General features: G+C 57.1%; 107 protein-coding genes, 1 pseudogene and 1 riboswitch. Of the genes and pseudogenes, 56 read left to right on the top strand and 52 right to left on the bottom strand.

What is annotated here, in order from left to right:
* Positions 1-1,096 precede the first annotated feature (1,096 nt).
* Together J1C59_RS19860 and map are read left to right on the top strand one after the other, a co-directional pair.
* Positions 1,097-1,342, top strand: coding sequence for a ParD-like family protein (locus J1C59_RS19860; protein WP_128085794.1), 246 nt, complete (start codon positions 1,097-1,099; stop codon positions 1,340-1,342).
* On the top strand, positions 1,339-2,124 hold the full coding sequence (gene map, locus J1C59_RS19855; protein ID WP_128085793.1) for a type I methionyl aminopeptidase: 786 nt from the start codon (positions 1,339-1,341) through the stop codon (positions 2,122-2,124). The genes J1C59_RS19860 and map overlap by 4 nt, the downstream gene beginning before the upstream one ends.
* Here the strand turns inward: map and J1C59_RS19850 are convergent.
* Positions 2,121-3,245: a diguanylate cyclase gene (locus tag J1C59_RS19850; RefSeq protein ID WP_128085792.1), complete on the bottom strand. Its 1,125-nt coding sequence runs from the start codon at positions 3,243-3,245 to the stop codon at positions 2,121-2,123. The genes map and J1C59_RS19850 overlap by 4 nt on opposite strands.
* A 176-nt stretch (positions 3,246-3,421) precedes the next feature.
* On the bottom strand, positions 3,422-3,727 hold the full coding sequence (locus J1C59_RS19845) for a hypothetical protein (RefSeq protein WP_128085791.1): 306 nt from the start codon (positions 3,725-3,727) through the stop codon (positions 3,422-3,424).
* A gap of 217 nt (positions 3,728-3,944) precedes the next feature.
* Between J1C59_RS19845 and J1C59_RS19840 the strand changes: the two genes are divergently transcribed.
* From J1C59_RS19840 to J1C59_RS19830, 3 genes are all read left to right on the top strand, one after another.
* Entirely contained in the window at positions 3,945-4,169 is a 225-nt protein-coding gene (locus J1C59_RS19840) for a hypothetical protein (protein ID WP_128085790.1), read from the top strand.
* 2 nt (positions 4,170-4,171) lie between these two features.
* Entirely contained in the window at positions 4,172-4,414 is a 243-nt protein-coding gene (locus tag J1C59_RS19835; RefSeq protein ID WP_128085789.1) for a hypothetical protein, read from the top strand.
* Positions 4,415-4,507: 93 nt separating this feature from the next.
* On the top strand, positions 4,508-5,194 hold the full coding sequence (locus tag J1C59_RS19830; protein ID WP_128085788.1) for a RipA family octameric membrane protein: 687 nt from the start codon (positions 4,508-4,510) through the stop codon (positions 5,192-5,194).
* Between the two features lie 213 nt (positions 5,195-5,407).
* Here the strand turns inward: J1C59_RS19830 and J1C59_RS19825 are convergent, their stop codons facing one another.
* Entirely contained in the window at positions 5,408-6,457 is a 1,050-nt protein-coding gene (locus tag J1C59_RS19825; RefSeq protein WP_128085787.1) for an NAD(P)-dependent alcohol dehydrogenase, read from the bottom strand.
* Positions 6,458-6,566: 109 nt separating this feature from the next.
* Between J1C59_RS19825 and J1C59_RS19820 the strand changes: the two genes are divergently transcribed.
* Positions 6,567-6,959: a winged helix-turn-helix transcriptional regulator gene (locus J1C59_RS19820; RefSeq protein WP_128085786.1), complete on the top strand. Its 393-nt coding sequence runs from the start codon at positions 6,567-6,569 to the stop codon at positions 6,957-6,959.
* Positions 6,960-6,987: 28 nt separating this feature from the next.
* Here the strand turns inward: J1C59_RS19820 and J1C59_RS19815 are convergent, their stop codons facing one another.
* Positions 6,988-7,809, bottom strand: coding sequence for a Cof-type HAD-IIB family hydrolase (locus tag J1C59_RS19815; RefSeq protein ID WP_139805891.1), 822 nt, complete (start codon positions 7,807-7,809; stop codon positions 6,988-6,990).
* Positions 7,810-8,064: 255 nt separating this feature from the next.
* Between J1C59_RS19815 and J1C59_RS19810 the strand changes: the two genes are divergently transcribed.
* Both J1C59_RS19810 and J1C59_RS19805 read left to right on the top strand, forming a co-directional pair.
* Positions 8,065-9,327, top strand: a complete 1,263-nt coding sequence (locus J1C59_RS19810) for a YbiU family protein (RefSeq protein ID WP_128085784.1) — start codon at positions 8,065-8,067, stop codon at positions 9,325-9,327.
* 65 nt (positions 9,328-9,392) lie between these two features.
* Positions 9,393-10,142 (top strand): DeoR/GlpR family DNA-binding transcription regulator, encoded by a 750-nt coding sequence (locus tag J1C59_RS19805; RefSeq protein ID WP_128085783.1) that lies wholly within the window; start codon positions 9,393-9,395, stop codon positions 10,140-10,142.
* Here J1C59_RS19805 and J1C59_RS19800 read toward each other — a convergent pair.
* Positions 10,139-11,155, bottom strand: coding sequence for a LacI family DNA-binding transcriptional regulator (locus J1C59_RS19800; RefSeq protein WP_128085782.1), 1,017 nt, complete (start codon positions 11,153-11,155; stop codon positions 10,139-10,141). The two genes, J1C59_RS19805 and J1C59_RS19800, sit on opposite strands and share 4 nt — an antisense overlap.
* Before the next feature lie 258 nt (positions 11,156-11,413).
* Between J1C59_RS19800 and ascF the strand changes: the two genes are divergently transcribed.
* The 6 genes from ascF (at position 11,414) to J1C59_RS19770 (ending at position 17,749) form a co-directional block, all read left to right on the top strand.
* A complete protein-coding gene (gene ascF, locus J1C59_RS19795; protein ID WP_128085781.1) occupies positions 11,414-12,862 on the top strand; it encodes a PTS cellobiose/arbutin/salicin transporter subunit IIBC in 1,449 nt (482 codons plus the stop codon).
* A gap of 37 nt (positions 12,863-12,899) precedes the next feature.
* Positions 12,900-14,330 carry a 6-phospho-beta-glucosidase gene (locus tag J1C59_RS19790; protein WP_128085780.1) on the top strand — a complete coding sequence of 477 codons (1,431 nt, stop codon included), beginning with the start codon at positions 12,900-12,902 and terminating at the stop codon, positions 14,328-14,330.
* 90 nt (positions 14,331-14,420) lie between these two features.
* Positions 14,421-14,523: riboswitch (TPP riboswitch) on the top strand.
* 70 nt (positions 14,524-14,593) lie between these two features.
* The gene (locus tag J1C59_RS19785) at positions 14,594-15,295 is read left to right on the top strand and encodes a TenA family protein (RefSeq protein WP_128085779.1); all 702 of its coding nucleotides are present in this window, start codon (positions 14,594-14,596) and stop codon (positions 15,293-15,295) included.
* Complete coding sequence (locus J1C59_RS19780; RefSeq protein WP_140916857.1) at positions 15,292-16,032, top strand: ABC transporter ATP-binding protein; 741 nt, start codon at positions 15,292-15,294, stop codon at positions 16,030-16,032. The genes J1C59_RS19785 and J1C59_RS19780 overlap by 4 nt, the downstream gene beginning before the upstream one ends.
* Positions 16,029-16,790, top strand: a complete 762-nt coding sequence (locus J1C59_RS19775) for an ABC transporter permease (protein WP_140916858.1) — start codon at positions 16,029-16,031, stop codon at positions 16,788-16,790. The genes J1C59_RS19780 and J1C59_RS19775 overlap by 4 nt, the downstream gene beginning before the upstream one ends.
* A gap of 23 nt (positions 16,791-16,813) precedes the next feature.
* Positions 16,814-17,749: an ABC transporter substrate-binding protein gene (locus J1C59_RS19770; RefSeq protein ID WP_128086119.1), complete on the top strand. Its 936-nt coding sequence runs from the start codon at positions 16,814-16,816 to the stop codon at positions 17,747-17,749.
* Positions 17,750-17,782: 33 nt separating this feature from the next.
* On the opposite strand, the gene J1C59_RS19765 is transcribed toward J1C59_RS19770, so the two are convergent.
* Positions 17,783-19,558, bottom strand: a complete 1,776-nt coding sequence (locus J1C59_RS19765) for a sensor domain-containing phosphodiesterase (RefSeq protein WP_128086120.1) — start codon at positions 19,556-19,558, stop codon at positions 17,783-17,785.
* A 152-nt stretch (positions 19,559-19,710) separates the two neighbouring features.
* Positions 19,711-20,937 carry an FAD-dependent oxidoreductase gene (locus tag J1C59_RS19760; protein ID WP_111139547.1) on the bottom strand — a complete coding sequence of 409 codons (1,227 nt, stop codon included), beginning with the start codon at positions 20,935-20,937 and terminating at the stop codon, positions 19,711-19,713.
* 514 nt (positions 20,938-21,451) lie between these two features.
* On the opposite strand from J1C59_RS19760, the gene clcA reads away from it, so the two are divergent.
* Positions 21,452-22,840 carry a H(+)/Cl(-) exchange transporter ClcA gene (gene clcA, locus J1C59_RS19755; RefSeq protein WP_128086121.1) on the top strand — a complete coding sequence of 463 codons (1,389 nt, stop codon included), beginning with the start codon at positions 21,452-21,454 and terminating at the stop codon, positions 22,838-22,840.
* A gap of 20 nt (positions 22,841-22,860) precedes the next feature.
* On the opposite strand, the gene J1C59_RS19750 is transcribed toward clcA, so the two are convergent.
* Both J1C59_RS19750 and J1C59_RS19745 read right to left on the bottom strand, forming a co-directional pair.
* Complete coding sequence (locus J1C59_RS19750) at positions 22,861-23,385, bottom strand: phenolic acid decarboxylase (protein WP_128086122.1); 525 nt, start codon at positions 23,383-23,385, stop codon at positions 22,861-22,863.
* Between the two features lie 992 nt (positions 23,386-24,377).
* Complete coding sequence (locus J1C59_RS19745; protein ID WP_128086123.1) at positions 24,378-25,058, bottom strand: type 1 glutamine amidotransferase domain-containing protein; 681 nt, start codon at positions 25,056-25,058, stop codon at positions 24,378-24,380.
* Between the two features lie 159 nt (positions 25,059-25,217).
* On the opposite strand from J1C59_RS19745, the gene J1C59_RS19740 reads away from it, so the two are divergent.
* The 3 genes from J1C59_RS19740 (at position 25,218) to J1C59_RS19730 (ending at position 28,143) form a co-directional block, all read left to right on the top strand.
* On the top strand, positions 25,218-26,135 hold the full coding sequence (locus J1C59_RS19740; protein ID WP_128086124.1) for a LysR family transcriptional regulator: 918 nt from the start codon (positions 25,218-25,220) through the stop codon (positions 26,133-26,135).
* Positions 26,136-26,734: 599 nt separating this feature from the next.
* Entirely contained in the window at positions 26,735-27,427 is a 693-nt protein-coding gene (locus J1C59_RS19735) for a hypothetical protein (protein WP_128086125.1), read from the top strand.
* A 236-nt stretch (positions 27,428-27,663) separates the two neighbouring features.
* Entirely contained in the window at positions 27,664-28,143 is a 480-nt protein-coding gene (locus J1C59_RS19730) for an Hcp family type VI secretion system effector (RefSeq protein WP_128086126.1), read from the top strand.
* 250 nt (positions 28,144-28,393) lie between these two features.
* Here the strand turns inward: J1C59_RS19730 and J1C59_RS19725 are convergent, their stop codons facing one another.
* The 4 genes from J1C59_RS19725 to pdxR form a co-directional block, all read right to left on the bottom strand.
* Positions 28,394-29,596: an MFS transporter gene (locus tag J1C59_RS19725; protein WP_128086127.1), complete on the bottom strand. Its 1,203-nt coding sequence runs from the start codon at positions 29,594-29,596 to the stop codon at positions 28,394-28,396.
* Positions 29,597-29,761: 165 nt separating this feature from the next.
* Positions 29,762-30,502 carry a nitroreductase family protein gene (locus tag J1C59_RS19720; protein ID WP_111139556.1) on the bottom strand — a complete coding sequence of 247 codons (741 nt, stop codon included), beginning with the start codon at positions 30,500-30,502 and terminating at the stop codon, positions 29,762-29,764.
* A gap of 82 nt (positions 30,503-30,584) precedes the next feature.
* Positions 30,585-31,931, bottom strand: a complete 1,347-nt coding sequence (locus tag J1C59_RS19715; protein ID WP_140916859.1) for a glycoside hydrolase family 10-like protein — start codon at positions 31,929-31,931, stop codon at positions 30,585-30,587.
* A 113-nt stretch (positions 31,932-32,044) separates the two neighbouring features.
* Positions 32,045-33,535, bottom strand: a complete 1,491-nt coding sequence (gene pdxR / locus J1C59_RS19710) for a MocR-like pyridoxine biosynthesis transcription factor PdxR (RefSeq protein ID WP_208721835.1) — start codon at positions 33,533-33,535, stop codon at positions 32,045-32,047.
* A gap of 110 nt (positions 33,536-33,645) precedes the next feature.
* On the opposite strand from pdxR, the gene gabT reads away from it, so the two are divergent.
* Both gabT and gabP read left to right on the top strand, forming a co-directional pair.
* Complete coding sequence (gabT, locus tag J1C59_RS19705) at positions 33,646-34,932, top strand: 4-aminobutyrate--2-oxoglutarate transaminase (protein ID WP_128084638.1); 1,287 nt, start codon at positions 33,646-33,648, stop codon at positions 34,930-34,932.
* A gap of 74 nt (positions 34,933-35,006) precedes the next feature.
* The gene (gene gabP, locus J1C59_RS19700) at positions 35,007-36,422 is read left to right on the top strand and encodes a GABA permease (protein ID WP_128084637.1); all 1,416 of its coding nucleotides are present in this window, start codon (positions 35,007-35,009) and stop codon (positions 36,420-36,422) included.
* 175 nt (positions 36,423-36,597) lie between these two features.
* Here gabP and J1C59_RS19695 read toward each other — a convergent pair whose 3' ends face one another.
* The 3 genes from J1C59_RS19695 to J1C59_RS19685 form a co-directional block, all read right to left on the bottom strand.
* A complete protein-coding gene (locus J1C59_RS19695) occupies positions 36,598-36,900 on the bottom strand; it encodes a type 1 fimbrial protein (protein WP_128084636.1) in 303 nt (100 codons plus the stop codon).
* 460 nt (positions 36,901-37,360) lie between these two features.
* Complete coding sequence (locus J1C59_RS19690; RefSeq protein ID WP_128084635.1) at positions 37,361-37,780, bottom strand: bleomycin resistance protein; 420 nt, start codon at positions 37,778-37,780, stop codon at positions 37,361-37,363.
* A 36-nt stretch (positions 37,781-37,816) separates the two neighbouring features.
* A complete protein-coding gene (locus tag J1C59_RS19685) occupies positions 37,817-38,695 on the bottom strand; it encodes a LysR family transcriptional regulator (protein WP_128084634.1) in 879 nt (292 codons plus the stop codon).
* A 141-nt stretch (positions 38,696-38,836) separates the two neighbouring features.
* Here J1C59_RS19685 and J1C59_RS19680 point away from each other — a divergent pair, with 141 nt between their 5' ends.
* Positions 38,837-39,688, top strand: a complete 852-nt coding sequence (locus tag J1C59_RS19680) for a Vmh family MBL fold metallo-hydrolase (protein ID WP_128084633.1) — start codon at positions 38,837-38,839, stop codon at positions 39,686-39,688.
* 56 nt (positions 39,689-39,744) lie between these two features.
* Here J1C59_RS19680 and J1C59_RS19675 read toward each other — a convergent pair whose 3' ends face one another.
* Both J1C59_RS19675 and J1C59_RS19670 read right to left on the bottom strand, forming a co-directional pair.
* Entirely contained in the window at positions 39,745-40,416 is a 672-nt protein-coding gene (locus tag J1C59_RS19675) for a hypothetical protein (protein WP_128084632.1), read from the bottom strand.
* Between the two features lie 129 nt (positions 40,417-40,545).
* Complete coding sequence (locus J1C59_RS19670; protein ID WP_128084631.1) at positions 40,546-41,475, bottom strand: LysR family transcriptional regulator; 930 nt, start codon at positions 41,473-41,475, stop codon at positions 40,546-40,548.
* A gap of 100 nt (positions 41,476-41,575) precedes the next feature.
* Here J1C59_RS19670 and J1C59_RS19665 point away from each other — a divergent pair, with 100 nt between their 5' ends.
* Entirely contained in the window at positions 41,576-42,634 is a 1,059-nt protein-coding gene (locus J1C59_RS19665) for an SDR family oxidoreductase (protein WP_128084643.1), read from the top strand.
* 56 nt (positions 42,635-42,690) lie between these two features.
* Here the strand turns inward: J1C59_RS19665 and rluF are convergent, their stop codons facing one another.
* From rluF to J1C59_RS19645, 4 genes are all read right to left on the bottom strand, one after another.
* On the bottom strand, positions 42,691-43,554 hold the full coding sequence (rluF, locus tag J1C59_RS19660) for a 23S rRNA pseudouridine(2604) synthase RluF (protein ID WP_128084630.1): 864 nt from the start codon (positions 43,552-43,554) through the stop codon (positions 42,691-42,693).
* 103 nt (positions 43,555-43,657) lie between these two features.
* Positions 43,658-44,128 (bottom strand): GNAT family N-acetyltransferase, encoded by a 471-nt coding sequence (locus tag J1C59_RS19655; protein WP_128084629.1) that lies wholly within the window; start codon positions 44,126-44,128, stop codon positions 43,658-43,660.
* A 122-nt stretch (positions 44,129-44,250) separates the two neighbouring features.
* Entirely contained in the window at positions 44,251-46,224 is a 1,974-nt protein-coding gene (locus J1C59_RS19650; protein WP_128084628.1) for an autotransporter outer membrane beta-barrel domain-containing protein, read from the bottom strand.
* Positions 46,225-46,418: 194 nt separating this feature from the next.
* Positions 46,419-47,309, bottom strand: coding sequence for a MurR/RpiR family transcriptional regulator (locus tag J1C59_RS19645; RefSeq protein ID WP_128084642.1), 891 nt, complete (start codon positions 47,307-47,309; stop codon positions 46,419-46,421).
* A gap of 403 nt (positions 47,310-47,712) precedes the next feature.
* Between J1C59_RS19645 and J1C59_RS19640 the strand changes: the two genes are divergently transcribed.
* The gene (locus J1C59_RS19640; RefSeq protein WP_128084627.1) at positions 47,713-49,836 is read left to right on the top strand and encodes a TonB-dependent siderophore receptor; all 2,124 of its coding nucleotides are present in this window, start codon (positions 47,713-47,715) and stop codon (positions 49,834-49,836) included.
* On the top strand, positions 49,823-50,959 hold the full coding sequence (locus tag J1C59_RS19635) for an ABC transporter substrate-binding protein (RefSeq protein WP_128084626.1): 1,137 nt from the start codon (positions 49,823-49,825) through the stop codon (positions 50,957-50,959). The genes J1C59_RS19640 and J1C59_RS19635 overlap by 14 nt, the downstream gene beginning before the upstream one ends.
* On the opposite strand, the gene J1C59_RS19630 is transcribed toward J1C59_RS19635, so the two are convergent.
* The 5 genes from J1C59_RS19630 to J1C59_RS19610 all read right to left on the bottom strand — a co-directional run bounded on the left by J1C59_RS19630 (position 50,948) and on the right by J1C59_RS19610 (position 56,333).
* The gene (locus tag J1C59_RS19630) at positions 50,948-51,931 is read right to left on the bottom strand and encodes an XdhC family protein (RefSeq protein ID WP_140916861.1); all 984 of its coding nucleotides are present in this window, start codon (positions 51,929-51,931) and stop codon (positions 50,948-50,950) included. The two genes, J1C59_RS19635 and J1C59_RS19630, sit on opposite strands and share 12 nt — an antisense overlap.
* Positions 51,928-52,494 (bottom strand): nucleotidyltransferase family protein, encoded by a 567-nt coding sequence (locus J1C59_RS19625; RefSeq protein WP_128084625.1) that lies wholly within the window; start codon positions 52,492-52,494, stop codon positions 51,928-51,930. Before J1C59_RS19625 ends, J1C59_RS19630 begins: the two co-directional genes overlap by 4 nt.
* 94 nt (positions 52,495-52,588) lie before the next feature.
* Positions 52,589-54,883, bottom strand: coding sequence for a xanthine dehydrogenase family protein molybdopterin-binding subunit (locus J1C59_RS19620; protein ID WP_128084624.1), 2,295 nt, complete (start codon positions 54,881-54,883; stop codon positions 52,589-52,591).
* Complete coding sequence (locus tag J1C59_RS19615; protein ID WP_128084623.1) at positions 54,880-55,872, bottom strand: FAD binding domain-containing protein; 993 nt, start codon at positions 55,870-55,872, stop codon at positions 54,880-54,882. Before J1C59_RS19615 ends, J1C59_RS19620 begins: the two co-directional genes overlap by 4 nt.
* Positions 55,869-56,333, bottom strand: a complete 465-nt coding sequence (locus J1C59_RS19610) for a (2Fe-2S)-binding protein (protein WP_111140984.1) — start codon at positions 56,331-56,333, stop codon at positions 55,869-55,871. The genes J1C59_RS19615 and J1C59_RS19610 overlap by 4 nt, the downstream gene beginning before the upstream one ends.
* A gap of 442 nt (positions 56,334-56,775) precedes the next feature.
* Here J1C59_RS19610 and J1C59_RS19605 point away from each other — a divergent pair, with 442 nt between their 5' ends.
* The 3 genes from J1C59_RS19605 to J1C59_RS19595 all read left to right on the top strand — a co-directional run bounded on the left by J1C59_RS19605 (position 56,776) and on the right by J1C59_RS19595 (position 59,163).
* A complete protein-coding gene (locus J1C59_RS19605; RefSeq protein ID WP_128084622.1) occupies positions 56,776-57,087 on the top strand; it encodes an ArsR/SmtB family transcription factor in 312 nt (103 codons plus the stop codon).
* Positions 57,084-57,611 carry a rhodanese-like domain-containing protein gene (locus J1C59_RS19600; protein WP_128084621.1) on the top strand — a complete coding sequence of 176 codons (528 nt, stop codon included), beginning with the start codon at positions 57,084-57,086 and terminating at the stop codon, positions 57,609-57,611. Before J1C59_RS19605 ends, J1C59_RS19600 begins: the two co-directional genes overlap by 4 nt.
* Positions 57,612-57,903: 292 nt before the next feature.
* Entirely contained in the window at positions 57,904-59,163 is a 1,260-nt protein-coding gene (locus J1C59_RS19595; RefSeq protein ID WP_128084620.1) for a chloride channel protein, read from the top strand.
* Between the two features lie 309 nt (positions 59,164-59,472).
* Here J1C59_RS19595 and J1C59_RS21940 read toward each other — a convergent pair whose 3' ends face one another.
* A complete protein-coding gene (locus tag J1C59_RS21940; protein ID WP_479687493.1) occupies positions 59,473-59,625 on the bottom strand; it encodes a GFA family protein in 153 nt (50 codons plus the stop codon).
* Between the two features lie 724 nt (positions 59,626-60,349).
* Here J1C59_RS21940 and iolE point away from each other — a divergent pair.
* From iolE to J1C59_RS19570, 3 genes are read left to right on the top strand one after another with little or no spacing between them, the layout of a single operon-like run.
* On the top strand, positions 60,350-61,270 hold the full coding sequence (gene iolE / locus J1C59_RS19580) for a myo-inosose-2 dehydratase (protein WP_140916862.1): 921 nt from the start codon (positions 60,350-60,352) through the stop codon (positions 61,268-61,270).
* Positions 61,267-62,454, top strand: coding sequence for a Gfo/Idh/MocA family protein (locus J1C59_RS19575; protein ID WP_128084619.1), 1,188 nt, complete (start codon positions 61,267-61,269; stop codon positions 62,452-62,454). Before iolE ends, J1C59_RS19575 begins: the two co-directional genes overlap by 4 nt.
* A gap of 11 nt (positions 62,455-62,465) precedes the next feature.
* Entirely contained in the window at positions 62,466-63,497 is a 1,032-nt protein-coding gene (locus tag J1C59_RS19570) for a Gfo/Idh/MocA family protein (protein ID WP_128084618.1), read from the top strand.
* A 74-nt stretch (positions 63,498-63,571) separates the two neighbouring features.
* Here J1C59_RS19570 and J1C59_RS19565 read toward each other — a convergent pair whose 3' ends face one another.
* On the bottom strand, positions 63,572-64,582 hold the full coding sequence (locus J1C59_RS19565) for a Gfo/Idh/MocA family oxidoreductase (RefSeq protein WP_128084617.1): 1,011 nt from the start codon (positions 64,580-64,582) through the stop codon (positions 63,572-63,574).
* 451 nt (positions 64,583-65,033) lie between these two features.
* The gene (locus tag J1C59_RS19560; RefSeq protein WP_128084616.1) at positions 65,034-65,924 is read right to left on the bottom strand and encodes a sugar phosphate isomerase/epimerase family protein; all 891 of its coding nucleotides are present in this window, start codon (positions 65,922-65,924) and stop codon (positions 65,034-65,036) included.
* A 546-nt stretch (positions 65,925-66,470) separates the two neighbouring features.
* On the opposite strand from J1C59_RS19560, the gene J1C59_RS19555 reads away from it, so the two are divergent.
* Positions 66,471-67,490 (top strand): LacI family DNA-binding transcriptional regulator, encoded by a 1,020-nt coding sequence (locus J1C59_RS19555; protein WP_140916932.1) that lies wholly within the window; start codon positions 66,471-66,473, stop codon positions 67,488-67,490.
* A gap of 174 nt (positions 67,491-67,664) precedes the next feature.
* A complete protein-coding gene (locus J1C59_RS19550) occupies positions 67,665-68,303 on the top strand; it encodes a TetR/AcrR family transcriptional regulator (protein ID WP_128084615.1) in 639 nt (212 codons plus the stop codon).
* A gap of 258 nt (positions 68,304-68,561) precedes the next feature.
* Here J1C59_RS19550 and J1C59_RS19545 read toward each other — a convergent pair whose 3' ends face one another.
* Positions 68,562-69,164: a tyrosine-type recombinase/integrase gene (locus J1C59_RS19545; RefSeq protein WP_128084613.1), complete on the bottom strand. Its 603-nt coding sequence runs from the start codon at positions 69,162-69,164 to the stop codon at positions 68,562-68,564.
* Between the two features lie 236 nt (positions 69,165-69,400).
* Here J1C59_RS19545 and J1C59_RS19540 point away from each other — a divergent pair, with 236 nt between their 5' ends.
* The 3 genes from J1C59_RS19540 (at position 69,401) to arsC (ending at position 71,604) form a co-directional block, all read left to right on the top strand.
* The gene (locus tag J1C59_RS19540; RefSeq protein WP_128084612.1) at positions 69,401-69,754 is read left to right on the top strand and encodes a metalloregulator ArsR/SmtB family transcription factor; all 354 of its coding nucleotides are present in this window, start codon (positions 69,401-69,403) and stop codon (positions 69,752-69,754) included.
* Between the two features lie 88 nt (positions 69,755-69,842).
* Entirely contained in the window at positions 69,843-71,126 is a 1,284-nt protein-coding gene (locus J1C59_RS19535; protein ID WP_128084611.1) for an arsenic transporter, read from the top strand.
* Positions 71,127-71,175: 49 nt separating this feature from the next.
* Positions 71,176-71,604, top strand: a complete 429-nt coding sequence (arsC, locus tag J1C59_RS19530) for a glutaredoxin-dependent arsenate reductase (protein WP_128084610.1) — start codon at positions 71,176-71,178, stop codon at positions 71,602-71,604.
* Between the two features lie 178 nt (positions 71,605-71,782).
* On the opposite strand, the pseudogene J1C59_RS19525 reads toward arsC, so the two are convergent.
* Positions 71,783-72,171: pseudogene (locus tag J1C59_RS19525) on the bottom strand (hypothetical protein).
* Between the two features lie 528 nt (positions 72,172-72,699).
* Here J1C59_RS19525 and J1C59_RS19520 point away from each other — a divergent pair.
* On the top strand, positions 72,700-73,593 hold the full coding sequence (locus tag J1C59_RS19520; protein ID WP_128084609.1) for a LysR family transcriptional regulator: 894 nt from the start codon (positions 72,700-72,702) through the stop codon (positions 73,591-73,593).
* A gap of 13 nt (positions 73,594-73,606) precedes the next feature.
* Here J1C59_RS19520 and J1C59_RS19515 read toward each other — a convergent pair whose 3' ends face one another.
* The 4 genes from J1C59_RS19515 to J1C59_RS19500 are packed head-to-tail and all read right to left on the bottom strand — an operon-like array spanning position 73,607 to position 77,016.
* The gene (locus J1C59_RS19515; protein ID WP_128084608.1) at positions 73,607-74,449 is read right to left on the bottom strand and encodes a metal ABC transporter permease; all 843 of its coding nucleotides are present in this window, start codon (positions 74,447-74,449) and stop codon (positions 73,607-73,609) included.
* The gene (sitC, locus tag J1C59_RS19510; RefSeq protein ID WP_128084641.1) at positions 74,436-75,308 is read right to left on the bottom strand and encodes an iron/manganese ABC transporter permease subunit SitC; all 873 of its coding nucleotides are present in this window, start codon (positions 75,306-75,308) and stop codon (positions 74,436-74,438) included. The genes J1C59_RS19515 and sitC overlap by 14 nt, the downstream gene beginning before the upstream one ends.
* Entirely contained in the window at positions 75,308-76,105 is a 798-nt protein-coding gene (locus J1C59_RS19505; protein WP_128084607.1) for a manganese/iron ABC transporter ATP-binding protein, read from the bottom strand. Before J1C59_RS19505 ends, sitC begins: the two co-directional genes overlap by 1 nt.
* Positions 76,102-77,016: a metal ABC transporter substrate-binding protein gene (locus tag J1C59_RS19500; RefSeq protein WP_128084606.1), complete on the bottom strand. Its 915-nt coding sequence runs from the start codon at positions 77,014-77,016 to the stop codon at positions 76,102-76,104. Before J1C59_RS19500 ends, J1C59_RS19505 begins: the two co-directional genes overlap by 4 nt.
* A gap of 449 nt (positions 77,017-77,465) precedes the next feature.
* Here J1C59_RS19500 and J1C59_RS19495 point away from each other — a divergent pair, with 449 nt between their 5' ends.
* The 4 genes from J1C59_RS19495 to J1C59_RS19480 all read left to right on the top strand — a co-directional run bounded on the left by J1C59_RS19495 (position 77,466) and on the right by J1C59_RS19480 (position 79,151).
* A complete protein-coding gene (locus J1C59_RS19495; protein ID WP_128084605.1) occupies positions 77,466-77,759 on the top strand; it encodes a hypothetical protein in 294 nt (97 codons plus the stop codon).
* A gap of 269 nt (positions 77,760-78,028) precedes the next feature.
* The gene (ycgZ, locus tag J1C59_RS19490) at positions 78,029-78,274 is read left to right on the top strand and encodes a regulatory protein YcgZ (protein ID WP_128084604.1); all 246 of its coding nucleotides are present in this window, start codon (positions 78,029-78,031) and stop codon (positions 78,272-78,274) included.
* Between the two features lie 166 nt (positions 78,275-78,440).
* Positions 78,441-78,734, top strand: a complete 294-nt coding sequence (locus J1C59_RS19485) for a hypothetical protein (RefSeq protein ID WP_128084603.1) — start codon at positions 78,441-78,443, stop codon at positions 78,732-78,734.
* Between the two features lie 162 nt (positions 78,735-78,896).
* Positions 78,897-79,151 carry a biofilm/acid-resistance regulator YmgB/AriR gene (locus J1C59_RS19480; protein ID WP_111138900.1) on the top strand — a complete coding sequence of 85 codons (255 nt, stop codon included), beginning with the start codon at positions 78,897-78,899 and terminating at the stop codon, positions 79,149-79,151.
* A 391-nt stretch (positions 79,152-79,542) separates the two neighbouring features.
* Here the strand turns inward: J1C59_RS19480 and J1C59_RS19475 are convergent, their stop codons facing one another.
* Positions 79,543-79,737 (bottom strand): hypothetical protein, encoded by a 195-nt coding sequence (locus tag J1C59_RS19475; protein ID WP_128084602.1) that lies wholly within the window; start codon positions 79,735-79,737, stop codon positions 79,543-79,545.
* Between the two features lie 402 nt (positions 79,738-80,139).
* Here J1C59_RS19475 and J1C59_RS19470 point away from each other — a divergent pair, with 402 nt between their 5' ends.
* Positions 80,140-81,156 carry a LacI family DNA-binding transcriptional regulator gene (locus tag J1C59_RS19470; protein ID WP_128084601.1) on the top strand — a complete coding sequence of 339 codons (1,017 nt, stop codon included), beginning with the start codon at positions 80,140-80,142 and terminating at the stop codon, positions 81,154-81,156.
* Between the two features lie 112 nt (positions 81,157-81,268).
* Complete coding sequence (locus J1C59_RS19465; protein WP_208721846.1) at positions 81,269-81,664, top strand: (R)-mandelonitrile lyase; 396 nt, start codon at positions 81,269-81,271, stop codon at positions 81,662-81,664.
* Here J1C59_RS19465 and J1C59_RS19460 read toward each other — a convergent pair.
* Positions 81,639-82,559 (bottom strand): LysR family transcriptional regulator, encoded by a 921-nt coding sequence (locus tag J1C59_RS19460; protein ID WP_128084599.1) that lies wholly within the window; start codon positions 82,557-82,559, stop codon positions 81,639-81,641. The genes J1C59_RS19465 and J1C59_RS19460 overlap by 26 nt on opposite strands.
* A 99-nt stretch (positions 82,560-82,658) precedes the next feature.
* Between J1C59_RS19460 and J1C59_RS19455 the strand changes: the two genes are divergently transcribed.
* Positions 82,659-83,384, top strand: a complete 726-nt coding sequence (locus J1C59_RS19455; protein WP_128084598.1) for an SDR family oxidoreductase — start codon at positions 82,659-82,661, stop codon at positions 83,382-83,384.
* A 36-nt stretch (positions 83,385-83,420) separates the two neighbouring features.
* Here the strand turns inward: J1C59_RS19455 and J1C59_RS19450 are convergent, their stop codons facing one another.
* The 3 genes from J1C59_RS19450 to J1C59_RS19440 all read right to left on the bottom strand — a co-directional run bounded on the left by J1C59_RS19450 (position 83,421) and on the right by J1C59_RS19440 (position 85,425).
* On the bottom strand, positions 83,421-84,161 hold the full coding sequence (locus J1C59_RS19450) for a YoaK family protein (RefSeq protein WP_375717571.1): 741 nt from the start codon (positions 84,159-84,161) through the stop codon (positions 83,421-83,423).
* Positions 84,162-84,371: 210 nt separating this feature from the next.
* Entirely contained in the window at positions 84,372-84,701 is a 330-nt protein-coding gene (locus J1C59_RS19445; RefSeq protein ID WP_128084596.1) for a DHCW motif cupin fold protein, read from the bottom strand.
* Between the two features lie 31 nt (positions 84,702-84,732).
* Positions 84,733-85,425 (bottom strand): aspartate/glutamate racemase family protein, encoded by a 693-nt coding sequence (locus tag J1C59_RS19440; RefSeq protein ID WP_128084640.1) that lies wholly within the window; start codon positions 85,423-85,425, stop codon positions 84,733-84,735.
* Positions 85,426-85,728: 303 nt separating this feature from the next.
* Between J1C59_RS19440 and J1C59_RS19435 the strand changes: the two genes are divergently transcribed.
* The 4 genes from J1C59_RS19435 (at position 85,729) to J1C59_RS19420 (ending at position 88,868) form a co-directional block, all read left to right on the top strand.
* Complete coding sequence (locus tag J1C59_RS19435; RefSeq protein ID WP_128084595.1) at positions 85,729-86,049, top strand: hypothetical protein; 321 nt, start codon at positions 85,729-85,731, stop codon at positions 86,047-86,049.
* Positions 86,050-86,678: 629 nt separating this feature from the next.
* Positions 86,679-86,885, top strand: coding sequence for a hypothetical protein (locus tag J1C59_RS19430; RefSeq protein WP_242281411.1), 207 nt, complete (start codon positions 86,679-86,681; stop codon positions 86,883-86,885).
* Positions 86,886-87,343: 458 nt separating this feature from the next.
* Positions 87,344-88,231, top strand: a complete 888-nt coding sequence (locus J1C59_RS19425) for a glycosyltransferase family 17 protein (RefSeq protein ID WP_128084594.1) — start codon at positions 87,344-87,346, stop codon at positions 88,229-88,231.
* 259 nt (positions 88,232-88,490) lie between these two features.
* On the top strand, positions 88,491-88,868 hold the full coding sequence (locus tag J1C59_RS19420) for a RidA family protein (RefSeq protein WP_128084593.1): 378 nt from the start codon (positions 88,491-88,493) through the stop codon (positions 88,866-88,868).
* Between the two features lie 10 nt (positions 88,869-88,878).
* On the opposite strand, the gene J1C59_RS19415 is transcribed toward J1C59_RS19420, so the two are convergent.
* From J1C59_RS19415 to J1C59_RS19405, 3 genes are read right to left on the bottom strand one after another with little or no spacing between them, the layout of a single operon-like run.
* On the bottom strand, positions 88,879-89,406 hold the full coding sequence (locus tag J1C59_RS19415) for a DUF4865 family protein (protein ID WP_128084592.1): 528 nt from the start codon (positions 89,404-89,406) through the stop codon (positions 88,879-88,881).
* Positions 89,403-89,792 (bottom strand): tautomerase family protein, encoded by a 390-nt coding sequence (locus tag J1C59_RS19410; protein ID WP_128084591.1) that lies wholly within the window; start codon positions 89,790-89,792, stop codon positions 89,403-89,405. Before J1C59_RS19410 ends, J1C59_RS19415 begins: the two co-directional genes overlap by 4 nt.
* Complete coding sequence (locus J1C59_RS19405; protein ID WP_111138913.1) at positions 89,774-90,094, bottom strand: carboxymuconolactone decarboxylase family protein; 321 nt, start codon at positions 90,092-90,094, stop codon at positions 89,774-89,776. The genes J1C59_RS19410 and J1C59_RS19405 overlap by 19 nt, the downstream gene beginning before the upstream one ends.
* A 96-nt stretch (positions 90,095-90,190) precedes the next feature.
* Between J1C59_RS19405 and J1C59_RS19400 the strand changes: the two genes are divergently transcribed.
* The gene (locus tag J1C59_RS19400) at positions 90,191-91,072 is read left to right on the top strand and encodes a LysR substrate-binding domain-containing protein (RefSeq protein ID WP_140916930.1); all 882 of its coding nucleotides are present in this window, start codon (positions 90,191-90,193) and stop codon (positions 91,070-91,072) included.
* A gap of 7 nt (positions 91,073-91,079) precedes the next feature.
* Here the strand turns inward: J1C59_RS19400 and J1C59_RS19395 are convergent, their stop codons facing one another.
* Positions 91,080-91,625 carry a TetR/AcrR family transcriptional regulator gene (locus J1C59_RS19395; RefSeq protein WP_128086621.1) on the bottom strand — a complete coding sequence of 182 codons (546 nt, stop codon included), beginning with the start codon at positions 91,623-91,625 and terminating at the stop codon, positions 91,080-91,082.
* Positions 91,626-91,783: 158 nt separating this feature from the next.
* Positions 91,784-92,338, bottom strand: coding sequence for a GNAT family N-acetyltransferase (locus J1C59_RS19390; protein WP_128086625.1), 555 nt, complete (start codon positions 92,336-92,338; stop codon positions 91,784-91,786).
* Between the two features lie 282 nt (positions 92,339-92,620).
* Here J1C59_RS19390 and J1C59_RS19385 point away from each other — a divergent pair, with 282 nt between their 5' ends.
* Positions 92,621-93,238 carry a pyridoxamine 5'-phosphate oxidase family protein gene (locus J1C59_RS19385; protein WP_128086622.1) on the top strand — a complete coding sequence of 206 codons (618 nt, stop codon included), beginning with the start codon at positions 92,621-92,623 and terminating at the stop codon, positions 93,236-93,238.
* 117 nt (positions 93,239-93,355) lie between these two features.
* Here the strand turns inward: J1C59_RS19385 and J1C59_RS19380 are convergent, their stop codons facing one another.
* Positions 93,356-93,748: a VOC family protein gene (locus tag J1C59_RS19380; protein WP_128086623.1), complete on the bottom strand. Its 393-nt coding sequence runs from the start codon at positions 93,746-93,748 to the stop codon at positions 93,356-93,358.
* Positions 93,749-94,035: 287 nt separating this feature from the next.
* Between J1C59_RS19380 and J1C59_RS19375 the strand changes: the two genes are divergently transcribed.
* The 3 genes from J1C59_RS19375 to J1C59_RS19365 all read left to right on the top strand — a co-directional run bounded on the left by J1C59_RS19375 (position 94,036) and on the right by J1C59_RS19365 (position 100,909).
* A complete protein-coding gene (locus tag J1C59_RS19375; RefSeq protein ID WP_128086624.1) occupies positions 94,036-95,229 on the top strand; it encodes an MFS transporter in 1,194 nt (397 codons plus the stop codon).
* Between the two features lie 108 nt (positions 95,230-95,337).
* Positions 95,338-99,867, top strand: coding sequence for an ATP-dependent helicase (locus tag J1C59_RS19370; protein WP_422615494.1), 4,530 nt, complete (start codon positions 95,338-95,340; stop codon positions 99,865-99,867).
* A gap of 187 nt (positions 99,868-100,054) precedes the next feature.
* Positions 100,055-100,909, top strand: coding sequence for an oxidoreductase (locus J1C59_RS19365; RefSeq protein WP_128086999.1), 855 nt, complete (start codon positions 100,055-100,057; stop codon positions 100,907-100,909).
* Positions 100,910-101,249: 340 nt separating this feature from the next.
* Here the strand turns inward: J1C59_RS19365 and J1C59_RS19360 are convergent, their stop codons facing one another.
* Together J1C59_RS19360 and J1C59_RS19355 are read right to left on the bottom strand one after the other, a co-directional pair.
* Entirely contained in the window at positions 101,250-102,701 is a 1,452-nt protein-coding gene (locus tag J1C59_RS19360; protein ID WP_128087000.1) for a sugar porter family MFS transporter, read from the bottom strand.
* A 193-nt stretch (positions 102,702-102,894) separates the two neighbouring features.
* Positions 102,895-103,797 carry a LysR substrate-binding domain-containing protein gene (locus J1C59_RS19355; protein ID WP_128087001.1) on the bottom strand — a complete coding sequence of 301 codons (903 nt, stop codon included), beginning with the start codon at positions 103,795-103,797 and terminating at the stop codon, positions 102,895-102,897.
* Between the two features lie 197 nt (positions 103,798-103,994).
* On the opposite strand from J1C59_RS19355, the gene J1C59_RS19350 reads away from it, so the two are divergent.
* From J1C59_RS19350 to J1C59_RS19335, 4 genes are read left to right on the top strand one after another with little or no spacing between them, the layout of a single operon-like run.
* Positions 103,995-104,744: an SDR family NAD(P)-dependent oxidoreductase gene (locus J1C59_RS19350; protein ID WP_128087002.1), complete on the top strand. Its 750-nt coding sequence runs from the start codon at positions 103,995-103,997 to the stop codon at positions 104,742-104,744.
* A gap of 54 nt (positions 104,745-104,798) precedes the next feature.
* Entirely contained in the window at positions 104,799-106,097 is a 1,299-nt protein-coding gene (locus J1C59_RS19345) for an MFS transporter (RefSeq protein ID WP_128087003.1), read from the top strand.
* 12 nt (positions 106,098-106,109) lie between these two features.
* Positions 106,110-106,952, top strand: a complete 843-nt coding sequence (locus tag J1C59_RS19340) for a transketolase (protein WP_140916928.1) — start codon at positions 106,110-106,112, stop codon at positions 106,950-106,952.
* A 1-nt stretch (position 106,953) separates the two neighbouring features.
* On the top strand, positions 106,954-107,964 hold the full coding sequence (locus J1C59_RS19335; protein ID WP_128087004.1) for a transketolase family protein: 1,011 nt from the start codon (positions 106,954-106,956) through the stop codon (positions 107,962-107,964).
* Between the two features lie 1,061 nt (positions 107,965-109,025).
* On the opposite strand, the gene J1C59_RS19330 is transcribed toward J1C59_RS19335, so the two are convergent.
* The 3 genes from J1C59_RS19330 to J1C59_RS19320 form a co-directional block, all read right to left on the bottom strand.
* On the bottom strand, positions 109,026-109,997 hold the full coding sequence (locus tag J1C59_RS19330; protein WP_128087005.1) for a ParB family protein: 972 nt from the start codon (positions 109,995-109,997) through the stop codon (positions 109,026-109,028).
* Positions 109,998-110,004: 7 nt separating this feature from the next.
* Complete coding sequence (locus J1C59_RS19325) at positions 110,005-111,204, bottom strand: AAA family ATPase (protein WP_128087006.1); 1,200 nt, start codon at positions 111,202-111,204, stop codon at positions 110,005-110,007.
* A 1,537-nt stretch (positions 111,205-112,741) separates the two neighbouring features.
* Positions 112,742-113,671 carry a RepB family plasmid replication initiator protein gene (locus tag J1C59_RS19320; RefSeq protein ID WP_128087007.1) on the bottom strand — a complete coding sequence of 310 codons (930 nt, stop codon included), beginning with the start codon at positions 113,669-113,671 and terminating at the stop codon, positions 112,742-112,744.

The following is a 113,671-nucleotide window of genomic DNA, read 5'->3' as shown; positions in this document are numbered from 1 at the left end:
ACGACGTGTGGATCTGAAAAATAGGTGACCAGGCGGTAAAATTGCTGCCTTCGTGGGGAGGAGGAAAGTAAAGAAGAGGCGGAAGCCTGCATCACCTGTTGAATGGGTATCATGAAGGAGATGTATCGTCAGTCCGTTTTACAACACGCCTCCGGACTTACGCCTTGCCTCCTCTTAAGGCAAACCTGACGAAATGCAGAAGCCAAAAGTGCTGAAACTCGCAAATCAGGAGTGAAAAACGGCCCATTGTGACGGTTTCTGGCTGCTACAGGCACGAACGCCCTGAGAATGCGTTGATGCCCTACAGGCAGGTGAGAAACGAAAATCGCTGGCAATCCGAATCGGGGATAATCTCATCCGGTTCGTTATGCCGGGCTCGGCATCAGTAAGAAACAGAGCTTTTATTGTTGTCTGTGATCAGATGGAAACCGACTTAAATCAGTTATGCCAGCCGTTTTCGTGTTGCGATATTGATATCAGAAATTTCACGGCTATTTGCAAGCGCACCCGTATCTGACGCCTGATACGCTTTTAATAACCGGAACGTGACGTCAGGAAATTAAGCCAGACGATGGAATTTTATTTTTTAAGAGAAAACATGATTTTGTAGCGCCGGTATAAAATACGCCAGCACTTGAGACATTAACAAAGTTTTACACTTGCCCGTCGTTCCTTAAATTTAGCGTTGTGATATTACCTGCATTATCCGGCCAGTCATAACAGAGCTAAGCGCAGCACAGGCATGCCAGTCTCATCAGGGTGTTCCCGTCACTGTTCTGGGCAGACGCCGGCCTGTTGTCATCGGGCACTGATATTCGCTGCCCGTTGACGCGATATTTCATGCCGGCTGGAGATGCTTTTACAGAATCCCCTCTTTTTTGCCGGTTCATCCCCCATTCTGACCTCGTTAATGCGGACCCTGGCACCAGCGCTCCTGATTACGCAAAACTATGCTGATTCCCGTGGCGCTCCGTAGATAGGGACAGAATGCCGATGAAATTCAGGACATTTACAGACGGCGCAAAATTTGTCCTTGCAACGATGGACGTTATCGATAGACTATATACGAAACATATACGTTTTATATAAGGCTAAAATGGGTATCGTCAAAATCTCCGAACTGATGCACGAGAATCTGCGCATCGCCAGCCAGGCGATGAGCCGCTCGATTAATGCGCAGGCAGAGCACTGGCTGAAACTGGGTATGCTGGCTGAACTCTATCCGCAGCAGACCCAGCAGGAGCTGGCACAAATGCTGATCCGGCTTGAACTGCAGGGCAGCGCCGATATACGTCATATGCTCGCAAAAGAGAGCCTCACCGCACAGGGAGATGTGTCATGAACAGCGTTAAAATACATACTGCCGCAGAGATCGAAATGGCGCGCGCAGCCGGTCAGGCGGCGGCTCAGGTGCTGGCGATGATCACGCCTCACGTCCGGCCCGGCATCACCACCGAAGAGTTGGATGATATCTGTCACGACTTCATCGTGAATGAGCTGAAGGTGACGCCTGCGAATATCGGCTATCACGGCTATACCCGCACCACCTGCACCTCGGTCAATCATGTGGTATGCCACGGCATCCCGGCCGGCAAGAAACTTAAAGAGGGCGATATCGTCAATATCGATGTGGCGATCATTAAAGATGGCTGGTACGGCGATACCAGCCGGATGTATTTTGTCGGCACGCCGTCGGTGCGGGCTAAACGCCTGGTCGAGATCACCTATCAGTCAATGGTCGCCGGGATCAAAACCGTCCGGCCTGGCGCAACGCTGGGCGATGTGGGCGCCGCGATCCAGCGCGTGGCGGAAGGGGCCGGTTTCTCGGTCGTTCGGGAGTATTGCGGTCACGGTGTCGGGGAGATTTATCATACCGACCCGCAGGTGCTGCACTACGGCACGGCAGGGCAGGGAATGCCGCTGAAGGCCGGGATGATTTTTACCATCGAACCGATGATCAATGCCGGTAAAGCCGGAACCAGCGTACTGTCGGATGGCTGGACCGTGGTGACCAAAGATCGCTCGCTCTCTGCACAGTGGGAACACACCGTGGCCGTGACAGAGACCGGCTTCGACCTGCTGACGCCGTGGCCGGAAGGCACCGGCGACTATCCGGCGATTTAATCAGACGTCTGAGACCTGCCTTCAGGCTGCGCATCGGCTTCTGACCGCAGCGTATCTGGCGCACTGGCGCGCCAGATACGCACATCGTTGCGTCCGGCACGCTTGACCCGATAGAGCGCCTCATCCGCGTATCGCAGCCACGCATGAATTGACGCCGCATCACGCGCCGCTGCGATACCGATGCTGACCGAGCACTGATAAGTTGAGGAGGCGGGCAATCTCAGCAGCGAAATGCCCTGCTTGATTTGCCCGGCCAGCAGCATAATGCTGGTCTCATCGGCATCGCGGACAATCACACACAGCTCATCTCCGCCAAAGCGGGCGGGCACATCCTTCAGGCCCACGCTGTCACGCAGCAGTGCTGAGATCTCTGCCAGCAGAAAGTCGCCCGCTTCATGCCCGAACGTGTCGTTAACCTGCTTGAAGCGATCGACATCGAGCAGCATCAGCCAGGCATTGCCCTCGCCTCGCTGGGTACGCAAAAATTCACTTTCCAGCCGCCGCTCGAACAGACGCCGGTTAGGAATCTTCAGGCCGGGATCCATCAGCGCGATGCGTTCCAGCTCGCGGTTCTTTTTTCGCAGACTCAGCGTCAGATGGTGTGAGACCACACTCAGCACCAGCAGATAAGCGCTGGCCAGCGGCAGCGTCAGCCAGACGGTGCGGGTACTGAACGTCATCAGTACAGGCGCCCTCTGCGCCAGCCAGACCAGCAGGAAAGCCACCAGAAAGGCCTGCAGGGCCGATTTCAGCTGGACCCAGCCGCCCGCGGAGTAGCGATCCGAAATCAGAACCGCCATGATAATCACCGACGGCAGCGGGCTCAGCGCCATCACCGCCACCCAGACGCCGCCAAATGCCGCATCCAGCGTCAGGTTCTTGCGTTCAAATCCGGTGGGATCGTGCGATCGCAACGCCAGCCTGTACGCAATGTAGGGCCAGATAAAGGCGTTGGTGAACAGCAATGCACACACTTCTGCACTTTTTCCCCTCTCCATCAGCACTGACAGAATCGGCAGAAAGCAGAGAAACGTGCCAAGCTGGCGCATCATAAACATACGGCGCACAAATCGCGTCGATCGGCGCTTCAGCTGGGCATCGTCAGGGGTGTAGTAGTTCATAGGCAAACTGAAGCAGCGAATGGTTACTGCAGTTTATCGGCAAATGATAAGCCGCGATATATTATTTGCAGAATATTCTTATTGCAGGATTCGCAGGATCTACTAGCAACCTGAACCCTGCAGTCAGCCTGCGCTGAGATAAGTATGCCGCGCACCGTGAACGCGCGCGGCCTCCTTTACCGGCGCCCTTTCGCCACCGAAGCAGACCAGCTGAAATCCCCGACTTCGCTGGCGGTCAGTGAAGCGGGCTTCTTCTTACGCAGCGGCTTTTTCTGCTTCTCCGCCTGCACTCTCGCCTTCTCAAGCTTGTGGGTCATTACCTGCTGACGCGCCTCGCTGGTAAACTCTCGCTCTTTTTTGCTGTCCGGTTCCTTGCCGGTTCGCTGACGATATTTCTCGGTGAGCGCCTTGTACACCTGCTCAACGGCCAGTCGCTCGTCGGCGTCGAACTGATCAATCGAAATCATCTTTTTATCGTTCATAGCGGCATGTCCGGTTGCGGGGTGTCCGGGCAGTGTACCCCATTTGCCGTCCGCTCATGCAGAGGATTACTGCCAGACGGCAGGGTTGCCCGGATAACCGGTAAATTTTCTTAAACCTGCCGGGTAACCCTGCTGAAAACAGGGTTATCTCTTAATATAAAACTAATGTTTATCAGGTTAACTGGCAGTGACCACGTACTGCCGAGGAGCTGAAGGAATGATAAAAGAGACCGACCGCCTGTCACAGGCGCTGTTACGGCGACATGGGATTGGCGTGAAACAGAAACGCATTCACTTTCGGGGCAGAGACCTGCTGTTTCAGCTGCGCAACGCACGCTATGATGTGTTTAATGGCGATCGCTGCATTGCGACCGTAGAAACCAATAACATCAACGATGCAATTAAGCAGTTTAAAGCGCTGGACAATCCTGAGGAGAAATAGCCATGCCGGACTATCGCCTTTTTCAGAAGGCACAGACGCTCAGAGCGGTAAATCGTCTGCGGCAGGATCAGCAGGACGCATTGATCGGCGAAGGCTATCGCCTGCTCTGGAATGAAGTGCATGCGGATAACGCGGAAGCCGCTCTGCAACGCTATCAGCAGCTGCGGCAGGAAGATGCGAAGAGCGCGCAGGGATTTGCCACGGATTCCGTGCTCAGCAGCGTGCTGAGCCTGATAGCCCGTTAAGTCAGCGCGGCAACAGCACTACAGAGCCAAAGTTACTGTTAATTCCTGTTGTGCTGATTAAAATGGCGCAAACTCCCCGAATACAGGTTCCTGATGAAAATCACCATTCACGAAGAAGATGCGCTGTTCATGCACAACTTCTTTGCCGCGCCCTGCAACACCCTCGAAACGGACTCCCCTGAAGCCCTGCAGCTTCAGCAATCGCTCCAGCTGGCTATCCGGCAGAAAGAGGCCGAGTCACGCGAAGACGGGAAGCGCAGCCTGACGTTTATCCTGCTGTTCCTGTTCTTATATGCGGCGCTGGGCGCATCGCTGACGCTGGATCTCAGCAGCACGCCCACGGCACACAGGAGCATTGCATATGCGCTGGAAGCGATTCCGGTACTTATCGCCTTTTCAGGCTTTTTTATCTCTATTCTCTATCTTTTCCTGACCCGGGCCAGCGCCAGAAAGCAGCGTAACTGGGAGAAAACTATTCTGGTGCTGGAAAAGTACACGATCGGTAATCTGTTCAAGGCGACCCACACCCAGGGCGGTGGCACCAGTAACTATTCTGTACCGAACCTCTCCATTTCGCTGGCCCTCTTTATCTGCGTGACCTGGCTGGTGATCTACAACTATCTGACCTTTACCACCAGCGGCGTGTTTGGCAGCGTGATCTCGTTGTTTATCAGCACCATGGTCTATGTCATCCTGGATATTCAGCTGCTGAAACCCTTTGTTCATGCTGCCGTGAACCCCGAAGCGGAAAAACAGGATGCTGAGAAAGAGCAGGAATAACGCCTCACCCCGGCGCTAACCCGAATACCCGGCTGATGACCGGGTATTTTTTTGCCGCCGTTACCAATCCCCTGCCTGACCGATGCGCACCCGATGCCGGTAACAGCACGGGCAATGAAAGTATTAGTATGTTGTAACTATAGTGAATCATGTCTGAAACGGCGCGGCCGGGGCGATCCCGGTCAGGCCCGCCGTCTCGGCGGGCCTGCGGTTTTACCAGTGCGTTTTCTGCATATCGATAACGAAACGATATTTCACGTCACCTTCCAGCATCCGCGTAAAAGCCGTTTCGATCGCGTCGCCAGTGATCATCTCCACGTCAGCCGTGATGTTATGCTGACCACAGAAGTCGAGCATCTGCTGCGTTTCCTGAATGCTGCCAATCGAGGTGCCGCTGATGCTGAGACGACGGAACACCATCGGCGTGACGTTCGGTGAAGGATGCGGCCGATCGGGAATGCCCACCAGCACCAGCTGGCCGTTGGTTTTCAGGGTATTCAGATAAGGATCAAGATCGTGCGGCGCCGCCACACAGTCGAGAATAATATCAAGTGACGCCTGGCAGGCCGCCATTTGCGCGGGGTCGCGCGAGACCACCACATTTTTCGCCCCCAGCCGCCGGGCATCCTCGCCTTTCGACGGTGAGGTGGTAAAGAGGGTAACGTCTGCGCCCAGCGCGCTGGCCAGCCTGACCGCCATGTGGCCCAGCCCGCCAAGGCCGACCACCCCAACGCGATCGCCCGCTTTGACGTTGAAGTGCTGCAGTGGCGACCAGACCGTGACGCCCGCACACAGCAGCGGTGCCACCGCGTTCAGCGCCAGATTGTCAGGCACGGTGACGACAAAATGCTGATCGGCAATGACATACTGCGCATAGCCGCCAAATGTCGTGTGGCCGGTGTATTTATCAGTGCCGTTGTAGGTCGGCGTGAACCCGGCTTCACAATACTGCTCTTCCTGCTGCTGGCAGAAGTGGCACTCGCCGCAGGAATCGACCATCACGCCCACGCCTACCGTCTGACCGACACTGAATTTTGTGACATTGTCACCCATAGCGGCGACCCGCCCGACAATTTCATGACCCGGCACCAGCGGATAGCGGCTGACGCCCCACTCATTGCGTGCCATATGCAGATCGGAATGGCAGACGCCGCAGTAGAGGATCTCAATCCTGACGTCGTCCGCCTGCAGGTCACGAATGTCCGCCTGGCCGGCACGCAGCGGCTGGTCGGCCTGGGTCGCTATCAGCGCGTTAATTTTCATTGGTTACCTCTTCTCACCGGGTGGATTTCAGGAAAGCGGCACACTATAGACACACAGGCACTGGTTTGGTAGTAGTTACCTTTTGGTTACCACTCTCTGTGAGGTTCTGATGCCGGTCTGGGTCGAAGGAAAACTGTGCTTTTATGCGGACTCACCGCCGCGTCGTCTGCTGGAACTTTTTTCGGTGAAATGGAGCACCATGGTGCTGCATGCGCTCTATCACTGGCCGGAACATCGCGCGCGAACCGGTGAACTTGAGCGCAGCCTGCAGGGCATTTCGAAGAAGATGCTGATTCAGACGCTGCGGGAACTGGAACAGCGCGGACTGGTAGCACGGCAGGTTTATCAGGTGGTGCCGCCCAAAGTGGAGTACAGCCTGACGGCGCTGGGTCATACCTTTTCCGGGCCGATCGAACAGCTCTATCAGTGGGGTCTGGAGAATCAGGCTGCGCTGGATGCGATGGAGAATCATCTGCGCAGCCATCAGGAGAGTGACGGCTGACGGGCCGTCAGGCCGGGCGCCGGGGGTGTCAGTCGAACGGAAATTCGCGCGCCAGCACGCGGGAGATCACATTCAGTGCGCCTTCGTCGTTGTTGCTCTGGGTCTGATAGCGCGCCACGGCCGACACCGCCTCTGCCGCGTTGGCCATCGAGAAACTGAAACAGGCCTGGCGCAGCATCTCGATATCGTTGGCGCTGTCACCGATCGCCAGCACTTCGCAGTCGCTGATGCCCCACTTCTCCTGCAGCAGCGCGATGCCGTGCGCTTTATGGCAGCCGGGAATAATCAGGTCGATAAAGCCAAAACCACTGGAGACCGGATGCATGATATTTTCCAGTTCGCCCAGCGAAGCGTGCAGGCGTTGCAGCAGGGCATCGACCCCTTTGTGCTCCAGCTTCAGCGAGAACTTAAAAATGGTGTCGTCGATGGCGTAGAGGTCATCGCGTTTCTCCAGCCGGTGATAGTGGTTCGCAAGCTTTGCCACTATCTCGTCAGAAGCAGAGCTATGCATATAGGCGCTGTTGCGTCCACAGACCACCACCGCGATATCGGGCTCATCCGCCAGAATATCCAGAATTTTGTGCACCTTCTCGCGGGCCAGTTCGCCGCAGAAGATCTCCTCATTGCAGTCAGAGACCCAGGCACCGTTCTCTGCCACGAAGGCGATTTCATCTTTGATGTCCGGAAAATAGCGCTGCAGCTGATAATACTGGTTGCCACTGGCGACCACAAAGCGGATCCCTTTCTCCTTCAGCAGCGCATACTGACGTGAAAACCGCTGAACGTTGTACTGCTTATTGTCGTCCAGAAAGGTGCCATCCATATCCACCGCAATCATCTTAACCGCCATCTCACCTGCCCCTTTGTGTTTGCCGTCTGATCCTTTCGGCTGATTGATTTGATTCATAAAGCTTACTCGCTGTGTGGATTAATGAGAATGCAAATAGTGACTTTGCTAACGGCTTTCGGAGCGTTCCGGTGCCGGAGTTGTGTTATGACGCACGGTTTTTACCGTTAAAAGGATGTTAACTTCAGCCCGTAAATTACGAACGAAGGTTATTTCAATTACATTCGTAACTCAACCCCGACCTGACAGGAGCCTGAGATGCAGAATTCCGTCCGTTATTCTCCGTTACCCGACGACATCGGATGCGCGATACGCGCGTTAAAAAAGCAGCTGCGCGCACAGATTGGCGATGTCGATGCCCTGTTCCGTGAGGTCTGCGAAAACATCACGGCGGCAATCGCGGCGGCCAAAGCCGATGAGCAGCGCACGGGCAGCGCCTGGCCCATCGTCCCCATGCAGGAGATTGCCGCCGGAGAGGTTTCCGATGAAACCCGGGCGCTGATTAAACGTCGCGGCTGCGTGGTGATTAAGCAGCACTTCGCGCGTGAGCAGGCGCTGGCCTGGGATAAGTCGATGCTCGACTACCTGGACCACAACCGGTTCGATCAACAGTATCGCGGGCCGGGCGATGACTTTTTCGGTTCGCTGGCCGCTTCACGGCCCGAAATCTACCCGATCTACTGGTCGCAGGCGCAGATGCAGGCCCGGCAGAGTGCAGCGATGGCCGCCGCACAATCTTTCCTTAACCGCCTCTGGAAAGCGGAATCGCAGGGTAAGCAGTGGTTCGATCCCGATGTCAGCATTATCTATCCCGATCGCATCCGCCGCCGCTTGCCGGGCACCACCTCTAACGGCCTGGGGGCGCACACGGATTCCGGCGCACTGGAGCGCTGGCTGCTGCCCGCCTGGCAGCAGGTTTTCGGTAATCTGTTTAAGGGGGATTTTGCCGCCTACGATCCCTGGGATGCGGCTCATCGCACGGAGGCGGATGAGTATGATCTGCCCGGCACCACCAAATGCTCAGTGTTCCGCACGTTCCAGGGCTGGACGGCGCTCTCCGATATGATCCCCGGTCAGGGCCTGCTGCATGTGGTTCCGGTGCCACAGGCGATGGCCTATGTGCTGCTGCGTCCGCTGCTCTCTGATGTGCCGGAGGAGGAGCTGTGCGGCGTTGCGCCAGGCCGGGCATTGCCAATCAGCGAACGCTGGCATCCGCATCTGATGGCCGGGCTCTGTTCGATACCCGCCCTGGAAGCCGGCGATTCGGTGTGGTGGCACTGCGATCTCATCCATGCCGTTGCCCCGGTCGAGGATCAGCAGGGCTGGGGTAACGTAATGTACATTCCTGCCGCGCCCATGTGTGAGAAAAACCGCGTCTACGCCAGAGAGGTTGCACAGGCGCTGGCGCAGGGCCGGTCGCCGGGCGATTTTCCACCGGAAGATTATGAAGCAGCATGGGAAAACCGCTTCACCCCGGACGACCTTAACCCGCACGGGCGCCGGGCGCTGGATCTCGGCTGATCCGGCGCACAGACGCCGGGTAAACCCTGTTACACTGGAACGCCTGTTAACAGCGAAACGGTATTATGAATCCGCGACATCATCACATCATTCAACTGGTCAATAGCCGGGGCAGCGTGCCGGTCAGCGAACTGGCGCAGCTTACCGGGGTATCCGAAGTGACGGTGCGTCAGGATCTCACGCTGCTGGAGCGCGATCGGCTGCTGCGCCGGGTGCACGGCTCTGCGCTGGCGCTGGATAGCGATAACGTCGACACCCGCATGAACACCCGCTATCCGGTCAAACAGGCGCTGGCGCGCCATGCGGCCAGCCTGGTTCAGCACGGGGAAGCGGTGTTTATCGAAGGGGGCAGTACCAATGCCCTGCTGGCGCGGGCGCTGGCCGACCGGGCCGATCTCACGCTGATTACCGTCAGCCACTACATCGCCCAGCTTCTGCGTGAAGCCGCCTGCGAGGTCATCGTTCTGGGGGGAATGCTGCAGAAGAGCAGCGAGTCGGTGGTCGGCCCGCTGACCCGCTACTCCATCCAGCAGGTTCATTTTCACCGGGCGTTTGTCGGGGTGGATGGATGGCAGCCGGAGACCGGTTTCACCGGCCGCAATATGCTGCGCTGCGATGTGGTGGATGCGGTGCTGGCCAAAGGCGCAGAGAGTTATGCCCTGACCGACGCCTCTAAATTTGGTCAGGTTCATCCCTATCCGCTCTCTTCCGGTTACCAGGTCAGCCATGTGATTACCGATGAAACGCTGGAGGCGTCAACGGCCGCGCAGCTCCGGGAACGGGGGATCGCGGTCAGCCTGGTCGCGGCAGATTAATCAGACCCTGGCCCCTGAGCCACGGAATCACGCAGCATCAGGCTGGCGGTAAAGGGTGCCGGAGGATGCCAGTCACCGCCATCCAGCATGGTCAGCAGCCGGTGGATCGTCTCATCGATCATGTCGGTGACCGGCAGCTTCATACTGGAGAGCGACGGCGTGATGTAGGGCGCCAGCGGGATATCATCGAAGCCAATCACCGACACCTGGTCAGGCACCGCGATCCGGCATTCCGTCAGACGTTTAATCGCCCCGATCGCCATCTCATCGTTACTCGCCACCAGCGCGCTGAAGCTCACCCCGCGTGCCAGCAGCGTATCGATGGCAGCCATGCCGCTCTGCGCCGTCCATTTACCCGTCACGATGCGGTCCGGATCGGCGTCAATGCCCTGAGCAGCCAGCGCCGCGCGATAGCCGGAGAGGCGCTCGACGCCGGTAGGTGAGTCCAGCGAGCCGGTGATAAACGCAATCTCCCGGTGGCCCTGCGCCAGCAGATGGTTCACCGCCGCCGCGCTGCTGGCGTGCTGATCGCTGAAGATGCAGTAGCTCTGATTGATGCGCAGCCGCCGGTTGATGACCAGAATCGGCTGTTTGTGCCGGGAGATGATTGCATCCAGGGCATCGATGCTCAGAAAGCGCGGGTAGATGATGATGCCGTCGCAGCGCAGATCGAGCAGAAACTGAATCGCCGCCTGCTCCTGCTCTGCGGTGTGTTTTCCGTCTGCCAGAATAAGCTGACGGCCCTGCTGCTCCAGGATACGCGCGGAGTGCGCCATCAGCTCCGTGAAGTAGCTGCCGCTGTAGAGCGTGTTGGTGATCACCAGTCCAATCGTCTGAGAGGTGCGGGTCGCCAGATTGCGCGCCAGCAGATTGGGCCGGTAGCCGGTTTCAGCGATGGCCTGCAGGACCTGCTCCCGTTTTTGCTGGCCGACATAGCCATTGCCGGAGAGCACGCGTGACACGGTCGCTTTTGAGACACCCGCCCGTTTTGCCACTTCCTGAATCGTTGCCATGATGCTGCTCCTCTGCTGCGTCCGTCATGCAGTCTACCTAAGCCTCTCAATATTGGAAATATTTACCCGGCGTCGGCGCAATCGCCGCCCTGCGCACCAGGTGACGCACTTCACAAAACCAAAAACTGCCTGATTTTCGGGCTTGCCGGAGCATGTAAAGGCCTTCATGATTTTGTGAAACCGGTTTCCTATCGGCCTGCCCGCAGGCACATAACACATAAAAACTTTGACCGATTTACCCTACAGAGAAGAGCGATCATGTCCATAAATTATGCCGGGGTCTCACGCGCCATCGTCGATGCGCTGGGCGGCCTCAACAATATTGAAGCCGTGACTCACTGTATGACCCGTCTGCGCTTCGTGGTGAAGGATGAGACGCAGATTGATTATCCTATGCTGAAAGCGATCCACGGCGTGATGGGCGTGGTGCATAACGACACGCAGTGTCAGGTGATCATCGGAAACAACGTTGCGCAGGCCTATCAGGCGGTGCTGGCGCTGGGCTCACCCGATGCCTCATCCGCCGCGCCGGTGAAACGCAAAATCACCCTCAGGAGCATCGGCGCCGGGATCCTGGATGCGCTGGTCGGCACCATGTCGCCGCTGATCCCGGCCATTATCGGCGGGTCGATGGTGAAACTGCTGGCGATGATTCTGGATATGGCAGGCCTGTTTGAGAAAGGCTCCTCCACGCTGGTGATCCTCAACGTCATCGGCGACGGCGCATTTTTCTTCCTGCCCGTGATGGTGGCGGCCTCGGCAGCGCTGAAATTCAAAACCAATATGTCGCTGGCGATCGCAATCGCCGGGGTGCTGGTGCATCCCACGTTTATCGACCTGATGGCGAAAGCGGCGCAGGGGCAGCCAGTAGCGTTCGCCCTGATCCCGGTGACCGCGGTGAAATACACCTACACCGTTATCCCGGCGCTGGTGATGACCTGGATCCTGTCGCACATTGAGCGCGGCGTGGATCGCATCACCCCGGCCGTGACCAAGAACTTCCTGAAACCGATGCTGATTGTGCTGATTGCTGCGCCCATCGCGATTGTGCTGATTGGCCCGATTGGCATCTGGATCGGCAGCGGCATTTCTGCGCTGGTCTATACCGTGCATGGCTATCTCGGCTGGCTTTCCGTGGCGATTATGGGGGCGATCTGGCCGCTGCTGGTGATGACCGGGATGCATCGGGTCTTTACGCCAACCATTATTCAGACCATTGCCGAGACCGGTAAAGAGGGCATGGTGATGCCGTCTGAGATTGGCGCCAACCTGTCGCTGGGCGGATCGTCCCTGGCGGTGGCGTTTCGCACGAAAAACCGCGAGCTGCGCCAGACCGCGCTGGCTGCAGCGGCCTCCGCCATTGTGGCGGGCATTTCAGAACCGGCGCTGTATGGCGTGGCGGTTCGCCTGAAACGGCCGCTGATCGCCTGTCTGATCAGCGGCTTTATCTGCGGCGCGGTCGCGGGAATCGGCGGACTGGCCAGTCATTCGATGGCCTCGCCCGGCCTCTTTACCAGCGTCCAGTTCTTCGATCCCGCCAATCCAATGACGATTGTCTGGGTTGGCGCGGTGATGGTGCTGTCGGTGGTGCTGTCGTTTGTCCTGACGCTGCTGCTGGGCTTCGAGGATATTCCCGAGAGCGACCCGCAGGCCGCACCGCAGCCATCACCCGTATCGGAACGCACCCGCACGGTTAACAGCCTTTAAAGGCTCCGGTCAACGTGACCAGAACAAAGAGGATTGCATGTCTGAATCAAGGTTTCCGCAAGGATTTTTATGGGGTGGCGCGCTGGCCGCGAACCAGAGTGAAGGCGGTTTTCGCGAAGGCGGAAAAGGCTTAACCACCGTGGATATGATCCCGCACGGGCCGCACCGTATGCCGGTCAAGCTGGGGCTGGAAAAGCGGTTTACCCTGCGTGACGATGAGTTCTATCCCAGCCATGAGGCTATCGATTTCTATCACCGCTATCGGGAAGATATTGCGCTGATGGCGGAGATGGGGTTCAGCGTATTCCGCACCTCGATTGCCTGGAGTCGGCTCTATCCCAACGGCGACGAACCGGAGCCGAATCCGGCGGGCATCGCTTTTTATCGCGCGGTGTTTGAGGAGTGCCGGAAACATCATATCGAACCGCTGGTGACGCTCTGCCATTTCGATGTGCCGATGCATCTGGTCACCGAATATGGCTCATGGCGAAACCGGAAGATGGTCGACTTCTTTGCCCGCTACGCCCGCACCTGCTTCGAGGCGTTTGATGGCCTGGTGAAATACTGGCTGACCTTTAACGAGATCAACATCCTGCTGCACAGTCCGTTTTCCGGCGCGGGGCTGGTGTTCGAACCCGGCGAGAATCAGGAGCAGGTGAAGTATCAGGCGGCGCATCATGAGCTGGTCGCCAGCGCATGGGTGACACGCATCGCGCATGAGGTGAACCCGGCGAATCAGGTCGGCTGCATGCTGGCTGGCGGAAACTTCTACCCCTGGTCCAGCAAGCCGGAAGATGTCTGGGCGGCGCTGGAAAAGGATCGCGAGAATCTCTTCTTTATCGATGTGCAGGCGCGGGGCGCGTACCCCGCCTACGCCGCCCGCCTGTTCCGGGAAAAGGGGATCACCCTTGATATCGCCGACGGGGATGATGAGATCCTGAAGCACAGCGTCGATTTTGTCTCGTTCAGCTATTACGCCTCACGCTGCGCCTCGGCAGAGATGAACGAGCAGAACAGCAGCGCCGCCAATGTGGTGAAATCCCTGACTAACCCGCATGTGCCGCGCAGCGAGTGGGGCTGGGGCATCGATCCGCTCGGCTTACGCATCACCATGAACATGATGTATGACCGCTACCAGAAGCCGCTGTTCCTGGTGGAAAATGGCCTGGGCGCGCGTGACGAACCCGACGATAACGGCGAAATTCGCGACGACTACCGCATTAGCTATCTTCGTGAACATATTCGCGCGATGGGCGATGCGATAGAGGATGGCGTGCCGGTGCTGGGCTACACCAGCTGGGGCTGCATCGATCTGGTGGCGGCCTCGACCGGTGAGATGAGCAAACGCTACGGGTTTGTCTACGTTGACCGCGACGATCGCGGAAACGGCACGCTGGCACGCACGCGCAAGAAGTCATTCTGGTGGTACAGGAAAGTGATCGCCAGCAACGGCAGCGATCTGGAGTGACACCGTCACTGAATGCCGGCAACCGCAGAGGCTGAGACGCGATTGCGGCGTCTGTGCCGATTGTGCTCCGGCAGGAATTATCGTATAACCAATGTCTCCGAGGGGTGTCCTGTAACGGGCTGAGATGGCGTAAGCCGAACCCTTTGAACCTGATCTGGGTCATGCCAGCGAAGGGACGGGTCGGCAGAATCTACTGCCTCATTGCCTGCATTATCCCCTGTTCCAGACCGTATGCCCGGATCTCCCTGACTACCGGAGATCCTATGTCACATCCGCTTTTCGACACCGGCTTTTATGGCCGTCTGCGCCAGCAGGCGGGTCCGCACTGGCACGCCTATGTTGCGCACGACTTTGTGCAGCAACTCGGCCAGGGCACGCTGCCTGTCGCCGCCTTTCGCCATTATCTGGTGCAGGACTATCAGTTTCTGCTGCATTTTGCCCGCGCCTGGGGCCTGCTGATCAGTAAACTCGCCGACCCTGACGCGCTGCGCCATGCGACCGCCTCGCTTAACGCCATCATCAGTGAACTGCCGTTGCATCAGGCCTACTGCCGGCAATGGGGCATCAGCGAAGCGGCGATGGCAGACGAACCCGAAGCGATGGAGACGCTGAACTACACCCGCTATGTGCTGGATGTCGGCCACACCGGCGATGCGCTGGCGCTGCTGACGGCGCTGATGCCGTGCGTCGCCGGGTACGCGGAGATCGGCCTGAGCCTGCTGCACGACCCGGCGACCCGCTTTGAGGGCAACCCCTATGCGGCGTGGATCAGGAACTACGGGGATGAAAACTATCTGGCGGGCGTTCGCCGCTCGCTTTCCCTGTTTGAACGTCTGGCAGATGAAGGTGCCGGGGAAGCACGTTTTCTCCGGCTGACGGCGATCTTCACCACCGCAACGCGGCTCGAATCAGCCTTCTGGCAGATGGGCCTGAACTATGCCTCCAGCCCGGCGCACGGCGCATGAGGGGCGCGACCCCACCTGTCGCGCCGGGGATTTCGGTGCGTCAGCTCAGCCTGTGTTTCGGGCAGCGACCGCTCTTCAGCCAGCTCGACCTGGCGATTGCGGGCGGGGAGATCACCGCGCTGCTCGGTGCCAGCGGCGTCGGTAAAAGCAGCCTGATGCGGGTTATCGCGGGCCTGACACCGCCCACCGCTGGACAGGTCAGCGGCAGTGACGGCCTGCCGCTGGGCGGCCGCATCGCCTGGATGGGTCAGCAGGATCTGCTCTACCCCTGGCTGACGATAGAACAGAATGTCTGCCTCGCCAGCCGCCTGCGCGGGGAAAAGCCCGACCGCGACCGGGCGCAGCATCTGCTGGCGCGGGTCGGGCTGAGCCAGTGCGCCCGCGCACGGCCCGCGACGCTCTCCGGCGGAATGCGGCAGCGTGCGGCACTGGCGCGGACGCTCTACACCCGCCAGCCCATTGTCCTGATGGATGAGCCTTTCTCGGCACTGGATGCCCTGACCCGCAGTCAGATTCAGACGCTGGCGGCCGACGTGCTGACAGGTCACACCGTTCTGCTGATTACCCATGATGTCGCGGAGGCCTGTCGGCTCGCACACCATTGTCTGGTAATCAGTCCGGCGGGTGTGGAAGCCTGTGCGCCCCTGGCGGGCGCCCCCCCGCGCGCCGCCGATGACCTCCACGTCATTCAGCGTCAGGCCACGCTGCTGAAACAGCTAAGCGGGGTAGCCGGATGAAATTACAGGCAGGCTTTTCCGGTCTTCGCCGTGCCCTGATACTCGCCACCGGGCTGATCGCGGCGTGGTGGCTGGCCACGCTCACCGCCGTGCCAGCCTTTCTGCTGCCCTCACCCGCGTCGGTCGCCGCCGCGCTGTGGCAGAACGCGGACTATTTAACCCATCACACGCTGATCACCCTGTCCGAAATCCTCAGCGGCATGGCTGCCGGTGTGCTGCTGGGCGGCGCACTGGCGCTGGGTATGACCTTTTCGCCGGGGCTGCGGCGCTGGATGATGCCGCTGGTAATCAGCAGCCAGGCGATCCCGGTGTTTGCTCTGGCTCCCCTGCTGGTGCTCTGGTTTGGCTTCGGCATGGGGGCCAAAGTGGCGATGGCGATACTGGTGATCTTCTTTCCCGTGACCTCCACCTTTTTCGACGGCCTGCGTCGCGTCCCGCCCGGCTACCTCGATCTGGCCCGCACGATGGGCGCGTCACAGGGGGCGCAGCTAGGGCATGTCCGGCTGCCCGCCGCGTTGCCCGCGCTGGGTTCCGGCCTGCGCATGGCCGCCGCCGTCGCGCCCATCGGCGCCATCATTGGCGAATGGGTCGGTTCCGCGGAAGGGCTGGGATACGTAATGCTGAACGCCAATGCCCGGATGCAGAGTGATCTCTGTTTCGCCGCCCTGTTTATTCTGGTGCTGATGACGCTGGCCCTGTGGCTGATCCTCGATCGTCTGCTGCGCCGCCTGATCGCCTGGGCACCGGAAACGCCTTAATGACCTCACTGATGAGAAACCCCATGACAAAAATGCCCCTGTTTACCCTGCTGTTCAGCGCCTCTCTCGCCGCTCAGGCGCAGACGATGGAAAAACTGACGCTGGTGCTCGACTGGTATATCAATCCCGATCACGCGCCTCTGATGGTGGCCCAGCAGAGCGGGGCCTTTGCCGCTGAGGGGCTGGAGGTGACGATGATCCCGCCCTCCGACCCTGCGCTGCCGCCGCGTCTGGTGGCCGCGAAGCAGGCCGACCTGGCCATCACCTATCAGCCGCAGCTGCACTTCTTTGCCGATCAGGGCCTGCCGCTGATGCGGGTCGGCACGCTGGTGAATACGCCTCTGAACACCCTGATGACGCTGGATAAATCCATCCGGCAGCCGGGCGATTTAAAAGGCAAGCGCATCGGCTACTCCGTCAGCGGCATCGAACAGGCGACGCTGGCGACCATGCTGGCGCACAACGGCACGGCCAGCGACCAGGTGAAACTGGTTAACGTCAATTTTCAGCTGACCAGCGCTCTGCTGACCGGCCAGGTGGACGCGGTGATCGGCGGCTATCGCAATATTGAGGCGCTGGAACTGAAGCAGCAGGGAAAAGATCCGGTGGTCTTCAACATCGAGGATTATGGAGTACCGGCCTATGACGAGCTGATCATCGTCGCCAACCGGGATGAGGCGCATGCAGAGAAGATCCGAAAATTCCTGCGCGCGCTGAAGAAGGGGAATGCGGAGCTGCAGGCGCATCCTGAAGCGAGCTGGCAGGCGTTTGCCCGCCTGCATCCGGAACTGAACACACCGCTGAATCACGAGGCCTGGCGCGCCACGCTGCCGCGGTTTGCGACCGATCCGGCAAAACTGGATCGCGCCCGCTATCAGGCCTATGAGCAGTTTCTGTTTGCGAACAAACTGATTAAAAAAATCACGCCGGTTGAGCGTTACGCCACCGGCAGTGAGTGAGAAACCCGCCCGCAGCCCGCGCTGCGGGCGGATTCAGGCGGGCGACTTCGGCAGAAGCCAGTGCTCTATGTCGCTGGCGGGCAGCGGTTTCGAGAAGAAGTAGCCCTGGATTTGATCGCAGCCGTAGGTTTTCAGCAACGCCAGCGTGGACTCGGACTCGACGCCTTCCGCAAGCACGGTGTAGTTCAGCTCTTTCAGCATCTGAATGATGCATCTGACGATGATTTTTGACGCCTCATCCTCACACATCCGCGAGATCAGCGAGCGATCGATTTTGATCACATCCAGCGGGATATCCTGCAGATAGCTGATATTACTGTAACCCACGCCGAAATCGTCCAGGGAGATGACGAAACCGTGCGATTTCAGCGCGGTCAGCCCGTCGATCCCCACATTGCTGCGGGTGATCAGTTCATTCTCCAGACATTCGATGCCCAGAATCGCGTTCGGCAGCTGCACCGCGGCCAGTTTTGCCACCAGCCGATCGGCAAAATCAGGACGGCTGAAGTCGCGTTCGCTGACGTTGATCGACACTGGGATCAGGTTATATTCACGATTCCACTGCGCCAGCTGCGCAACGGTGTGGTCGATGACCCAGTTCGTCAGATCCGAGATCAGGTTGGTTTTCCCCGCTAACGGAATGAATTCAGACGGGAAAAGTTCACCGCGCTCAGGATGGTTCCAGCGGATCAGGGCTTCCAGGCCGACCGTCTTACCGGTTCTGAGGCAGACCTTGGGCTGCCAGGCCAGGTAAAGCTCTTCATCTTTCTTCAGCGCCTGTGCGAGGTCGTTCATGATCATAAAATCATCGTTGCGCCGGGTGTCATAACTCTCGTCAAACGACATGGCGCTGATCTCTTCATCGATCGCCTCATGCAGCGCACTGACCGCCTGCCGCACCGTCTCGTTGGCATCCATCTGACCCGGCACGAACTCGGTTTCACCGGCGAAAACATCCAGATCCAGGGTAATATTCTCCGCCAGATCGGCCTTCATCCCCCTGAACAGGTCGGGAATGGCGTGGGCGGTGTAGCGGCCCGAATAGGGCTGGATAATGGCAAACCGGCCGGGGGCAAACGTATAGAGCGTTTCGTTGTCCGGCAGATTCAGGCGCTGTGCCGCCTCCTGCGCCATCTGCCTCAGCAGTTTTTCCATTGGCGCAATGCCCACCGCGCGCGAAAGCTCATAGGCACGAATGATATCGAGGCAGTCGATCAGGATCAGGCGAAAGCGGCTGTGCGGCTCGGTAATGGTCAGCTGCTGGATATCGCGGATCAGACGCGGGCGGTTAGGCAGATGGGTGATAACATCGGCAAAACCGGCGTTGTTCCAGGCATCCAGAAAAGAGGTGACCAGCGTAGCCAGCGAACGCAGCGTGGCCAGCTTTTCATCGCTGAAGGGATGCGGCTGCGTATCGGTAACGCAGAGCGTTCCCAGCATGGCGCCGTCCAGATTCTGCAGCGAGACACCGGCATAGAAGCGGATATGCGGATCGCCTTCAACAAACGGATGCGTCACGAAACGCTCGTCCAGCAGGGTATCCACCACCACCAGATGCCCTTCGCCATCAAGCACGTGACGGCAGAGAGATTCATCACGGGTTGACTGTTTGAGGTCGAAGTTGCGGGACGCTTTAATGTATTGATTGTGATCGTCAATAATCGAAATGAAGCTGCCTGAAATGCCCAGCACCTGGCTGGCAAGCTGAACAAACCGCTCCAGCACCTTATCGCGGGTTTCGTCCGGGGTGAGAAGGGCTTTAATTGCACTCAGACGTTTTACGTCACTGCCATTTTGCTCGTTATGCACTGAAACCTCTCCTATGCAGGCGCAAAAACCGAAAATAATTTCGCTTAAGATTGCTCAATTAGCGCCCAATTATCAGATAAATAGCGGCTCAATCTGACAGTACTTTCACAGCGAAACAGTGTCGCACGATATCGGATGACTGTCGAAAGCATTTAACGCTGTCGATCAACGTGCGCAACATCCGGCGACTCCATCCTGAACCCCAGTCCAATCAGGCGACCCAGCAGAAAACGCAGAAACGGCAGGCGACGGATGATGCCGGGCACCTTGCTGCCCTGCGTCGCTTTTCGTCTGGCTTTGCTGCGGCTCATTTTAATCTGCAGGAACTGGGTAGCGACGGTCGGAAACTGGCGGCGTTTCTGCACTTTCTCCAGATCGCGCAGCGACAGTTCGCCCCGTTTCAGAGGTGCAGCCAGCAGGTTCGCCGTCGCCACAGCGTCCTGAATAGCCAGATTAACGCCCACCCCGCCAATCGGCGACATCGCATGCGCCGCATCGCCAATGCAGAGCACGCCGGGTCTCGCCCAGCTGTCCAGCCGATCGATGCGTATTGAAAGTAGCTTAAATGCGTCCCAGCTGCTGATTTCTGTCATTCGCGTCGTGTCAAACGGCGACAATGCCGCCACCTCCGCCTTAAAAGCCGCCAGCCCGGCGGCCTGCTTTGCCTCAAACTCCCCTTTGGGAATGGTCAGGCCGCACTGCCAGTACGCGCCGCGATCGATAACGATAAAGTTCTGGCGCGGCCCTTTGTGGCCCATGCCCAGTTCGGGATCCTGCGGCTGCTTGCTCAGGCGGAACCAGATCACATCGCGGGCGGCGCCAAACGCCTGTCCTGTCAGCCCGGCGGCTTCACGGACGCGCGAATGACGGCCATCCGCACCGATCACCAGGCTGCAGCGGATATGCAGTTGCTGGTTGCCGCGTTTCGCCGTGAGACCGCTGACCCGGCCATTCTCCTCGTTGAGCGACTCGAACGCGGTGGATTGCAGCAGCGTGAAGCCGGGATAGCGGGCGCTCTGCTCCGCCATAAAGTTCAGAAAATCCCACTGTGGCATAAAGGCGATAAAGCGACACTGAACCGGCAGGCGGGAGAAGTCCGCCATCGTGACATTCTCGCCAGCGATTTCCGCCTCCAGCTTTTCAGCACGCTGATGCGGCAGCCGCAGAAAAGCCTCCAGCAGTCCGAGCTGATGCATGATCTCCAGCGTCGACGGATGAATGGTGTCTCCGCGAAAATCGTGGAGAAAGTCGGCGTGCTTTTCGATGACCACCACCCGCAACCCCGCGCGGGCAAACAGATAGCCCAGCATCAGGCCGGCCGGGCCACCGCCCACGATACAGCAGTCGGCGGTAAGAATTTCAGTGGAATGTGGCTGCATGTCAGCTCCCTTTCGCGCCAGTCGTGCTATGAGTATTGCAGTAACCGCTCGGCTTTGCCGCTGTGGGCGCAGGGTACTCTGCCTAGCAAAGCACGCCCCGCCGCGATCTGCCTGACCCGCCCCGCGGCCGTCGTTAACGTCAGGCGGGTGCGATTGAATCGCCCGACGCTTTCCTGAGGGTTCTCGCGCGCTTAGCCCCGCAGAGAGTGGCCCCTGCGTCAGCCGCTGAGTGCCTGCGAACGTGGTCAGACGAGGCAATCCCGGCCCGCTCTCTTTGCTGACACCCTGTGGCAGCGGTTCCTCACCGAACGGCAGAATCAGGTCCCGCGCATGGCCGCCGCGCTGGCACTGAAAATCAGCCTGACCCAGCCTACCGCGAACGGATGGCGTAAGTGGTTTGTCCACCACACAGACAGTCACGCTTTTCCACAGATGAAATTGATCATGCCGTTTGTTTTCAACCGGTCTCTCAGTAAACTGGGGCGCTGGTCTGGTTGAACAAGAATGCCTCTCAATGAATGAAGAATCACCGCAGTCGGTTTATGTTCCCCGCTCCATCGCGGCGCGCAGCCGCATGTTTCGCGCACTGCTCTACCGGGATAAAACCCCGCTGGCCATGCTGTTCTGTGCCGCGCTGGTCGGCACGCTGGTCGGTCTGGCGGGTGTGGCGTTTGCCCGCGCCGTCGAAGCCATCCAGCAGTGGCGGGCCGGGACGCTGATCGCCGAACAGTTTCCGGGCTGGACGATCTATGCCGCCGCCTTCGCTATCTCCGCACTGCTGGCGATGGTGGGCTATTTTCTGGTCAGGCGCTTTGCCCCGGAGGCGGGCGGCTCCGGTATTCCTGAAATCGAAGGGGCGCTGGAAGAGCTGCGGCCTGTACGCTGGTGGCGGGTCATTCCGGTGAAGTTCTTCGGCGGCATGGGCACACTGGGAGCCGGGATGGTGCTGGGTCGGGAAGGGCCCACCGTTCAGCTCGGCGGCAACATTGGCCGGATGGTGATCGACCTCATCGGGATGCGCAGTAACGAAGCGCGGCATACCCTGCTGGCAACCGGCGCAGCAGCGGGTCTGGCGGCCGCCTTTAATGCGCCGCTGGCGGGCATCCTGTTTATCATCGAGGAGATGCGCCCGCAGTTTCGCTATAACCTGATCTCGATAAAAGCCGTTTTTACCGGCGTGATTATGGCAAGCATCGTGTTCCGCTGTTTCAACGGTGAACTGGCGGTGATCTCGGTGGGTAAACTGGCGGATGCGCCGGTGCAGACCCTCTGGCTCTATCTGATGCTGGGGATGATTATCGGCATGGTCGGCGTGCTGTTTAATCGCCTGATCTTTCTGACGCAGGATCTGTTTGCCCGCTTTTATGCCGGGAAAACGGCGCGCGTGGTGCTGGCGGGGGCGCTGCTGGGCGGCGGCTGCGGCATCCTGGCGCTGCTATTTGCGCCGGGTGCAGGCGGAGGTTCAGAATTAATCCCCCAGGCGGTTCATGGCGTTTTCCCGCTCACGCTGCTGCTGGTGATTTTCGTGGTCAGGCTGGTCACCACCCTGCTCTGCTTTGGCTCCGGCGCGCCCGGCGGCATTTTCGCGCCGATGCTGGCGCTGGGCACGCTGCTGGGCACCGCCTTTGGCGTGGTCATGACGGACCTGTTCCCCTTTTACCATCTGGAAGCGGGAACCTTTGCGATTGCGGGCATGGGCGCCCTGTTTGCGGCGTCGGTTCGCGCACCGCTGACCGGCATCGTTCTGGTACTGGAGATGACCGATAACTATCAGCTTATCCTGCCGATGATCATCACCTGCCTGGGGGCCACGCTGCTGGCGCAGTTTATGGGCGGAAAACCGCTCTACTCCTCTATCCTGGCCCGCACCCTGGCCCGTCAGGCCGAAACAACCCGCCCGTAAGGGCGGGTAAACCGCTTCAGCTATTTATCATCGAAATAGTCAGCAGGCATCTGTCCCGGTGCCTGATTGATGACCTGATCGTTATCCGGCCCTTCGTTCTTCATGTACGTCACTTTCGCAAACTCAGGAATGATCACGTAGGGGTACGCCGGACCTTCGTCGCGGAAGCGGTGCATATCCTCTATAAAGTCGTTCTGATAGCAGATGGTTTTCTCCGGATGCTGCCCTTTTCCGGCAATCCACTGCGGGAAGAAAATTGTCCCGTGCAGCAGGGTGCGATTCAGGTCGAACAGCAGACTGACGCAGGTGCCGGTCGGCTCGTGCCAGTCTACTTTGTAGATCCCTGGCGCAAACTGTACGGCGTGCATCGTCTGATGAGTGACCCAGCGGCCACCCACCAGCCCCTGATGGATCCGGTAGTCGCAGGTGGTTTCGTTTCGCGCGTACCACTCATATTTCCAGCCATTATCATAGGTATAGACAAAATGCGTGCCAACGAACCGGGAGAGATCGCTGGAGATAGCCTCTGGGGAATCTGTGGACATTTTAACCTCGGTAATCTGGCGCCTCAGACGGGCGTACATGGCATAAGAACAAACAGGAGCGTGCATCGTTAGTTATTGACTATGGCGCAACGGAGGCGTTTCGCCACCCCCTCTATCCAGACGGCGGTGATTACAGACTATCCTGCGCAGGAGAGTAAGGGAGCTGTCCTGAGACAGAGAGAGAGCCTGCGCGCGGTAAAGGTTATCGCTGGCGGATTACCGCACCCGAACGCCAGAAAGAGAAAAGCCCTGACTGAGACAGCCAGGGCTTTCAGGTTACTACCGATTTAACATTTACCATTAACTGACTTAATTAAAAGATACAACTCAGGTACTGCTATTAATGAACAGATTCTGCGGATAAAAGCGAACAGGTTTAAAATGTCGCTGTTATTAACGGTTTTAACCACCTGATAGTCTTTTATGAAACGAAGACAGGTCAGGCCCGTATAAATCTGCACACCCCCATCGCGATATATACTCTTTGATGCGTTGCCTTACTTTCATTACGACGTTTAAACCGCAATCGTATCCTGTCGTAAAGTCACGTTCAGAACTACGAGGCCTGACATCATCGCGACGCGAAACTGCTTAACTTCGACTCAATTTAACAGGGTTATCAGTAATTAACGAACAGTGTCTGACATGGTTGTTAACAGAAACACCGGTTACATAAATACAATCGCTGACCGGTACCGTTGACTCAGAACCCTTTCAGTTCTGATTAATCAGGACAGCTATACGCCGCTGACAACTCTTAATCTACGCAGATAAAAAAGGTTGTCAACACTGGTTTTAAAACCATGTTTAAATTTTCAGTTAATTGCGCTTAATAGCGTTTTTAAGACCAGATCTGGCCTTTTTTATAACGGATAGCATTAACAAAAACGCTATTCTATTCGTTCCAGATAGTTCAGCGGGTCACTATTTATTCTGCAACCTGATGCAATAAAAAAGGCGCCCGCAGGCGCCCTCTCAGAATCAATCTCTGCTTATTTTGCCAGGTTCGACAGCAGGACTTTCGCGGTTTCCGCTGAGGAGCCGGGGTTCTGTCCGGTGATTAGCAGACCATCCTGCACGGTATAGGATTGCCAGTCATCCCCGCGTGAATAGAGGCCACCCTTCTCTTTCAGCGCATCTTCCACCAGGAACGGCACCACGTCGGTCAGGCCTACACCCTCTTCTTCGCTATTAGTGAAGCCGGTGACCTTCTTACCGTTAACCAGCGGTGTGCCATCCGCATTTTTAACGTGACGCAGCACGCCAGGCGCATGACAGACCAGCGCAACGGGTTTGCCCGCCTGCAGGGTCTGCTCAATCAGCGAGATGGAGTGCGCGTCGTTCGCCAGATCCCACAGTGGACCGTGACCGCCCGGATAGAAAACGGCATCGTAAGCGGCCTGATCGACGGTATTCAGCGGCGCGGTTGAGGCCAGCGCGGCCTGCGCTTCGCTGTCGGCATGGAAGCGGCGGGTCTCATCCGTCTGAGAATCAGGTTCATCACTTTTCGGATCAAGTGGAGGCTGCCCCCCTTTCGGGGAAGCCAGCGTAATCTCAGCACCCGCATCCAGAAACGCATAATAAGGTGCGGCAAGCTCTTCCAGCCAGAAGCCGGTTTTCTTACCGGTGTTACCCAACTCATCATGCGAGGTCAAAACCATTAAAATTTTCATTTCCGCTCCATTTCACAGTCAGTGGTTGAGGTTCAGGAATTGTCAGAATCGGCGTTTGCATCGCCCCCTTCTGCGTTGACCCATTAACTATGGCGGGCTCCCGACTATTTATGTAATTTATTTCTTCAATTTCAGCTATTCACAAAGCATTATAGCTTAATGAAATATGACCTGAATTTACTGCCCGTACTGCTGGTGATGATGGAAGAGCGCAACGTCACCCGCGCCGCCGAGCGGCTGGGTATTACCCAGCCCGCGCTCTCCAATGCGCTCAACCGGCTTCGCGACACCCTCAACGATCCGCTATTTATCCGTGAACGTTACGGGATGCGGCCGACGCCAAAAGCAGAGCAGCTGGCGCAGGTGGTGAGTGTTGCGCTCTCCTCTATCGATAATGTCATTCTTGGTCAGCAGGACTTTGATCCGCTTCAGGCAACCCGCCTCTTTACACTCGCGCCGAACAGCTACGTCGAGTTCATTATGATGCCCGCGATTGTGGCACGCCTGCGGGTCTGTGCGCCCGGCATTCGCCTGCGCCTGACGCCGTTTGGTAATGACGTCACCGAAACCGGTGTGATTTCCGGTAATACCGATATGGTACTGGGGCGTATCGTTGATCCTCCCGACAATCTGGTGGTCCAGCACCTGATGAATGAGGGGCTGGCCTGCGTCGTCCGCGCTGACCATCCGCTGGTGGGCGACACCCTCAGCGCCGACCTCTATGAGCAACTCAGGCACGTCAACGTCCTGCCGCCCGGCCGTATGCGTGCCGGTCTGTATCAGGCGCTGGAACAGCGTGGCCTGCGTCGTCAGGTTGCCGTCTCGGTCACTCACTTTCTGGCTGTGCCTGAAATGATCGCCGTAACGGACTACTGTGCCACCCTGCCGCGCCTTATCTGCCAGCATCTGTCGAGAGACACGCGTCTCCGGATTGTGCCCGCGCCGGTCGACCTTGGTACTTTCCCGGTGGAGATGGGCTGGCATGCGCGCTATCGCGAGGATCCGGCCCATCGCTGGTTCCGTTCGCTGATGGTGGAAACGGCGCAGGCACTCGCCGATCCGCTGATAAACGGGTGATCGGACGCCGTTAAGTGCCGCAAGAAAAATGGGTCTTAGGGGGCAAGCGCTGCATCCTCAGAGCATAAAGGCGTGGCGGTCTGGACGTCAGGAATGTGGCGATGAGCAGGCGGAACCTGTTTACTGCCACACTTAATTACTGGCCTCTGCCTCGGGTTGCAAATAACTTTCAAGTCTGATCAGGCTGATCCGGATGGGGAAGATAAGTCACGCGTTCATTTATTCTGTACTCTTCTGGCGAACCAGCGCATTAAGGTAGAGCGGGAAGAGAATGGATTATCACCCCGATTAACCTTTAATCGTTGGCAACATAATGAACCGTCTGATTAATGCTGCTTTGACAGCGAAAATTTTTATAGGTAATTCTCAGAAAGTGACACCTGCATATTGAATCATCACCCTCCTTACGCCATTTCTCGTCCCCACGACGAAAATGGTATATCAGTGCAGCCTTTTCACGAGTCAGATCACAGAATTGACTCAGACCTGCCTGAGTAAATTGATCACGCGCATATCAAACACGCCAGGCATATTTACATAAAACCAAATGGCCTTTAGGTTAAATAACGCAAAAATGAGATAACCAAAAGGACGTGGTTATGCAACACAACAATCAAATAATAAGCTATTTACAGGCAAATGACATCCTGGCAAAGAAACTTGATTATGCCTTTCACGGGGTAAGCGATGCCGTCTCACATCAGATAGGAACGGTTGGGGCAGGCCTGCAGCGCGCCCTCTTTTACACATCATGTTTCACGACAGAATATCAGACGGTCTGCCAGCAACAGAGAAGTGAAGATATCCGATTCATGAAGGCTGCTCTTAAGTTAGTTCATCACGGTCATGTCGTGAGCACTCTGCTCAGCCTCTATTTTGATGAGATATTCAGAGACAGAACCGCCAGCCATCTGGCGTGGATTAAACGATCGTTAATGGCACTCAATATTCATATAGCCGCCAGTCATTTAACGCAGCATGGCTTTGCTTTAGCAGTGACGGCAACTATAGCGGCTGGCGTAAACGCAAGTCTTAACATGAGCGTGCTGGCTGGCCGCAGGGCCGGGAACGTTTTCGCGGTTGCCGGAATATATGGAACCATTCAGAACGCCGCAGAGTGCGCTGACCGGTTACATTATACACTGCCAGCCTATTATAACGCTCTGTATGCAGCTGAACTGGAGATGATGTACTTTCTCATTGCCCCCCTGTTTGAGCGGTCCGGGGCAATCAGAAATGCATGGCCATCTGATAAGGAAATAACAGATATCATCACTAAGATGATTCGGTAAGTGGATGATGAAAAACATACTGAAAAGAGTATTCAAGCGAATAGTTAAATCGATGGCTGAGGTATATGGCCCGCCGGTTATTTGCTTTGCTTTTGCGATGATTTTTATCAGCATCTTTCCCGACGGACCTTACTGGCCTATCCCCGTTTTTATCATTCTGGTAATAATCTATTTCCCGCGGTTCGTTAAATGGTAAGGACGATTTTGCCGCCACCCTGACTTTATAAGGAAATAACATGTCCACACCCGCTCACTTATGGCTCGAAGATGAAAAGGGCTCACCCATCATAGGCAGTTGCCAGATGCCGCTCCGGCTTGGCTCCATCGAATTAAAATCATTTTCACACCATGTCACGATACCGGTCGATCCGTCATGGGGGAAATTAACGGGAACGCGCGTTCACAGTCCCGTCACCATCGTGAAGGAGTTTGACAGGACAACGCCCATTCTTTATCGCGGCGTCTGTGAAGGCCGGACGTTTAAAAAAGGCGTCATTAAAATGTACCGCATTACTGAGTCAGGCACGGAGGCCGAGTATTTTAACATCCTGCTTGAGAATATAAAAATAACCACCGTCTCGCCTTATCTCGCCCCCAATGGGCTGAGCAGCACGCACCTTGAGACACTGGAATTACGGTATCAGGCTATCACCTGGAAATATGTTGATGGCAACATATTTTACCGTGACTCGTGGAATGAACTGGCAAGGTGTTAACAATCAGGTGCAAACCTGGCAGCATAAGCCAGTGCGCGGGCAGTCACTGTGCTCACCTGCCTGCCAGCAGTGAACGTGTCGACGTCAGGATTCCGGGTCGCCCGTTGCTGGTCTGCCATGTCTGTTTAATTCCCTGGCAGATCGGTCATGATCCGCTGCTTTACCCAGGCGCATGCCATCAATTCATGACTTCTTCTCCGGCGGCACCCGTAAAAAAGGCTGCCCTTAAGGCAGCCTTTTCTCTGCAGACTCAGGCGAGCCGGGCGGTGGGAGAATGGCCGGTGCGCCACCACAGAATCAGCGCTGCCAGAGCGATGACGCCGAGGACCGCAAAAGCGGTGCTGTAGGAGTAACGCGCAGCGATCACCCCAGTCATCGCGGGGCTCAGCGCCGCGCCTGCGCCCTGCATCAGCATAATGACACTCTGACCGGCGTTGACGTGCCCCGTTCCGCGCAGCAGGGAGACGATATAACCCGGCACCGCCACGCCGAGGATCCCGGCCGCAACGCCATCCAATACCTGAACGGGAATCACAAAGATCGGCCCGGCAAAACTCGCCGCGATAACGGCGCGCAGCGGCAGAATCATCAGGGCAATCAGGATGAACAGGCGAAAACCGTGCGTTTCGACCCGCTTAGAAACCCACAGCGCGACCGGAATCATGACCAGCTGCGAGATCACCACCGTGGCCGCCGCATAGAGACCAGGACTGACCGCTGCCTGCCCTCCCGCTGAGGCGACGCGCATGCTCAGCATCGGCAGCAGCGCGGCATTGGCCAGATGGAACAGCAGGAGCGTCAATCCAGCGACCAGCAGCGCCGGTTTGCGCATCAGCACGCCCAGGCTCAGCGCGGGCTGGCGTTCCTCATGCTGTTCATAGCCACGCGCGACCTCGTTATCGATCTCATCCCCGCGTATCGCCAGCGTGGCGAAGGCGGCGAAGATCGCCATGACCGTCATCAGAATAAACACGGCCCCCATTCCCCAGTACCAGGCAGAGAACCCGGCCAGTAAAGCCGCAATAGTGTTACCGCCATGATTGAAGGCTTCGTTGCGGCCCATCTGCTGGTTAAAGCCGCGCTGACCGGTCAGCCCCAGCGTGATCCCTGCCACGGTCGGGCCGATAAAGGCCGCCGCAATGCCTGCGACGATCTGCGACACCATCGCCGTCCAGGTCTGATTGCTGTACCACAGCAGCAGCGTTGCCACGGTAATGACCAGGCAGCCCACCAGCACGATCATCTTTTTATGGCGGGTGGCGTCGGCGGCGATCCCGGCCGGAAGCGTGGCAAGAAGGCCGGCGATGCCGCCACAGGTCATCACCAGACCGATCTCGTCAGGACGCCAGTGTCGCTCCGTCAGAAAAATGCCCAGAAATGGCCCCAGACCGTCGCGGACGTCGGCCAGAAAAAAGCTCATCAGACAGAGCGCGAAGAGTGAACGCTGAGACATAGTGTTTCCCTGGAAGGTAAGTGTTAAAGACTGTTGCGCTTCGGTTAAAAGGGAAATTATGTGTTACAACGAGGAAAGTCACCTTTCGTTATAGTAACAAAATGAAAAAGGCCATCCGGCACGCTGTCCGGATGGCCCTTCAGGGATGAATCCCTGGCGTCGGGATTACTTATCGGTGCCGAAACCCTGCTTCAGCAGTGCAGGCAGAACATCCGGGAAGTAGATGTGCTTGTAGTAGCCGCTGACGCTGTCGCTCCAGCTTTCACCGTCGCTGCGACCGATGTTTTTCCAGTGCTGAACCATCTCTTCGTTATAGGCAGCGATCTGCTGCTCCAGGCCCTGTGTCCGGTAGGTCTCATCATGGCGGAAGGTCGCCAGCGGTAAGCGCGGTTTCTGATGCGCCGGCTCATCCACATGTCCGATCACCACACCTGCGACCGGGAAGGTCAGCGGCGGCAGCTCCAGCAGTGAAATCATCGCCTGCGGGTCGCGGCGGATCCCGCCAATCGGTACGATGCCCAGACCCTCTGCCCGCGCGGCCGCCATGACCGATCCCAGCGCGATACCGATGTCTGTTGCGCCCGATACGATGCTCTCGATGCTCTGATGGGCGATCTGCTGCTGGTCAACCGCCTCGATCGCGACCGCCGATTTGTGCATATCCAGCACGAAGGTAATGAAGATCGGGGCTTTGGCGATCCACGGCTGGCCGCCCGCAATGGCAGCGATCTCGGCGCGGCGTCCGGCATCACGGGTGATGACGACCGAAACCTGCTGCGAGTTTACGGATGTTGGCGCGCGGTAAGCGGTGCTGATAATCCGATCCAGCACAGCCTCGTCGACCGGCTGATCGGTAAAACTGCGTTCACTTTTATGACTTGTAAAAATATCAATCAGATCGCTCATGGTTCCTCCCATTTAAAGCGCAAGAATAGCAGTAAGTCACCGTGAAAAACTTAACCGCACTGGTCATGCGGGTGTGCCATATTCAGTTACCCCAGCGACTTTTCAGATAGTCCACTGCCTGCTGCGTCTGTGGCTGATTCAGATAGTTCTCTCTGAACAGGATCGTGCCGCTGATATTGGGATTCGATTCGTTGAGATCGAGCTGCTTTTTCAGTTCCGGCACCCCGCCCTGACGCGTCCAGTCGGGCTCCATCTTCGAAGGCTCCCCCACTTTATAGAGGGCCAGGCCGATATAGAGTCGGGTGTGGGTCGGTTTCACCACCTCTGCCCACCAGTTCGCCAGCACGTCGTAACGGGCGGCCTGACGGGAAAAAGGCCAGTAGAGCTGAGGCGCGATGTAATCCAGCAGGCCCTGCTGCACCCAGCGGCGGGTATCTGCAAAGGCTTCATCGTAGGCCGCCGCCCCGCGCGTGTCGGATCCGGCAGGGTCGTGTGACAGATTGCGCCAGACGCCCGCCGGGCTGACGCCAAATTCCACGCCCGGCTTCAGCTGCCGGACGGTGCGTGAAACCTGCTCGATCAGCTGCTGAGTGTTGTTGCGCCGCCAGTCCGCTTTGCTGGCAAACCCCTGACCGTAGCGGGCAAACGTCGGGTTATCGTTGAGCAGCGAACCGGCAGATTCCGCATAGAAGTAGTCATCGAACTGCACACCGTCGACGGGATAATGGGCGACCACCTCAGCCACGATGCTGGTGATCCAGTCGCGTACCTCGGGAATGCCGGGGTCGAGCACGTAGCGGTCGCCTGCGGTACGGATCCAGTCCCGGTGCAGGACATAAACGCTGGCCGGATGCAGCGACAGCGTGCGGTTGAGTTCGCTGACGGTTGAGGGTTTGGTGTTAACCGAGACCCGGTAAGGGTTGAACCAGGCGTGGACTTTGATGCCGCGTTTGTGCGCCTCATCCAGCATAAACTGCAACGGATCATATCCCGGGTCCTGACCAATCTGTCCGGTCAGCATATCGGACCAGGGCAGAATTTTTGAGGGCCAGAGCGCGGTGGCATCCGGCTTTACCTGGAAGAATACGGTGTTAATTCCCAGGCTTTTCAGCTTATCCAGTTTCTCAATCAGCGACTGCTGCTGCAGGCGGATACGCTGAGCCGGAGAGGTGCCGTTGACCGAGGCGACGGGTGGCCAGTCAAGCCGCGACACCGTCGCCAGCCAGACCCCCCGCATCGGTTCCTGAGCATGTGGCTGAACGGGCTGACCCGGCGCCGGCAGGGGCTGTTTGCTGACGGGGGGAAACGGGGTGACCAGCGAGCGCGGCGGCTCAGATGCGCAACTCGCCAGCAACAGCGCCGCAGCCAGCACGGCGCTTCGCTTCACGGCGGTTCTGGCCGCTGCAGAAAAGGGATTAGGGGCGATCATAGACTCCGGTATTCTCTGGTCGGAACGCAAAGAGGGCTATTCTCGGTGACTCTGATTAAATGTCAATGCGTTAGCTCAAGGACGGCCCCGAAACCGCCCCGGCTGAAACGCCGTTACCCCTGCGGCGTGAATGTGATCCCGGCCGACGCCAGGCAGGCTTTCAGCGTGCCGAAGGCATCCTGACACTGGCGCTCATTGACGCAGGCGTACCCCAGCAGCAGCCCGCGCGTCTCCTGAGGATGCATATAATATTGCGAAAGTGGCCGCACTTTGACCCCGCGCTTCAGCGCCTCGGCGGCGATAGCCACATCGTCACTGCCCGGCGGCAGCGGCATCACCAGATGCAGCCCCGCCTCATGATTAAAGGTGGGCAGAAACGCGGGTCCCAGGTAGCGCTCAATCAGCCTGCACAGGAACTGACGCCGCTGGCGATAGAGCAGTCGCATCCGCCGGATGTGCTCCATATAGTGGCCCAGACGGATAAACTCCGCCAGCGCCCGCTGGATCAGCAGATGTCCACCGCGATAGAGTTCCGCGGCGGCGAGGCGCAGCGGCTGCGCCAGCGTTTTGGGCACCACCAGATAGCCGATCCGCAGCGCGGGATAGAGCGTTTTACTGAAGGTGCCCATGTAAATCACCGGGGCATCCGCTTCCAGCCCCTGCAGCGCGGGGTGCGGCTGCCCGGAAAAACGAAACTCACTGTCGTAATCATCCTCCACTATCCAGCTCTGATGGCGACGCGCCAGGGCGATCAACGCCTGACGGCGGGCGAGGCTCAGGTGCACACCCAGCGGATACTGGTGCGAGGGCGTGACGAAGACCATTTTCGGCGCCGGTCCGCTGTCCGGCACCAGCCCCTGCTCATCGACCGGCATGGCCCGAATCTTCAGACCATTCATGCGCAGCAGGTTGCGGGTGCCCCAGTAGCCCGGCTCCTCCATCCAGACCCGATCGCCTGGGTCGCAGAGCACCCGCGTAACCAGATCAACCGCCTGATGCACGCCTTCGGTGATCAGGATCTGGTCCGCATCGGCCCGCACCGACCGGGCAACCCGCAGATAATCGACCAGCGCATGCCGCAGATCGGGACAGCCCCCGCCGCTGCTGTAGACCAGTCGATGCACGTCAGGCTCACGGTTTAACCGCGCCTGAATCTGGCTGAAGAGTTTATGGGGAAATTCGGTCACGTCCGGCGCGCCGGGCACAAACGCCCCCCACTGCCAGGGGGAGGCGTTGGCATGACCGAGCAGCGAGGCGCCGCGTTTCGACAGCGTGGCCGGACGCTGTGCTCTGACCGCCTGCAGGTCGGCCACCGCCTCACTCTGCAGCGAGGTTTCCGGCAGCGTCTCGGCGATCCAGGTGCCACTGCCGGTGCGTGCGGTGACATACCCCTGCGCCATCAGACTTTCATAGACGTGCATGACCGTGTTTCGCGACACGCCCAGTTCACGCGCCAGATCCCGCGTTGCCGGCAAACGGCTCCCGCGCGGAAAGACCTCTTCCGCGATCGCGGCCTGCATGCAGTTCAGCAGCCGCTGATGTAATGAGCCTGTTCTTAAAAACTGTAACCGTGCTAATAGATGATCTGCGTACAAGAGTCGCAATTGGCTCCACCTTTCCTCTCACAATTGGCTCTGGCAACTCACCTCGCCTCAGGCATAAATAAACGTGTTTGTCGGGAATTGTAAATACGCAACTGAACGAGGTGGATTAAATGAGCGAAAAAAATAACCTGATGCAGCAGCGCAAAGCACAGGCTCTCCCTAAAGGCATCGGTACGCTGTGCGACTGGTACGTTGCCCGGGCAGAAAACGCCACCTTATGGGATCAGGCAGGGAACAGCTGGATCGATTTCGCGGGCGGCATTGCCGTGCTGAACACCGGCCACCGTCATCCGCGCATTGAGCAGGCGATTGCGGATCAGTTAACAAAGTTTACCCATACCGCCTTCCAGATTACGCCGTATGAAAGCTATGTCGCGCTGGCTGAGCGGATTAACCAGCGTGTGCCGATCGCCGGTCCGGCGAAAACGGCCTTCTTCACCACCGGTGCCGAAGCCGTCGAAAACGCCGTTAAAGTGGCGCGTGCCTTTACCCGTCGTCACGGCATCATCACCTTCGGAAACGCGTTTCATGGCCGTACCTTCATGACGATGGCGATGACCGGCAAAGTGGCTCCCTATAAGCGTGACTTCGGTCCGATGCCGCCTTCCGTCTTCCATGCCCGCTATCCAAGTGCGGTTCAGGGGATCAGCATCGAAGCCGCACTCACCAGCCTCGATGAAATTTTCACCCAGGATATCGCCCCGCATGATGTAGCGGCGATCGTGCTGGAGCCGGTTCAGGGCGAAGGCGGTTTCCACGCCGCGCCGGTGGAATTTATGGTGCAGCTGCGTGAGCTGGCTGATCGTCACGGCATCCTGCTGATTGCGGATGAAGTGCAGAGCGGCTTTGCCCGTACCGGTAAGCTGTTTGCGATGGAACACTATCCCGTGAAGGCCGACATCATCACCATGGCGAAAAGCCTGGCAGGCGGGATGCCGCTCTCCGCCATCGCCGGACGTGCAGAGGTGATGGATGCCCCTGCGCCGGGTGGTCTGGGCGGCACCTACGCCGGTAACCCGCTGGCCATTGCCTCAGCCCATGCGGTGCTGGATGTGATCGAAGAGGAGCAGCTCTGTCAGCGCGCCGTGGATCTCGGCGCCCGGCTGGAAGCGGAGCTGCAGGCGCAGCAGCGCAGACACCCGGACATTGCCGAAGTGCGTGCGCTGGGATCGATGGTGGCGATGGAGTTCTATCAGGCCAGCACCGCCCAGGCGGTTCAGAAAATGGCGATGGAACAGGGCCTGCTGCTGCTGACCTGCGGCGCAAAAGGCAACGTCATCCGCTTCCTCTACCCGCTGACCATTCCGGATGCCCAGTTCAGCCAGGCGCTGACCATCCTCTCTTCGGTGATCAATCACTGTGTCGCCTCAGCCGGACATCCCGTCGTTCCGGCCTGATTCCACTGTGCGTTAACGCAAGTTCATCCCCGTTCGTCCGGCCCCTGGGCCGGACGTCGCCTGGAGACGTTTACATGACGATGACTCAGAGTGCGAATGAAGATTCGCTGGCTCAAAACCTGAAACCGCGCCACGTGCGTATGCTCTCAATCGCGGGCGTGATTGGCGCCGGGCTGTTTGTCGGATCCGGCCACGCTATTTCGGAAGCCGGTCCCGCGGTGCTGATCTCCTATGCCGCCGCCGGTGCGCTGGTGGTACTGATTATGCGGATGCTGGCCGAGATGGCCGTCGCCTCACCCGATTCGGGCTCCTTCTCAACCTATGCGGACAAGGCGCTGGGCCGCTGGGCCGGCTTCACCATCGGCTGGCTCTACTGGTGGTTCTGGGTGCTGGTGATCCCGCTGGAAGCCAATGCGGCCGGAACGATCCTGCACGCCTGGTTCCCTGAAGTGGCTATCTGGCAGTTTACCTTTGCAATTACGCTGCTGCTGACCATCACGAATCTGCTGAGCGTGAAGAATTATGGTGAGTTTGAGTTCTGGTTTGCCCTGATCAAGGTGGTCGCCATTATTCTGTTCCTGGCGGTGGCGGGTGCAGCCGTATTCGGCCTGCTGCCCGACAGCAACACCAGTGGCCTGTCGCACCTCTATGACACGCACGGCTTTATGCCAAACGGGATGGGCGCGGTCGTGGCGGCTATCCTGACCACCATGTTCTCCTTTATGGGCACGGAGATCGTGACCATCGCCGCCGCAGAGTCAAAAAATCCGGGCAAACAGATCACCCAGGCTACTAACTCCGTTATCTGGCGTATTGCCCTGTTCTATCTGCTGTCGATTTTCTTCGTCGTCGCGCTGGTGCCGTGGAACACACCGGGGCTGGTTGAACAGGGTTCATGGCAGACGGTGTTGCAGGCGATGAATATTCCGCACGCCCGACTGATTGTCGATCTGGTGGTGCTGATGGCGGTGTGCAGCTGTCTTAACTCAGCGCTCTACACCTCATCGCGCATGCTCTACTCCCTGTCGCGCCGCAAAGATGCGCCCGCCGCCGCCTCACGGACCAACCGCAGCGGTACCCCCTGGGTTGCAGTGCTGCTCTCTACGGCCGCCGCGTTTCTGGCCGTGATCGCCAACTACGTGGCGCCCAGCGTGGTGTTTGAGTTCCTGCTGGCGACATCAGGTGCGATTGCCCTGCTGGTCTACCTGGTGATCGCCGTTTCGCATCTGGTGCTGCGTAAGAAACGCGAGAAAGCGGGTGAAGTGCTGGGTTACCGGATGTGGTTATTCCCCGGTCTGACGTGGTTCACCATCCTGTTCATCTCGGCGGTCCTGGTGATCATGCTGTTTGATGCCAGTCATCAGGCTGAATTGGTGGCTACCGGCGGACTGACCCTGCTGATTATTGCCACCAGCCTGGTGCTGCGGCGTAAAAAAGAGACGCGACCGGCGACCCAATATTTTACGCAGCGAACGTCTGATCCATCCTGACACCGTCACAGTGTCAGTGATCCTTAAAATTGTGCCCGCCCCTGATAAGGCGGGCATTTTTCTGTCAGGCGCAAAAGCCTGTGGGCCTCTCGCAGACAGCGCTATTCTCCTGCTATTCGCTTAAGCATGGCCCGTAACGCGTCCGTTTATTTTCAGTGAAAATCAGGAAGACGATTTAAAGATAGGTGACTTCAATAATCCCCTTACTTTTATCCGGATTAATCCAGTGCATCTTTATTTCAATCGGTAAGCCGGTCAGTGTTTCTGGCTTCATCAGGTCGGCGGTTTTAACGATTGCTTTACCGCTGGCCGGATCGAAACAGTCAAATTCCACCGGATTCTGCGTGAGGTTCATATCGCAGGAGCCATTGGTGATAGCGCCCGTAAAGATGATGGTGCCTGCCTGAGAGCCTGCGCTGGCAGGCACGGCCAGCGTGGCCAGTAGCGCAGCGAGGCAAAGTGAGAAGCGTAATTTCATAGCGTGTCCTCCAAAGGTGGTATTACCCTTTATCGGCCCACACAATAAAAAGTTAAGCACGAAACAAATTATTATTCGTAAACTTCAGGTTATTTTCCTTATTATAAACTACTCACCTCGCCTGATAAATTTTCATCACCGCATCACCCGTTAACGCAACAGTTAATTTAATTTGCCCGTGAGAAACGTGAAATTTTTACGAAACTCAAATTATCGACGAGAAATAAGGTATCCGGATGGCTGCAGATAACCTCAGGTTTGAATATAAAAAAACGCTCAGCCTGTTGATTCTACGTGACATGAACGCGGAATATAAACAGGATGAAAAGTGCTATATTCTATGTCAAAACCCCAGTCTCATTCCGGTTATTTTATTAGTATGCGGCAAAGGCTTTCAGGAAGTCGTGCTCCCTGTGTCGTATCATGAATTATCATCAATCGTTCCAGACAGGGTTACCGCTTATTCCAGAAACTGACTGAAGCGCAACAGATAACCGTCCGGATCCTGAACCAGAAACTCCCGCTGACAGGCGGTGGTCCCGCCGATGTCATAGTGGCTGTCGCGTAACCCACGGAAGAGCGCGACCTCGTGCTGCTCCAGCCGTCGCAACACCCCCCCGATATCATCCACTTCGATCTGGAAATTGACGCCCCGGCCCAGCGGCCAGCTCAGTCCGCCGGTGTTCCAGCCCTGCGGGTGCCACGCCTCAATCATCAGCTGTGCCCGCCCGTAACAGAGGTAAGCAAAATCGGGCTGCTGACGAACGATCCTCGCCTCAAAGCCCAGAATTTCGGTATAGAAACGGAACGACGTGGCAAAGTCTGTGACGGTAAGTTCCGGCACCATCGGGTTCCAGTCCTGTTCCTGTTCGTTAGTCATAAAACGTCCTTTTTTCAGTGGCGCCCGCAATGGTGTTCAGTCGCGGAGTCGGGTCTGCAGTTCATCCAGCATCAGACGCAGCGCGGCAGACTGATGCTCGCGCGACAGATAGAGCCCCCAGATGCCGATGCGTTGCGGCTCATAGTCTGGCAACAGTCTGACCAGTTTCCCGGCCGCCAGCGCCTGTCGCGCCTCCTGCTCCGGAACCATCGCAATGCCGCAATGTGCAATCGCCGCCTCACACAACAGCGATGAGATACCGGCGCTGAAATTCCCCCTGACGGCGACCGCCACCTTCTCCCCGGCTGCTGTCGTAAAGTGCCAGCTTTGCCCGGCAAAGCGGCTGTAGTAGAGGCAGTTATGTTCAGAGAGGTCGCCAGGCGTCTGCGGCGTGCCGTACTGTAGCAGATAGTCGGGGGAGGCGCAGAGTACCGAGCAGCACTCGCCGAGCCGGCGGGCAATCGCGCCTGGCTCAGGCGCATCGGTGATGCGGATAGCAAGGTCGATCCGTTCACCGATCAGGCTGACCGGCTGATTGTTAATGTCCAGTTCGATGCGCAGCGCCGGATAGCGGGCGAGAAAATCGGGGATCGCCGGACCGACAAGATGCAGCGCGGTAAAGTGGGCGCAGGCGATGCGCAGCGTCCCCGCCGGGATCCCCTGGGTGGTTTCCTGCTCTATCGCCTCGGAGAGCACGGCCAGCTGCCGGGTCTTTTGCAGGATCGCTTCTCCGGCGGGCGTCAGGGTCAGCCGGCGCGACGACCGATGCAGCAGGCGGGTTCCGGCCCACTTTTCCATCTCTTCCAGATAGCGGCTGACCATTGGCCGGGAAATCCCGAGCGCGCGTGAAGCCGCGCTCAGGCTACCCAGTTCACATATGCGGTTAAACACGGCGGCCGCCGTAACTCTGTCCACTCTCACCTGCCCGAATTATGAAACTCAGCATCTCCGATTGCGGGAATTCTAACAGATAAACAGATGCGTAAAATAGCACCACTGACATGCGAACGTGCCCGGCCGCTGACTGAACCGGGCCATACCCTCTGAGGAGTTACGATGAAAACGCTGATCTACCCTGCCATGCTGATGCTGGCTTCCTCTGCCGCCGGTGCAGCCACGCTGCAGCTGGAAACCTATAACCCCCAGACGAACGCGATCTTCCCCGTCTCCTCCACGCTGGTTTCCGGCCCAACCGAAGCGATTCTGTTCGATGCCCAGTTCAGCATCCAGGATGGCGAGAAGCTGGTGGAGATGATTAAGAAGAGCAATAAAAAGCTCAAGGAGATCGTGATTACCTCTGGCGATCCTGACTTCTACTTTGGCCTGCAGCCGATCATGAAAGCCTGGCCGGATGTGAAGGTGGTGGCCGCACCCGCCGTCGTGAAGCATATCCAGCAGACCCACGACGCCAAGCTGAAATACTGGGGCCCGCAGATGAAAGAGGGCGCGCCGGATAAACTCTTCCTGCCCGATGTGACGCATCAGACCCGCTTCAGCATCGATGGTGAAGTGCTGGAGCTGCGTCATCCTGACCAGTACGCCGCCTATATCTGGATCCCTTCGGTGAGCACGATTCTGGGCGGCACGGCGCTCTCCTCCGGCATTCACGTCTGGACAGCGGACACGCAGAGCGCGGAGAGCCGCGCAGCGTGGCGGCATGTCCTGACCGAGATGCAGGGGCTGAAGGCCAGGAATGTGATTCCGGGTCACTATCTGGGTGCGCGCCCTGCCGGCTCGCAGGCGGTCGATTTCACGCTCAGCTACCTGCAGAGTTTTGAGAAGGCGCTGTCCCGGCACAAAAAGTCTGATGCGGTGATTGCTGACATGACGCAGGCCTGGCCAGATCTGGCCGAACCGGGATCGCTGGAACTCAGCGCGAAAGTGAATACCGGCGAGATGAAATGGTAGGCGCGGGATCTGTGACGCGGCTGCGGCGCTGAGCCGCACCTGACATACAGCAGGCGCTACCGTTTTGCCAGGGAGCGCCTGTCGTCACGCGCCTGTAGCCGGGCCTCAGCGGGCGTCGGGAAAATATAATCATAGAGATCGCGATAGAAACTCAGGTTCTTCAGTAATCCCTCCTGAATCGCCTTCGTGATGTCTTTGATCAGGAATGCCTGCGTGGTGTTAAAGTTGGTCATACTGAAAAAGGCTTTGTCATAGACGTTCACCACGCCCTCCCATTTCATTACCTTCTCCTCCGGGGAGGCGCCCTCCGCCGCGACGAATATCCCTTTATGCGACTTCACCCCCTGTTTACTGACGTAGGTGGTCAGCGCGTCATAGCCACGCTTGTTGCGCCAGCGGCAGAATTCATAGGGCACGTCGTAATGCGGCAGGACAAAGTCCGGACTGCGGAAGTGCTCATCGCCTAGCAATCCATCCAGCGTGACCGTGAAATGCAGAAAGTCCTGCAGAAAGTCGAACTGGCGGGTTTTGGTCAGCGTGACGTTGATGCGGTAGTGACCGGCCTGAACATACCAGTAGTTGGTGAAGCCGGTGACCAGAATGGTGAACGCCTGCCAGTCACTGAGTCGTCGATCCCCCGCCAGCCCCCTGAAACGGCTGATCATCAACCGTGATTTGGGATGCTGATACGCTTTCAGCAGCGGATCGTTCATACCTTTCAGTAACATCAGGCACACTCCTTGATAGATTGCGCTTATCCTGCCACGCCCTGATCGGGGTGAAAAGTGTCGTTGTTCTGAATGTGGTCGCGCCGCAGTGGCCAGCGGCATAATGTGATGGGGGAAGCTGCGTTGATTTCAGTCAGCGCTTACCCGCCCATCGTCAGCGGGCATGTTGATGTGGCCCTGAACGATGGCTTCACGCAATTGTGTGACCAGTCGCCGGACCTTTTCGGAAATGAATCGGGCATCGGGGAAAACGGCATAAAGATAGCGGTCCGGGAGTCGCCAGTCGGGCAGGATCCTTACCAGCCTGCCGGATGAGAGCGCCTCTGCGCCAATCAGGGTCTGTAATCCGCCGATACCTAATCCGGCTTCCAGCGCCTTCATGAGCGCATCACTGTTGTTGGAGCGCAGCACGGACCCGACGGACACTGATATCCGTCCTGTTTCCGACACCAGGTGCAGCGGCGCCTCAGGCGATACGCCGTTAAAACGGATATGGGGATGACGCTGTAGCTCCTCGGGTGCCTGCGGGAGGCCGTTCCGCGCCAGCCAGTCAGGAGAGGCCACCAGCACAGTTTCAACGGTAGCCAGCTGACGGGCAGCGAGCGCGGCGGGAGGTGACTCGCTAAGACGAATCGCCACATCCACACCCTCCGCGATAAGATCTGACAGCCGATCCTCAAGCGATATGTTCAGATGCAGCCCAGGGTGGGCCTGCTGAAATGAAAGCAGATGCGGCATCAGACGCTGCCCTATGCCACTCGGCAGCTGAATATGCACTCCGCCCCGAAGTGGCAGTGCTTCAGGTTGTAACTGCTGCTCCAGCTCTTCCATTGCGCCCAGCAGGTGCCTGACCTGCTGCAGATAATGCTGGCCCTTTTCCGTCAGCGCCATAGTTCGTGTCGTGCGATGTATCAGGACCACGCCTAATGCCTCTTCCAGCGCGGCGATTTGCTGACTCACCGCTGACTGCTTCATGCCATTTTGCCGCGCGGCTGATGAAAAAGATCCCGCTTCAGCCACACGGATGAAGGTCTGAATGGCCGTCAGTTTATTCTGCATTTATCTTTTTTCCTGATAAGTGACATCGGTTTCAGGGGATTTAATCAGAAATAAACGCAGGTGAGAATGCGACATCGCCTCTTCTGACAGGGTAAACATGATGACAACGACACAGAATAAGAAGGTTGCGCTGATAGCCGGTGCCAGCGGCACGGTAGGTCAGCAACTGACTCGGGCGCTGGTGGCTGATAAGTGGCAGGTCATCGCGCTGACGCATCGTTCTGCCTGTGACACAGGCGGCACTGAGACGCTGGAGGTGGATCTGCTGGACAGGCAACAGAGTGAGCACCGGCTTGCCTCCCTCACCAGCGTCACACATCTCTTCTACAGCGCCTGGCTGAATGGCGCTGACTGGGCGGCGATGGCTGGACCTAATCTGACGATGCTGCAGAATCTGGTTCGGGGAGTGGAAGCTATCGCGCCCCTTGAGCACGTCAGCCTGATGCAGGGATATAAAGTCTATGGCGCCCATCTCGGCCGGTTTAAAACGCCTGCTCGGGAAAGCGATCCCGGCGTGCCGGGTGCCGAATTTAACGCCGCCCAGCTGAACTGGCTTACTGCTCAGCAACAGGGTAAAGCCTGGTACTGGAGTGCGCCCCGGCCCGGCGTGGTCGGCAGCGATCGGCCCGGCAACAGCATGAATCTGGCGCTGAGCCTGGCGCTCTATGCATCAATTTGCCGTAAAACGCGGCTGCCGTTTCGGTTTCCGGGATCGGCCGAAACCTGGCACAGCATGATCGATTTTACGGATGCGAGCCTGCTGGCCGGGGCGACAATCTGGGCGGCGCGCTCACCCAACGCGCGAAATCAGGCATTCAATATTAACAATGGCGATCTCTGGCGCTGGAGCGAACTCTGGCCAGTCATCGCAGGCTGGTTTGAACTGGAGATCGCACCGCCGGTTTCCCTGTCGTTTCGTCAGATGTTTCGGGATTATCGTGCGTTATGGCAGCAAATCGCCGCCGAGAGCGCCCTGGTTCAGCCGGATATTCTGGCGCTCAGCGACGGGACCTTTGCAGATTTTGTTTTTGGCTGGGACTACGACATGTTCGCGGATGGCAGCCGGATCCGGCGAGCCGGCTTTAACGGGTATCGCGCCACCGATGAGATGTTCTGCGATCTGTTTGCCCGCTTCAGGGCGGCGCGCATCATTCCGTAACGCCTGCATAGGGTGCTGACGCAGAGCACCCGTTTCGCCTCTGCGTCCGGTCAGGATTAGCGTCCTTTTTTCTTCCGTCCGGGCTGAGCAAAACGCTTGCGGGAAGCGCCGCTGGCGTCCGCTTTCTCCGCCGGTTTTGCCGCACTTTTCTGCGGTTTTCTGGCCGGGGCTTTCGCTTTCTTTGCGGGTTTATCTTCTGACGAGGAGTTTTCCAGCAGTTTAAACAGTTCAATCAGTTCGTCGTCGGTCAGATCGCGCCATTCACCCAGCGGTAATCCCCTGAGATTGACGTTCATGATGCGCGTGCGTTCCAGCTTCGTCACTTCATAGCCAAAATGTTTACACATGCGACGGATCTGCCGATTCAGCCCCTGCACCAGGGTGATGCGGAAGACAAACGGCGCTTCCTTTTTGACTTTGCACTTTTTAGTGACCGTGCCCAGCATCGGCACGCCTGCACCCATCCCGGCGATAAACTCATCGGTGATCGGTTTGTCCACCGTGACCACATACTCTTTTTCGTGATTGTTCCCGGCGCGCAGGATCTTATTGACCAGATCGCCGTGGTTGGTGAGGAAAATCAGGCCCTGGGAATCTTTGTCGAGCCGGCCAATCGGGAAGACGCGTTTGCTGTGGTTGACGAAATCGCTGATGTTATCGCGTTCGCCCTCTTCCATCGTCGTAATAATCCCCACCGGCTTGTTCAGGGCAATCAGCACCAGGTCGTCTTCGTCGCGCGGTTCGATAAGCTGACCATTGACCTTCACTACATCGCCTGCAAACACCTGCGCGCCCACAGTAGCGCGTTTGCCGTTAATGAAAACGTTGCCCTGCTCGATGAAACGATCGGCGTCGCGACGGGAGCAGATACCGCTCTCGCTGATGTATTTGTTGAGACGAGTTGATGAGCCAGTCAGCATGATTCCTCCAAAAAACGCGGACTATACCTTACCGGCGGGGGCTTGCGAAGCCTTTGCACGGGAAACTTTTGCCCGGCCTGGCCCGCCGCATGACCGCAGACGTTCACAGCGCAATCGCCATCTCCATACAGCGCAGATCGCTGCCCGCCAGCTTTGAAGGATAGAGACTTTCACCCAGCGCCCGGAAGCCGTGCCGCTGATAAAAACTGACCGCATTTGGCGTCGACGCCAGCGTCAGCTGCGGATAGCCACGCTGGCGTGCCTCCGCTTTGAGGGTGTCGAGGATCAGCCCCGCCATGCCCTGCCCGGTGCAATCCGGCCGCGTGAAAATCGCTTCGACGCTGGCGGCGGCGAGATCGAGCGCGCCGGTGGAGACCGGTTCCCCGTCAGGGCCGTCGATCACAAAAAACGGATTCTCGCGGATCATGGCGGGAAAGCTGACCGGCATCCTGTCCGGCGTCCAGGCGGCGATAACATCCGCGGGATAGACCTGCTTACAGCCATGACGGATGGCAAGATTGCGGATATGCCATAAACGGTATGCCTCTTCGGGTGACGCCTGTCTGACAATCATGCTGCTCTCCGGCCCGGAAACGTGACCGCTACGTTATCACATTGTCTTTCGGGCTTCTGCAGCGGCCTGACACATGCGCCGTCGCGATTTCTTCCTGCCGCGACGGCCCACGCTCAGCGCGATCAGAAACGGGCGTTCAGCCCGACATTCCAGCTCACCTGATGCGTATCACTGTTGCCCGCCACCGTCGAGACGCCCGCGAACGCATTGACCGACGTGCCGAGCGGCACGCTTGCGCCAGCGGCCATAGCAATCCAGTTATCATCACGGGAACTGCTGCGGCGGGTAAAGGCGGTGCGGGTCGATTTCAGCCCGGCGGTCACGGCCGACTCGCTATCGCCGAACTGATGGTTATAGCTCACCTGCGCCCAGGGATTGACCGGCAGGGCCTGGGTGTCGATGCGCCAGCCCAGCGAGCCGATCTGTGAATGCAGGGTCTGATCGCCAAAGCGCATCGCCGTACTGCTGTTCCCCGCCTCTTTATAGCCATCGACCTGGGTATAGTCGAGCGCATAGCTGGCCATCGGGCCGGTGGAGACATAGCGGCCCAGCGGCAGATCCCAGCCGGTCTGGAGCCGCATGCCCATCAGGCTGCCGTTGCTGCTGCCCTTTTCGGTGCGGGTTGCCGGTCCCAGCCGGACCTGACGCGCGATGTGATCAAAATCGAGATCGGCATAGTGGATATCCGCGTTAATCCATCCGCCATCGGGATGGCTGAACTGACTCCAGAGCGCCACCATGTTGCCGCGCAGGCGGTAATCAAAGCGCGACGAGGGTTGCTGGCGCTCAGAGGTGGTCGAGAGCATCGCACCCGCCTGCCAGTTATCGCTGAGCTGATAGCCCACACCCACGGTGCCGGTGGCGCTGGTGGCATCGCCATCCTGCAGGCTGTCGCCGCGAAAATCACGCCGCTGTCCGGCATAGCCGCCAAACATCGTGACGTCTCCCGCGTCGGCGGGTTGATGACGCTGCTGCTGCAGGTGACCATCCAGCGTGTTGTGCGCATCGCCCACCAGCATAGCGGGAGCCTGACTCAGCGCCGCCACCTGCAGCGGCGCATTCAGCACCGACAGGACATAGTCAGCAATCAGCGCATGAACCGCCGGGCTGGGGTGCAGGCGGTCAGCAAACAGATACTGCTGCGCCTGAGAAAATCCCGGCGTTGCGCTGGTGCAGTCCTTTGCAGAGACGCCCGGCGGGCAGGCCATACCGGCAGTGTTGCTGAGGCCATACAGGCCGGGGTTGTCGATCACTTCATTAAACAGCCCATTGATATCCACGCGGGCGATGTTACCGCCTGCGGCCACCAGCCCCTGCTCCTCCATCTGATTGTAGCGATCGGTGAGGAGCGCGGCCTGCTGGCTGAGCAGTTGCCAGGCGGCGATCAGCTGCTGCGCAATCGCATCGCGAATCAGCGGGATCGGGGAAATCTGTCCCGCCGCCTCGCTCAGTGCGGTCTCAATCGCCTGTTGCCTGGCGGCACGATCCGCCGTAGTGGCGGTGCTCAGCGACTGAAACAGCGCCGCCGTGGCAGGCTGTGCCGCTGGCCCCAGCACCTGCAGAATCGCCTGCAGCAGTGCAGGCGTTGCGCCTACGTTCGGCACCGTCGGCACAATGACCGTTCCGGCTCCGGCATTCAGCAACTGGCTGACCTGCAGGGCCGCGGCGCTGGCGCTGTTGTCCACAATCTGCCGGGCGGTCAGGGGCGATAACGCCGCCGCGGCTAAATCGTTGCCGCCAATCCAGTGAATATAGAGCCCGTCCGGGTCGGCCCGCCCGCCACGCGCTGCGAGGTAGTCCGCGAGCTGATCCTGGGTGTTAAACAGGGGGTCGATCGCGGGCACCGCCACGGCGCCGCCTTCCGCATAGTTGCGCCCGCCCTGCGATGAAGGCCGCAGGGTCTCGCCCAGCGACTGCGCCACAATCTCGTCATAGAGCGGATGGGTCGCGCCATCATAGGTATAACGTCCGACGTTTCCGCCGTCACTCAGGCTATCACCAAAGACGGTCAGGTTGTCCCAGGCCGCCGCAGGCAGCGGCGACAGCAGGCTCAGCGTGGCACAGCAGAAAAGGTATTGCGCGTGAAGGGGTTTCATCAGCAGCTCCGCACAAATCAAAAGGAAAGGAAAAAGGTCTGCGCTGCCCTCAGGGATCAGCACGCTGTAAGCGTAGTCGTCCTGAAAAATTGACGGCTTAAAAGGCGCGATCGCGCTCGCAAAGCGGGAAAATTTGCGTTAATGCGGCCCCGTCGCGTGCAACAGAAGCCGCTGTTACGCAGTGAAGATAAAGATTACTTTTTGCCGGCGGGTTTCAGTCCGCGGTAGAGATCCTGCAGTCGTTTCATCGTCTTAACCGTCCGCTGTGGCAGCGTCGAGGCCACCGACAGGATAAGCATCTCCAGACAGACCATGATCGTGCCGTGCAGCGGAATGCGTCCCTTCTCGCCGCCGCGCGGTACGGTGATCATCACGTTCGCCTCGCGGGCAAAAAAGGAGTCGGTGGCGTTGGTCAGCAGAATAATCGGGATGTCCAGCCGCTTCGCCTCGCGCACCACGGTCGTCCCTTCCCGGTGCGCCGACTGCTGCGCCATCATGATCAGCACATCCCCACGCTGTAACGCCAGCATCTGCTCCGCCAGGGCGATGCCGGCACGGTTCAGGGAAAAGGCGGGCAGCCCAATCCGGTTCAGCAGCCGCACGCTGTAGTCGGCCAGAATGCCCGACGCGTTGATGCCGAAGATAGCGACCTGACGCGCTTCGCCCAGCAGGGCAACCGCATCGGCGACCGCGCTCCGGTTCTGCGGCTGCGACAGGATCTCGCAGGCGTGCCGGTGGCCCTGAAGCACAAAATCGATGGCACTGTTCACATCGCTGGTCACCTCGCTGACGGTAGTGATCATCTTATCTTCGGAGGTCAGCGACGGGCCAAACCAGGCTTTCAGAGTCTGTTTAAGATCCCGCAGGCCGCTGAAGCCCAGCGCCTGAATGGCACGGATCACCGTGGCATCCGAGGTGTGGTTCGTCTGTGCGATCTCCATTGCGGTGCTCTCCAGCACCGTTTCCCGATGCTGATCGAGATAGCGCGCCACCGCCAGCAGGCGCGGCGAGAGCTGTTTTTCGCGCGCACGCAGACGCTCCGCCAGGACATCCACCCTGTTTTTCACTGCTCTGTTCTGTTTCATGCTCTCCCCGCTGTCGGTTTTCAGGCTGAAAAATGTAGTCACCGTGCCAGTCTCTTTTCTCTTACACCTGCTGATGACAGGGATTTAGCGCATTATTCAAAGCACCCATGCTTTTAATATACTGAAAATTCAGGTTGTTAAATCCGGCCGGATATAAAATCCATGCATTACAACTTGCCCGTGAAATGTAGTCAAATTACCGCAAATTTTGTTTACTACTACATTAGCTGATGATTGAATGATTCTCAATTACAGATGAGAAGTATTGTCGTCCGGACAGGGTTTCCCGGACGCATCCGCTCTCTGATTACGTGGCTGCCCGTTGCAGCAACCTCCAGGATCGCCCTGTATCGCAGATGGCCTGTGATACGGCGCATTAATCGCTTCAGAAACGAAAAGAAAAATGAAAAACAGTTCAGCTATCCGTTGTCCGGCTCGTTACTCCGCCCTTGCGCTGGCGATCCTCAGCAGCCTTACTCTGCCGCAGGTTTATGCCGCCACCGACAGTTCATCCGATATGACGGTGACCGCGAATGCCGGTGAAGATGGCCGTTATAGCGCCAGCGAGAGCAGCGTCGCCAGTAAAATGCCCACGGCGCGGCTCGATGAGGCGCAGTCGGTCAGCGTGGTCACGCAGCAGCAGCTGGAAGATTATCAGGCCAGCTCGCTGGCGGATGCGATGCGCTTTGTCAGCGGCGTCGCCGAAGCCAACACCCTGGCCGGAACGGAGGATGGCTTCGTGCGGCGCGGATTTGGCAGCAACGCGGATGGGTCGATTTACCGCGATGGCATCCGCAGCAGCCAGGGACTGAATTTCGATGCCACCACCGAGCGGGTTGAGGTGCTGAAAGGCTCCTCCTCCCTGCTGTATGGCATTCAGAATCCGGGCGGCGTGATTAATGTGGTCAGCAAAAAACCGCAGTACAGCTGGCACTCCAGCGTCGCCGGACGTTACGCCAGCGAGGGCGGCGGCGCAGGCACCCTGGACGTCACCGGGCCGCTGGGCAACGGGTTTGCTTTCCGGCTGATCGCCGAAAAACAGAATCAGGATTACTGGCGCAATTTCGGCAGCGACGAGCACACCCTGGTCGCCCCGTCGCTGCAGTGGTATGGCGAGCAGGCGAGCTTCCTGATCAGCTACGCCGACTACCGCTACGATATTCCTTACGATCGCGGCACGGCCTTTATCGGCGGCAAGCCTGTCGATCTCGATTACACATCGCGTCTGGATGACAAGGCCAATCACGCCTGGGGCCATAACAAGACCCTGAATGCGAATTATGAGTGGCAGTTTAATGACGAATGGCGCACCCGCCTGACGCTGGGCTGGAACCAGCGTCGTTATGATAACAACGAGGTGCGGGTCACGGCGGTCAATGCCAGCAGCGGCGTGGTCACCCGTCGCGCCGACGCCAACCGCGGATTTAACCATAAAACGAAGTATGTAAGCTGGGATCTGCTGGGCAACCCGGAGCTGCTGGGGATGTCACACGCGCTCGTGGTGGGCTCCGACTATGAGATGAACCAGACTTACCGTGCCCATCAGTATCAGGGCCGGGTGAATCGCCAGTTTAATTTCTTCTCTCCGGCGTATGATCAGCTCTCCCCCATTACGGACGCCAGCACGGAAAACAGCGCCGCCGCCAATAACCTGAACCGTATTCATAGCCGATCGCTCTATGCCAAAGACAGCATTTCGCTCTCATCCGACTGGATCCTGGTACTGGGCGGCCGTTATCAGCACTATGAGCAGCGCGCCTCGCGCGGTTTTAATCCGCAGGTGGAAACCCTGAACGACGAGGGCAACAAGTTTCTGCCGCAGGCCGGTGTGATCTACAAATTTACCCCTGACCTGTCGTTCTATACCAGTGTCAGCAAGTCGTTTACGCCATCAACCGATGTGGATGATGAGGGCAATGTCGGTAAGCCGGAACAGGGCACCAGCTGGGAAGTGGGCAGTAAATGGCAGCTCTCACCGAAACTGTTCGCCACCCTGGCGCTCTACCGGATCGATGAGAAAGCGATGTCGCTGAATATCAATGGCAGCACGCGGCCCATCGACAAGGCCCGTTCCACCGGGGCGGAAGTGGAGCTGAATGGCGAAATCGCCCCCGGCTGGGATCTGAGCGCGAACTACAGCTACGATCAGGCAGAGATCGTCAGCGACAGGGTGAACCCGGACAACAACGGCAATCGCCTGCAGAATGCGCCGCGTCATGCCGGTGCGCTCTACCTGAGTCATGAGCTGCAGATCAGCGGCGTGCCAGGCTCGGTGCGGCTGGGCGGCGGTGCGCGTTATGTCGGCACGCGGGCGGGCGACCCGGATAACAGCTTCACCCTGCCCGACTACGTTGTCGCGGACAGCTTCGTAGCGTGGAATAATCGCCTGTTCGGTGAAAAGACCCAGCTGCGTCTGAACATCAATAACCTGTTTAACCAGCACTACTACAGTTCAAGCGGCGGCAATCTGCGCGTCCGTGAAGGTGAAACCCGCAACCTGATGGTACAGGCCCGTGTTGAATTTTAAATCGCTGCGTCGTGCGCTGCTGCTGTGCAGCCTGGTGATCGCCTCAGGCGTGAATGCCCGCACGCTGACCGACATCACCGGTCGCCAGGTGACGATCCCCGAACATCCGCAGCGCATTGTGCTGGGTGAGAGCCGGATGCTCTACAGCGTCGCGCTGCTGACGCCGGGCAATCCGCTGCAGCACATTGCGGGCTGGCCGCTGGATCTGAAAAAGTATGATCCCCAGACCTGGGATATTTTTGCCCGCCAGTTTCCGGAAATCAGCCGGATCCCGGCGCTGGGTCTGGACGGGGTCAACGACATGAACCCGGAAAAGGTCATCGCCCTGAAACCCGATCTGGTGATCCTGCCCCAGCTGGCGCGCGGCAGTGAAAACAGTCTCCTGCTGGAGAAGATGCTCGCGGCGGCCAGCATTCCGGTGGTGAAGATCGATCTGCGGGTCGCGCTGCTGAAAAATACCGAGCGCAGCATGGCGCTGCTGGGCGAGATACTCAACCAGCCCCGGCGGGCCGCTGACTTTAACCGGTTTTATCGCACGCATATGCAGCGCATCGGTGAACGTCTCGCGCATTATCACGGCCCGAAACCCACCGTGCTGTTGCAGCTGCATCTGGGGCGACGCAGCGAATGCTGCGTGACCTCAGTGAACGGAAATCTGGGCGAGCTGCTGCGTTTTGCCGGTGGGGAGAATATCGCCAGCCAGCAGGTTAAAGGGGTATTTGGCCGGCTGAGTGAGGAGAGCGTGATTGCCGCGCAGCCGGACTTCTACTTCGCAACCGGCACTGGCAGCGCCGACGAAACCGGGGCGCTGAAGCTCGGCCCGGCCGTTACCCCGGCGCAGACCCGGCAGAGCCTGCTGACGCTGACGGGACAGCAGAACGCGCTGAAGCAGCTGACGGCGCTCAGCAACGGCCACGCCGCTGCCCTCTGGCATAACTTCTATCTCAGCCCCTGGCACGTCGTGGCGACGGAGTTCTTTGCCACCACGCTCTACCCGCAGCTGTTCCGTGACGTTGATCCTGAGCAGACCCTGCGGCAGATGTTCCGTGAATTCCTGCCGATTCCGTTGTCAGGCAGCTACCTCTACCGGCTGCCGCCCTCCACTGTCGCATCAGGCGGCTGACGGGCCCGCATTTTTCACCCGGACAATATCGGCCATCACCGACAGCGCAATTTCCGCCGGGGTTTTGCTGCCAATAGGCAGGCCGATGGGCGCATGGATGCGGTCCAGTTCGCGGCTCTCCATACCGGCGATCTGTTGCAGCCGCGCCCGCCGTTTCTCGCTGTTTTTCGCCGAGCCCATAATGCCGATGTAAAACGCGGGGGTGGCGATCGCTTCCATCATCGTCAGATCGTCGATGCGCGGATCGTGCGTCAGCGCCACAATCGCTACTGCAGCGTGCGCCCCGTTCAGCTCCAGCCAGCGCGCCGGATGCTGTGAAACCAGCGTCACGTTGTCCGCCGCGCTGAAATGCGTCTCCAGCTCCGCCAGCTTCTCCGGCCGGTGTTCACAGACCCGCACATGAAAGCCCAGCATCTGCCCGAGCCGGATACACTCATGCGCTACGGTAGAGTAGCCCGCGATGAGCAATTCCGGGATCGCCCCGACCGGCAGAAGCAGCTGCTCCTCGCTGACCTCCAGCGCAGGGAGTCGCCTGTCGGTTGCAATCACTTCCCACTGCGCGCGCTCGCCAGGCCGGATAATCCGGACCACGGGCTGGTCGCCCCGCAGCGCGGCCTGCATCGCCGTCAGCAGCGCCCGCGTGGCGTCGTCGGGTGGCAGACACTCAATGACAATTTCCAGACTTCCGCCGCACGGCAGCCGGACGTCCGGGCGGATCCCGCCTTCGCCATAGCGTACCTGCTGACTGCTGGCGCGATAGGCACCCGCCGCCAGCTGCGTCAGAAAATCCTCTTCGATGCAGCCGCCCGACAGCGAACCGCAATACTCCCCGCTCTCGTTGACCGTCATCAGGGTGCCGGGCGCACGCGGCGAAGAGCCATAGGTGCGCAGCACCGTGCAGAGCCAGACTGTCTGGCCTGCCTGACAACTGCTGAGTGCCGCATTAATGACACGTTGATCCAGCGTTATCATGAAAATTCCTTGATTAAGTGCAGATCGGCGAGCAGATCGATGTCACACAGACAGCCACGATCCTGAAGGGGTAATCGCACGGCGGCGGCACGGACTTTCGCCTGCGGGCCGGCATCGCCCTGTAAGGTGCTCAGCGTCGGATAGCAGTGGCGCTGAAAGCCTACCGGATGACCCGGCCTGCCTTCAATCCACGGCCTGACTATCGACGCCTCCGCCAGCGCACGGCCAACGGCGCGGTAACTTTCCGGCGCCACAAACGGCATATCCCCCAGCGCTATCAGCCAGCCATCATAGTGGCGGCTGGCACGCACGCCAGCGGCGATGGACTCACCCAGCCCGCCGCTGTCGCACACGACCAGCGTGGCCTGGGTGCAGAGCACCTGCAGCGCCGGGGCATCGGGCCGGGTGACCATAAAGGTATCCAGTCCGCTTGCGGCGGCCTGTTCCAGGGTACGCTGCAGCACCGGTTTGCCGTCCAGGTCGGCCAGCAGTTTATGCCCGCCCCCCTGCTGCTGAAAGCGGCGGCTCAGGCCAGCGGCCAGCACAATTAACGCTATCTTCACTGTTTCGCTCCGGCTGGCGTAAAAAACGGGCGCAGACTCCTGTCCGCGCCCGCATCCCCTGAGGCTGACCCGCCATCACGGGTCAGCCCCCCGATCAGATCAGCTTATCGAGGGTAATCGGCAGATCGCGGACCCGCTTACCGGTTGCATGGAATACCGCATTACTGATCGCGGCCGCCACGCCCACAATGCCCAGCTCACCCACCGGTTTGCCGCCCAGCGTGGTCGCCTCAAAGTCCGGCTCACCGACGTTGATCGTGATGATCTCCGGAATATCGCCGTTCACTGGCACCAGATAATCTGCCAGATTGTTGTTAATCACCCGGCCGTTACGCGGATCGACAATGCCCTCTTCCATCAGCGCCTGGCCGACGCCCATGATCATCCCGCCAATCCACTGGCTGCGCGCCAGTTTCGGGTTATAGAGACGGCCGCTGTCCAGCGCTGCCACCATCCGTTTTACCCGAATCGTGCCGAAATCTTCATCGACCCGCACTTCCACAAAATGCGCGCTCCAGCTGTGGGCAGAGAATTTTTCCGGGCGGCTCATGTCATTCAGATTACGCACCATTTTGTCGCGTTCTTCCTGCGACATCTCCTCCGGGAAGGTACCGCCTTTAACGGTGAGACTTTCCGCTGGCGCCAGGGCGGCCAGTTGCGCGAACGTGAGGCGGGCGTCACTGCCCTGCCCCTGTACACCGTCACGCTCTAAGGTCAGCGCTGAAACCGGCGTGCCTTTAAGCGGGGAGTGCGGCAGTTCGCTGGCCAGCTTCAGCAGCTGGTCGCGCATGCGTCTGGCGGTATCATCCACGGCGGCAGTTACGTTGCCCGCCAGCTGCGATCCCCCGGCCACACCCGCGCGCGGCAGCGTGGTATCCCCCAGCTCCACCGCGATAGCGGTCGACGCCACGTTCAGGATGTCGGCCGCGGTCTGCGCCAGAATGGTGTAGGTTCCGGTGCCGATATCTGCGCCAGCGCACTGCACAATAAATCTGCCCCCGGCCGTCAGGATGATTTTTGCCTCAGCCGGCAGCTTGTTGACCGGATAGGTGCCCGAAGCCATGCCCCAGCCAATCAGCTCACGCCCTTCGCGCATCGAGCGCGGCGCCATGATCCGCTGGTCCCAGCCAAAGGCCTCAGCCCCTTTCTGGTAGGCTTCTTTCAGGCGTCGTGAACTCCACGGCAGGTCGAGCTGATAATCTTTGTCCGCCCAGTTGCGCAGACGCAGTTCCAGCGGATCGATGTCGAGCGCATAGGCCATCTCATCCATCGCCACCTCCAGACCAAAGGCGCTCGGGTTTTCGCCCGGCGCACGCATCCAGCCTGGCGTGACGGTGTTAATCGGCCGGACCTCATGCTGCGCGGAGACGTTTTCCACCGCATACATGCGGGCGGTGACCTTGCTGCAGTTTTCGGCAAAGACATCAATTAATGAGGTTTCGCTGAAACTGCGCTGGATGATCGCCTGAATCTTACCGTCACGCGAGGCGCCCAGCTCCAGTTGCTGCGAGGTGGCGGGACGACCGCCGAGACCGGTAAAGGTCTGTGGACGGGTCAGCGACACTTTGATCGGGCGGTTCAGCGCGCGCGACGCGACGCTGGCCAGGGCGACGTGCGTATAGGGCACCGGCTTGGAGCCAAATCCGCCACCGACATACGGCGAGATAATCCGCACGCTTTCGACATCAATGCCCATCCATTCGGCGATTTCCACCTGGGCACCGGCGACCCACTGGCTGGGTTCCCAGACGGTCATGCGGCCATCCTGCCACTGCGCCACGCAGGCGTGCGGCTCCATCGGCATGTTGTACTCACGCGGCGTGGTATAGCGCTCGCTGAGGCGCACATCGGCCTGCTGCATGGCCTGCTGCGCATCACCCATGTCGATATCCTGCTTCGATACCGGTTTCGGCTCAACGCCCTCGTCGGTGGCGAAGATCAGCGCGGCATCGGTTTCATACTCAATCTCCACCAGCGAGGCGGCCCAGGTGGCCTGCTCAAAGGTCTCCGCCACCACCAGACCGATGTTCTGGCCGTTGTGAATGATCTTGTCGTCCTGAATCGGAGTGTAGGTTGACTGCGCCGCGCCGCCATCCGCAATGGCGGTGGGTTTGATGATTTTCAGCGGATTGAGATGGGTATAGATCGCCACCACGCCCGCAGCCTGCTGCGCTCTGTCCGTGGACAGGCGGCTGATGCGGCCGCTGGCGACGGTGGACTGGATCACCACGCCATACAGCGGATTGTCCGGCTGATGTTCGACCGCATAGCGTGCCTCACCGGTTACTTTAACTTTACCGTCACCGCGCGAGCGTGCCGCGCCCAGCCCCTGAACGGCGCTGGCCGGCTCCGTTAACGCCTGACGTGATGTCTCGTTCAGGTCACTCATGCCGTTTCTCCTGCTGCCATCAGCGCGCGTGCAATCACACGCGGCGCCAGTTTTACTTTGTAAGCGTTGTGCGTCAGCGCCTGCGTTTCCTGCGTAATCAGCTCTGAGGCCTGGAACACCGTCTCTTCATTGAACGGCTGGCCCTCCAGCGCCTGCTCGACCGACCTGACCCGCCAGGGTCTGGTTGCCACACCGCCCAGGGCGATGTGCACCTGACGCATCACGCCATTTTCCAGCGTGAAGCCCGCAGCCGCACTGGCTGCCGCAAACTCATAAGAGCTGCGATCGCGAACCTTGAGGTAATGAGAGTGGCGCAGCGCATCCGTCTGGGGCACTTCGATGGCGATGATGATCTCATCCTCGCGCAGATCGTGTTCGCGATCCGGCGTGTCGCCCGGCAGCAGGAAGAAATCCTCAATCGCAACCCGGCGCGTGTCGCCCTGACCATTCTGCAGCACCACAATGGCGTCAAATGCCACCAGCGCAACGGCCAGATCGCCGGGATAGACGGCGATGCAGCTGTCGCTGGCACCCAGAATGGCATGATTGCTGTTGACGCCATCCAGGGCAGCGCAGCCGGAGCCGGGCTGACGTTTGTTGCAGGCTGAGAAGGTCGCCGGATCGCGGTAGTAATTACAGCGGGTACGCTGGCGCAGGTTGCCGCCCAGCGTCGCCATATTACGGATCTGTGGCGATGCCGCCTGCCAGAGGCTGCCGTAAATGGCGGGCGCAAGCTTCTGGCAGTCAGGGTGTTCGGCCAGCTGGCTCATGGTGACCAGCGCACCGGCGGTGATCTTCTGGTTATCAAACTGCAGGCTCTTAAGGGCACTTAATTCGGTAATGCCGATCAACTGCGGAGGCGTAAAGACGCCGCACTTCATCAGATCGAGCTGTGTGGTGCCGCCCGCCAGCAGATGACTGCCTGGCTGCTGCTTCAGAGTGGCCGCCTCTTCAGGCGAGTGCGCGGTCTTCCAGCTGAACTCATTCATACGGACTCCTTCGCCATTTCAGCCGCAGCCTGTCTGATGGCATCCACGATATGCGGATAGGCCCCACAGCGGCAGAGGTTGCCGCTCATATATTCGCGGATCTCATCGTCCGAACCGGCATGTCCCTCTTTGATGCAGGCAACGGCGGACATGATCTGGCCGGGTGTGCAGTAGCCGCACTGGAAAGCGTCGTTTTCCATAAAGCAGCGCTGCACCGGGTGCAGTTCACCCTCTGCGGAGGCCAGCCCTTCGATACTGGTCACTTCAGCGCCCTCGGCCTGCACCGCCAGCGTCAGGCAGCTCAGCACCCGCTGGCCGTTAACCAGCACGGTGCAGGCACCGCACTGCCCCTGATCGCACCCTTTTTTGGTGCCGGTCAGATTGAGATGCTCACGCAGCGCATCGAGCAAGGTGACCCGGGGATCGACCTGCATCGGGTGCGGCTGGCCATTAACCTGCATTGTTAGCGATATTTTTTCCGACATTGTCTGCTTCCCATTGTTGGGGGCTAAAAGATGTAATTCTTATTAGTGTGTCTCTGACGGGAGTGAAATCGGGGAAATGGTGATAACCCTAATCTTTACGCGCGTATCTCTGTCATAAGGTTTAGCAGCTTTTTAGCAATCTGGTGGGAAGGTTGATAAAAGTCAGCGTTATCCGAAGCGGAAAGTGGTATGGAAGCGCGCCAGCGCCCCGCTTCCGGGCCGGATGACGATCTATCCGCGAAGCTGAATCCGGGGCGCGGGCTGGGCTGCAAACAGGGGGGTCGAGAGAACAGAACGCGGTGGAGATTATCTGGTGTGAATGAGTAACGAACGCGCTGGCTTTTGACCTTTTTTTGCTTGCGTGACCGCGCGGTTTATTTTAGTGTTTACTAAATTTAGATTTTACTAAAATAAAGAGATGAACAATACGTTGCAGTTACAGGAAAGCGCGTCGCGTGCAACCACCCTGCTTAAGTCGATGAGTCACACCCGTCGGCTGCTGATCCTCTGCGTGCTTATCGAAAAGCCTGGCACCTCTTCAGGTGAGCTGAGTGAGCTGACCGGCCTTTCACCCTCGGCAACTTCTCAGCACCTGGCAAAAATGAAAGAGGATGGCGTAATTGAGTCGGAAAGAGTGGCGCAAAGCATGCACTACTTCATCAAAGATGAGGCGGTGAAAAAAGTCATCGCCACGCTTAAAGAGATCTACTGTCCAGAGGAATTCAAATGAGTCCGGCATCTGTCACACCTGAAAACGCTAAAACGTTGATTGAACAGGGGGCGTTGCTTATTGATATTCGCGATACCTCAGAATATCGGCGAGAACATATTCCCGGAGCACGTTCATTTCCTCTGGCCGCTATCCAGGCCGGTCAGGAGATAGACAATCCGGAGGGGCGGCCTGTTATTTTTCACTGTCTGTCAGGCGGTCGGACGGCTCAGAACGCCTGTGCTCTTGCAGCAGCAGCAGGCCCGGTGCCAGTCTGGATACTGGCTGGTGGCATTAATGCCTGGAAGCGCGCCAGCCTCCCGGTTGCTGAAGACAGGAAGCAACCATTGCCGATAATGAGGCAGGTTCAGATTGCTGCAGGCACACTGATTCTTACCGGGGTTATTCTGGGATACAGCATAGACAGCCGTCTGTTTTTACTCGCTGGCTTTACAGGCGCGGGATTACTTTTTGCAGGCGTCAGCGGTATCTGTGGCATGGCGAATTTACTGTCAAAAATGCCATGGAACAGAGTCAGTAAATAGTCAGCGATGCTGGATTGCTCGTTGAGGCTGAGCAGACGGCTGTTTAATCGTAAATTGTAGAAGGTCAGCGTTGAGGGAAAAGCGGACGTCTGAAGATGACGATAGAGTTGTTCTGCTGCCAGAATTATCAGCGGACTGCAGAAACGGGAAATACCAGGAAAAACCAACCGACATTACTGACTGATGTTGTATCAGCTCCGGGGGGCCTGGCCCCAGCCTGGCTCGTCAGTGAAGCGCTATTGAGGTGACGTTCGTTACTATACCGAGATGAAAAATCAGGGATTCAGAAAAAATGAAATATTTGGCAGGAAACGTCAGTTATCTCATCAGGCTAGTTGCTGTTATCACAACAGGCTTAGCGGCAGGTCTGGCAGGGATGGCGCTGGGGCTGATTTTACACGCAGTGCAGCATTACGCATTCGGCTACAGCCTGACGCATGTCATCGGGACGGTCTCTTTTCTTCAGGGCGTCAGTGATTCTTCTTTCGTGCGGCGCATTGCAGCCATTGTGACTGGCGGTGTTATCGCGGGCTTCGGATGGTGGTTGCTGGGTCGTTATGGTCAACCTCGCGTCTCGATCAAGGACGCCGTTTCTGTGCCCTCCCGGGCAATGCCACCGGGCACCACGACCCTTCATGCGCTGCTCCAGATCGTGACTGTTGCGCTGGGTTCCCCACTGGGACGAGAGGTTGCCCCACGTGAAATGGGGGCGCTTGCCGGAGGCGTCATCGCGCGCCGCTTAGGTTTAATCGAAGATGAGGTGCGGATTCTGATTGCCTGTGGTGCAGGTGCTGGCCTGGCGGCTGTCTATAATGTGCCATTGGCAGGCGCCTTGTTTAGTCTGGAAGTTCTGCTGATCGCTTTTAGCTGGGAAAAAGCCTTCGCCGCCGTCGTCACCTCTGCACTCGCCGCCTGGATCGCGACACTCGGCCTGGGGAATGAATCGCAGTATCATTTTCTGTCCGTTGCGCTTCCTCATACTTTCATACTCTGGGCCTGTCTTGCTGGCCCGCTGCTGGGCCTGGCGGCATGGGGATTCCGGATTATCACAGGGAAAGCCCGCGCCGGGGTCAAAAGTAACTGGCAGATGCCCGTTATCTGTCTGATTGCCTTTACCATGCTCGCACTCCTGAGTCTTTATTATCCTCAGTTACCGGGTAATGGTAAGGGACCAATGCAGATGGCCATCAGTGATGAACTTGATTATCGCCACGCTGCTGTTTTGCTGGGACTGAAACTTCTGGTAATCCTGGCCGTTCTGCGGGGCGGCGCGGAGGGAGGCCTGCTGACGCCAGCCCTGGCGGTCGGCGGGCTCTTGAGTCTTCTGCTTTGTGTCGGATGGCAGATTATTTTTCCTGGCGGTAATGCCCCCAGTTTTGCACTTGTTGGAGGCGCGGCATTTCTGGCGGCATCCATGCAGATGCCCCTTACCGCAGTCGTCCTTGTGATGGAGTTTACCCAGATGGAGCACAGTTATTTTGTTCCGGTGCTGTTATGCACGGCAGGCTCCTATCTCACCTGCCGCATTCTTGATGGAAAATACCAATACTGAAATGGTGAGGACGTCAGTTAAGAGCGAAAGGCGTGCCTCGCTGTTAATTTAACGTCGGTTATGATCAGCGGCCTTTCTGCCATTCATCGTAATATGGTGTGTCATGATTTTCATTGAACCATGGAACGTCATGACAGCACCATATATGTGCAATTGCCGTAGAAGAAGGTGGCTCATCCAGTGTTGCAACATGTACTATTGCATGGCTTTAATGAGGCCTTTCTGCTATCAGCTGAGAGCCGCACACTGAACAGAAATGACGAAGTTTATCTGGAGAAGAAGTATAAGAGCTCAGGTATTCACTGCCTTTTAACCATCTGAATTTTTGCGTTTAACAGCAGCTGTTGGCGCATATGGGGCGGCGTGTGCTTTTCTGCAGGTGTGACAGTGGCAATTGACTGTTACACCTTTCAGCTCATCACATTCATTTTGGATTTTCTTACACAGACAGCTTCCCTTCATAATTGCTCCTGATACCCTCTGGACATTACCCACTATTCCATACTAAACACAGGACTACTTACCTCGCCAGAAGACCTTCATTCCTGTTTAGTCTGATCGTTTTCTATAGCCTGAACGTCTGTTTCTGGCACTAAGCGAACTGACGCTCAGGCCAATGTCCGCCATGAGCGAAAAGCGGACATTAGGACATAAACACATATAAGGGTCTTCGCATCCGCTATTGAAGTTAAGGGAAGAGCTGTTCAGAATTATCGTCGTTTATATTCTTCAGTTATTTACCTGACAATGTCGCGGGGTTACCTGCTACCAGTACGCCTTGAGGTACACCCCTGAGGACAACCGCACCGGCATTGATAATACTATCCGAGCCAATGGTGACGCAGGGAAGAACAGAGACCCCAGCTCCATCCAGACGTTATTCCTTATTATTACAGGGCAGATAAATTCCAGCCCCTTATTTCTTCGCCCGGCATCGCATGGGTGCCCTGCTGTTTAACACTGATGATTTCCAGCCGCAGGACGGTAAGTGGTAAAAGGACCAGAGCGAGGCGACTTATTAACCCGACGAGCGGGTTAATATTTGCGTTTCTTCCAATCAATAACAATATGAAACAGGCAGGCATTATATTTTCTCCGGATGAGGGTTTTACCTCATTGAACCGGTAACAATTCCAGTTACACCATCCATATAGTGCTCTCAGACTGACCTGTAAGGAGGTATGTCCTGATGAGTCCACATATTCGATTAGGTGTAAGCCCGCTGAGCTGGACCAATGATGTTTTGCCCGATCTGGGCGAGAGTATTTCACTTGAAACCTGTCTGACACAGGCTGCATCTGCCGGTTATCAGGGAATTGAGCTGGGCAGAAAATTTCCCCGTACCCATGCGGAGTTAGCCCCGGTGTTGCATAAGGCCGGACTCCAGCTTGCTTCCGGCTGGCATAGCGGTTTCCTTGCCGAACGCGGCGTTGCCGATGAAATCGCGGCCGTGGAATCACACGCCGCACTTCTCAGAGCATCAGGGGCAGAAGTTATGGTTTACGGCGAATGCGGCTGCATGCCTGGCAGTCATCCGCTGGACGAGCCTCTCTCTCTTTCTCCGCCTCTGAGCTGCCTGGATGCGGATGAATATGCCCGTAAAGTCAGCGGGTTCGCTGATATTCTGCTGGACAGGTTCGGCCTGAAACTAGCCTACCATCATCATCTGATGATGCTGGTTGAGCAGCATCATGAACTGGAAGAATTTCTGATTAAAACCTCCGACAGTGTGGGACTGGTTCTGGACTCCGGACACGCTTTTGCCGCTGGTGTTAACCTGGCTGAGATAACTGAAAAGTTTGGACACCGTATCGTGCACATTCATCTGAAAGACGTCCGTGCCGATGTCCTGCATCAGGTTCTGGAAAACGACCTGAGCTTTAACGATGCGGTACGCGCGGGACTCTTCACTGTGCCGGGAGAGGGCTGTATTGATTATTCTCCGCTGACTGACTTCATTGCGCACGCAGACTATCAGGGCTGGCTGATAGTCGAGGCGGAGCAGGACCCGCAAAAAGAAGAGCCGTCTGCTGCCGTGTCCCGGGCGTTTCAATGGGTAAAAAACACTTTTTCACCGTCTCTTTCTGCAAAGGAAACCGTCCAATGAAAGACAACCTCAATATTGGTTTAATCGGCTCGGGATTCATGGGGCAGGCACATGCTGATGCCTACCGCCGCGCAGCAATGATTTATCCGGACCTGCCGAAGCGTCCTCGTCTCTATGCACTGGCCGATCAGAATCAGGCCTTAGCGGACGAGAATGCGGTGCGCTTCGGGGCTGATAAGGCCTACGGGGACTGGCGTGATCTGATTAACGATCCGCAGGTTGACGTAGTGGATATCACCTCACCCAACCATCTGCACTTTGAAATGGCGCTGGCAGCGATTGCAGCAGGCAAGCACGTGTACTGTGAAAAACCACTGGCCGTCAGTTCGCAGGAGGCACTGCAGATGACGCTGGCAGCAGAGCAGGCCGGCGTCAAAACGATGGTGGCCTTTAATAACATCAAAACGCCCGCAGCGTTGCTGGCAAAACAGATTATTGAGCGCGGCGATATCGGTACGCCAATCCGCTTTCGCGGCACCTTTGACCAGGGTTTTTACAATGACCCGGAGCTGCCCTGGTCATGGCGCTGCTCCAGAAGCCTGGGCGGTAGCGGATCTCTGGGCGACCTGGGGGCTCACACCCTTTCCGTCGCGCAGTTTCTCATGGGTGAGATCAGCGAGGTAACGGCCAGCGCGCAGACCTACCTCCGGCAGCGCCCTGTTCCTCAGGTGGACGCCGGTTATGCCAGCCGGATTGATGACCAGGCAGAATGGCGTGAGGTTGAAAACGACGACCAGGTACAGTGTCTTGTCAGCTTTGAAAGCGGGGCCAGCGGCGTGATTGAAGCCTCACGCCTGGCTGCCGGTCGCATTTTCGGTGTGTTCTGGGAGGTTTCCGGTACCGAGGGCACCCTTTATATGGACGGCGAACGTTTCAATGAGCTGCAGGTTTATCGCTTCAGTGATGACAGACACGATCGGGGCTTCAAGACCCTGTATGCAGGCAGCCAGATCCCGGCCTATTCCGGCTTCTTCGGATTCGATTTTGGCGGCGGCGGACTCGGGTATTTTGATGTCAAAGTCATCGAAGTTCATGACCTGGTTCAGGGGATCTGCAGCGATAGCGACTGTTATCCGGACTTTGCATTTGGCCTGCAGAACCAGCAAATCCTGACCGCCATCGAGCAGTCCATTATATCCCGTCAGTGGGTTGCAGTTGCAGGCAACCGCCAGAACAATGCTTAAAAGGAATCACTATGTTTCCCTCATCCCTGCCCGTCCCGCGACTGCCCTCTGAAAAGTCGATACCCGTACTGCGCTGGGGAATTATCGGCCCCGGCTGGATCGCCGAACACTTTGCCCGCGCACTGAAAGCGCACACCGGACAGCAGCTGGTTGCAGTATCAGCAAGAAACAAAGTAAAAGCACAGGCATTCGCCGAGCGCTGGGCAATTCCGGCGGCCTGCAGCAGTACAGATGAAATGCTGGCAATGAAGGATCTGGACGCAATCTACATCGCCACACCGCATAACCATCATTTTCCGGATGGCATGAAAGCACTGAATGCGGGTAAACATGTGCTGATTGAGAAACCTCTGGCGCTGAATGTCAGGGAGGCGGAGGCCCTGCAGGCGAAGGCCCGTCAGAAAGACCTGTTGTGTATGGAAGGCATGTGGTGTGATTTCGCGCCAAAATACGATGTGCTGCGTCAGCTTTTAAACGACGGGGTATTGGGTGATCTTCATACCCTGATTGCCGATCACGGCGAGTTTTTTACGCAGGATCACCGCATCTTTAATGCCGATCTGGCCGGAGGTCCGATGCTGGATTTAGGCAGTTATCTGGTTTCGCTGAGCGTGATGGTGGCAGGTGCACCGGTCCGCATCCAGTCCAGCGGACAACCGGCAGAACGGAATGTTAATGGGCAGGCTTCTATGCTATTCGAACATGCCTGTGGCATGCATTCGGTGCTGAACACGACCCTGTTCAGTAATACGCCCGGAAGTGCGGTGATTGCGGGACGCGATGCCACTCTGGTTCTGGCGGGACAGTTTTATGCACCCGGCGGATTTGTGCTGACCTCAAGCCAGGGTGGCCACACGCTGTGCTGGGAAGAAACCGCCAGCCGTTACGCGCAGCTCTGTCATGAAATCCGGCATTTTTCATGGTGCGTGGGGCAGGCATTAAACGACTCGCCCGTTCGCCCGTTGTCCGCCGTACTCAGTACTCTGACAGCTATGGATACGGTGAGGGGACAGCTCGGGATAGTATTCAACGAAGAGCGCTGAAATCTGCAGCAGCCAGGGCTGAGTATCCGTAGCTTCCGGGGCCATATCCTGACAGGACCGGCCCCGGACATTTATCAGAACACCCTGTCGACCGGGCAGAACATTCCGGTTGTCAGGGATTTCGTCGCGGCTTCTGCGATCGCCTGCGCCTGAATCCCATCCAGCAGTCCGGGTAAATCAGCCACATCCTCCCCGTTCAGAGAGCGGACAAACGCGTCAAGATGCTGATAGTACGTGCCCTGGACACGGCTGAACCAGTCCGCATAAAGACCCTGCTTTACAATGGCTTTTCCCTGGTAAAGCGTCATCCCCTGCGGGCTCTGGGAACCTGACTCTGCCAGCCCTTTTTCTCCCATCACACTGATCCTTTCATCATAGCCATAGCCCGTACGACGCGTGTTATCGAGCTGCGCAAACGCGCCCTGCTGCATCTGCATAATCAGCACCGACGTATCCACATCGCCAAACTCGCTGATGGCAGGCATTGCCAGTGCGGCACCCATAGCGCCCACTGAAATAACGTCATCGGCTGTCAGCCAGCGCAGCAGGTCGAAAAAATGGATCGCCTGGTCACGCATCTGGCCGCCGGAAGATTTAAGGTAACTGAGCGGCGGAAGTTCCGACGCACGGCAGACCATCTGGATTAACTCAGGACGCCCGGAAGTTCCCTGTTCCAGCTGACGCTTTAATTGCTGATGACTGCTGTCAAAACGGCGATTGAAGCCGATCGTTATTTTTGTCTTCAGGGGCAGCACGTTTTCAGCAACTCGGGTCGCTCTTGCCAGTGACAAATCGATCGGTTTTTCACAATAGACGGCCTTACCTGCCCTTGCCGCCGCTTCAAGTAGTTCAGCATGTGACGGCGTTGCGCTGGCTATCAGCACTGCATCTATATTGTCACTGTTAACGGCGGCGCTGACTTCGCCCGCCGCGCACTTCATCTGTCCGGCCAGTGCGGCGGCACGGGCCGTGTCCAGGTCGGCCAGCATCGCAAGCTCAACACCCGGGTGCGTCGCAAGGTTTGCAGCATGTACCTGTCCGATAAAACCACAGCCGATCAGGGCAAAACGTTTTTTCTGCGTCATGATGATTTCCTGTCTGAAGTTCAAATTTCAGCGATAAAGACATTGCCAAATTAGCCTGCCGTCATACCCTGAGAAATGTAAGTTTTGAGGGAATTACCTCAGCAGGAACACTAATGAAAACATTTACGCCTGAAATACTGGCTGAGCGGGCAGGAGTGAGCATCGCTGCGGCCGACCGCGTGCTGAATAAGCCAGGCGCCGTCTTTTCCCGAACAGACAGGCTGTGAGCATGGAAGAGTGCAGTAAAACGCATGACGCACTTCTTGACTTTGCCCATGAACATCCCGCTGTTTATCAGGCGCTACAGCGTTACTCTGGTCGCACTCGTCACGGATCTGTGACTGTATTATTCTGGCATTCACCAGCTGCAGGCAGGTCGCGCAGACGGGCTAATAAGACCGCATCCGGAAGACCCGGGACAAGTAAGTTTCTGCATATTCCGGCAGGTGATTCAGTTTTCCGGTGAGAGCAACTCGCGTTCTATGCGCTCACGGGTTTCAACGGCCTGATACTTCATCTTTTCCGGATAACCAAATAGTGAAGCGGCGATAATAGGTTCGCCTCCAACCCTGAAAGACTGTTCAGCAAATTTAACTTCGCGCAATGCATTAAAAAGTGAGTCAAAGTTGACCTCGCCCTCACCAATGCCAACATGCTGATGAATAGTCGCATCCACACCCGGCGGATTTACAATGTAACGGCAATGTTTTGTATGGTTCATGGTATCAGCAATTAAAACGTGAGACAGATCCCGTCCGGCATGGCGTATCATATTCTGTACGTCGCCTTTACCTTTATCGTAAAAAAAGGTATGAGGCACACTGTAGACGTACTTGATGTTATCACTCCTGAATGATCTGACGATGTTGACGGTTTCATCACTTTCTTCACAAAAGTCCCATGGATGAGCCTGAATTTCTACACGGATTCCTTCGCGTTCAAACAGTGGAAGCAGGGTTTCCATTGAACGATAAAACATCTCATCGCATACTTCGGCTTGGTTCGGATCGCCCGCTAACTCTGTATTTATGACCTGTACTCCCATTTCAACGGCTATTTCAACCATGCGTTTCCAGTTTTTTACGGCCGCCTGTCTGCGCAGTTCATCCGGACCAGACCACCGGTAAACACAGATGAATGATGATATTTCAACGCCAGTTTCCCTCAATGCTCTTTTGTACTTATCGATAATCTCGTGACCCGCACGGGGATGTTTATAGAACGGGTTTATTTCCGGATGTGGAGACTGCTCAATATACTTGTATCCCCATTCTGAAACCTGCCTGACCATGCCGGGAATACCGAGATCCCTGATTACATCTACGTCGAATGCAATTTTCATAAAGTTATCTTCCCATTTTTTGTGATAGCTGAACCCGCGTTCAGATAACGAAAGTTATTACACAGATTAATCCAGAGATTATCTGACTTCGGCACAACCCGGATAATCTCAATATTTTTTTGATAGCGAATATCAGCACTTTGACCACACCGTGTACGCCCTGGCTGAACGAGCATCGTTTTACATCCCTTTGACGCTGGCCTGACCCGTATGCACAGTCACGTATGGTTAACTTCATTAGCTGCCGGATGCTCCATCAGCGTATTACCTGAAAAAAGATGCATTGTTTACATGTGGATCTGATTTTTTAAACAACTCTGGCGCGGACAAACAGCTGTCAGGTTTTAATGTCTTTCACCATCATTTGAGCAGTATGTTGCGCATGTGTCCTGCAAAGTTACGTAAAGGCAGAGCAAAAAATGTTGTACTCCAGGGGGATTATCTGTCTGAAGGTCAAAGTTCAGCGATAAAGATGTTGCCAAATTAGCCTGTCGGCATACCCTGAGAAACAGATATTTTGAGGGAAATACCTCAGCAGGAAATCTGATGAAGACAATGACTCTTGAAATGCTGGCAGAACGGGCAGGTGTCAGCCTGGCGACGGTCGACCGCGTAATGAATGAGCGGGGCGGCGTCTCTCCAGGGACCGTGCAGAAAGTACTCGAAGCCGCGCGTGAGGCTGGCCTGAAGCGCATCCTGCCTGAAGAGCACCGTCATGCCTGGCAGATTGAGGTATTACTTAGTGGCGACGACTCATTTTTTTTCAGACAGCTTGCAAGCGATTTTTCCGCCATCGCGACTGCTCTGGGTTATCGCCGCTTAGTGCTGCACCGCACTTTTGTGCCGGAGTCCTGTCCGGACAGACTGGCTGTACTCATTGAAGAACGCAGCAAGATACGTGACGCCCTGATTATCTTTGCCCATGAACATCCTGCTATTTATCAGGCACTGCAGTGCTGCAGACAACGCGGAGTGCCGGTGGTGACCCTCGTCACGGATCTGCCTGGCGCGCACAGGCTGTGTCATGTTGGCATTGACCAGCTGCAGGCAGGCCGCACAGCCGGGCTGATGATGGGCAACCTGATCAGACAACAGGGCGATGTGATTGTGGTGAGTGGACGCAGTGAATACCGCGCCCATCAGCAGCGTATTCAGGGCTTTCGCGATGTCCTTGAAAAGCGCTTTCCTGACGTGACATTACGGGAGGTACTGGCGGGTCAGGAAAGCCGCATAACCATTAGCAGACTGCTCGAAAAAGAGCTGGTGCGGTCGGCTGAGGTGGTGGGACTTTACAACACCGGCCTGGGTAATACCGAAATCAGCGAGGCTCTGGCGAGGCATCGTCTGACGCAGGCCTGCACACTCATTACTCACGAATTGTATTCCACCACGAAAGCACTGTTTAGCAGAAACGCTCTGGCCCTTACGCTGGATCAGAACACGGCTCGCCATGCGCAGCTGTCGGTAGACATCCTGCTGAGTTATCTCGAACACGGTCAAATACCTGAGGAATACAACAGCGGAAAAGTTACCTTTATGCTTTATACGCAGGAGAATTTTTATTAGAAATCAGTTTTTTTGAAAGTAAAGAAATTGGAGTTTATTGTCCGCCATGAGCGAGGAGCAGACGTTTTCTCATCAAGCTTTTCAGCTTGTACAAGTTTGTCAGGTAAATCTGAGAAGGTGCTTTTAATTGTAGATTGAACGATCTACAATTAATTCTCACTTCTGGAGGATAAAATGAAAGCTTCTGTTGGCAGACCCCGGGAATTTGACCCTGAAACATTTCTCAATACCGCGCTAGAATGCTTCTGGCAAAAAGGATATCGGGCAACATCAATGTCAGACCTCATGAAAGCCTCTGGTCTTGCAAGCGCCAGCATCTACAAGCTTTACCCTGACAAACGCACAATCTATCTCGCGGCCTTACAGCAATACATGGATGAAGGTTTTTCCAGAGCAGCAGAACGCGATGAGGAGTCATCTCCAGAAAAGGCATTGCGCGAAACGTTAAAATTTGTAGCGCTTTTATCATCTTCTCCTGATGGAGAAAAAGGTTGTTTTACGATTGCCGCGGCCAGTGAACTTATACCGGGTGATGCAGAGATAAAAAGTAAGGTTCATCATAAATTTAATTCAATAATCAATCAGTTGGAAAAAATACTATGCAGAGGTCAGACGCAGCAGCTTTTTCGGTGCGATGAAAGCCCACGAACAATGGCAATAAGCATTTTTATGATGCTGGAAGGTATGCGAGTATACGGGAAAATTCAGCCCGAAATTGACGAACTCCAAAGGTGTAACGAATTTATTGTCAGATCGGTGCTCTTAAACAGAAATGAAGATGTGAAAGGCTCCTCCATACAGGCATCAAGATGATGGAGGTGGGCACAATTGTTCGGCGTCGAAAAAGAAGAAATACAATGGTTGTGCTCGAATGTGAAAATGGCATGGCTTTATGTGGTTGGGTCGACAAGGGAAAGTTTTTCAAAAGACTCTTTCCATTGTCTCAGTTAAAGACATGTGTGCCTTTCTCAAACTTTTGGCCTCTTACTTAAAACGCCGGAATGTCCTTTTCCGGTAACTGACACTGACGTCCGCTTCTGGCACAGGGCTGCTGTTGCGGCCCTGACAACCTTAGACTTCAATCGATTCAGATATCTCTAACGCATCATCGACTTCGATGCCCAGATAACGGACTGTGCTTTCCAGTTTCTTATGGCCCAACAGAAGTAGGATCACCCGGAGGTTCTTGGTTTTCTTGTATATCAAGTAAGGTTTTGTTCTTCTCATGGAATGTGTGCTGTAAAGCGAAGCTTCGAGACCAAGCTTTTCTACCCACTCATGAAAAATTCGGCTGTATTGTCGGGTTGATATGTGCCGGTTAGTTCCGATCCGAGACCGAAACAAGAAGTCTTTACTGAGCAAATTGCCAAGCTTTATCAATGCAGCAACAGCTTCTCTTGTCCCTTTGGTTATCTCAAACTGTACAGGGCTACCGGTTTTCTGTTGCAATACCGTAGCTCTGCTTGAAACCGAGCTACCATATACAACATCAGATACTTTGAGGCTCACCAGATCGCAGCCTCGTAGCTTACTGTCTAAGGCCATATTGAACAGAGCTAAATCACGCGTTTCACCTTCCAGTTCAAGCCGGATTCGAATCCCCCAGATATGAGATATCTGAAGTGGTCTTTTTTGGCCTATGATACGGTCTTTATTCCACGGTGACGTGTTCATACTCAAATCTCCTGCAATGTGGGAGATTTGAGTATTGTTGTCCCTTATGAGCGAAAAGCGGACGTGAAGTACTCAAAGAATGGTTACATCATTCTGTTTACATTTACAGGCAGCTCTAAGCACATTGTTAAAAAAATGAGCTATTGCTAGAAATCATATCTGATTTAAAGAATGTGTAATTGACTCAATTACTGAAGACAGTGACAATGTCTTCACTTCCGGACTCAGGAGTCATCATGCCTCAGTTTCAGCCTCTTCAGCTTTTCAAAAATCTCTCTGATGAAACACGACTCAATCTGGTGCTGCTGTTGCGCGAAAAAGGAGAGCTTTGCGTCTGTGAACTCACGTCAATGCTGAAAGAAAGTCAGCCTAAAATTTCCCGGCATCTGGCATTACTCAGAGATACCGGTCTGCTTATCGACAGGCGTGACGGCAAGTGGATTTATTACCGGTTGTCACCACACATGCCCGCCTGGGCTGCTGCTGTGATTGAGCAGGTTTACCTGTGTCTGCGCGATGACATTCTGCAACTCAGTCAGCAGGCTGAAATGAGAAACGCGACTACCAACGGCAAGCCTGTCTGTCTTTAAAAATTTACCTTAACATATATGATTTTTCATACTTGTTTTCGGGCTGTTTTTAGTTCCGTTGACTGGTTTTATATCCATAGGAGAAAGTATGTTTCTGGCGGCCGCTATATTCGTCCTGACACTGGTGCTGGTTATCTGGCAGCCAAAGGGACTCAGCATTGGCTGGAGTGCAGCTATCGGAGCCGCGCTGGCGTTGCTGACCGGCGTGGTACATATCGGTGATATTCCGGCCGTCTGGCAGATTGTCTGGAATGCCACGGCCACGTTTATCGCGGTTATTATCATCAGCCTGCTGCTTGATGAGTCTGGCTTTTTTGAGTGGGCAGCACTGCACGTTTCCCGCTGGGGAGGCGGTAAAGGCAGGCTGCTGTTCACGTTTATTGTTCTGCTGGGTTCAGCAGTAGCTGCCCTGTTTGCCAATGACGGGGCGGCACTTATCCTGACACCTATTGTCATTGCCATGCTGCTGGCGCTGGGCTTCAGCCCCGGCGCCACGCTGGCGTTTGTAATGGCTGCGGGCTTTATCGCGGACACATCCAGCCTGCCGCTCATCGTATCGAATTTAGTCAACATCGTGACGGCGGACTTTTTTAAGCTGGGGTTCAGCGAATATGCGTCTGTCATGGTGCCGGTCAATATCGTGTCCGTGACGGCCACGCTGGTTATGCTTCACCTCTTTTTCCGTAAAGACCTCCCGGTCACTTATGACATGGCGAAACTCAAAGTGCCACGGGAAGCCATTCGGGACATGCGAACCTTTAAAGCCGGATGGCTGGTTCTGCTCCTGCTGCTGGCCGGTTTTTTTGCCCTGGAGCCGCTCGGCGTTCCGGTCAGTCTGGTGGCAGCGGTGGCGGCATTTATTCTGTGGCTTGTTGCCCGGAAAGGGCACGTCATTAACACCCGTAAAGTGCTGAAAGGCGCGCCCTGGCAGATTGTCATATTCTCGCTGGGTATGTATCTCGTTGTGTATGGCCTGCGCAATGCAGGACTGACGGATTATCTCTCAGCCGTGCTGAACCGGTTTGCCGAGCACGGCGTCTGGGGCGCCACGCTCGGTACCGGTTTTCTGACGGCCTTTCTGTCATCGGTGATGAACAACATGCCTACCGTCCTGGTCGGTGCCCTGTCCATCGATGGCAGTACGGCTCAGGGCGCGGCGAAGGAGGCGATGGTTTACGCCAACATCATCGGCTGCGATCTCGGCCCGAAAATCACCCCCATCGGCAGCCTGGCGACCCTGCTGTGGCTGCACGTACTGGCGCAGAAAAAAATCACCGTCAGCTGGGGATATTACTTCCGAGTTGGCATTGTGATGACCCTGCCGGTGCTTTTTGTGACGCTGGCGGCGCTGGCCCTGCGCCTGTCTGTTTAACCTTAACCCCGGGGCTGCGTCTGCGCAGCACCATAAAGGAGTACCGTTTATGACTGACATTACTATTTACCACAACCCGGCCTGCGGGACGTCGCGCAATACCCTGGCTCTTATCCGTAACAGCGGGGTGGAGCCAGCAGTGATTTTGTATCTGGAGACGCCACCATCCCGCGACGAGTTGAAGAAGCTGATAGCCGGTATGGGTATCAGCGCACGCGCCCTGCTGCGCAGAAACACAGAGCCGTATGAGCATCTGGGGCTGGCAGAAGACCGGTTCAGCGATGATGAACTGCTGAATGCGATGCTGGCTCACCCCATCCTCATCAACCGACCAGTGGTTGTGACGCCGCTCGGCACAAGACTCTGTCGCCCTTCGGAAGCTGTTCTTGAGATTCTTCCTGACCCGCAGCAGGGAGCATTTACGAAAGAGGACGGCGCAAAAGTCATTGATGAACACGGAAACCGGATCAGCTTCTGATTTTTAAGCTTGCTGCCGGCAGGAAATCAATAGAGCGTTTAGCTAAAACCAAAGTCCGCTTCTGGCACAAAGCAGACTATGGCAGCTAGATTTATGCTATGAGCGACGCGCAGACGACACCAACGCCCACAACTTAATGATGATAAGAGTTATCTTTATGACAGGGAGGAGGCTAGAGTCACTTCAGCTGATTCAGAGGATAAGCGTTAGTGGTGCTGAAACATCGCTGTAGCGCTCGGTAATAATAATTTTTTTACCTTTAACAGCATATCTTACCGTACTGTCTGCGGGATCATCCCGCCAGCGACCAATGCTGTCGGGATTGTCAGATGCCCACATAATCTGATCACCTGTAAGCTTGCATTTGATGGCCCAGCGGGTGTCATCATCCTGCCGAATGTAATGTACATAGGCAATACCTGATTCGACTTTATCGAGCTGCATGATTTTATAATCGCGGCCAAACATTGCAGCAGAAGCCGCCTTACAGGCCTGGCCTACCGTGACATCAGCAGCCTCTACCGGCGCAGTAAAAATTAGCGGAATCAGAAATAAAAGTTTTTTCATGTCATTAAGACCCTTTTCTATTTCAGAAATAAAAGTTTTTTCATGTCATTAAGACCCTTTTCTATTTCAGAAATAATACCTGCTGTCTATTTCGGCAAACCATTCCATTTCTTGATAAGGATCTGGTGTTGTAATGACTGAATCGTTTTAACAGTCCTTAGTTAATCTGAAATGCTGTCTGCCTACAGACTATAGCGTGGTGAGTATACTGCCTGCTCTCCGCTCTGCAGATGCACAGATGCCTCCCGGCATACAGTGTAGGATCAGGAGAAATCGCGTCGGCTATTCTGCTTCACGAATGAGGCCGCCTGCCAGCCTGCCCTTAATCAACAAGACTTACTCGTATGTTTTTTGTGATTGAATATTAAGGTATGCCTGTTCAGCCTGACTTTATCCTTTATCCACTTAGCGTGGTCATCATGCCGCAAAAAGTGCAATGACAGGCAACGATTTCAGGTCTTATAGCAACGCATATCACCGTACCGGGACCCAATCCCCTGCTTTTCCCTTTTCCAGGTCACACAACCGATGCTGAAAGAAAACGTAAACGATTTAATTTATCTGGTCGTCGTGGCGGAAGCGCGCAGCTTTACCCGGGCGGCGGCGAAGCTGGGCATCTCCCAGTCTGCCCTCAGCCATGCCATTCGCGGGCTGGAAACGCGCCTCAACGTCCGGTTGCTGACACGCACCACCCGCAGCGTCGCCCCGACAGAAGCGGGTGAACAGCTGATCAGAACGCTCGCCCCGCTGTTCAGCGAAATCGAGTCGGAGCTGGTCAGTGTCACTGAGCGTCAGGATATGATCGCGGGCACGATCCGGATCACCTCAAGTGAGCATGCGCTTACTTCGACACTCTGGCCGCGTCTGAAACCCTTTCTGCAGCGTTATCCCGACGTGAATCTCGAATTTTCCGTGGATAACAGCCTGACCGATATCGTCAGCGATCGCTTCGACGCTGGCGTGCGGCTGGGTGAGCAGGTTGAAAAGGATATGGTCGCGGTGCGTATCGGGCCGGACTGGACTATGTGCGTGGTCGCCACTCACGCCTATTTTAAGCAATATGGCAAACCGGCGACGCCATATGAACTGCAGCATCACAACTGCATCAATCTGCGTCTGCCGACGCTGGGCGGACTCTACAGCTGGGAATTTATGCGTGATGGCAAGCCCATCAGAGTCAAAACGCAGGGGCAATTAATCTTTAACCATCTCCCGTTGCGCATCGACGCCGCGCTGAGCGGGATGGGGATCGCCTGTGTTCCGCAGGATAGCGTGGCGGAACATCTGAAACAGGGCCGTCTGGTTCAGGTGCTGCAGGAGTGGTGTGAACCCTTTCCGGGCTACTTCCTCTATTACCCCAGCCGCCGACAGCACACCCGCGCTTTTGCGCTGCTGCTTGAAGCGGTGCGCTATCGCGGCTGATACGCTGAAAAAGCTATCGGCGGACATCCCGTATCTGAAGCTGAGCCTGCCGGGCCTGACGTCCGGCTATGACCATCGCCACGACAAACACCAGCGCGAACAGTACGACGATGGTTGGAGCGGGCGCGCTGTCGATAAAGAACGAGAGATAGACTCCGCTCAGTGACACCAGCACGGACACGATGACGGCCACCAGTAGCGCCTGGGAAAACCGGCGGGTAAGCAGCACCGCAATCGCGCCCGGTGCGATCAGCAGGGAGATCGACAGGATAATCCCGACCGCTTTCAGCGTCGCCACAATCGTCAGCGAGACCATGCAGAGCAGCCCATAATGCAGCCAGCGTGTGGGTAACCCCGAAACCTGCGCCTGCTGTGCATCGAAGCTGAACAGCATAAAGTCCCGCCACTTCAGCGCCATCACGGCCACGATCACTACGGCGATGATCGCGGTCTGGAGCATGTCCGCGCCGGTGATGCCGAGCATATTACCAAACAGGATATGATCGAGATGCACGTCAGGTTTAACCGCGATATAAAGGATCAGCCCCGCCGCAAACATGCCTGAGAAGACGATCCCCAGCACCGTATCCTGTTTGATGCGGCTGTTGTCCTGCAAAAATCCACTGGCAACGGCGCAGAACACGCCCGCGACAAAGGCGCCTGCCGCCAGCGGCAGGCCCGCCATCCAGGCGAGCACAATGCCGGGGAAAACCGCATGGCTCATGGCATCGCCCATCAGCGCCCACCCTTTCAGCACCAGAAACACTGACAGGATGGCACAGGGGATCGCCACCATCAGCGCCGTCAGCAGGGCGCTGTTCATAAAAGCAAACCGGAAAGGTTCAAGGATCCACATCAGCCAGCTCCTTCTCACTCTGATAGCGACTGCGACGGCGTTGAGCCAGTAAACCCTGTTTCGGGGCAAAGAGAAACGCCAGCAGGAACAGCAAGGTCTGCGCCACCACGATGATGCCGCCCGTTGCGCCATCCAGGTAGTAGCTTGCCCAGGCACCCAGAAAACTGGTGACGCTGCCGATAGCCACCGCGATCGTCAGCAGACGCGGAAAGCGGTCGGTGAGCAGCCAGGCCGTAGCGCCCGGCGTCACCACCAGAGAGATCACCAGAAATGCCCCGACGGTCTGCAGAGCTGCCACCGTCGACGCGGCCAGCAGCGTAAAAAACAGGATTTTCAGCCGTTCGGGGTGCAGCCCGACGGCGCGCGCGTGGTTCTCGTCAAAGAAGGTGACCATCAGATCTTTCCATTTAAACAGCAGAATCAGGGCCGACACTCCCCCAATCAGGCCCAGCTGAAAAATGTCAGCGGGGTCGATCGCCAGAATATTGCCCAGCACGATGGTCTGAATGTTCACCGCCGTCGGATTGAGCGACACCATAAACAGGCCGAGACCAAAGAAGGAGGAGAAGATCAGGCCGATAATTGCATCCTCCTTCAGGCGGGTGCGCTGGTTCAGTAGCAGCATGCTGCCCGCCGCCAGGCCGCCGGAGAGAAACGCGCCCAGCGCAAACGGCAGACCCAGCATGTAAGCGCCTGCGACGCCCGGTACTATCGAGTGTGAAAGCGCATCGCCTATCAGCGACCAGCCTTTGAGCATCAGATAGCAGGAGAGAAACGCGCAGAGCGCGCCAACCATTGCAGAGACCCACATCGCGTTGAGCATGTAGTGATAACTGAAAGGTTCCAGCAGCCACGCCATCATCTGGCCTCCCCTGCCTGCGAAGGCCGGGACAGAGGCTGTGCGTCAGTCACAGGCCCGTCAACCACGGCATGACGCAGCGCACCGCCGAAGGCGCGTTCAAGGTTGGCCGCTGTAAAGGTGGTCCGGGTCGGGCCGCTGGCGAGAACCGTGCCTTTCACCATCACGGTGTAATCGCAGAAGGCAGTGACGGAATCCAGATTATGGGTTGAAACCAGCAGGGTCTTACCTTCATCGCGCAGTTCGCCCAGCAGAGCGATGATCCGCGCCTCGGTCTGTACATCCACGCCGGTAAAAGGTTCGTCCAGCAGGATCACGCGGCCCTGCTGGGCGATGGCGCGCGCCAGAAAGACCCTTTTCTTCTGCCCGCCAGAGAGTTCGCCAATCTGGCGATGCCGGAAGTCCAGCATATCAACCCGCGCCAGCGCCTCACTGACAATCTGCTGGTCGTGCGCTGTCGGACGGCGCAGCAGGCCCATGTGACCGTAGCGCCCCATCATGACCACATCATCCACCAGCACCGGAAAGGACCAGTCCACCTCTTCCGACTGCGGCACATAAGCCACCAGACTCTGACGCAGCGCCTCGCGGGTCGGCCTCCCCAGAACAGAGATGGTGCCGCTGGCGAGCCGGACAAACCCCATCAGCGCCTTAAATAGCGTCGATTTACCGGAACCGTTCACGCCCACCAGCGCCGCAATCGACCCGCCCGGTATGCTGAAACTGGCATCCCGCAGGGCGGTATGGCCATTGCGATAAATCACGGTGACGCCGGAAGCCACGATAGTGTCACTCATTCTGATTTTTCTCCTGCGGTAATGCCCTGCACCAGCGTGCGGGTGGTGACATGAAGGAGGTCGAGATAGGTCGGTACGGGGCCGTCGGCCGCACTCAGCGAATCGACGTAGAGCACGCCGCCGTAATGTGCGCCGGTTTCACGCGCGACCTGACGGGCAGGTTTGTCTGAGACGGTGCTTTCACTGAATACCGCCGGGATCGCCTGCTTCCTGACCTGATCAATGACCTTTCTCACCTGCTGCGGCGAACCCTGCTGGTCGGCATTAATCGGCCAGAGATAGAGCTCTTTCATGCCCAGATCACGGGCCAGATAGGAAAACGCGCCCTCGCTGGTCACTATCCAGCGTTTATCCTCCGGGAGGCGGGCAATCTGCTGCCGAAGCGGCGCCAGCGTCGCAGTGATTCTCTGTTTATAGGCCGCCGCATTCTGGCGATAGATTTCTGCATGGGCCGGATCATGCCGGATTAGGGCATCACGGATGTTATCGACATAAATCAGCGCATTGTCGGGTGACATCCAGGCGTGAGGGTTGGGTTTTCCGTTGTAAGGGCCTTCGCCGATGCCGATTGGCTGAATGCCAGCCGAAACTACCACTTCCGGCACGCCGTCGAGGTGCTGATAGAAACGTTCAAACCAGCGCTCCAGATTAAGCCCGTTCGCCATGATTAACCGCGCACCCTGAGCCCGTTTGATGTCGCCCGGTGTGGGCTGATAGTCATGTATCTCCGCGCCCGGCCGGATAATGGAAACGACCTCTGCCGCCTCCCCCGCGACGTTACTGACCATGTCCGCGATAACGGTGAAGGTTGTTACGACCTTAAGTTTTTCTGTTGCATAGCTGCTGGTGGTCATCAGCGCGCTCAGCAGCACGCCGGTTAAAAACACGCCGATCTTTTTTGTCGGGACCATGAGGCGCTCTCCAGAGATGATGAAAAATCAGACATTATTAGCCCGTGCTAATTTTTATAGCACAGGCTATAAATTTTTGACAGCGCCCGGATGTGAAGTTTCTTAAGCGTGGGAGGCTGGATGTGAAGTTTTGTCAATGATGGGATTATCCTGTTGATATCGCGTGAGTTCGCGTTTGTAACCCACGAAGTTTGTATCGCACGGATTTCGACTGAGCGGTACGGTTGCCGCGCACTGTCGCTGGCAGAGCGTGTCATCATCCGCCTTACGTCAGATGAAAAGCAGTCCGCCCGGCTACCCGCCAGAAACCTGATCGCCGCGCGTCAGAAGGTGCTCAGTCTGTAAACCAGACAATTAAAATAATCTTATTGATAGGCTGAATTGATTAAATCTGGTAATTTTTTTTGCTAGAGTTAAAGTTACTTACCGCAATCACCCAGGAGGATATTTTGTTTTTTTCCAGCGACGAAAAAGCGAATGTCATCATTGGCGAAGCCGCAATGAACCTGTTTAATGCCGGTCAGGAAGTGAACGTTGAACTGCTGATTAAAGAGCTGCTGATCATGGCGGGCTCAGAGGTCAACGAGTCCCGCCTTGAGCAGATGCAGGATGCGCGTCAATGGTTATCAGGATTTAAAACAATTGGTTCCCGCCGTACCGGCGCGGCAAACTGGCTGTCCGGAACTACCGCGACAGACCCTGCTGTTTCTGAATCTGCTGATGACATCTATTTCAGGCACTGACCTCAGTGCCTGATTTCTTCCGACCTGTACAGCGGGTCGGAGCAGGTCGGGATTGAAACGATACAACTTTCTGGTACAATTTACCCCTCGCGATAACACCCCCGCAACACCCTGTTTTACAAGGTTTAGCACTTTTTGCACAAAAATAATAATTTTGAAAACTCAAAATCTTGTACAACTTTTTTGTAAAAACGTATAACTTACGCATTTGGTGATGTATAACTTGTACATTGCTGTGCGATTGATTTAAATCACCTGAGGAAATTAACATGCGTCAGAACGGACAATCCCCGGAAACGTTCAGCGACATTGCCCGTTACTTCAATCAGGCCAGCTCCCCTTCTCAACAGGAAACGCTGGGTTCTGTTGTGGTAGAAATTCTGCGCGCAGGCAATAGCCTCAGCCGCAAAGCGATTTGCAGTAAGCTTCTGCGTCGCCTGGAACAGGCGTCAACGCCGGAAGAAGAGCAGCACCTGCACGAATTAATTTCGATGCTTTTCCGCCGCGAAGATTAATCCCCTTTCCGGCAGCAGATTCAGGATGCCCGATTTCAGCCAGTCCAGGACGGTTTAACGTAGTAAAAGCCCAGTACTGCTTTCCCGTATCCGGTGCGCCCGACCGCACCCGATGACGCATACGGACCCGCAGCATGGCCATTGATTCGTAATCAGAGAAGCCAGTATGTACAGAAGTGAAGATGAGAAACTGACAGATGTGATGATCGGTGAAGCCGTTCTTACATTGCTGAAGTCAGACAAACCGGTGTCCAGTAACGCCCTGATCGCGCAGCTCGAGCTGATGGCAGCGAATGCGGAAAGCGACGCGAAAGTGTCGATCATCCGCAGAGCCATCACCGAGGTGCGGAACGGCATGGTTGCTGCGCGTAAACGTGTCCAGAACGACGGTGCGGAACGCGATAAGACGGCCCATCGCATGACCAGTGATGGCCCGCCTGAGGGGTCCAAAAAGCACTGATTGAAGGTATTGCTTACCTGTTGCGCGCGGCTGGCAATAAGCGAAGCGGCAAAGCAGCAGAAGATGTTTTTATGCAGGCTGGGCAAAACGAAAACAGCATCTACACTCGTTTTGACCTTAACCATTGCGTCTGACTAATTTTCTTCAGAGAACGAAAAAATCATGCAACACTCTTCATCAGATTCTTCCATCATTGACTACTTTCGTGGCGAAGGTGATCTGCTGGCTCAGGAAACCGAACTGCTCGGCGCGCTGATCCGTGACATCGTGGCCGATCAGGGCCGCGTCACCAATAAAGCCATTATTCTCTATCTGATTGCGGAGCTGGAATGTACGTCAGATGTGGTCCGGCTGGATGTGCTGCGTAAAACGCTGGAAATTGTGGTAGGACGTACGCCTGACGATACCGGCATCTGATCCCCTTTCCTGCGCTGTCTCTGACGGCGCAGGTTTCTCCCGTTTATTCCGGCTTGCGAAAACCCGGATTCCTTAAGAAAATTCTTACATAACGTTCTGATATTTATGCCTCATACCCTGTCAGAGGGAATGAAATTCGAAAGCAATTTTATCTCTGCGGATATATCGCTTCCGCAGACAGTGATAAAACAGAAGTTCGGTTTTACCGGTTATTTTATGAGCAGAAAGCCGGCTGATATCCTGGCTGAAATATAAGCGGCGGCCGGGTGAATAAAGCCCCTGATGCCCGATCGCTGTTTATTGCGACTTATTATCAACGCAGAAAAGAAAAGGCTGCAGGGGAGATGAGAGGGGAGCTTCAGGATGGCGCCTGTCGTTGACGCCACCGGCCTTAATGCATCTTGCGGCTGAAAAAGCTTATCGCTTCCTGGCACAATGCTTTTAGCCTGCTGTCGCGCGTCTCTTCGCTCAGGCGAAACAGCGCGTCCGTAATGTCGTGAAAATGAACCGGCTCTCCCGCCTTGATCAAATCACTGACCACCGCGCCGACAAGCGCACGGATTTCATTATCATTATCGTACTTCACACGACCTCCCGACGGTGTATGAATATCCAGTCTAACATCAGCAGAAGCTAAAAACCAAAAAGCCAGCGCCGCTGAAATATAAGCGAAGCGGCAGAAAGGTTATTAATTAACCGATTACAGGCTGTTTTCTGACGTTATTTATGCCCGCATAACCTGCCGCTGATTAATAAATAGAAGAGTGTCGGAATCCTTGCCAGATTAATTTTCTGTTTATAAATGTTAACCGCCACCATTTAACGTGCGCCGACGCCCCACTGCCCTCCCCTGCCACATCAGCCCGCTGTCCTCTTTACAGCAGAGTGTGCGGCCTGCCCGGTTATGAACAAAGATCGCAGTCCCTCAGCAACAGATGGCCCGCACTGTGGTAAAACGGGATTTATCTTCCGCAGTCGTGAGCAGCGCATGGCCCGATTCACCCACAAACAGATTGCCGCCCAGTCAGGACTGAGCCTGGCCACGGTCGATCGAGCGCTGCATCAGCGTGGTAATGTTCATCCGCGTACCCAGCATCGTATCCAGCAGGCGATAGCGGATCTGGAGCTGATGCAGAAAGCAGGGCTGGCCCGAGGAAGAACCCTCTATTTTGACGTGATCATGCATACCCCAGACCGTTTTCAGCCCCTGATCCGCGAGGCGTTTACCCGCCAGATCGCCAGCTTTGCGGCCTTCCGACTCCAGCTTCGCTTTCATTTTGGCGCGAACCTCACGGCAGAGACGATTAATCAACTGCTGAACAAAAAGGGCCTGCACAGCCACGGCATCATCCTGAAAGCGGCCTGCTCCGGCGAGCTTCACCCCACGCTTGAAGCCCTGCTCCGCCAGCGTGTGCCGGTGGTAACCATGATGAGCGATTTGCCTGGCAGCGCGCGTCTGCGCTATATCGGCATGGATAACTTCGATGCCGGTAAGGTGGCGGCGTTTCTGATGTCCCGCTGGCTGCGGGTCAGTCGTTCACATATCGTTGCGGTTACCGGCAGCCAAGACTTTATTGGCGAGCAGGAACGCATCCAGGGATTTCAGCGGGCAATGCAGACATTTTCGCCTCAGCATCGGGTCAGCGTGGTGGCGGGCGGCTTTGGGATCGATGCGCGGATGCACCAGTCGGTTTCGCAGTTCCTGCAGCAGCATCCGGACGCGGATGCCGTTTATACGGTTGGCGGCGGTAATCCCGGCATCCTGCGTGCCTTTGCAGAACAGAAGCGCCAGATCAACGCCGTAATCGGACACGATCTCGACAAGGAAAACTGCGCGCTGCTCCAGGCGGGAAAAATCGATGCGCTGATCGAACATAATTTACAGCTCGATGCGCTGCACGCCTTCCGGACGCTGCTTGAATTTCATGGATTTCTGCCCGCGACCGCTCCGCCCGCGCCCTACTCTAAAATTAATATTATCACCCGCTACAACATGACGACCTGACTCATCGGGCCATTCATGAGCAGCGCTCATAGCCGCTTGCAGAACAGGCGGGCTAATCGCGATCCGGCTCATCAATTACACTATGCATTAACCTTAACGACAGGAGCGAATGATGAAAATTATCACCAGCGGTGCGCAGCCTTCCCGTCCCGGCCCCGCCGACTATTTTACCGGCAGCGTCCGGATTGATGCCCCCTTCCAGGCAAGCGAACCTGCCCGTGTGGGCGGCGCGACGGTGACCTTCGAACCGGGTGCGCGAACGGCATGGCATACCCATCCCCTCGGCCAGACGCTGATCGTCACGCACGGCCAGGGCTGGATCCAGTGTGAGGGAGAAGCGGTTCAGGTCATAAACTGCGGCGATATCGTCTGGATCCCGGAGAATGTGAAGCACTGGCACGGCGCCACGCCGGATAACGCGATGACCCATATCGCGATTGCTGAATCCCTGAATGGCTCACCGGTGACGTGGCTGGAGCCGGTCAGCGACGCGCACTATCATCGCTGACCGGCGCTGATGAGATCCTGACGTGATCGATTAGCGCGCGCATCTTGGGTGCCAGGTTTTTACGGCTGGGAAAGTAGAGGTAGAAGCCGTCAAACGCGGGCAACCATGCGTCAAGCAACGTCACCAGCTCACCGCGCGCAATGTAGGGCTGAAACGTCTCCTCCATACCGAAGCTGATGCCGCCGCCCGCACAGGCGGTGCGGATCATGATCCCCATATCATTGGTAGTGAGCTGCGGATTGACGGCGACATCAAATTCCCGGCCCTGCTCAGCAAACTCCCAGCGATAGGGCGCCACCCCAGGCCCTTTTCGCCAGCCGATGCAGCGATGATGCACCAGATCCTGGGGATGGTGCGGCGTCCCCGCCCGCGCCAGATAGTCGGGTGACGCGACCGCTACCTGACGCTGCGGCCGGGATACCGGCACGGCGATCATATCCTGTGCGATCACCTCCCCCAGCCTGACCCCTGCGTCATAGCCCTGCCCGACAATATCAAACTCCTCGTCGGTGACGGTGATGTCCAGCTCAATGCGCGGATAGGCGGTGATAAAACCTGCCAGCAGCTCGCCGCCCAGCATCCGCTCCGCTATTGAGGAGATCGCCAGCCGCAGCTGACCGCGCGGCTCGGCCGCCAGTTCAGCGATATCCGTTACGGCGCGGTTGAGCTGGCTAATCGCTGGCGCGACGTCGGCATAGAGCCGCTGCCCGGCCTCCGTCAGCGTAACCGAGCGGGTGGTGCGCTGCAGCAGCGTGATGTTCAGCCGGTCTTCCAGACGCCGCAGACTCTGGCTGATCGCCGGACGGGTGACGCCCAGCTGCTCAGCCGCCAGCCGGAAATTCTGCGTCTGCGCCACTATCACAAAAATCTCGAGGGCATTTTTATCGGTCATCATTGGTTAGCCTGAGTTACCAGTGTGGGAACTAATGCGTGGATTATCTTTATAATCCAGCCGCCGTATGATTGCCAGTGACAACTCAACGGGAGAACCACTATGTCTCAGAAAGTGATTTTAATTACCGGCGCATCCAGCGGCATCGGCGCAGGCATCGCGCGTGAACTGGCGAAAACCGGAGCCATTCTGCTGCTGGGCGCACGGCGGGAAGATCGCCTGGCGGCGCTGGCCGACGAGCTGCGGTTCAACGGCGCGGAGGTCGCAATCAAAGCGGTAGACGTGACGCGCCGTGAAGAGGTGGCTCAGTTTGCAGACTATGCACAGGCGAAATGGGGCCGGGTCGATGTGATGATCAACAATGCCGGTATCATGCCGCTCTCGCCGATGGCGTCGCTGCGGGTTGAAGAGTGGGATCAGATGATCGACGTGAACATCAGGGGCGTGCTCTATGGCGTCGCGGCCGTGCTGCCCGGCATGCTGGCCCGCCAGTGCGGACACATCATCAATATCGCCTCTATAGGTGCGCTCGCCGTGTCGCCGACGGCAGCCGTCTACTGTGCCACCAAATTTGCGGTGCGGGCGATTTCCGACGGACTGCGTCAGGAGAACAGCCAGCTGCGGATCACCTGTGTGCATCCGGGCGTGGTTGAGAGTGAGCTGGCATCAACCATTACCGATCCCGCCGCCGCCGAAGCGATGCAGCACTATCGCGCCATCGCGCTGCAGCCGGACGCCATTGGCCGCGCCGTGCGCTACGCCATCGAACAGCCCGAGGAGGTGGATGTAAACGAAATCGTGGTGCGGCCAACCCGGACCCGACAGTAAAAAAATGGCCCGGTGCGCGGGCATCGGGCCATATCATCAGTACAGGATTTTGCGGGTTCGCTGTATGGTAATGGCAATTGCCGTCAGCGCCACCAGCATCAGGAATATTCCCAGCCCCACCATCGCGTTAAACCCATACGCCTTAAACAGCAGCAGCCCGGCAATACAGCCGCTCAGGAATGAGAACACCGTGGTCAGATGCGTGTGCAGCACCTTCTGGAAGAAGCGACGGTCGTCGGTTTCAAGGTGCACGGCGTGAGACGTATGCGCAAAGATCCAGGAGCCCAGCGCAATACCGGCATCGGTCAGTGTACCGGTGATGTGGGTCGATCTGACGCGGCCGTTGGAGAGCTGCGTCGACGTCGCATTATGTATCCCCATTAAAAAGCCCAGCATCACCAGCACTTCACCATTAAAGCTCGGCCGGTAGAACATCAGTTCAAACACTGACGCCGCCGTCAGCGCCGCGCCTTCCGCCAGAATAATCAGACAGAAAATGGTGCGCAGTTTGTATTTGTGCCCCACCACAACCGCCAGCCGGGCAACGGTGCAGCCCAGTACGAACGCCCCAATCAGCGCCATCAGAAACAGCATGGTATGCAGGTCGCTGGTGGTCACTTCCTCCGAAATCTGCGACGTATTGCCGCTCATGTGCGATGGAAAAAATCCAAAGGCACCCAGCGCCATCGCGTTAAGAATACCGGCCGTGGTGGCCAGCACCAGCGCCAGCAGACGATCTTCGGTATGCGAACGAACTTTCTTCTTTTTTATCAGCACAGGCTTCCCCACATCAGATGAATGCTTAACGTCCTTCAAACTTTCAAGCATACAACCTGATAGCGATAATTCCTGTCAGAACCAGAATACTCTGACGAAATAAGCCATTAATTTTGCTGATTTTTATAAAGCAGTTTCAGTTTACTTTTAAAAGTGTCAACGACGTGATAATTCACTTACATAAGCGCAGCGGCAGAGCCGATCCCGGCCTCAGTCAACCACGAAGAGGGTGGCGCCAGTGGTGGTCGATGAGCGATGCGGTTCGGCATCATCCGCCACCTGATAACTGACGCCGGGCGTCAGCACAAACTGACGGCCATCGGCCAGGTCCGTGTGCAGTTCACCCGCCATACAGAGCAGGATATGCCCTTTGGTGCACCAGTGATCGGCGACATAGCCGGGGGAATAATCAACCATCCGCACCCGGATAGCGTTAAACATGACCGTCCGCCAGGTCGCCTGCCCCTGGTCGCCGGGATGGATTGTCTCTTCAACCTGATCCCAGTGGGTCAGGCCGAACGGCAGATTTTCAATTTTCATACTTTCCTCGCAGACAGGCTGAAAGAGTCCGTTACGCCAGAGCCTGCGTCACCGCGTCTTCCGCGTGAATCAGAGTGGTATCGAACAGCGGTACGCTGGCATCCGTGGCGTCAACCAGCAGGGTAATTTCGGTACAGCCCAGAATAATGGCCTCGGCCCCCTGCGCCACCAGCTTCTGCATGATCTCCCGGTAGCGCAGACGCGACGCGGGATTGATCTCACCCAGGCAGAGCTCGTGATAAATCACCTCATGGACAAATGTCCGATCGGCTTCATCCGGGGTAATGATCTCAAGGTCAAACCGATCGCGCAGCCGTCCGCGATAGAAATCCTGTTCCATGGTAAAGCGCGTCGCCAGCAGCCCGGCTTTACGCACCCCGGCCTGCCGGATGCGCCGTCCGGTGGCGTCGGCGATGTGCAACAGCGGGATCGCCGTCGCGGCGCTGATTTGCCCGGCCACTTTGTGCATGGTGTTGGTACAGAGCACGATAAACTGCGCGCCAGCCCGTTCCAGATTACGTGCTGCTTCCGCCAGGATCTCACCCGCCTGCTGCCATTCGCCCGCAGCCTGAAGCTGTTCGATACGCTGAAAATCCACGCTGTAGAGCACCAGCTCCGCCGAGTGAAGCCCGCCCAGCTGCTGTTTAACCTGCTGATTCAGAATACGGTAATAGAGGGCGGTGGATTCCCATGACATGCCGCCTAACAGACCAATCACTTTCACAACTGACTCCGGGTTCAGGGGTTGAGTTCTCAGCATGCCAGATTGCCATCCATCGGCAATGCGTTTCTTCCGGTGCTGTCGTTGACTGCACAGAAGCACACCACAGAGGCAACAGGCCGTTCGCCGGGCGAGTTCCCTTCACAGGCTACTACGGGCACCACCGCCTGGACTGGCGGCGATCAACCTGAACGTTGTCTCAACAGCGGCTAAACGGGGTTAACGGCAGGCAGAATCTGTGGCAGGATACGCGCCCTGCGTCTGGCCATACCCGGCTGACTTAACTGCACATAACCGGTGACTCAAATGGCTAAACTCAAAATCCTCCTTCCTCTGCTGCTGATCCTCGCCCTCGCCGCCTGGTGGTTTATCCCCCATGACAGCGAAGAAGATAAGGCGTATTACGTGGCGGTGTTCTGCGCGATTGATCATCAGGATAGCCAGACGGCTGACGAGCAGATGCGCAATGTGATCGAGGGCGGCAATTCCGACTACGCTCTGCAAAAAATTCATTATAAATCGTCGCTGGGTCGCCGCGTCATCAGTCACTGGCAGGATCTCACGCCGGATGAGCAGCAGCGCGCCACGCAGGATAATTCTGCCTGTCAGCAGTTACTGAATCGCTAATCCGTGAGACAGGGAGCAGGCTGTTCACTTCAATAATGAAGGAGTCACCATGACCCAGCCAGAACGTAAAAACTATCCGCAACCGGGGGACGTCAAAGCGCCCTGTACATGATGTAAAGCAGGGCACCACATGAGTTGCCCCTTAGCTACAGAGCAGCAACAGACGATATCCACATGGCAGCATTATTTTGCGCAACATCAGAAACCGTCGCCCGGCTGTTTTTTTGCCTGTTTTCGCCCGGCAGGCCTGACCTCTATTCTGACGGATTTTCCCGGATGAGCGACAGACAGGTAGACGACTGCGGCCATTTAAAGAATGCCGATTGAAAGATAGTTGTGGAACAGATCGCTCAACTTCGTCTGAAATTTTTCGGGACAAAAGAAAATTGATGACTCCATAGATGTTCAGGGCGTCAGACGAGACAATTTATGCCCTCCCCCGGTTACGCCATCAGGCCTGAGCGAAGGCTGTATCGCTCTTCAGCACCCGATTTCGCTCAACTATCTGCGCGAAATATTACTTCAATCCAATCCGACGCTGAACACTTTCGTTAGACAGCTCAAAGCCTATGGCACAATAAAGGTATATTCACGGTGCGAATTATTTTACCCGGCCTGCTGTTTGTTCTTTGCGCAATAGCAATTTCAAAGCGATAGCTATCGTCGTACCCGTCGGTTTCTTTTATGCCTTGGCCGCTGCTTTTCATATCAATGGCGATGAAGCGGCCATCGACTTCATACTGGTAGCCAGTTTCATTCTTTCAGTAATCACGTCTGCTGCGTTTTTTATGGTTGCTGAAAGGTTTGTGCAAAAAACGCTGAGCATGGCTGCATGATTAATGAGTCAGTTAATGAGAGTGACGCTCTGATCTGATCCCCCTGCGAGTGAACTTTCTTTATGCCGCGCAGCATCCTTACCTCTTTTCCTCGATGGTGTGATTAGACAATTTCTTCATACCGCTACAGGTAATAGCCGTCAGCTTTACCGTTGTCACCGCTGGCAGCATCTGCTTCACTTGCTGGCGCGTCACCGCCCCGATAAAGAGCGATGCTGTAGCATCCGGACGCACTCAGTCGAAATTGACCCTTTTCCCCTTTTTAATCAGCCCTCAAAGCCCCTGCGGCATCCTTTTCGCAAATGCGAAGAATCTCCGCGTGACTATAATTTTGACCTGCATGGCCTTTTTTTATATATGCAAGAAAATCGTAAGGAATTTGTAAAGCCTGGCAAAAAGATGCGGTACAATTCCGGCAAATTGCTTTATTAATATATGCCAGGAAGGTATTCCCTCTGATGATTTACGATTGTTTCCTGTATTACGATGAAGACATGCTATTAGAGCTGCGCCTGAATACGCTTTATGAACATGTTGACCGGTTTGTCATCGTGGAGTCCCTTTACACGTTTACCGGCAAGCGCCGTGACAGGCTGAATTTCGATATCCAGAAATTTTCGGCTTTTCGTGACAAGATTATTTATGTCGTTAATGACGCCATACCGACCATTTATCAGCATGAGTTTGTCTCCGGCAGTTCAGTCGTAAAAGCAGGCGAAACCGATCCCTGGGAAAACGAGACAATTGCCCGTAATGCTATTATGCGCGGCCTCGACTTCGCCCAGGATAGCGACATTATTATGGTCTCGGACGTTGACGAGATCCCCCGCCCGGAGGCCCTGAAACAGTTCAGCTCGCGCCATCTCTGCACGACGCTGTACCAGAATTTTTATAACTTTAAATTCAATGTTCAGGTACTCAACGATGATGGCTCTGCGCGCCTGTGCCGCCTGCCAAAGATGACCACCATGAAGAATCTGAAACGCTTCTTCCTCGGGCAGCCGGAATTGCTGCGCAACGTGAAGCGCAAAGGTACGCCCATCAGGGAGAGCTGGTGGCGCTGGAAGCTGCTTAAGCTTCGCACCCGTACGGTCCGGGATGCTGGCTGGCACTTCTCATGGGTCATGACAGACGCCCGCATCAGCGAGAAGATGGCGACGATTTCCCATACGGAACATAATCTTCCGGAGTTCAACAATCCGGATCATATCCGTCGCTGTGTTGAGCAGAATATTGATATCTGGAACCGGCCCCGGAAAATGGTGATCAGGCCAGTCACGCATGAATTTATGCCTGTCTGGCTGGTGCATAATCAGGCCCGGTTTAGTGACTTTATCAAACGTTAGTTGCTGCATAGTTTTAGCCCACACTCAGCGATTTTTTTATTGTCAGCTGATGTATCACTGCCGGGTAAACCTGTTACAACAATGCGTTGAGGGTAAAGGCTATGCCTTGACGTCGGCAATCACATACGGGCTGTTAACCCGCGACCGATCAGCCAGTGGCAGGAACTCACGCAGGATAATTCTGCCTGTCAGCAGTGACTGAATCGCTAATCCGTGACACAGGGAGCAGGCTGTTCACTTCAATGATGACGGAGTCACCATGACCCAGCCAGAACGTAAAAACTATCCGCAACTGGGGGACGTCAAAGCGCCCTATGTGCATGCAGTGAAACATGGCAGCACACTCTATGTTTCCGGGCTGACGGCGTTTGGCACGGCAGCGCAGCAGGGAGAGATAGCTGAGCAGGCGGAAGCCATTTTTGACCAGCTCCGCCTTGTTGCAGAGGCCGAGCAGACCTCACTCGCCGCACTACTGAAGGTCACGATATTCGTGACCTCGTTCACCGAAATAAATGCCCTGCGCCAGGTCCTCTATCGCTATTACGGTGATCATCTGCCCGCCAGCTCGCTGGTGCAGGTCAGCGGGCTGTTCTCGCCGGATCTGCGCATTGAGATTGAGGCCATATTCGCGCTCTGAATGACGGGCCTCAGAGCAGCCATGCTGACGCGGCCGCGCCGCGCGCCAGATAGCCGATGCGATAGACCTCCTGCTCACCCGCGGGCCGCTGAGAGGAGGCACGGAGAGTGATCCCCTGCCAGCGGCTCACATCCCAGGCGCTCAAGCCGGACCTTTCCGGCAGCGCGGTAAGAACCGTATGAGGCGGGATCGTCCAGCGCTCCAGCGTCATAAAGCGGGCTTCGGCTAAATCCGGTATCGGAGCCTGGTCCTCAGAAGCCAGCCAGCATTCGGGAGTCGGCCAGCCAAAATCGCGGACCAGCGCGGCGAAGCCGGGCGTCTGCAGGAAACGCTGCATCGCTCGTGCCTCCTGCCAGAAATAGATCGGCGCATAGCGGTTTTCCCCTAAGCCCCCCTCCTCACGGCGGGCACAGAGATACGCTTTGGCTATCAGCCCCGGAAAGCCATTCAGCCTGGCGCCATTCTCTCTGATCCGTTGTTCGATAATGCCCATATCGTAGTCGGCGGGCAGAGTAAAACGGTAGTGCATCACAATCATAACGCCTCCTGAGCCAGCATCCGGCCGCCGCTGAAGCTCCACTCTTCGGTGGTGTTAAACTGGATAACGATCATTACATCCTCAGGCGCAATTCCCATCTCCCTCTGCAGCGCCGAGCAGAGCGCATGATAAAACTGCTGCTTCTGCTGCCGGGATCGCGGCCTGCCTGCCGTTATCTGAAACAGCACAAAATCATCGCTGCGGCCGTCGCTCAGATAATGACGATCGAATACCCGCTGAGCGACAGGCAGCATCTCAATGATCTGAAAGCAGTCCTGCCGGGGGACGGAGAACTCCGCCACCAGCGCCTGCTGAAGCAGCCCGGAGAGCTGACGCAGCGCCGCATCGCTGTAGCCCTGAAGCAGGGTTATTCGTGTGACGGGCATGTGTTGTCCTCCAGATAGTTCAGCGCGGTAACCGCAGCAGGCCAGCCCGCGTAAAACGCCAGATGCGTGAAACTTTCCACCAGCTCATCCCGGCTCAGTCCGTTTTGCCGGGCAAACCGGATATGCCAGGGGAGCTGCTCAACCCGTCCCAGCGCCGTCAGGGTTGCCAGCGTCAGCAGGCTGCGCTCCCGTGCTGACAGCTGGTCGCGCTGCCAGATATCGTCAAACAGCACCTCACGGGTCAGTTCTGCCAGTTTTGGTGCCTGCTGCGCCAGTGTTTCTCTGTTCAGTGAAGTTTTCATTGCACACTCCTTAGGGGTCAGACAGAGTGTCTCCCGGGATGATCATCCTGAAAATCAAATTAATCAGTACCTACCCTTCACCTTTACAGGACGATAATGGACAGGTTACCGGAATCTCTGGATATGGATGCGCTGCGCAGTTTTGTGGCGGGAATAGATGCGGGGAGCTTCGCCCTGGCCGCGCAGCATCTCTGCCGGTCCGCTTCAGCCGTCAGCGCGCAGCTCAAAAAACTCGAGCAGCAATGCGGTACGCCACTGGTAATGAAAAAAGGGCGACATCTGCAACTGACCCGCAGCGGAGAACAGCTGATGAGCTATGCCCGACGACTGCTGACGCTGAACGACGAGGCGCTGCGGGCGGTAAAAGGCGAAGGATTACAGGGGGAGATCCGTATCGGCATGCAGGAGGATTTTGGCGAAGCCCTGATGCCCGCCATTCTCGGCGCTTTTAACCGCCAGCATCCGGATGTAATGCTGACAGCCAGGGTTGACCGCAATCAGGCGCTGCTCACGGCGCTGGCGCGTCATGAACTGGACCTGGCGCTGCTCTGGCAGTCTGAACGGCAGCGTGGCACGCAACTGATTGGACACTGTCCGTTAGCCTGGATACAGCATCCGGCTTTTGATCTGGCGGGCTTTTTGCAGCGCGGTGAGCCGCTGCCGCTGGTGGTTTTCGATGCACCCTGCGTGATGCGATCCCGCGCCACGGAGGCACTGGATCGGGCCGGTATTCCGTGGCGCGTGGTGTTTACCAGCCACAGCCTGAGCGGGATCTGGGCCGCACTGCAGGCCGGGCTGGGGATAACGCTGCGCACCCGCGCCGGGTTGCCGGAGACGCTCGGGGTGGAATCCCGGCGGCTGCCCGCGCCCGGCACCCTGGGTATCGCGCTGGCCTGCGCCGATCAGGAAAACGATCCGGCGCGTGCGCTGTTGCAGCATCTGATCGCAGAAGCCGCCCTGCCCTTTGTGGCCCGCTGACGGCGGGTCACAAAGCCCGCTGGATCAGCGACGCGCAATACTCCGCAGAAAGCTCGCGATCCCCGAACAGAATATGGAACATCACGGGTGCCACGACCGCATCGACCGCACGATTAACGTCAAATCCCGCCTCTCCGCGTGCCAGCGCACGGCTGTTGAGCGTTTCCAGATGCTGATAGGTGAAGTGGCAGCATCGCTGGCTGGCCTGTTCTGCATGACTGCCGATCACATCAGCCAGCAGTTCACGGCCGACCTTCGACGACATCTCCTCAACATATTGCTGAATAAAAACGTTAAGGTCGCCCGTCATTGAACCGGTATCTTCCGGTTCCGCGATTGGCCGCATCCGCGCCAGGGCCACGTCCGCCAGCAGCTGCGTCAGATCGCCCCAGCGCCGATAAATCGTGGAGGGCGTAACGCCGGCCTGATCTGCGATCATCGGCACCGTAATGGCAGAACGATCGTGCGTTTCCAGTAACCGGTTTACCGTCGCATGCACCTCCGCCTGGATACGTGCGCTGCGTCCACCCTGACGAATCATCTCCTTCGCCATCTCTTTCTCCTGCTTTCGCTATCCGAATCATTTTAAAGCAACGAAGTTGCATTAACAGATAGCGGCAGTGTACCGCATCTCAGGCTAAGCAGGCGGTAAAGTGTGCTAAACGAAGTCGGGCGCGGCTTCAGCCGCATCTCAGGTAAAGTGGGAAGGGATCAGCCGGACGTCGCATCACCCTTTTGCACCGCCAGCCAGTCACGGCGGGTCAGGGTGTACATCAGGCTCGGCGGCAGGTCTTTCAGATCCTTTACCTTTTTCAGAAAGGTTAAGCCTGCTTTTTCCAGCACCCGGCGTGACGCCAGATGATTTTCCCGCACCACACCCGTAATGATACTCAGCCCGGCCTCTTCAAATCCGTAACGGATGGCTCTTTGCGATAGCTCGGTCGCGTAGCCTTTTCCCCAGGCGTCCGGTTCAAACCGGTAGCCGAGGTTATTGGTGGGATGACCATCAAACCGGCTTCTGAAAACACCCCCAAAACCGATGATTTTCTCCGGGCGTGCTTTCTCAAAAATGGTCCAGTCGCCGAAGCCGTCATCCTTATAGCTCTGTAATCTGAGTTCCATAGAATGGACCGCGTGTGACCTGTCAGGCCACGGCCCCATCGGGTTAAATCTGTGTGTCTCAGGGTCGCCATAGATTCTGAAGAGATCGTCCAGGTCTTCACGAAGGGTATAGCGGTAAAGCAAACGCTCTGACTCCCAATACATCGACTGCTCCTTGTGGGTACTGAAATTCACGCTATGTCAGCGACCTGTTCTGCCACCCGGCGGTGTTAAGACAGCAGCAGGCAACCGGAAAAACAGTTCATCCGGTAATCGGCTGGTTTTCCGCGTTTTTACCAGGCTCAGGCTGAACAAAGTTTATAAAACACAGTGCCACAGTTCCGGCAGTGATGCCATTGATGTTAATGTTCTGTTAAAGCCAGACGCCAGGTTTCGTCTCTCATCGCCGGCGCCTGAAACGTGGATTCATCAGCAGAGAGGATATGTATGGCTGAACAGCGCAACATCATCACCGAACCGGACGAACTCGACAGTCTCTATGGCAGCGTCGCCCCCCCGTCTATTGCGAAGGTCACCGCTTATATTCATCCCGCGTATCGTCCGTTTATCGAAGCCTCGCCTTTTGTGGCGCTGGCGACCTCGGGGCCGGACGGACTGGATGTCTCCCCGCGCGGCGATCCGGCTGGATTTATTGACATTCAGGATGAGAAAACGCTGCTGCTGCCTGACAGACGGGGAAATAACCGTATCGACAGCCTGCGAAATATTCTGCATGACAACCGGGTTGCGCTGCTGTTTCTTATCCCCGGCATTGGTGAGACGTTACGGGTGAACGGCACGGCGGCGATCAGCACCGATCCGGCGTTGCTGGAGCGGTTTTCCGTCAACCACCAGCAGCCCAGAACCGTACTGCGCATCAGCGTGGAGCGCGTCTTCTTTCAGTGCAGCCGCGCCATTATCCGCGCCGGATTATGGGATGCGGATACACAGATATCCCGCCAGGCCCTGCCGAGCACCGGTTCGATTCTGAAACAGATTGCAGAGATCGACGGGGATGCCTATGACAAAGCGCTGCCGGAAAGGCTGAAAAATTCACTGTATTGAGTCCTTTTCTGTTCAGGCAATCTCAGGGCCTGCGGAAAACCCGAGGGCCACTACGGTGACATTCCGCCGCAAGCCCTGAGTGCCCGGCAGAGAGGATCAGATAACCGAAACAGGGCGTTACGCGAGGCTCTCTAGCCGTTGCTTCGCATTCAGGTAATCGTAAGAGGTGACTTCAATTTTGTTATCACTGAGATCGCTGAAATAAACGGACATGGAGACGTCATGGTCACTGACGCTGAAGGGAATATTATGTTGCTTCAGGACCGGAATCAGTTCGCTGAATGACCGGGCTGCGACCCTGAAAGCCACCGTATGACCCGGATGCTGCGATCGCCGGAGAAAAAGAGAGAGGGATGCCCCGTGGTTACGAATCACCAGCGGGCCGCCCTGCTCGAACCAGAATAAAAGGGACTCGTCGCGAGAAAAGCCCAGGATGGTCTGGTACCACCGCTCGGCAAGCTCAATGTTTTCAACGTACAGATGAATATGGTCAATCTCGTCTATTTTCATTTTCCTGTCTCCTGTTAGTTGTCAGCCATCTTCGCCAGGTTACTTCTGATTAACAATCTGATGAGCACACAGGAACACGAAACATAACCCGGTCTTCTGGCGTGCAGAAAGCGATCTGATTGTTTCACTCACCTCCTGAGTAAGGCTCTGCCATAAAAGCCTCTGTGGATTTTAGCGTTCCTGCACACCTTCATTGCCGCAGCAGGATTTGTTAAAGCAAAGATATTGCATTAAGACACCGTTCGCCGTATATCTTAAAGCTAATATTTTGCATTAAGGTGATCTTTATGAACCCTGCCCTGACGCCTGCGGCGGCCACCCGCACCACGCTATTCAGCTTTACCGGCGCAGTACTGATTTCAGCGACCAGCAGCGCACCCACGCCGCTTTATCCGCTCTATCGCACGCTGTTCCATCTGTCGCCGCCCATGCTGACGCTGGTCTTTGGCGCTTACGCTTTTGCCCTGCTGGCCGCGCTGCTGACGGTAGGAAAAGTGTCGGACTTCACCGGGCGGCGACCGCTGATGCTGCTGGCCCTGGCGCTCAATGCGCTTGCGCTGGTGGTATTCATGCTGGCCAGCTCGGCGGCGACGCTGATAACTGCCCGGCTGGTGCAGGGGTTTGCGACCGGCATCGCCCTGCCAACCTTTGGTGCCAGCCTGATCGACGCCAGCAAAACCCGCGGGCCGCTGCTGAACTCCTTTACGGCATTCCTGGGGATGACCCTGGGCACGCTGGCAGGCGGATTTCTGGTGAGCTTCGCCCCCTTTCCTACCGTCACGCTCTACGCGCTCTTACTGCTGATGATGCTGGCGGCCATGGCGCTCTTACCCCTGATACCGGAAACCATCGCGCCTCAGCCCGGCGTTCTGGCCGCACTGCGTCCTCAGGTCAGCATTCCGCGCCGCGCACTGGGCCCTCTGCTGAAAGTGACGCCGGTCAATATTGCCACCTGGATGCTGGGCGGCTTCTATCTTTCCCTGATGCCCGGCATGGTCGCCAGTGCCACGGGGCTGACGTCACCACTTATCGGCGGATCCGTTGTCGCCACGCTGATGCTGAGCGCAACGGCGGCGGTGCTCCTCTTTCGTCTGCTTCCACCCGCACGCGCACTGGTTATCGGGACGCTGATGCTGATCACCGGCGTCACGGTTACCCTGACCGGCCTCTCACTGCACAGCGTGGCCTGGCTCTATGTCGGCACGGCGATAGCGGGTCAGGGGTTTGGATCGATTTTCTCCAGCGTGCTGAAAATCATTTTGCCGCTCGCCGAAGGACATGAGCGCGCCGGTCTGTTTGCCGCCTTTTTAGTAAAAAGTTACCTCGCCTTTGCCCTGCCCGCGATTGCCGCCGGCATCGCTGCGCCCCATATCGGGCTGAACCAGACCGCCTGGTATTACGGCATGACGCTGATTGTGCTGGCGCTGATGTCGCTGCTGGCCGTCAGAGGGCGTGCATTCGCCGGTGCGCCCGGTTCCTGACATCGTGTAGCGCACCCGATGGCGCTGGCATCGCCCCTGAAGCGGAATTTTCACATACACTCAACGGATTGATTTCAGGCGCAGTGGACGCACAATGCCATGAGTATGATGCCAGCATCCCAGTCAGAGGCGATCTTAGCCCGTTTTTCAGCCGCCACGCGGCAGTGGTTCTCTGCCGCGTTCGCCGCCCCAACGCCGGTGCAGCTGGCGGCCTGGGAGGCCATCGCCCGCGGCGATCATGCACTGGTGATCGCCCCTACCGGTTCCGGGAAAACGCTGGCGGCCTTTCTTACCGCCATCGACACCCTGTTCAGAGCCAGAACGGACGATCCCGCACCCGCGCGTGAAAACACCACCCGCATTCTCTATATTTCGCCTGTGAAGGCGCTGGCGGCTGACGTGCAGCGTAACCTGACGCTGCCGCTGGCCGGGGTCAGCGCCCGCCGTGAGGCACTGAACGCGCCCGCCATCACCCTGAATGTTGGCATGCGTTCCGGAGATACCTCCGGCGCAGAGCGCGCCCGGCTGCTGCGTCGCCCGCCCGATATTCTCATCACCACCCCGGAGTCGCTGTTTCTGATGCTGACCTCAAAAGCCCGCACCACGCTGCAGGGTGTAACGACGGTGATCGTTGATGAGGTGCATGCGGTGGCGGGATCAAAACGGGGATCGCAGCTGGCGCTGAGCCTGGAGCGGCTGGATGCACTGCTGCCCCAGCCCGCCCAGCGCATCGGGCTCTCCGCCACGGTACAGCCCGTCGAACGGGTCGCGGCCTTTCTGGGCGGCTGTCAGCCTGTTCAGGTTGTCAATCCCGCCGCCAGTCGTACATTGCACCTGACAATCGAGGTGCCGGTCGACGATATGACCGACATCGCCGATAGCGAAGATCCGGTCGCAAAATCCGCCGCGACTGGCGGTTCGATCTGGCCACATATTGAGGCGCGCATTCTGCAGCAGGTTATGGCGCATCGCGCCACGCTCGTCTTTGTCAATTCGCGAGGGCTGGCGGAAAAACTGACGGCGCGGCTGAACGCACGCTATCTTGCCGGGCGCGGTCCGTCTGACGACAGTGACAGCGATTGCGAGGCGGACGACACCCTCATCGCGCGCTCGCATCATGGATCCGTGTCCAGAGAGCAGCGAAGCGAGATTGAAGCCGCGCTTAAACAGGGTAGCGTGCGCTGCGTGGTGGCGACCTCAAGCCTGGAGCTGGGCATCGATATGGGTCCGGTGGATCTGGTGATTCAGGTTGGCGCGCCGCTGTCGGTCGCCAGCGCGCTACAGCGGGTGGGACGGGCCGGGCATCAGGTCGGTGGCGTATCGACCGGGATCCTGTTTCCGCGCACCCGGCGCGATCTGCTGGATGCGGCCGTCACGCTCGAACTGATGCAGACCGGCCAGCTGGAGGCGCTGACCCCGCCGCGTAATCCGCTCGATATTCTGGCGCAGCAGACGCTGGCGGCCGTTGCCATGGACAGCCTGCAGGCCGACAGCTGGTTTGCACGGGTGCGCCAGGCCGACCCGTTTCGCACGCTGCCCCGCCGGTTATTTAACGCGACGCTCGACATGCTGGCTGGAAAATTTCCCTCAGATGCGTTTGCTCAGCTCAGGCCGCAGCTGGTGTGGGACCGCGAGCGTGGTCTGCTGACAGCACGCCCCGGCGCGCAGAAGCTGGCCGTGACCAGCGGCGGGACCATCCCCGATCGGGGCACATTCAGCGTCATCCTGCCGGAAGGCGAAGAGCAGGCAGGCTCCAGACGCGTGGGCGAGCTGGATGAGGAGATGGTTTATGAGTCACGGATCAACGATATCGTAACCCTGGGCGCGACGTCGTGGCGCATCCAGCAGATCACCCATGATCAGGTGGTGGTGGTGCCTGCTCCGGGCCGTCCCGCCCGCCTGCCGTTCTGGCGCGGTGAAGGGGTGGGCCGCAGCGCCGACTCGGGCGCCCGCCTCGGCAGATTTCTGCGTATGCTGAACCGGGACACAGCAGAGGTGGCCACAGCCCGACTCAGCACGCTGGGGCTGAATCGTCAGGCGGTCAGTAATCTGCTGGCGCTGGTCGCCGAACAGCGCGCTGCCACCGGCGTCGTGCCGGACGACCAGACGTTGCTGATTGAACGCTGCCGGGACGAAACTGGCGACTGGCGGGTGATCCTGCATTCGCCGTGGGGAAAACGGGTCAATGCCCCCTGGGCGCTGGCGATCGGCGCCCGCATCCGGCAACGCTGGGGTGTCGATGCCGCCATCGCCGCCAGCGATGACGGCATCGTCGCCCACTTTCCCGCCAGCGAAGACGATTTGCCCGCGGCTGACCTGTTTCTCTTTGACGCGGATACGCTCTCGCGGCTGGTGACGGAGAGCGTCGGCCAGTCGGCGCTGTTTGCCGCCCGTTTCCGGGAGTGCGCCTCACGGGCGCTGCTGCTGCCGAGGCGCAATCCGGGCAAACGGTCGCCGCTCTGGCAGCAGCGACTGCGTGCCGGTCATCTGCTGGCCGTCGCGCAGCAGTATGATGATTTCCCCATCCTGATCGAAACCGCCCGCGAATGTCTGCAGGATGTCTATGACCTGCCTGCGCTGCATGCGCTGATGAATCAGGTGGCGGAGGATCGCGTCAGCGTGGTTGAGGTGACGACCGCTCAGCCCTCCCCCTTCGCCGCGCCGCTCTTATTTGGTTACGTCTTGGAGTTTATCTACGCCAGCGATGCTCCGCAGGCGGAACGGCAGGCCTCCCTGCTGACGCTCGACAGCAGCCTGCTGGGTGAGCTGCTTGGCCAGACACCGGAACGCGATCTGCTCAACGCGGGTGCCATTAAGCGGGCGGAACAGGAACTGCAACGCTGCGATCCCCGCTATCAGGCCTCACATACCGAAGGCATCATCGATCTGCTGCGCGACCTCGGCCCGCTCTCTGCGGCAGGCATCGCGGCCCGCTTTTCCGGCAACCCTGACGCGATCTCGCCAGCCATCATGCAGTTCGCAGCGGCCCGCCGGATCATTCCGGTCACTCTCGCCGGCGAAGCCCGCTGGGCGGTGATCGAAGATGCAGGCCGCCTGCGCGATGCGCTGGCCTGCGTGCTGCCTGATGATCTGCCTGCAACCTTTCTGGCATCGGTGGCCGATCCTTTGGGCGATCTGATCAGCCGCTACGCCCGCACGCATGCACTGTTCACAACCCGACAGCTCGCCACCCACTTCGGGCTGGGCACTGCCGTGGCAGACGAGCGGCTGCGCGCCCTGCATTCACAGGGCAGCCTGATGAATATTGGCGCGGGCACAGAGGCCGCAGAAACAGAGTGGGTCACAGCGGAGAACTTCAGACGCCTGCGCTTACGTTCACTGCAATCAGCTCGCGAGGCAACCCGCCCGGTCCCCCCTTCCGCATGGGTTCGCCTGCTGCTGGAGCGGCACGGTTTACATGATCTGCAGCGGGAAGAACACCAGGGTGCCAGCGGGCTGCTGCGGGTAATTGAGCAGCTCGCTGGCGTGCCGCTTCCGGCCTCGCTGTGGGAATCGCAGATCCTGCCGGCCCGTATCGCCGACTATCAGCCCGCGATGCTCGACGCGCTGTTAGCCCGTGGCGAGGTGATCTGGTGCGGACATAAAGCGCTGGGCCAGAATGATGGGCTGATCTCTTTTCACCTCGCTGAGTTCGCGGCAGAAACGCTGCCGGTGCAGGATGCCTCGCCTGCTCTGCCGCCGTTACAGCCGGCCCTTTCCGACGCACTAAGCCAGGGAGGCGCATGGTTTGTCCATGAGCTGATGGCAAAGATGGAAGAGAGTGCGCCGGAAATGGCGGATATCAATGACGCGCTGTGGCAAGGGGTGTGGCAGGGCTGCGTCACCGCCGACAGCTGGGTTGCCGTGCGCAGCCGCCTCAGCGCGCCAGGCGTGACACGTTCACGTCCGGCGCGGACGCTGCGCACCCGTTTTGGCCACCGCTTTACGCCAGGCGCACTGCCCGCACGGCGGCCAATGGTCAGCCCACTGCCCGGACGCTGGTCACGGATAGTGCGACAGGCGGTTGCGCCTGCCCGGCTGGCCCTGTCGCTGGCGGAGAACCTGCTGGACCGCTATGGCGTCATCACGCGCGGCTGTGTGGTTTCAGAACAGATCCCCGGCGGCTTTCCGGCCCTGCAGCCGGTATTGCGCGGCATGGAAGATGCCGGGCGGCTGCTGCGCGGCCGGTTTGTCGCCGGAGCAGGCGGCGCGCAGTTTGCCGATCATCAGACCATTGAGCGGCTGCGGCAGCTGGCAGAAGACTCCGGGGCCGCGGCGGAGGCGGTCGTGCTGGCGGCCTCTGATCCGGCGAATCCGTTTGGCGCGATGCTCAGCTGGCCGCCACACGCCAGCGCAACCCGGCCTGTCCGCCGTCAGGGCGCGCGGGTGGTCATCGCGGACGGTGCCCTGATGCTCTACCTGACGCCGGGTGGCAAAGAGTTACTGACGTTCAGTGACGATGTCACACGGCTGGAAGCCGCGGTTGCCGCGCTGGGTGCGTCGCTGAAACGTGAAAAACCCGCGAGCTTTACGCTGGAAACGGTGGCGGGTGAACCGGTGTCGCACTCACCCCTGTTTAATGCGCTGCGCCACGCCGGTTTTTCCCGGGTACCGCAGGGGTTCAGCTGGTACCGCTAGCGCAGGTTTCAGCACATCGGCGAAGGCCTGCGCGGTCATCCTGGATCGGCCCGCAGGCTGAATGCCGCCCTCTTCCGCACACTCTTTCCTCAAAGAATGCCGCTTTATTTTGTTCTCCTGACGCCACCAGATAGTTGCCCTGCTGAATCACTATTACACTTGATTTACACCCACGCAGGAGGTTCTCATGTCAGACAGCACCATGACTTTTCAGTTAGGCGATCGTGACGTTAACCGTATCGGTTTTGGCGCAATGCAGCTCGCCGGGCCGGGCGTGTTCGGGCCGGTGAAAGATGAAGCCCGTGCCATGCAGGTTCTGCGCGACGCGATTGAAGCAGGCGTCAATCATATCGACACCAGCGATTTTTATGGCCCGCACGAAACGAACCTGTTAATCAAAAAGAGCCTCTATCCCTATCCGCAGGACCTGTGCATTGTAACCAAAGTGGGCGCCCGGCGGGATGCCAAAGGGGGCTGGCATGCGGCGATGGAGCCGGAGGCGCTGACGCAGGCCGTGGAAGATAATCTGCGTCACCTGGGGCTGGACGTGATTGAAGTGGTGAATCTGCGCAGTATGCTGCATCCGGCCAGACCCAAAGAGGGCTCGCTTGCCCCGCAGCTGGAAGCGCTGCTGGCCTTAAAGGATCGCGGACTCATCCGGCACATTGGACTGAGTAACGTCACGGCCACCCAGATCGCTGAAGCCCAGGCGATGACGCCGATTGCCTGCGTGCAGAATATGTATAACCTCGCACACCGCCAGGATGATGAGCTGGTGGACAGTCTGGCGCAGCAGGGCATTGCCTGGGTGCCCTTTTTCCCGCTGGGCGGCTTTGCGCCGCTGAAGCTGGCGCAGCTGAATGACGTAGCGGCCTCGCTGGATGCCACACCGATGCAGGTCGCGCTGGCGTGGCTGCTGCGCCGCTCACCCAATATCCTGCTCATCCCCGGCACCTCCTCACCCGAACATCTGCGGGAGAACCTGGCCAGCGGCAATCTGGCGTTGTCGGATGAGGTGATGGCGACGCTGAATGCTCTGTAACCTTCAACAGGCGAGGTCACCAGGATGTGATGCCGTCACGTCTGTCACCCACAGACAGTGGCCTGTTTCTGCCAGCAGGCTTTTGGCGAAAGAAAACGGATGACGATCAGTCTGTAGCGGATGATATGCCCGGCTCACGGGCGTTCGCGGCGATAACCGGCCAGAATTTCACTGCCCGGTTCTGGCGATTTCAGGCTGAAATCGCCAGCGTTGCACCCGCACTCACCTGCCCTTTACAGTGAACGCTGACAGTTTGCATGAGGCGAGAAGGAAGACAGGCACGTCGCAGAAAGCGGATAAAAAAAACCGGATTCAGCGTCGGGCTGAATCCGGTGATGGGTCAGACGGCTTCAGCCTCTTTCGGCTTTTCACCAAACTTCTCTTTCATGTGCGTCTCGATCTCTTCCAGACTCTTGCCCCGCGTTTCAGGGACCATCGCCATCACGAAGATCAGTGAACCGACATTGATGGCGGCGAAGATAAAGAAGGTCGTGCTGCCCGCATAGGCCATAACCGGGGGGAAACCAAAGGCGACCACGGCGTTGAATATCCACTGCAGCGAAACGGCCCCGCCGGTCAGCACACCGCGCAGCTGCATCGGGAACAGCTCCGACATCATCAGCCAGTAGACCGGTGAAATACACATCTGCATGCAGAACAGGAACAGCAGAATACAGGCCAGAGCCAGATAGCTCTGCATCAGGCTGGAACTCATAAAGGTCAGCACGCCGCCCAGCAGGATCTGCGCGGTGATCACCAGACACAGACCGGTAATCAGCATCGTGCGGCGCGGGAAGCGGCTGATGGCCCAGATGCCGACAAAGGTCGCCATCACGGAGACCACGCCGTTGCCGATGGTGGCGGCGATCGAGGCGCTGGTGCCCAGTCCGGTGGACTTCAGGATAATGGGCGTGTAGTACATGAAGCCGTTGACCCCGGTAAACTGCGCGACAAAGCCAAGACCGACACCAATGATCATCAGACGAATCACCCATTTCTCGCGGATCAGGGTTTTCGCATCCGGGCCGCGCTCGGCTGCCCTGGCCTGCTTCTTCATCTGTGCCATCTCATGACGGACTTCGCGTGGCGTTTCACGCAGATACTTCAGGATTTTTTTCGCCTCGCGCAGACGTCCTTCCGCCACCAGCCAGTGCGGCGACGCCGGTACGAAGAAGGTGCCGATAAACAGCAGCAGGCCCGGCACCATCGCAATCGCCAGCATGTAACGCCACAGGTGCTCATCGTGCAGCAGATAGCTCAGCAGCGTACTGGCGACATACGCCACCAGCTGGCCGGTGACGATCATCAGTTCGTTGCGACTGACCAGCGGCGCGCGCAATCGCGGCCCGGCAATTTCAGCGATAAACACCGGCACGGTTGACGAGCCACCGCCCACCGCGATACCCAGCAGGAAGCGCATCGCCACCATCACGTTAACCGAGGGTGCCAGCGCCGTACCCAGTGAACCCAGCACAAAGATCACCGCCAGGCTGCGCAGCGTAATACGGCGGCCAAAACGGTCAGAGAAGAACCCACTCAGGAAGGAGCCAATGGCGGCGCCGAACACCAGCGAAGAGGCGACAAGTCCTTCCGTAAAGGCGTTCAGTCCCAGCCCGCCCTGATCCGGCGGTGAGTTCATATAGGGCAGTGCGCCCGAAATGATCCCGGTGTCATAACCAAAGGCCAGCGCCCCCATCGTCGCTACCAGCACCACTAAAAAAATACGCTGGCGTACCGTATCCGCAGGCGCGTGATCGCCTGCATCACCAGAATCTGGTGTATTTGCACTCATAATATTCCTGCCATTAATAAGTTAAACATCCGCATGGTTAAATTTCATACGGAATAGAAATGAAACATATTTACCGATTGGGTAAGGAAGTGTAGACGCTATTTTTAAACTGGCATGGGCAATACGCAGTTAATAAGCGGGAGAGGGAAAAGAAGAAATAAACCGGCGAAACAGTGACTGAAAGAAAGTTATTTCAGGGCATCCCTTCCAGCTCATCCTGGATCCAGTTAAGAAAATGAGCCACGCGGGGAAACCGGGCAAATCCGCGCGGAAAGACCAGATGATGCGCGCTGACGGGCAGGCTCTCCTGTTCAGAGAATACCCTGACAAGTTTCCCGCTGCGCAGATACGCTTCCGCCAGCAGTTCACTCTCAAAAATCAGCCCGTGGCCCAGCATGGCCGCTTCAAGGCTCATATAGGAGCGATCAAAGCGAAACAGCCACTCTTTATCCGGTTGAGGCAGCTGCCGGGAAGCAAACCACTGCGGCCACTGTATCAGCGGCGACTCCGATAAGATCAGCGCATGATGACGCAGATCGGCCGCCTGCTGAACCGGATGCTGTGCCAGATAGGCCGGTGACGCCAGAACCGACATGCGCTCGTGGCGGATTGTTCTGATTTCAAACGCCTTCCAGTCCGGGAAGCCGTGCCGTATCGCCAGATCGATATTATCCCGGCTGAAGGAGAGATTTTCATACGAACAGGAGAGGGTAAGCTGAAACTCCGGATAGCTCTCCCGGAACTTATGGATGCGTGGCAACAGCCAGAGCAGCCCGAAGCTGGGCGCGCAGTGTATCCGCAGATTGCTGCGGACGTTCTCATTACTGATGCGTGCCGTCGCCTGCGCCAGCCCCAGCAGGATCGGACCGATCTCCCGCAGATAATGCTCACCCGAGAGCGTCAGCGTGACCCCTCTGGCAGAGCGATTGAACAGAATACAGCCCAGTTCCCGCTCCAGTTTAGCCAGCTGATGGCTGGCCGCCGAAGGGGTAATACTGAGTGTCTCCGCCGCGCGCGCCACATTACCGAAATGGGCGACCTGCTCAAACACCCGCAGCGCTTTAATTGAAGGTAAGTGATCAGACTGCTTTTCCATCCGCCTCTCCGCGCCGCGATTTTGTGACAGGTGCCCGTTTCTCTGTTGCAGAACTGTTAACTGCATCAAACCAACAAATTCATTCAGCATCAAATGAATTTTTTTGCATTGCCAATTTTCGCCGCGTTATCAATTCTGATCGTGACCCTGCCGGTAGCGATACCGAACCACTGATAATTATTCTTCTGGAGTGGACCATGTTACTTGAAAATAAAGTTGCGATTATTACCGGCGCCGCCTCTCAGCGCGGTATTGGCCGGGCAACGGCGGCCTGTTTTGCTCAGCATGGCGCGCGCGTCGTGGTGCTCGATTTAGATCCTGAGGCCGCGCAGGCCAGCGCCCTGTCGTGCGGCGAAGGACATCTCGGCCTGGCGGCCGATGTAACCGATCCCCTCTCCATCCGCCGGGCCGTCGACCAGATCCTTGCGCATTACGGGCGCATTGATGTACTGGTCAACAACGCGGGCATCACGCAGCCGGTGAAGACGCTGGAGATTGGCCTCAGCGACTACAACCGGATCCTCGACGTCAATCTGCGCGGCACGCTGCTGATGTCCCAGGCGGTGATCCCGACCATGCAGCAGCAGCAAAGCGGCAGCATCATCTGTCTCTCGTCGGTATCGGCTCAGCGCGGCGGCGGAATTTTCGGTGGCCCGCACTACAGCGCAGCGAAAGCGGGCGTACTCGGCCTGACTAAAGCGATGGCGCGCGAGTTTGGTCCGGACCAGATCCGCATCAACGCCCTGACGCCCGGTCTCATCCAGACGGACATTACGGGCGGATTGCTTCAGGATGAGCGTCGTCACGCCATCATCGACGGTATACCGCTCGGCCGCCTGGGCACGGCCAGCGACGTCGCCAGCGCGGCGCTGTTTCTTGCCAGCGATCTCTCCGGCTATCTCACCGGCATCACGCTGGATGTAAATGGCGGCATGCTGATCCACTAAGCAACGCCCTTCCCTGCCCGCCCGTCCGGCGGGCGCCCTTCGGGAGTGAACATCATGACCACGCTTAATCTGAGCGCAGCCGCGGCTGCGCGCGATATCACCTATCGCAAAATTGCCTGGCGGCTGATGCCCTGGCTGATGCTCTGTTATCTCTGTGCTTATCTTGACCGCGTCAATGTGGGTTTTGCGAAGCTGCAGATGATGGACGATCTGTCGCTGAGCGAAACGGTTTACGGGCTGGGTGCTGGCATCTTTTTTATCGGCTACTTCTTCTTTGAGGTACCCAGCAACCTGATCCTGCACCGGGTCGGCGCGCGCCGCTGGATTGCCCGCATCATGATTAGCTGGGGCCTCATCTCGGCGCTCTTCGCCTTTGTGGAGACCGCCTGGCAGTTCTACCTGCTGCGTTTTCTGCTGGGCGTGGCGGAAGCTGGTCTGGCGCCCGGCCTGCTGCTCTACCTCACCTACTGGTTTCCCGCGCACCGTCGCGCACGTATGACGGTGCTCTGGTTTGTGGCCATTCCGCTTTCCGGGATGCTGGGCGGCCCTCTTTCCGGCTGGATCATGGCCACCTTTGCCGGCTTCCACGGCTGGGCGGGCTGGCAGTGGATGTTTTTGCTGGAAGCCATACCGACCATCGTGATGGGCTGTGTGGTGCTGCTGGTGCTCAGGGATCGGGTCGAGCAGGCGGAGTGGCTGGACGACGACGAGAAGCGCCGGGTGCGTGCCGACCTGGATGAGGATAATCAGCAGAAGGCCTGCCACGGCACGTTGCGGGCATTTGTCGCCGACCGTCGTCTGTGGCTGCTGGCGCTGATCTACTTCTGTGTCGTGATGGGTCAGTATGCCCTGACGTTCTGGCTGCCGACGCTGGTGAGAAACTCAGGCGTGAGCGAGCCGCTGCATATCGGTCTGCTGACCAGTCTGCCCTACCTCTGTGCCATCGTCGTGATGCTGCTCGCCGGACGCAGCGGTGACCGCTGCCGTGAACGCCGCTGGCATCTCATCGTGCCGATGGTGGCCGGTCTGACGGGTCTGACGCTGGCGACGCTGCTGAGTCACAGCACCGCTTTCTCCCTGCTCTGCCTCTGTCTCGCTGCGGCAGGCATCCTTTCCGCCTCATCACTGTTCTGGATGCTGCCGACCAATCTGCTGGGCGGCGTCTCTGCGGCCGCGGGCATCGCCGCGGTGAACTGCTTTGCCAATCTCGCCGGCTTTTTCTCGCCGTGGCTGATCGGTGCCATCACCACGGCAACCGGCACCCCCTCATCCGGCATGTACTTTATTGCTGCAGTCCTGCTGGGTGGTGCGCTCTGCGTGCTGCGCATCCGGGCGGCGGATGTTAATCGTTAATCAGGAGGCCACATGACAGACCCTCAATACAGAGCCGACACGCTCTCCTTACAGCAACGCGCCACACGCATCCGTCGCCATGCCTTACTGATGGGGCAGGTGCAGGGCCAGGGCTATATCGGGCAGGCATTAGGCGCAGCCGACCTCCTCGCGGTCAGCTATTTTCATGCCCTGAACTACCGGCCCGGTGAACCTGAATGGGAAGGGCGTGACCGCTTTTATCTCTCGATCGGCCACTACGCAATCGCGCTCTATGCCGCTCTGCTGGAAGCAGGCGTCATTCCCGAAGAGGAGCGGGAAACCTACGGCACCGATGAGAGCCGGTTGCCGATGTCGGGCATGGCGGCTTACACCCCCGGTATGGAGATCACCGGCGGCTCGCTGGGCCACGGGCTGGGCATTGCCGTAGGCGCCTGTCTGGGGCTGAAGCAGAAAGGCTCAACGGCCCGGGTCTATAACCTGCTTTCAGATGGCGAACTGAATGAAGGTTCAACCTGGGAAGCCGTGATGTCCGCGTCACACTGGCAGCTCGATAACCTGATCGCCATCGTCGATGTCAATAATCAGCAGGCTGACGGCCACAGCAGTGAGATTCTGGCTTTTGAGCCGATCGTGGAGCGCTGGCAGGCGTTTGGCTGGTTTGTTCAGCGGGTCGACGGCAACGATATTCCTGCACTGCAGGCCGCGTTTGACGCCGCACGTAACCGGGTGGGGCCGCAGCCGCGCGTCATTATCTGCGACACCCGGATGGGCAAGGGCGTACCGTTTCTGGAAAGCCGTGAAAAGACCCACTTTATCCGCGTCGACGCCGATGAGTGGGACAAAGCACTGACCGCACTGGAACAGGGAGTCTGAGATGAACCTACAACCACAGAAAAAACGGCTGACCACCTCGGCCATGATTGCGTCTATCGCCGCAGAAGGCCAGCCGACGGTGTCTGCCCCCTTTGGTCATGCTCTGGTTTCGCTGGCGCAGCAGCGTCCTGATATAGTCGGCCTGACGGCGGATCTGAGCAAATACACCGATTTGCATCTGTTTGCAGATGCCTTTCCTGCGCGCTTTTATCAGATGGGCATGGCGGAGCAGTTACTGATGAGCGCCGCGGCGGGCATGGCGCGTGAAGGATTCATGCCCTTTGTCACCACCTATGCCGTATTTGCGTCCCGTCGCGCCTATGACTTTATCTGCATGGCGATCGCCGAAGAGAACCTGAATGTCAGGATTGCCTGCGCGCTGCCCGGCCTGACGACCGGCTATGGGCCGAGTCATCAGGCTACCGACGATCTCGCCATCTTCAGGGGAATGCCTAACCTGACCATCATCGATCCCTGCGATGCGCTTGAAATCAGTCAGGTCGTTCCGGCTATTGCCGACCATCGGGGTCCGGTGTATCTGCGGCTGCTGCGCGGCAAGGTGCCGCTGGTGCTGGATAAGTATGCGTACCGCTATCAGCACGGAAAAGCTCAGCGTCTGCGCAGCGGTAAACATGCCGTCATCATCAGCAGTGGCCTGATGACCATGCGCGCCCTGGAGGCGGCTGAGGTGCTGGAGAGCCGGGGCATTGAGGTTGGCGTCGTACATTCGCCCGTGATCAAGCCGCTGGATGAAGAGACGATCCTGCGTGAAGCCGGGGAGGCGCTGCACCACAATCAGCTGGTGATCACTGCTGAGAACCATTCAGTCACCGGCGGGCTGGGCGAAGCGATCGCAGGGCTGTTAATGCGGCAGGGCGTGACGCCACGCTTCAGACAGATTGCGCTGCCGGATGCCTTCCTGGCTGCTGGCGCGTTACCCACGCTGCATGACCGCTATGGCCTCTCAACCGAGGCGGTGGTGAAGCAGATCACCGCCTGGCTGGAAGGCTGAAGGGAACTTAACCGGGCCACCGGCCCGGTTTTCCGCCTGGCTGCTTCACAGAATATCGTCAGTTTTACTGATTGCAGTGGGCCACGCCTTTCTCTCTGTTTGCCACGCCACAATCCCTGAAAACGGGGCAGACGGGCGGATGCAGGATCCAGAAGCACCGGCCGGTGCCGATTCACTGTAAACAGCACGCTTATCTGACCATCGCAGGCGTCTGGCAGGCGCTTCAACCATCCTGTGAGATTCAGGCTAATCCCGTGACGCTGCACAGCCGCTGAATGAGCGCGGCGCGGGTCAACACTGAAGAGAGTTTTACCCCAGAAGTCGTTGTTGTGTTCAGTCAGCATGAACGTCTTTCACTGTCCATGAAAAAATAATTTTACTGCACAGAAAAAGTTATCCACTTTTTCTGTGGATAACTGAGGGATATTTTCTGGGTATCTTTTTTCGTGCCGGAATCAGGTGTTAGCTGTCAACCTGTCACACTCCCTTTTTCGACGTTCTTTTTCAGGCTGACCGATAACAGGCTGGACCTTTCCGCCAGCTTTTCTGGCGATTTCAGCCTGAAATTTCTCTGTAAAATGCAATATAAACAAAAGGTTAAGGATGAATTTAGGCTGGCGGAGGGTTCCGCTGTAAACGGGTTGATCGGGGGATGCGTGTGCATCCGGGGGCAGTCAGGTGTTCAGGGCACTGGGGGGAATAAGGTTGGTCACAAATGAATCAGTGCCGGAAATTCTTCTCTTGCAATATCGTGATGAGCCAGCCTGTGCTCAGGACACAGCTGCCTGCCAGCCAATCTCTTAGCGCAGACTCATCATGGGCTGTGATTAATTGCGCAAAGGTACGGAGCAGAATCTGACCTCACCTGAAATTTCACAAAAGCCTGGCGATTTCAGGCTGGTAATAATTAAAAAAGAATAATAATATCAATTAATTAACCTTGAACTACCGTGATAAAGCGTGGCGATTTCAGCCTGAAATTGGCTGCATCCCGGATGAAACAGTGATGAGCAGGCAAAAAAAAACCGGTCCAGCGCACCGGTTTCTTCTGGAAGGGACCGTTACCGGTTCAGATACTTTTTCAGCGTCTCTGCGATCACTTTATCCAGCTCTTCCTGCAGCTCTTTCGACTGACGGTTAAACTCATAACTGAACATCCGGCCACGCACCTTTTTACGGGCGAAGCGATCTTTGTCCGCAAACGACCAGAGCGTTGTCGCCTGGGTTTTATCTTTCTCCGGCTCCTTCACCAGCGTCTGGCTGCCCTGACGGATCAGACGCAGGATGTGATTCTTCAGCTCATCCTCAGCCAGGCCTTCACGGGCACGGACAACATCAATTTCCCGCGAAATAGCATTGATTAACGTGTCGATGCTTTGTCCGGATTCGCTTAACCTGTCCGTGGCCTGTAACAGTGCCTTGTAGTCAGGATAAGTCAGCTCGGCATGATTCGGAAAAAGTGTGATCAGGTCGGCTGGCACGCTGGCCGCCTGCAGGGCACGGGTAACTTTCGCCTGGGAGAGTCCCTGATTCTCAGCAATCTCTTTCTGCGACAGGCCGCCATCTTTCAGCGTCAGCAGGCGCATCCCCACTTCACGCAGATTATGTTCACGCGCCGTCTGAATATCCTGCGCCAGCCTGCGCGCTTCATCCGCAGTAATGGCGGCATCCGTGACCAGCACGTCAAGGCCGGTTTTGCAGTGCAGCGCGGCCGCACGGCGGCGTGAGCCGTCGAGGATCTCGATACGCTCGTCACGCATCACGCCAATGGCCGGGAAGAACTGCTGCAGCTTGATCGTGCGGATGATGTCACGCAGTGAATCGGGCGTCAGGCCAGCCTGATCGCGTCCGTTGGTTTCCATCGTGACAAACGTTTTACTCTCAACCTCAGCAGCGGCAATACGTTCAAAGCGAAACAGGGCGCGCTTGCCCGTGGCCAGTACGAAAGTCTGATTATACTGGCTGTCAGGCGCCTCATTTTCCAGGGGAGTCTGGCTGAAGGTTCTGCCAATCGTAATTCTCTTTGCGCTCATACAAACCTCAGTTCAGGCGAATAAATTCGATACGATCGAACACGGCTTTTGCAAAATCCTCAGCGGCTGAGCGCGCATTTTTCAGCGCTTCGCTGCTGCCGACGTAGGTCGACGGATTGGCGGAGATGACCGTATCAAATGATTCCCCGCAGCGTTCGAAGCCATCGAGGCGGGGAAGGGCGGCATCGAGCATGTCGCCCCCAAAAATCTCTTTTGCCAGACTATGGCAAAGTTTGTGATCGGCTTTGTTGGAAAGCTTGGACATAAAGCCGATGTTGCCCTGCAGACGGCAGGTTGCCCCGGAATCTTCAATAATCGCAATCAGCTCCGGCAGGCGCGTCAGGTATTTCAGCGTCGAGTGGAAATCAACCTGAGCGGGAGGAACAGGCGTCATCAGCAGATCGGATGCCGCAATCGCATTTTTCAGAAACGCATCCAGGTGCGGCCCGCTGTCGATAAAGATAAAGTCATAATCTTTCTTCAGTTTGGCAATGACGTTGTCATACAGCACGGCATGCACATTTTGTTCGGGCAGGTGTTCCGCGCACAGCTCGTCCCAGCGTGAGGCGATAAAGGCGTCATCGATCGACGCCGGCAGCACATCGACTCCCGGAATGATCGACGGCACAATAAATTCGCTGATCAGCTCATCACGCGACACGTTCTGCAGCATCGCCTGCGCGGCGGTCGCTTCCACCAGCCCGACGGAGCGCTCATGATTCAGAAACATCGTTGCAGAGGATTGTGGATCGAGGTCGATGACCAGAATCCGCAGATCTTCATATAAGAGGTGAGGGTGGGCGCGCAGCGCATGCGCCAGAGAAACGGTGGAGACCGTTTTAGAGACCCCGCCCTTCAGGTTGCCAACAAACAGGGTGTAGGCCTCATCGTGACGATCCCGGTACTTCGGCACGCCACGATGATGGTAGATATCGATAATGTTCTGAATCGACATGGCATATTTAACGGAAGAACCCGCCGCACGTTTATCGAACTGATAACCGCTCTCTTCCATCTCGTTGACAGCATAATCCACACTGGCCCGGGTCAGTTTTGGCAACTTCGCCAGTGCCGCTTTGGCATAGACCTGATAATAGGTGTTTTCGTGCAACTCCTGCTTCTGCGCCTGGATTTGTTCGGTGAGGCTCAGCAGCATGCGTTCTGAACGCTGCGCAACCTTCATCACCTGCTTGTCATCGTTAGCCATCGTTGCTCCAAACATGTAGGATTTACGACTTTATACATAAATCCTGCACATGAGGCAATAAATTATCTTCTCAACGTAATCTGCGATTGTATGCAACTGCACGGGTTCTGGTGAGCTACATCACATTATTGTAACTGTCCTGCCAGAATGACCGCGCTTCCGGCCTGAAAAGATTCACTGTAATCAGCAGAACGTTCACTGTAATCAGTTATGGAAGGCTTATTGACGGATGCAGGAGGCACCGGACGGGCAGATGAGTAAAAAGCGTTCAGAAAGCAGTAAACGTTCACTGTAATCAGTAATCGTCGCCTGACGCCCTGAAAGGGCGGGTCACCCTGTTTGCCCTGCCTGTCTGCGGAAGAGGGCGGACGTATCGCTTCAGACATTCACTGTAATCAGTAGTCCGCTGCCTGGGATCGTCTGCCTGACGTTCACTGTAATCAGCACTGCTTCCGTCATGCCCGGCAGCGATGTGTCTGCCCGACGTTCACTGTAATCAGTAAAGCGTTGCGCAATATCCTCTGGATGATCAAAAAACCGGCGGTGAAGAACAGAAATTATTCAAAATTAACTGTGACCTTTATCACAAAACAATCCACCACCCTATATTCACTGTAATCAGTAACCGCCAAGCAGCGAAACGTTGACTATAGTCAGAAGAAAAACAGAGCCAGCCCGCAAACATTCACTGTAATCAGCAGTGAGGCAGGTGGCTGAAGAGGTCGGCGAGCGTCGCTGCGAGCATAAGGTGATAACCGCGCAGCCTGATGGCACGAAGGGGTGCGTGCAGATGCTGCCATTAACCAACCAGAATGAACGGGAAGGGCTAAACGAGACGCTGTTCTGGCTGTATGGCGGTAAACAGGCTTTACGCTGCGGGCTTTAGATCTGGTATTCACTGTAATCAGTAAACAGGACGACGCGTTCACTCCTCCGCTCGCCAGCATTCACTGTAATCAGTAAGCATTCACTGCAATCAGCAGCGGTTCCCGGTCAGGCATCTGTCGGGCACACAGAATCACACCAGCAGCTGACGTTCACTGTAATCAGTAAGCCTGCACAGGACGAGTTAAGGGAGGTGATCTGTCCGCGATGATTCACTGTAATCAGTAACAGTGTCACGCCGCAGATCATAATGAGCAGGCCTTTATGCAGGCTGAGCCTGTGTTGCCAGCCTGAACGGCAGGGCGGGCCGCCACCCTTCACTGTATTCAGTAACGTTCACTGTAATCAGTAAGCCCTCGCTCTCAGCGAGCGTGCGGGCATTCACTGTAATCAGCAGTGGCGTTGTCACCTGCCAGACAGAGAATGTATGTAAGCACACACTTACCTTTAAAGGCTTATGCCACCGCAGGCAAAGAAAAGGGGATTGAAGGCTGGACTGCCCGTGAGCCGTTGCGTACTGATTACAGTGAACGGTGCTGATTACAGTGAATGTAGCTGATTACAGTGAATGATAAGACGCCGATCCCACTGCAGCGGTGGTAGCGAACGTGACACTGCCACGGGTCTGACTGATTACAGTGAATGTGCGGAGTCAGTCATCAAACTCAATGTCATCCAGCGACTCAATGCTTTCCAGATTCCCGATGCCATCGAGCTTAGGCGTCCGGCTGTGGATGATGAAGAAGACAGAACGCCCGCGCTTTACTTCCGAGTAATCCAGATAGCCAATCTCTTTAAGCTGCTCCATGGCGCGGCGCACCACATGGTTCTGCGTCGTGGTCTTGGAGCCGAGATTCAGGCGCATCCGCAGACGGGCCAGCGAGATGGGTGCAGGGTTGGTCGGCAGGCTCTCCAGGAAGGTGTAGAGCGCCTGTGCAGACTCTTTGCGCTTAAGACGGGATATCGCGCGAAGCTGAAGCAGCACCTTGTGATCGAAATTGTAGAGCTCAAACAGCTTGGGATCGGCCTGAATACGCACGATATCTTTTTCACGATCGTAATAAGCAGACTGCACGAGGTGGGTATGATACGCCTTGCCATTGCCTTCAAAGGAGAGGGTATTGGTCGCAATCCGGCGCAGAGAGGCATCCAGACGCTTACGCAGCGCTGCGGAAGAGTTAGCAGAGGGAATACCACACATCTTCACAAAGTCGATAAACGGCAGCGTCACCGTGTCGCCTTTGGTGGGATAGCGCGAGAAAGACTGAATGATGCCCGCCCAGGTTTTGAAATCGTTATCCATATCCAGCCGCGCGCCGGTGATGGTAATCTTTTCGTAGCCCTCGGCTTTTACCAGCGTCAGGTTCTTCAGCTCTTTGGTGGCATCCGTCGAGGCCATCGCACCGGATTTACCGCGTGCCGTCGATTTCAGCGTTGGCACGAACAGTCCCAGACGCATTAAGGCCACCGGCTGAACGGTATTATTCTTGTTAGGATGAAGCTGGATAACTTCACCACTGTTTTTGGTCACTGACAGAAAAGGTTCTAGTAACGCTTTGTTTTCGTTGTCTTTATCTGCCAT

Source organism: Pantoea deleyi (assembly GCF_022647325.1).
GTDB lineage: Bacteria > Pseudomonadota > Gammaproteobacteria > Enterobacterales > Enterobacteriaceae > Pantoea > Pantoea deleyi.
Note: the sequence above shows the minus strand (reverse complement) of the source record. Positions and strands in the feature narration are given on the sequence as shown.

Coding starts and splice junctions, on each gene's coding strand:
- J1C59_RS19520 (WP_128084609.1), top strand. CDS start 72,700: ATGCTGAAAGAAAACGTAAACGATTTAATTTATCTGGTCGTCGTGGCG.
- J1C59_RS19730 (WP_128086126.1), top strand. CDS start 27,664: ATGTCCACACCCGCTCACTTATGGCTCGAAGATGAAAAGGGCTCACCC.
- J1C59_RS19360 (WP_128087000.1), bottom strand. CDS start 102,701: ATGAGTGCAAATACACCAGATTCTGGTGATGCAGGCGATCACGCGCCT.
- J1C59_RS19335 (WP_128087004.1), top strand. CDS start 106,954: ATGAACCTACAACCACAGAAAAAACGGCTGACCACCTCGGCCATGATT.
- J1C59_RS19835 (WP_128085789.1), top strand. CDS start 4,172: ATGCCGGACTATCGCCTTTTTCAGAAGGCACAGACGCTCAGAGCGGTA.
- J1C59_RS19695 (WP_128084636.1), bottom strand. CDS start 36,900: ATGAAATTACGCTTCTCACTTTGCCTCGCTGCGCTACTGGCCACGCTG.
- map (WP_128085793.1), top strand. CDS start 1,339: ATGAACAGCGTTAAAATACATACTGCCGCAGAGATCGAAATGGCGCGC.
- J1C59_RS19560 (WP_128084616.1), bottom strand. CDS start 65,924: ATGAAAATTGCATTCGACGTAGATGTAATCAGGGATCTCGGTATTCCC.
- J1C59_RS19655 (WP_128084629.1), bottom strand. CDS start 44,128: ATGATTGTCAGACAGGCGTCACCCGAAGAGGCATACCGTTTATGGCAT.
- J1C59_RS19775 (WP_140916858.1), top strand. CDS start 16,029: ATGAAATTACAGGCAGGCTTTTCCGGTCTTCGCCGTGCCCTGATACTC.
- J1C59_RS19410 (WP_128084591.1), bottom strand. CDS start 89,792: ATGCCCGTCACACGAATAACCCTGCTTCAGGGCTACAGCGATGCGGCG.
- J1C59_RS19860 (WP_128085794.1), top strand. CDS start 1,097: ATGGGTATCGTCAAAATCTCCGAACTGATGCACGAGAATCTGCGCATC.
- J1C59_RS19805 (WP_128085783.1), top strand. CDS start 9,393: ATGAATCCGCGACATCATCACATCATTCAACTGGTCAATAGCCGGGGC.
- J1C59_RS19750 (WP_128086122.1), bottom strand. CDS start 23,385: ATGTCCACAGATTCCCCAGAGGCTATCTCCAGCGATCTCTCCCGGTTC.
- J1C59_RS19725 (WP_128086127.1), bottom strand. CDS start 29,596: ATGTCTCAGCGTTCACTCTTCGCGCTCTGTCTGATGAGCTTTTTTCTG.
- J1C59_RS19740 (WP_128086124.1), top strand. CDS start 25,218: ATGAAATATGACCTGAATTTACTGCCCGTACTGCTGGTGATGATGGAA.
- J1C59_RS19665 (WP_128084643.1), top strand. CDS start 41,576: ATGACAACGACACAGAATAAGAAGGTTGCGCTGATAGCCGGTGCCAGC.
- J1C59_RS19610 (WP_111140984.1), bottom strand. CDS start 56,333: ATGCAGGTTAATGGCCAGCCGCACCCGATGCAGGTCGATCCCCGGGTC.
- J1C59_RS19790 (WP_128085780.1), top strand. CDS start 12,900: ATGTCTGAATCAAGGTTTCCGCAAGGATTTTTATGGGGTGGCGCGCTG.
- J1C59_RS19435 (WP_128084595.1), top strand. CDS start 85,729: ATGGCTAAACTCAAAATCCTCCTTCCTCTGCTGCTGATCCTCGCCCTC.
- J1C59_RS19325 (WP_128087006.1), bottom strand. CDS start 111,204: ATGGCTAACGATGACAAGCAGGTGATGAAGGTTGCGCAGCGTTCAGAA.
- J1C59_RS19745 (WP_128086123.1), bottom strand. CDS start 25,058: ATGAAAATTTTAATGGTTTTGACCTCGCATGATGAGTTGGGTAACACC.
- sitC (WP_128084641.1), bottom strand. CDS start 75,308: ATGGCGTGGCTGCTGGAACCTTTCAGTTATCACTACATGCTCAACGCG.
- J1C59_RS19600 (WP_128084621.1), top strand. CDS start 57,084: ATGAGTCCGGCATCTGTCACACCTGAAAACGCTAAAACGTTGATTGAA.
- J1C59_RS19845 (WP_128085791.1), bottom strand. CDS start 3,727: ATGAACGATAAAAAGATGATTTCGATTGATCAGTTCGACGCCGACGAG.
- J1C59_RS19385 (WP_128086622.1), top strand. CDS start 92,621: ATGGCTGAACAGCGCAACATCATCACCGAACCGGACGAACTCGACAGT.
- J1C59_RS19345 (WP_128087003.1), top strand. CDS start 104,799: ATGACCACGCTTAATCTGAGCGCAGCCGCGGCTGCGCGCGATATCACC.
- J1C59_RS19425 (WP_128084594.1), top strand. CDS start 87,344: ATGATTTACGATTGTTTCCTGTATTACGATGAAGACATGCTATTAGAG.
- J1C59_RS19770 (WP_128086119.1), top strand. CDS start 16,814: ATGACAAAAATGCCCCTGTTTACCCTGCTGTTCAGCGCCTCTCTCGCC.
- J1C59_RS19675 (WP_128084632.1), bottom strand. CDS start 40,416: ATGTTACTGAAAGGTATGAACGATCCGCTGCTGAAAGCGTATCAGCAT.
- J1C59_RS19780 (WP_140916857.1), top strand. CDS start 15,292: ATGAGGGGCGCGACCCCACCTGTCGCGCCGGGGATTTCGGTGCGTCAG.
- J1C59_RS19420 (WP_128084593.1), top strand. CDS start 88,491: ATGACCCAGCCAGAACGTAAAAACTATCCGCAACTGGGGGACGTCAAA.
- J1C59_RS19555 (WP_140916932.1), top strand. CDS start 66,471: ATGAAGACAATGACTCTTGAAATGCTGGCAGAACGGGCAGGTGTCAGC.
- J1C59_RS19535 (WP_128084611.1), top strand. CDS start 69,843: ATGTTTCTGGCGGCCGCTATATTCGTCCTGACACTGGTGCTGGTTATC.
- arsC (WP_128084610.1), top strand. CDS start 71,176: ATGACTGACATTACTATTTACCACAACCCGGCCTGCGGGACGTCGCGC.
- J1C59_RS19785 (WP_128085779.1), top strand. CDS start 14,594: ATGTCACATCCGCTTTTCGACACCGGCTTTTATGGCCGTCTGCGCCAG.
- J1C59_RS19350 (WP_128087002.1), top strand. CDS start 103,995: ATGTTACTTGAAAATAAAGTTGCGATTATTACCGGCGCCGCCTCTCAG.
- J1C59_RS19545 (WP_128084613.1), bottom strand. CDS start 69,164: ATGAACACGTCACCGTGGAATAAAGACCGTATCATAGGCCAAAAAAGA.
- J1C59_RS19825 (WP_128085787.1), bottom strand. CDS start 6,457: ATGAAAATTAACGCGCTGATAGCGACCCAGGCCGACCAGCCGCTGCGT.
- J1C59_RS19595 (WP_128084620.1), top strand. CDS start 57,904: ATGAAATATTTGGCAGGAAACGTCAGTTATCTCATCAGGCTAGTTGCT.
- J1C59_RS19680 (WP_128084633.1), top strand. CDS start 38,837: ATGAAAACGCTGATCTACCCTGCCATGCTGATGCTGGCTTCCTCTGCC.
- J1C59_RS19575 (WP_128084619.1), top strand. CDS start 61,267: ATGAAAGACAACCTCAATATTGGTTTAATCGGCTCGGGATTCATGGGG.
- J1C59_RS21940 (WP_479687493.1), bottom strand. CDS start 59,625: ATGAAGGGAAGCTGTCTGTGTAAGAAAATCCAAAATGAATGTGATGAG.
- J1C59_RS19390 (WP_128086625.1), bottom strand. CDS start 92,338: ATGTATTGGGAGTCAGAGCGTTTGCTTTACCGCTATACCCTTCGTGAA.
- J1C59_RS19570 (WP_128084618.1), top strand. CDS start 62,466: ATGTTTCCCTCATCCCTGCCCGTCCCGCGACTGCCCTCTGAAAAGTCG.
- J1C59_RS19505 (WP_128084607.1), bottom strand. CDS start 76,105: ATGAGTGACACTATCGTGGCTTCCGGCGTCACCGTGATTTATCGCAAT.
- J1C59_RS19415 (WP_128084592.1), bottom strand. CDS start 89,406: ATGATTGTGATGCACTACCGTTTTACTCTGCCCGCCGACTACGATATG.
- gabP (WP_128084637.1), top strand. CDS start 35,007: ATGACGATGACTCAGAGTGCGAATGAAGATTCGCTGGCTCAAAACCTG.
- J1C59_RS19330 (WP_128087005.1), bottom strand. CDS start 109,997: ATGAGCGCAAAGAGAATTACGATTGGCAGAACCTTCAGCCAGACTCCC.
- ycgZ (WP_128084604.1), top strand. CDS start 78,029: ATGCGTCAGAACGGACAATCCCCGGAAACGTTCAGCGACATTGCCCGT.
- J1C59_RS19630 (WP_140916861.1), bottom strand. CDS start 51,931: ATGATAACGCTGGATCAACGTGTCATTAATGCGGCACTCAGCAGTTGT.
- J1C59_RS19540 (WP_128084612.1), top strand. CDS start 69,401: ATGCCTCAGTTTCAGCCTCTTCAGCTTTTCAAAAATCTCTCTGATGAA.
- J1C59_RS19850 (WP_128085792.1), bottom strand. CDS start 3,245: ATGAACTACTACACCCCTGACGATGCCCAGCTGAAGCGCCGATCGACG.
- J1C59_RS19550 (WP_128084615.1), top strand. CDS start 67,665: ATGAAAGCTTCTGTTGGCAGACCCCGGGAATTTGACCCTGAAACATTT.
- ascF (WP_128085781.1), top strand. CDS start 11,414: ATGTCCATAAATTATGCCGGGGTCTCACGCGCCATCGTCGATGCGCTG.
- J1C59_RS19690 (WP_128084635.1), bottom strand. CDS start 37,780: ATGACTAACGAACAGGAACAGGACTGGAACCCGATGGTGCCGGAACTT.
- J1C59_RS19400 (WP_140916930.1), top strand. CDS start 90,191: ATGGACAGGTTACCGGAATCTCTGGATATGGATGCGCTGCGCAGTTTT.
- J1C59_RS19355 (WP_128087001.1), bottom strand. CDS start 103,797: ATGGAAAAGCAGTCTGATCACTTACCTTCAATTAAAGCGCTGCGGGTG.
- J1C59_RS19340 (WP_140916928.1), top strand. CDS start 106,110: ATGACAGACCCTCAATACAGAGCCGACACGCTCTCCTTACAGCAACGC.
- rluF (WP_128084630.1), bottom strand. CDS start 43,554: ATGCTGACTGGCTCATCAACTCGTCTCAACAAATACATCAGCGAGAGC.
- J1C59_RS19460 (WP_128084599.1), bottom strand. CDS start 82,559: ATGATGACCGATAAAAATGCCCTCGAGATTTTTGTGATAGTGGCGCAG.
- J1C59_RS19820 (WP_128085786.1), top strand. CDS start 6,567: ATGCCGGTCTGGGTCGAAGGAAAACTGTGCTTTTATGCGGACTCACCG.
- J1C59_RS19375 (WP_128086624.1), top strand. CDS start 94,036: ATGAACCCTGCCCTGACGCCTGCGGCGGCCACCCGCACCACGCTATTC.
- J1C59_RS19320 (WP_128087007.1), bottom strand. CDS start 113,671: ATGGCAGATAAAGACAACGAAAACAAAGCGTTACTAGAACCTTTTCTG.
- J1C59_RS19445 (WP_128084596.1), bottom strand. CDS start 84,701: ATGAAAATTGAAAATCTGCCGTTCGGCCTGACCCACTGGGATCAGGTT.
- J1C59_RS19840 (WP_128085790.1), top strand. CDS start 3,945: ATGATAAAAGAGACCGACCGCCTGTCACAGGCGCTGTTACGGCGACAT.
- J1C59_RS19470 (WP_128084601.1), top strand. CDS start 80,140: ATGGCCCGATTCACCCACAAACAGATTGCCGCCCAGTCAGGACTGAGC.
- J1C59_RS19480 (WP_111138900.1), top strand. CDS start 78,897: ATGCAACACTCTTCATCAGATTCTTCCATCATTGACTACTTTCGTGGC.
- J1C59_RS19405 (WP_111138913.1), bottom strand. CDS start 90,094: ATGAAAACTTCACTGAACAGAGAAACACTGGCGCAGCAGGCACCAAAA.
- J1C59_RS19370 (WP_422615494.1), top strand. CDS start 95,338: ATGCCAGCATCCCAGTCAGAGGCGATCTTAGCCCGTTTTTCAGCCGCC.
- J1C59_RS19830 (WP_128085788.1), top strand. CDS start 4,508: ATGAAAATCACCATTCACGAAGAAGATGCGCTGTTCATGCACAACTTC.
- J1C59_RS19605 (WP_128084622.1), top strand. CDS start 56,776: ATGAACAATACGTTGCAGTTACAGGAAAGCGCGTCGCGTGCAACCACC.
- J1C59_RS19365 (WP_128086999.1), top strand. CDS start 100,055: ATGTCAGACAGCACCATGACTTTTCAGTTAGGCGATCGTGACGTTAAC.
- J1C59_RS19810 (WP_128085784.1), top strand. CDS start 8,065: ATGCAGAATTCCGTCCGTTATTCTCCGTTACCCGACGACATCGGATGC.
- J1C59_RS19640 (WP_128084627.1), top strand. CDS start 47,713: ATGAAAAACAGTTCAGCTATCCGTTGTCCGGCTCGTTACTCCGCCCTT.
- J1C59_RS19515 (WP_128084608.1), bottom strand. CDS start 74,449: ATGTGGATCCTTGAACCTTTCCGGTTTGCTTTTATGAACAGCGCCCTG.
- J1C59_RS19465 (WP_208721846.1), top strand. CDS start 81,269: ATGAAAATTATCACCAGCGGTGCGCAGCCTTCCCGTCCCGGCCCCGCC.
- J1C59_RS19800 (WP_128085782.1), bottom strand. CDS start 11,155: ATGGCAACGATTCAGGAAGTGGCAAAACGGGCGGGTGTCTCAAAAGCG.
- J1C59_RS19615 (WP_128084623.1), bottom strand. CDS start 55,872: ATGAATGAGTTCAGCTGGAAGACCGCGCACTCGCCTGAAGAGGCGGCC.
- J1C59_RS19735 (WP_128086125.1), top strand. CDS start 26,735: ATGCAACACAACAATCAAATAATAAGCTATTTACAGGCAAATGACATC.
- J1C59_RS19620 (WP_128084624.1), bottom strand. CDS start 54,883: ATGAGTGACCTGAACGAGACATCACGTCAGGCGTTAACGGAGCCGGCC.
- J1C59_RS19670 (WP_128084631.1), bottom strand. CDS start 41,475: ATGCAGAATAAACTGACGGCCATTCAGACCTTCATCCGTGTGGCTGAA.
- J1C59_RS19500 (WP_128084606.1), bottom strand. CDS start 77,016: ATGGTCCCGACAAAAAAGATCGGCGTGTTTTTAACCGGCGTGCTGCTG.
- J1C59_RS19455 (WP_128084598.1), top strand. CDS start 82,659: ATGTCTCAGAAAGTGATTTTAATTACCGGCGCATCCAGCGGCATCGGC.
- J1C59_RS19650 (WP_128084628.1), bottom strand. CDS start 46,224: ATGAAACCCCTTCACGCGCAATACCTTTTCTGCTGTGCCACGCTGAGC.
- J1C59_RS19760 (WP_111139547.1), bottom strand. CDS start 20,937: ATGCAGCCACATTCCACTGAAATTCTTACCGCCGACTGCTGTATCGTG.
- J1C59_RS19715 (WP_140916859.1), bottom strand. CDS start 31,931: ATGATCGCCCCTAATCCCTTTTCTGCAGCGGCCAGAACCGCCGTGAAG.
- J1C59_RS19645 (WP_128084642.1), bottom strand. CDS start 47,309: ATGAAACAGAACAGAGCAGTGAAAAACAGGGTGGATGTCCTGGCGGAG.
- J1C59_RS19485 (WP_128084603.1), top strand. CDS start 78,441: ATGTACAGAAGTGAAGATGAGAAACTGACAGATGTGATGATCGGTGAA.
- gabT (WP_128084638.1), top strand. CDS start 33,646: ATGAGCGAAAAAAATAACCTGATGCAGCAGCGCAAAGCACAGGCTCTC.
- J1C59_RS19720 (WP_111139556.1), bottom strand. CDS start 30,502: ATGAGCGATCTGATTGATATTTTTACAAGTCATAAAAGTGAACGCAGT.
- clcA (WP_128086121.1), top strand. CDS start 21,452: ATGAATGAAGAATCACCGCAGTCGGTTTATGTTCCCCGCTCCATCGCG.
- J1C59_RS19380 (WP_128086623.1), bottom strand. CDS start 93,748: ATGAAAATAGACGAGATTGACCATATTCATCTGTACGTTGAAAACATT.
- J1C59_RS19395 (WP_128086621.1), bottom strand. CDS start 91,625: ATGGCGAAGGAGATGATTCGTCAGGGTGGACGCAGCGCACGTATCCAG.
- J1C59_RS19815 (WP_139805891.1), bottom strand. CDS start 7,809: ATGGCGGTTAAGATGATTGCGGTGGATATGGATGGCACCTTTCTGGAC.
- J1C59_RS19565 (WP_128084617.1), bottom strand. CDS start 64,582: ATGACGCAGAAAAAACGTTTTGCCCTGATCGGCTGTGGTTTTATCGGA.